Here is a 111,945-nt window from a genome sequence, read left to right as displayed (position 1 = left end):
GGCGGCACGGTTCTGCACGGAGGAGGTCGGACCAGGGGACGGCGCCGGCTGCCCCCTCACCGACGGCGACGACCTGCCGGAGCGTCGGCGCCTGATCTCGGATGCGGCCGACGAGCGCCGCACCCTCGGCATCGGTGATGACGGCGACGGCACCTGCGTCGCGGACGGCGTAGAGGACCTCATTCTCCCGGTAGACCCGGTTCGTCGGGACCGCGACGGCCCCGATGCGCCAGAGGCCGAAGTAACTGAGGAGGTACTCCGTCGAACTGTCCAGGTAGATGCAGACGCGGTCCCCGCGCCCGACCCCGAGGTCGAGGAGGCCGCGTCCTACCCGGCAGACCCGGTCGAGGAGTTCGGCACGGGTGTATGATTCTCCAGTGGAGGGGACGATGAGAGCAGTCTTTTCAGGGTTACAGGCGTTGGCGTCGAGAAACGTGGTGCAATTCGGCATGGGTTGGCTCCGGGCGGCAGGTATGCGCTTTGATGTATATGCTTGTTCATGGGGCGGTAAATAGGTTGCCCCGGGATGTGATGCGCCGCTTTCAGGGGCGACGGCGCGATGGAGAGGTACGCCACCCGCAGATGCAAGGTGCGACTGACCCAGGGGCAGGAACTTGAGCCCGCAGATGCGAAGTGTGGCAAACAGACTAATCAAAACGGGAAAATATCACGGTGCAGTGGACCGTGGAACCAGCGCATCTGACGATGTTCGAACTTCCGCCGTGCCGCGGTCGTTTATCGCCATGCCGGAGGGGCTGACGGGAGTGCGATGTTCCGATAGGAACGGAGCATGAGAAGACCGAAGGTCTTCGAGGGGGGAGCATCCCCCCCTCCCCTGTCTCCACTCTACAGATTTGTCTGTAACCCCCACCCCACCCGGCCTCCGGCCTCCTCCCCCGCCCCGGGGGCGGGGGCAGTCGTGGCGATATCCCCACGAAATCCGTGCCCGGGACGCAATCGATGACTCTCCAGAGAGGGCTGCTACAAGGCCCGGACAAAAACAAAAGCAGATTACCGAAGAGGCAGACTGAGATATATGGAGCGCGACACGCTGCTCGTCCGGGAGGCCGCCGAGAACGACCTCGACGCCGTCCTCTTCCTCTACACGCACCTGCACGACGCCGACGAGAAGGCCGACGGTCGTGCGCTGGAGCGAGCCTGGCTGGAGATCCTCGCCGACCCGCGGACCCATCTCTTCCTCCTCGAATACGGGAGCGTGCCGGTCTCCTCGTGCGTCCTGCACATCCTTCAAAACCTCACCCGGGGCGCACGGCCCTACGGGCTCGTCGAGAACGTCGTGACTCATCGTGAGTACCGGAACCGGGGGTTCGGCACGGCCCTCCTCACCCATGCGCTGGAGTGCGCGTGGAGAGAGGACTGCTACAAGGTGATGCTTCTCTCCGGCCGTCGCGAACAAAACGTCTTTCGGCTCTACGAGAAGGCCGGGTTTGTGCGGGGCGTCAAGGAAGGGCTCATCGCCTACCCTCCACCGCCGGGCGGCCTATAACCCCCACGATTCCGCTGTTGACCACTTCCTCCGTCCGGCAGCCGCCCTTTTCCCGTGAGCGCACGCACCGGGCGGGAACGAAACCTGCAGATATATTGCCCCGCACGTGAGAAGATGACTCATGGCATCCTCCGCTGTCGGGCACCCTTACGACCCCCGCTCTCCGTCGACGGCACGACGGGAAGTGACCGTCTTTCTGGTGCTTGCGTTTGCCCTGAGCAGTATCGGCTGGTTCTTTACGACCCGGAGCACGGCGGCGGAGGCGCTCCTCCTCTCCACCGTCTTCACGATGTGGTGCCCGGGTATCGCCGCCGTCATAACACGGCTCTACTTCCGGCGTAACCTTGCCGGGTTCGGGTTCCGCATGGGCGAGTTCCGGTGGCATGCGGTCGCAATCCTCCTTCCGATCCTCGTCGGCCTCCTGATCTTCGGGCCGGTCTGGATCACCGGGATCGGGCCGTTTAACCTCGAGGGGGCTGCAGCAGTCTTCAGTATCGGGTTCGTCCCGGTCTTCCTCGCCTCCATCCTTTTCGGCCTCTTTGCCGCCGCAGGAGAGGAGATCGGGTGGCGTGGGCTGCTTGTCCCGGAGATGGCGAAGTTCATGGGGTTTACGAAGCTCGCTCTCCTCTCCAGCGCCATCTGGGCCGTGTGGCACTTCCCCCTGATCATCTTCTCCGCCTACCACGGGGCCGGCCCGCTCTGGTACTCGCTTGCGGTCTTCGTCCCATCGGTCATGGGCGCGGGGTTCATCCTTGCCTGGCTCCGTCTCCGGTCGGGGAGCGTCGTTGCGGCCGTCCTCTTCCACGGGTTCTGGAACTACTTCATCCAGCAGTTCTACCCGCTCCTCACGATGGAGACCCCGGAGTCGGTGATGATCACCGGGGAGTTCGGGTGGGCGGCCGCGGCGGTCTATATCCTCCTTGCTCTGGTCTGCTGGCACTTCCGGGGGGCTGTCGAGTCCGGGGGGGCGGGATCGCCCTCCGCGGCCGGCGGGGACCCGCTGCGGTCATAACGGGGAAGATGCCGGACCGTACCTGCCGGAAGGAAACGCAATGGTCAAATTCCGCCGGAGAGCATGAATTGCTGAGAAATATCATGTCTCCCGAACCTTTGAGCCGGACGGTGGCCGGGTGGATGATTCCGCTCGCGGTCTGGCTCGGCCGGCGGTGAGGGCAGGAGAGGGAAGGCCCCTCCGTTCACAATATTCGCCGGGAGGCCGATCTCCGTATAAAAAAGATTTCCCGGGGATAACCCCCCGGAAGATCCGCTCACTGGTATTCCGGCGGCTGGATCTCTTTGGGCAGTCCGCCCTTGAAGTGCTGCTGCACCTTCCCGTAGTACTGCCGCAGCCGCTCGTTCATCGTCGCGTGGACCTTCTCCCGCGCCCGCTCGAAGTGCGATGCGTTCACGACGGTGGCCCCCTCCCGCATGGCGAGCATGGCCGCCTCACGGCCGAGCGCCTCGAGGTCTGAGCCGACGAACCCCTCGGTGCCGGTCGCGATCTTCCTCACGAGCTGGTCCCTGGCCGGGTCGTCCAGGCTCACCTTCTGCTGGGAGAGGAGGTCGATGAGTTTCTTCCTCCGGAGATAACGGCGGAGCCCTTCGTCGTCGGTCACCTCGATCGCAGCGCGGTGACTCTTCACGTCCTCGACGGTCACCTGGTGGTTTGCTCCCACGGCGAGAACCAGGTCTTCCAGGTCGTTCTCCGAGAGCCCCTCCGTTGCCTCCACGAGTTCCTCGACCGTCGAGCCCTCGATCGGCATGTAGCGGGTGTGGATGGAGAGGATCTTCTCCCGGTCGTCCCGTCCGGGCTCGCCGATGTAGACGAGCCGGTCGAACCGTCCGGGCCGGAGCAGCGCCGGGTCGACCATATCAGGGCGATTGGTCGCGCCCATCACCACCACGCCCCGGAGTTCTTCGAGGCCGTCGATCTCGGTGAGGATCTGGTTTAAGACGCTCTCGATCACGTGCGACTCGGTGCCGCCGCCCCGGGCAGGGGCGAGAGCATCCAGTTCGTCGAAGAAGATGATGGACGGCGCCACCTGCCGGGCCTTCTTGAAGATCTCGCGGACCGCCCGCTCGCTCTCACCGACCCACTTCGAGAGGAGCTGGGGGCCCTTGACCGGCACGAAGTTCGCGCCGCTCTCGCTTGCGATCGCCTTTGCGATCAGGGTCTTTCCCGTCCCCGGCGGTCCGTAGAGGAGGACGCCCTTCGGCGGCTCGATCCCGAGATCCTCGAACTGCTCCCGTCGGGTGAGAGGATACTCCACCGCCTCACGGATATCCTGCTTCGCCTCTTCAAGCCCCCCGACATCTCCCCAGGTGGTGTGGGGCACTTCGAGGAGGATCTCCCGCATGGCGCTCGGACCCACGTCGCGGAGAGCGTCGCGGAAGTCCCTGGCCTGCACCTCCATCTTCTCGAGGATCTCGGGCGGAATCTCCTCGGCCTCCAGGTCGATCTCGGGGAGGTAGCGCCGCAGCGCCTTGATCGCCGCCTCACGGGCGAGGGCGGCGAGGTCCGCACCGACAAACCCATGAGTCTGCTGGGCGATGGCGGCGATCGAGACATCCTCGGCGAGCGGCATACCGCGGGTGTGGATATGGAGCACCTGGGTCCGGTCGTCCTCCGACGGAACCCCGATCTCGATCTCCCGGTCGAACCGTCCCGGACGCCGGAGGGCGGGGTCGATGGCGTCGAGCCGGTTCGTGGCCCCGATCACCACGACCTGCCCCCGTTCCTCGAGCCCATCCATCATGGTGAGGAGCTGGGCCACCACGCGCCGCTCGACCTCCCCGGTCACCTCCTCGCGCCGGGGGGCGATCGAGTCGAGTTCGTCGATGAAGATGATGGCGGGAGCGTGCTGCCGGGCGTCTTCAAAGACCTCGCGGAGCCGCTGCTCGCTCTCGCCGTAGTATTTCGAGATCACCTCCGGCCCCGCGATCGATATGAAGTGGGCTCCGCTCTCGCTTGCGACGGCCTTTGCGATCAGGGTCTTCCCCGTCCCCGGCGGCCCGTAGAGGAGGACGCCCTTCGGGGGCTCGATCCCGAGTTTTCTAAAGATCTCCGGATGCCGCATGGGGAGCTCGATCGTCTCGCGGACACGCTGCAGCTCGCCCTTGAGGCCGCCGATATCCTCGTAGCTGATCCTTTTCACGCCCTCAAACCCGGCCGCAGGCTTCTCGGAGAACTCGATCTTCGTGTTCTTGGTGATGATCACGGCGTTCTCCGGCTCGACCACCACGGCTTTGAACGCGACGAGCTGGGGCTGCATAAAGGGAAGCCCCGCCTGGATCGGCACGGAGTCGTTCTTCACAACCGGAAAGTCGATCAGTTTGTTGACGACGCTGCCGTAGTTGATGGGGAGCTGCTTGGGGAGATCCTCGGGAGGCGCGAGCACGACCCGTTTTGCCTCGTCCTCCGCATCCAGCGTCCTTATCTTCACCCGATCCCCGATGCTCGCACCGGTGTTGAGCCGGGTGAAGTTATCGATCCGGACCTTACCCTGGTGCCAGTCGTTCACCATGGCACGCCAGACCTTGGCCACGGTCCGACGCTTCCCTTCGATTGCAACGAGGTCTCCGGGGTTGAGCCGAAGCTGCAGCATGGTATCAGGGTCAAGCCGTGCCTTGCCTGCCCCCTGATCCTCCGGATAAGCGCTATCTACCTTCAAGTATATCTCGGGCATTACCTCTAGTTCTTATATTTCGGGGATTTATAAGTACTGGAGACGCATGATTATACTTCTCTTCGATCCGTTCAACGGAGCCGCAGGCGACATGATCATCGGAACCCTTCTCGATCTGGGAGCCGATGAGGGGCTTGTCAGGGCAGCCATGCGTTCCGTCGTCGGGGAACCGACAATCGAACGGGTAGACCGCTCCGGCATTCGGGCCGTCCAGGTGAAAGCGCATGCCCCGGTGCACCACCGCACCCTCGACGAGGTGCTCGACCGGGTGGCCGAAAGCGACGCCCCCGCTCCTGCACGGAAGATGGCACGGCGGGTCTTTCTCCGGATACACCGGGCCGAGGAGAGTATCCACGGGACGGGGGCGCATTTCCACGAGGTGGGTGCGGACGACGCGATCGCCGACGTGGTGGGAGCCTGCACCGCCCTTTATTCCCTCGCCCCCGACGAGGTCGCCGTCCGCCCGGTGGCGCTCGGCCGGGGATTCGCGGTCGGGGCTCACGGCACCTTCCCCATCCCCGCCCCGGCGACCGTGGCGGTCCTCGCGGAATCGGACCTCCGGACGGTTCCCGGAGACGAGGAGCGGGAACTCTGCACCCCGACAGGAGCCGCGCTCCTCGCCGAGTTCTCGACCGTCCGGCCCGAAGACCTCGGCCCGGCGGAGATCCGGGCGGTCGGCTACGGGGCGGGGAGCAGGAACCCCCCGGGAAGACCGAACGTCCTCCGGTCGATGCTCCATTCGGTGGAAGGGGAGGGCCACGGCGACCGGGTCGACATCCTCGAGACAAACGTCGACGACGTCACCGGGGAGACCCTGGCCTACACGATCGGCCGCCTGCTGGAAGAAGGAGCCCGGGATGCAAGCGCTACTCCCGTGGTGATGAAGAAGGGGCGGAGCGGCCACCTTGTCCGGGTTATCTGCCGCCCCGATGCGACCGACCGTCTTGTGGGGGTGATGGCCGCAGAACTCGGGACGCTTGGGGTACGCTGTATCCCGATGGTGCACCGGGCCGTTGCCGAACGCACAATCGAGCCGGTCACCGTGACCATCCGGGGCCGGGAACGGACGATCGACGTAAAGTGCGGCTGGTCGGGAGGAAAGATCACCTCCTTCAAGGCGGAATACGAACAGGCGGCCGCGTGTGCGCAGGAGGCCGGGGTCCCGCTCCGGGAGGTTGCCGGGACCGTCGAGGCGGCTGCACGCCGTCTCTTCATCGAGCGGGGTGTGCTTGAGCCATGAAGCCTGACCGGGTCAGCACGGGAAGCCAGCCCCTCGACGACCTGCTCGGCGGCGGGCTCGAGCGGCGGACGGTCACCCAGATCTACGGCGAGCCCGCGAGCGGCAAGAGCACCTTCTGCCTGATGGCGGCGGTATCCTCTCTCCAGGACGGGAACTCGGTCGTCTACATCGACACCGAAGGGTTCTCGGTGGAGCGGTTCAGCCAGCTTGCCGGGGAGAACGCCGGGGCGTTCGCGGAGCGGCTCTACCTCTTTGAGCCGCTCGACTTTGCCCAGCAGGGGGTGATGATCGCTGATGCGGAGGGGCTGCTCAAAAAGAACGGCCAGGCCCCCGTGGGACTGCTGGTGATGGACTCGGCCACCGCCCTCTACCGGACGGAACTCGACCTCGGGCGGGAGGCGCTCCGGAAACTCTCGCACCACATGATAAAACTCCTGGGCCTCGCAAAGAAGTACGACATCCCTGTCCTGATCACGAACCAGATCTTCATGGATATCGAACGCGACCGGGTCTCCGGCCTCGGGGGAACGGCGCTCGAACACCTCTCAAAGGCCATCATACGGCTCGAAAAGAAGGACGGTGTCCGGCGGGCGATGCTCCGGAAGCACCGGTCCCGGCCGGAAGGAATCTCGTTCGACTTCGTGATCACCGAGAACGGGATCAGAACAGTATAACGCCCGCAAAGACCGTCTCGGCAGGGCCTTCCATCGTGACGCCCTCCCCGAACCGGATCACGAGCGGGCCACCTTTTGTCTCGACCCGCACCGTATCCCCGGCTTTGCCGAGATGCCGGGCGACTGCCGCCGACGCGGTGGCGCCGGTGCCGCAGCTGAACGTCTCATCTTCGACGCCACGCTCGAAGGTCCGGATCCGAAGCGTGCCGTTGCCGGCGTCCTCGACGAAGTTGACGTTCGCGCCGAGAGCGAAGGTAGAGTGGTTCCGGATGGCCGGTCCTACCGTGGCGATATCCACGGCGCCGATCTCTTTGACGAAGACAACCGCGTGGGGGACGCCGGTGTTCGCGGCATACACGGTGAGGTTGCGGATCTCCTCTTTGTATTCGCCGTTCCCGGTGGCGGGAACCGCGCTTCGCTCGAACTTCGGTTCCGGCATCGTGATCGCCGCGGTAAACTCGTCGTCCGCGTAGCCCATTGTCACCGGGACAAGCCCCGCCCCGGTCTCGACCGAGCAGGACTCCTTCACGTATCCGGCGTCGTAGGCGTACTTGGCGAGGCACCGGATGCCATTCCCGCACATCTCGGCCTCGCTCTCGTCGGGCTGGAAGAGCCGCATCCGGACGTCCGCAACCTCGGACGCCTGGAGGAAGAGGACGCCGTCGGCGCCGATACCGAACCTGCGGTCGCAGTAGAGCGCTGCAAATCCTCCCTTCATATCCTCGGGAATGACCTCCTGAGCGCGCTCGTCGATCAGGATGAAGTCATTACCGTTTCCCTGCAGTTTGATGAACGCGATATCCATGGTGTTACCTCTCTTGTAGGTATTGGGAGCGGCGGGTGATAAACCGTGGGGGTTCGTGGGGGCTGTGGGGCCGGGGATTATGGCCTCACCCACCACACAGACTCATCCACCTTGAAGAATCCATTTGAGGACCGAGGACCAGCTCCGGCGGGGAGATGAAGACCGTGAACTTCACCGGGATATCCTCGATCCCCATTTCCCTCGCCCGTTCGTCCAGCATCGCATACACCGCTTCTATCGAGGAGACGTTCTCCGGTGGAGGCGGGCCGTTCCAGATGCTCACCCGGAGATACCCGTCAAGATCGTAGCCGAAACCAATCAGAGACCCGTTGGGATAGAGGTAGCGCTCCTGTATCAGATCTTCCGTTGTGGCGGTGAAGTCCGAAAGCGATACTCCGCCCTTCGAGAAGGGAAGCCCTCCGAGCGCGACGGTGACGGGCTCTCTCTTGTTCAGGGCGGCTTTGAGGTCTTCGATCTCCGGTCCGGCGAAGACCGGTTGGGAGGACTGGAGTTTCGCGGTGGATGTTGCCGGCTGATCCCACCGGCCTTCCGGATGATCCTCGTTGATCGCGTCATTGCGGTGCTGAGCAATAGAGCGATATTTGTGCAACTGTCCAAGCCTTTCTGCAAGTTCTCTGCTCTTACGTTCAGTCATGCCGTCAAGATATGACACCTCAGGCATCTCTTCGATCATTCGAGAAATTTCCTCATCACTCAATCTGTTTCCGGCATCATCAAAGAGATGAGGGCTTCGCTCCAGCACTACGTCCCCATCGACCGGACCCCCTCCGGACGGAGGGATATTCTCCAGAGTGTCCTCATTCGCGCTCGCCGCCGGCACAAAGATCACGCCGACGATCAGCAGCGCTGCAAGCAGGGCGCTGGTCCCGGAGAGGTATTTCGTGTTCATGGTTCCAGACCTCCTTTCACGCGCATCCCGGGAGGCCACGGAACCGCAACGGCTATCCCCGATGCGCAGCCAACACGACCATGAGCCTCCGCACCGTTGCAGGCGCCGCCTGAGAAACCCATGGTTGAGAGCTCAACGTTCTTCTATATCCGTTTTCTGTCACGATCCGCTACACGTCGAGGCGTTCAATACGTTTGACTCTCTGAAATTCGCCGCAGCCGGCTGGAGCCTGTGCTGAGGCGGCCGAACGAGACCCGGGGCTCCGATTCCGGAAAGGGCTCTCTGATTCATGGCATCTCCTGATGTGTGCGATTTAACACTGTGCGCAGGCCGTCCCGGCACGTCAGTATTGCACCCGTTTCTTCGGATACGGTCACTCCGAGCACGATACGCTCGTGATGGCTCTCAGGTCTGTTCGTCTCCAGGAAAAGAAGTGGGCAGAGACGAGAATAGAATTGGTGTTTGTGCTATAAAACTCATAAAATACGGGAAACGATATTGAGGTATCAGTAAAGAGAAAATGCATGGCCCCTGCCCTGCTGCCGGTCATTGCCTTCTTCGCTGTGCCCCGGTGTCGGCAACTGAAGGGCGGGTACCCGGATCGTCCTTCAGCGTCGGACGATCCGGTGATGATCCTGCAACTGCACGACAGCATCGGTCAGGGCGAGACTAACAGGCACCAGTCCATGTTGGAAGCGGTGTCGCACGTCCCGGGGTGTACCGGGGACTGAGCCCCAACCCGGATGTCGACCATACACCTTTCGGGGAGTAAGCTCGGCACGTTTCGCGACGATAGCAAAGACGAATAACAGGATTCATATCGACATTGACCCAGATAGCAATTATGCGGGATCAGGAACCCGGGCATCCGATGTATACGGCGACCGGGTGCCGTTGCAGAGATCGTACGCCCTCAACCTCTATCAGCACCGGACCGGGCAGACTTCTCCGGTTACTCACCCTCTCGATCCTCTTTTCGGTTCTGCTGGTAGCGGTTGCCGATGCCGCCGAATACACGGTCCGGCCCTCGAGAAACGTCGGGCAAGAGCCCGGCATAACTGTATCGGGCGAGAAGGTGCAGGAGATCGACCCTATCCCGCTCTGGCTCGTCCTGCTGCTATCTGTATTCCCCCAGTTGGCAGCGGCCCCGATCGAGACCCTTCTCCCCCTGAAGGCCGTCGGCTACCTCGGGTACAAACGAATCTCCAGAAAGAATGTTCTGGACAGCCCGCGGAGGCTTGAGATCCTGAGTTTCATCAAGACTAACCCGGGGTTGCACTTCAGGGAATTGCTGAGGGAGATGTCGCTGACGAGAGGGACACTTGGTTACCATGTGGAAAGGCTGCAGTCCGCAGGCCTGTTGAAGGCGGTCAAAAGGAAAGGGAGAATCCACTATTTCGCCACAGGTTCGCCGTACTCTGCTGAAAAAGAGGCTCTTATCATTGCCATGGGTAATGACACTCTGCGGGGAATTATAACACAGATCTCCCTGAATCGGGGTGCACACACCGAAGAACTCGCCGAAGAGTCGGGTCTATCCAAAGCCACAGTCTATACGCACGTAAAATATCTGGAACGCCAGGGGATTGTAACGTCCGAGAGGGAGGGGCGGTATGTGCGGTATACTCTCACCGACGACTACTTTCGAATACTGGCGGAGTATACGCATAACCGCAGTCCCGAACCCGCACGGGTTCCGGCGGAAAATACCGGGTGAGTCTGTCTCGCGGATGAATGCTCTTTCCACCCGGAGGGTATGGGCAGTGTGGCCTCGTCGCAATGGGACCTTAACCCCGGTCGTCGGAATGCCCGGCCGGCGGGCAATTTCAGTCCGGCCACTGCCGGCGCCGCGCAGACGTGCGCCATTGGCCTGCAGCCGGTGTTCAGGGATAGTGCCGGAGTATCAGGCTCCTGCATCTGCAGGACGGATTGTGTTTCCCGGCCCGGGGCCTTTGAGTGCCCGGACGAGTCCATGATTGGCACAGAATAGATATAAAGAAGGATAACGACGTTTCCATCGGTGTTACCGCATGCGGTATCCCGCGGGGCCGGATTCATCAATTGGCGTCGTGTCCCGGCTCCCGCGGCATGGTAATCAAAGGTGTATCAGGTTATGAATAGTGTAAAACCGTTGACTGCCGTCCTCGTAATCCTGGCCTTCATCGCTGGCACCGGGGTCGGCTATCTCCTTCCAGCGCAGGGCGAGACCGCCACGGCAGGGGCTGCATGCCCGGACAGGATCACGTCGCGCGACGCATTGACCGTGGCGCTCCATGATCCGGAGGTCGTCGGGCTGCTGGGCAACAAGAGCATCGATACGATCGCATTTTCAAAGGGCTCCTATCCTGAGAGGAATGTGAACTACACCCAGATTCTCTTTCGCCTCGGGGACCCGGACCCCGACGACCGCATGACCGCCCCGATGATTGTCGTCCAGGTCAACGAGTCATGCATGGTCTACTCCGTCTACAAGACGTACCCGTCGTATATCCCTGAGACTCCCCCGGAGGCATAAGACCTCTCATCCGGACGTTTCGCCGGCAAGCGGTGCAGGGAGGCGAGGAGCCTGCACCGCTACGAGCCGCGAGACGCTCTCTGTGTCATCGCGGGCCGTCGCCGCGGCGACCACGCCGCTCACCCTCCTTCAGTTCCGTCATGACCTCCTCCAGGGTATAGACCCTCCCGGCCCTGAGGTCCTCAAGCGACCGTTCGATCTTCCGGAGCGTCTCCTCATCGAGCGGCTCTTCATCTACCATCGTTCTCACCGCAGCTCCTCGATCCTCCACCCGAGATAGTCCCGTATCACCGTGAACGCCAGCCCCGGCGGGATCGCGCCCTGCTCGGTGACGATCAGGTCAATGTACTCCGCGGGCGTCACGTCGAAGGCCGGGTTTCGGACCCTGACGAAGGGGAGTTCCTCCGCCGCCTCGCGGGGCAGCACCTCGTCGGGGTCGCGCTCCTCGATCTCGATCAGTTCGCCGAGGATTGTCCGGGGCGCGAACTTGTAGGTCTCGGCCGCCACGATGACGTTCGTCCGGGCTTCGTGTGCGGCATGCGCGATCTGGGCGGTCCCGATCTTGTTCACCACCGCGCCGTTCACCGCGATGGCGTCGGCGCCGACGACCACCAGGTCGACGTCGTTGATGAAGTAGCGGACCGCCGAATCAACGATGTAGTTCGTCCGGATGCCGGCGTCGTTCAACGTCCTGATGGTGATGAGCCCCTGGCCCCGCGGCCGGACCTCCGTCGCGTAGACCTCGAACTCCTTGCCCTGCCGGTGGGCCTCCAGGATGCACCCGAGCGCCGCCTCGGAGTTGCAGTGGGTCAGGAGGACGTCGCCGTCGGAGATATGCCGTGCCCCGATTGCCGCTATCCGCTCGACCGCGTGCTCCGAGTGGTCGACGAACTCCGCCGCCCGGGCAAGAACCGCGTCCCGTGCGGCCCCCACCGAGTCGAACGAGTCGAGCGCCCGCATCACGCTTCGCACCGCGTTCGGGAGCGAAACGGCGGTCGGGCGGGTCGCGGTGAGGATATCGGCCGCCTTCTGCATCTCCTGCTTGAAGGTCTCGGGGTCGGACACATCGAGATTTTCGGCATAATCAGCCAGTGCTTCCACCGCCGCCCGGGCGATCCTGCCGGCGCCCCGGATCTCCATATTCTTTATGCTTGCAGCCGTCCCACTCAGTAACATAGGTTCTCATTGAAGAGATGACCAGAGACTACATAGATTTATTGACGTGAAAACACATGTCGGTAGCCGTTGTTTTCGATAGTGCAGGCACACTCCTGCGGACCTACCGGGTAGCACGCGATCTCCTCCACGATGAGATGCTGACCGAGGTCGAGACCACGACCATTACCTTCGGGTCGGATGCGCGAGTGCTCGTCGTCCTCCACCTCCACTCCCGGGACGTCATGGAGGCGCCGGAGGATCAGCTCCTCTCAGAGTTCTTTCTGGAGCGGTCGATCGGGTTCGGGGTGGCCTGCTCCCGGCGGGTCATCCCCGCCGAGGAGGTTGGGAATCTCCTCTACAACGATGAAAATGCCCGCATCAGCGATCTGCAGGCCTGTATCAGGCAGGTCTGGAGTTGCTGCAAAAGAGAGTCGATCGTCACCATGAACAGCGGCGTGATCCTGAACCTGGATATCCCCGGCATCGAGTTCACCGTGACGACCGGCGGGAGGCCGTTTGACGGTGCGAGAGAAACCATCACCGAACTGCACCGGATGGGTGTTCCCGCGTACATAGCGTCCGGGGATCGCGTGGCGAAGCTCGAACGGATGGGCGACTACCTCGGCATCCCCCGGGAGCGCGTTTACGGTGTCGCGACCCCCTCGATGAAGGCCCGGATTGTGGAAGACCTCAAAGAGCAGTACGACAAAGTTGTTATGGTAGGGGATGCCATCAACGATCTGAACGCCTTCCGGAAAGCAGATCTCGCGGTGCTGACCGAACAGCAGTCTGATAGAAAACCAGATATACTCTATACTACCGCGGACCGGGTGATCCACAACGTCAGCGAGGTGCCCGGTATCGTAGCGGAACTTCTCACGGATACAGCGGCGACAAGGGAAAGTGCAACAATATAAACCCTAATATGATACCACGAGAAGATTAGTTTAACGAGGAGCTCAAGATGACCCCACTCATTACGGTAAAGGACCTCTGCATGGAGTTCAATGGAACCATTGCACTCAAGGACATAAATTTCGAGGTGGCGGAGGGAGAAACGGTCGGTATTATCGGGAGAAGCGGGGCCGGTAAAACCGTTCTTATGCACCTTATGCGGGGGGTAGACCAGCCCCCGACGCGGGGTGCGATCATCTACCACGTCGTCGCCTGCGATGCGTGCGGCTACATCGGCGTCCCGAGCGAGGCAGTGAAGCCGTGTCCAGTCTGCGGTGGCGAACTCAAGCCGATGGACGTCGACCTCTGGGCGGAAGATAGCGCGGCAATGAAACGGCGTGTCATGCGAAGAACCGCCATCATGTTCCAGCGGACGTTCGCCCTCTACGGCGACGATCGGGTGATCGAGAACGTCCTGCGGGCGCTCGACGACGTCAGCTACCCGAGCGAGAAGGCGGTCAGCAGGGCCGCGGACCTCATCGACCAGGTCAGGCTCTCCCACCGGATGATGCACATCGCCCGCGACCTCTCAGGCGGCGAGAAGCAGCGGGTGGTGCTCGCCCGGCAGCTCGCGAAGAACCCGTTCATGCTCTATGCGGACGAGCCGACCGGAACGCTCGATCCGGAGACCGCCACGCTCGTCCACAAGATGCTCATCGAGAGCGCGCAGGCGAACGATATGGGCATGGTAATCACGTCCCACTTCTCCAACGTCATCAGAGACGTCGTGGACCGGGCCATACTCCTTGAAAACGGGGAAATCAAGGCGATAGGCGATCCGGACGAGATTATCGGCCGATTCATGCAGGACTACAGCGACGTCGAGCAGCACGAGGCCGGGGATGTCGGCGAGAAGATCCTGATCGCCCGGGACGTGGTCAAGCGCTACCTCTCGGTCGACCGGGGCGTGGTCCGGGCGGTTAACGGCGTCTCGTATGATGTCGGCGAGAAGGAGATCTTCGGGATCATCGGCAAGAGCGGTGCGGGGAAGACAACCCTCTCGCGAATCATATCCGGGATCCTCGAGCCAACCAGCGGCGAGATGAACATCCGGATCGGAGACGACTGGATCGATATGACCAAACCCGGCATCGAGAACCGCGGCCGGGCGAAGGGCTACATCGGACTTCTCCACCAGGAGTACGACCTTTACCCGCACAGGACGGTCCTCGACAACCTCACCGACGCTATCGGCCTTGAGTTCCCCAAGGAACTCGCCATGAGGAAGGCGATCATCACCCTCGGGATGGCCGGGTTCACCCCTGAAAAGAGCAAGGAGATCCTGGACCGCTACCCTAGCCAGTTATCCGAGGGCGAGAAGCACCGCGTGGCGCTGGCCCAGGTCCTTATTCGCGAGCCTCTGCTGATTGTCCTCGACGAGCCGACCGGCACCATGGACCCTATCACGAAGATCGATGTGAAGCACTCGATCCTCCATGCCCGCGAAGAGATGGACGAGACATTTATTGTGGTCTCGCACGATATGGAATTTGTGAGAGATATCTGTGACCGCGTCGCCCTCATGCGGGGAGGCAAGATCATCCAGATGGGACCGACGGAGGAGGTGCTTGCTCACCTCACCGAGGACGAACGAAACGTGATGGGGGCAGGCGGGGCCCCCTGAGGTGCGTGTGATGGAGATCCACCTGGACGGAAAACGCGTTTCAGTTCCGGCGGGTTCGCGGCTCGGGGATCTCCCTGGACGGGACGAACGGTGCAGTGTCGCCGTCATCCGCCCGGCACTTGAGGAGGATGCAGCGGAGTCGCAGGAGGTCAGGTTCGTCACCTCGGCCGGCGATATGATCGCCGAGATGGCGGAGGCAGCGACGGCCTCCCGGCTCTTTCAGCCCGGGCTTTCCGAACGGCTCCGCCTGCACTGGCAGGACCGCTACGCCGCCGCCTTCGGACCGTTCGAGTCCGGCATCCGGCCTGCACGGACCCCTGGCCGGTACGAGCGCGGCGACCTTATTCTTGGATGCGGAGGCTACGACCCATCCAGGTCTTACCTGATCTTCGCGCGCATGCGGCATACTGCCGACTACGGCGCCCCGGCGGACGGTGGTGTCATCGGCAGGGTCGTCACCGGCCGGGGGCTGCTCGATCGCGTCGCTGAAGGCGACCGGGTTATTGATGTCGAGCGGATATTCCGGCGTGCAGACCGATCGCACGCGGTCATCACCCGTGACGCGGAGTTCCCGCTCGAGGACGGGATGCAGATCCTCTCCTACGTGGAGGCCGAAGTGCAGGGCTTCGTGGAAGACGGGATTGACACCGAAACCGCCCGGAGCGTTGAGCATTTTCTTCTCTCCGTGCAGGACGGCAGATTCCGGGTTGACCGTTCGAGCAGCACCTACGTCGCCGACGCACACCTGGTCCCGACGAGGGTTCCGGCAGAGTTCCCCGGCCCGAGGCTTGAAGGGGCCATCACCGTCAGGACCGCCGGGAAATCTTCGGGAGCGGTCTACATCTACACACAGGGCGTATCGGCGAGCCCGATGCACACCGTCGTAGGCCGGGTTGTTCACGGTATCGAACTCGTCCGGTTTGCCGGTGAGGGCGACCTCCTCGCAATCCGCACAGAGCCGGAACGGTTTGATCTGGTCGGTCTCGCGCTTCCCGAGGCAGAGGCGGTCGCCGCCCGACGGGGTATCGCGCTCACCGTCGATGCGGCCGAAGGCGACCGCGTTGTGGTCGGCCAGGCTCCGGAAACGACACTCGAGGTGCTGGCCGCAGGCGAGGTCAGGATCACAACGGAGCCCTCCGACCATGTCATCAGCATCACTCTCGACGAGGCGGCCGCGCCCCGGTCGGTCAAGATCTTCCGTGAGGTGACCGGGCTCAAGCATCACGCCGTCGGGAAGATGCCTCTTGTCTTCACGTTCGAGGATGTCTTCCTCTTCAAGCCGAAGATCGCAAAAGGCGTCGGGATCATCCCGGAGAACACTCCCACCGGGGAGGTGCCGGCGTTCACCCTCGCGATGACGAACGATTCCCGGCGGGGGACCGGCATGGTTGGGATCCGCACGACAGCGAACGCCGAGTTCGGCCCGACCTCCGAGCCGCTTACGGGCACGAACGTCATCGGGAAGGTGCTCGATGCGGCGAACCTTGCCGGGATGCGCGAGGGTGCAACGGTATACGTGAAGGAGGTGAAATGATGGCTGATTACACTCCTGAATACGTGGGCACGGTGACCAAGTACGTCTTTGTCGAGTCCCCATCCATGACCCCCGGCGAACTCGCGCTCAGGGCATACGAGGCGTCGGAGGGCGTCCTCATCAAGGAAACGTGCTTCGGGCTGCAGGTGACGGGCGAACCGGAGTCTGTCGACCGGCTCATCGAAGTTATCCGCGCGTTCGACCCCGCTCACATATTCGTCAAGGACCGGGGTTTCCCTCCCGGCGATCCACGAAGGTGTCGGGCGAACCTCGGCGGAGCGAGGCCGGGCTATCTCGGCCACGAACGGGAATTCCGCATCCTGCGCTACATCACCCACGGGCTCGAGGAACTCGGCCGGCGGGAGGGGGAGGCGCCAGAACCTGTGCCGCCCGTACGCGAGAAGAAACCCTTACTCGACATCAAGCGGCTACAAGAACTGATAGAGACAGAGGAGTCCTGAATAGAATGGCAAAAGTGTTTATCTATCCTGCAACGAGCCTCATCCTCTCCGACCTGGTGGCCAGGTTCGGCCATAAACCGCTCGGTGCAGCCCTCGGTATCCGGGAACGGATACAGACCGCCGGGGTCGACTCTCCGCCCCTGCAGATCACACCCGAAGAACCCAAGCGCGGCCTGAAGTATGCAGCGGTCGAGGTGCCGTCCGGTGTCCGGGGACGGATGGCGATCTACGGCCCTCTTATCGAGGAGGCCGAGGCCGCGGTCATCGTCACCGACGCCGATCTCGCGTTCGGGTGCATGGGGTGCGCCCGCACCGACGAGTTGATCCTCTTCTCCCTGCGCCAGAGCGGCATCCCGATTCTGGAACTAACGTATCCCTCGACCGAGGAGGAAGGCGTGCAGTTCGTCGCCGCCATCAAGAAGTTTCTCGACGGTCTCGAAAAGGGGGGTGAAGCGTGAGCCGGAAGGTGCGGGTCGCCCAGCTTTCCTGCGGGCCGGAGTACAGCGGCGTCCAGAAGGAGATCTACGATGCCGCCGAGTCAGTGGACGCGGAGATCTTCTTCCCCGATATCGCGCTCGCCGATGTCGAACGGGCGGTCGATGCGTTTGGGCTGGATGTCCGGAGCGCTGACTTAAAACTCATGATCGCCCGGGGCAAGGCCCTGGTGGAAGGGAAGGTCGATGCAGATGGAGTCTTCATCGGCACCTGCTTCCGATGCGCCGAGGCGGCGATCGTCCGAAACGAACTCCGGCGCTACATCCATGAGAACTCTCGTCTGCCGGTGGTGAGCTACTCTTTCACCGAACGGACGACCTCAGGCACCCTTCTCACCAGGATGGAGGCACTGACCACCATCGCACGCAGAAGAGCGCTCCTCGCCCGCGAGGAGCAGACCGGGATCACGATGGGCGTCGATTCGGGTTCGAGCACGACGAAAGCGGTCGTGATGAAAGACAACGAGATCGTCGGCACCGGATGGCACCCGACGACCGAGGTGATCAAGAGCGCCGAGAGCGCGGTTGCTGACGCGCTCGAGATGGCGGGGCTTACCCGTGAGGATATCCGGGCAATTGGGACCACTGGATACGGCCGGTTCCTGATCGGGAAGCACTTCGGGGCTGACCTGATTCAGGAAGAACTGACGGTGAACTCGAAGGGCGCTGTCTACCTCGCCGGCCACCAGCAGGGCTCCGCGACCGTCATCGACATCGGCGGCATGGACAACAAGGCGATCAGCGTGATCGACGGCATCCCCGGGACCTTCACGATGGGCGGGATCTGCGCCGGCGCGAGCGGCCGGTTCCTGGAGATGACCGCGAAACGTCTCGGCGTGGACATCACCGAGCTCGGGCCCCTGGCCATGAAAGGCATGGGAAAGAACGTCCCGATGAACAGTTACTGCATCGTCTTCGGGACGCAGAGCCTGGTGAACGCGCTCGCGGCCGGGTCCTCGCGCGAGGATGTGGCGGCTGCAGCCTGCCACAGCGTTGCGGAGCAGGTCTTCGAGCAGCAGCTGCAGGAGATCGATATCAAGGAGCCGGTGATCATGGTCGGCGGCACCTCGCTGATCGAGGGGCTGGTCTACGCGATGGGCCAGCTCCTGCAGACCGAGATCGTTGTCCCGCCCCATTCGCAGTACATCGGCGCGGTTGGGTCTGCCCTGCTTGCATCCGGATTCATTGAAGGAGAATAGATGCCCCCGCTGAACTACTTCGTGGTCGAGTCGCCGGACGAGGTCGGAAGGGCGGCCTACGAGCGGATCGCGGCCGATGTCCTCCAGGACCTTGATCTCATCAAGGTGGTCGACCGGCTGCACATCTACGTCGACCCGAAGGTGCCGATCTTCGTCGCCGCCGGGCTCCTGCGTCACATGCCGCGCGCAATTCGCGTTGCTGACTTTGCAAACGTCAACCGTGGTGAGACGGAGGTCGTGCTCGATATTGGCGACGAGACCTACCTTGCGCCGCTGCTCCAGAAACTCTGGATCCTCTACGGCAAGGAGAACGTCGACCAGCCTGATCGGTTCACTGTCGTCCTCCCGGCGGGTGTGGCCGGGGAGGAGGAACTCGAGCAGTTGGTGGTGGCTGATCCGAGCGAGACGCTGTATAAGGACGTCATCTATGCGCTCCAGTATATTGCTCCCGAGGGGTTCAAGGTCCGCCGCCAGTATATCCGCGATGAGAAGTTTTACTATGTGGCAAGCGAGGATACCCTGTCGGGCGACATCGTGGAGACGTTGGTCGCGCCAATCTTCGCGAAAATGGGGGTGACGCTGTGACGACGCTGGTGCCGGTGACCTACAAGGGAGGCGTCTATCGGCACGATGAGATCATGGACCTGATCGACGATCTGGGGGGCTATATCGTGCAGAAACACGTCATGGCCCAGGACGTCGTGCTCCAGTCGTTCGTGCCGCGGGACGATATCGACCTGATACGTCAGATCGCAAAACCGCTCGCCGGCGAGGTGGTCGAGGCACCGCTTGTCGGGACCGAGATCGCCGTGGTCAGCCCGAGCCTGGAGATCCACCACCTCCCCCACACCTCCTGCGACATTGCCGAGTACCTCCGGCGGTCGGGTGCGAAGACCAACATGGTCGGACTTGCAAGGGGTTTTGGGAAACGGATAGCAAACCTCAACGACGAGGAGCGGGACGTCATCAACGAGCACGATCTCGCCGTTTACATGCTCGGGAGTTTCGAGGAGTGTATCCAGCAGAAATTCCCGGTGCTCAGGCATGGGATCCACGTGCCGATCGTGGTGACCGGGGCCCCGGACCGCGAGACCCTGATGCGGATCATCGACCCGCCCGTCGAGGGGTATGTCGGCGGAATGGGGAGGATCATGCACCGGTTCAAGCGCCCTGACGAACTCGCAAAGCTCGATGAACTGGTAGACGAGGTCTCCCGCACCCTGGACGCCCGGCGGGACGCTCTTGCAAAAGACCCGCTCTCTGTCTTCCCACCCCGCCTGATGGCAATCATCGAGGAACGGATCCATGAAGTCAGCATGCTGACGCACCCGACGCCGGTGACCGCCCAGATGGAGGGTCTCCGGGTGAAACTTCCCTACGACCTCTACGCCGATGATGTGCGGTCGCTCGAGGTGGCCGACGGGGTCACGGTCGGGGATATCGCCGACGTTACGCCGTCACGGATGCGCAATTACATATTGATTCGGATTAAACCTTTCTCGGAAACCAGGATATTGGTGTAGCGATGGATTTCGAGAAGATACTTGCGAGGGTTGTAGAACGTGGATCGGACGTCATCGCGGAGGAACTCCTCCGCGAGATCGAGAGCGAGTACGGCAGGGTTCCCCTGATTTTTGAACGGATGGCGGAACGGCCGGAGATTCTCATTTCACATCTCCTTTACAAGGGCGCCGTGGTCGAGACCAGCCAGCTCGAGCCCAAGATGATCGAACTCATCAGCCTCGCGGTGGGCGCCGCGCTCAAGTGCAGCCACTGCGTCGAGTACCATATGCAGTCAGCGATGGCGAAAGGAGCAACCCGGGCAGAGATCCTCGAAGTGATCCTGATCGCGGGACTGCTTGCAAACTCCGCGGTCCTCGCTGACGCCTACCGGGTGGTGAACGGCTCGGCTGCCTGCCCCTCCTGCGACATCAACGGCACGGGGCTGAACAAGACCTGTTCTGATAAATAACCGCTCCCGTACAAGGAGAGGCCGTTCGCCCCTTTTCCGGGCGAACCGACCCCGGGAGTGAGTGTTTACCCCCTTTTGCCTCCTTTATGGCCCGCAGAAACCGGTGTCCCGTCGATGCGGCTCCGGACGCCGTCATCGACCTTCGGAGTCCACTACCCCAAATTTTATCTCGATGCCCCCGTATTTCAGGACGACTTCGGAATATGTGCGGTATTGCCGGGCAGTTTGTCCTGAACAGGAGGGAGGCGGACGCGCCCCTCGTCGGGGCGATGGCGGAGCGGCTGGCTCATCGCGGGCCCGACGGCGAAGGAAGTTTCTTCTCCGGCCCGATCGGCCTTGCCCACCGCCGTCTTGCGATCATCGACCTCTCCGACGAAGGCCGCCAGCCGATGGGAAACGAGGACGGATTGCTTCAGATCGTCTTCAACGGCGAGATCTATAACTACCGCGAACTCCGGGAAGAACTCCTCGCTGCCGGCCATCAGTTCTCCTCCGCGACCGATACCGAGGTGATCCTGCACGCCTACGAGGAGTGGGGGCGGGACTGTCTCGCCCGGTTCAACGGGATGTGGACGTTCGCCCTCTGGGACGGGCGGCGCCGCGAACTCTTCTGCGCCCGGGACCGTCTGGGTGTCAAGCCGTTCTACTACACCGTAGCCGGGGAATCGTTTCTCTTTGCTTCAGAGATCAAGGCACTCCGGGCGCACTCCGAGGTTGGCCGGCGGCCGAACGACCGGATGCTCTCGACATTCCTTGCCTGGGGGGTTGCGGACCACACCGCCGAGACGATGTACGACGGGATCTTCCAGCTCCCGCCGGCGCACGCGGTCGTTGTCTCCATGGAGGGGGTCGGGGAGCCGGTGCGCTACTGGGATCTTACCATGAACGGCGCCGTACGGGGTGTCGACGACGATGCCACCGCAAGAACGGTCCGCGAACTCCTGACCGATGCGGTCCGGCTCCGGCTCCGAAGCGACGTCCCGGTCGGGACCTGCCTCTCGGGCGGCATCGACTCCTCGACGGTCACCGCCCTGATCAACGATCTCCTGCGAGCCGAGCGCCCGGAGAGCGTCGGCGAGCAGCAGAAGACGTTCTCGGTCTGCTTCGATGATCCCCGGTTTGATGAGAGCCGGCATATCGACGTGGTGGTCACGGCGACGGGCGTTTCAAACCACCGGACGACGCCTGATACGGGAGGGCTCTTTGAAGATATCGAGAGGCTGCTTTACATTCAGGACGAGCCGTTTGCCTCCCTCTCGATCTACGCCCAGTACTGTGTGATGCGGCTTGCCAGCGGCGAGGTGAAGGTGGTCCTCGACGGGCAGGGCGCCGACGAGCAGCTCGGGGGATACATCGCCTACCAGGCGCCCTATATCCGCGCCCTCTTCCGGCGCCGAGAGATCCTTTCTGCCCTCCGTGAGGGAGTCGGGAGTATGCAGCACCATCGGTCCTTCTTCTCGTGGGCATTCCGCCAGGTAGTTGTCCGGTCCGAGCGGCGTGACCTTCTCCGGGGGTCCCCGCCGGAGGTGCTCCGGTATGCGGGATCGCTTGACGAGGTGCTGAAACGGGAGATCGTGGCTTCAAACCTCCCCCTCATCCTGCACTGGGAGGACCGGAACTCGATGGCCTTCTCGATCGAGGCCCGGGTCCCGTTCCTCGACTACCGGCTGGTAGAATACCTCGGCTCGCTCCCGCTCGACCAGAAGATCCGCGGCGGCGTCACGAAGTATGTCCTCCGCCGCGCGATCCGGGGGCTGGTCCCTGACGCCGTCCGGTGCAGGATGGACAAGATGGGCTTCGTCGCCCCCGAAGAGGTCTGGATGAAGGACGAACTTGCACCCCGTATCCTCGAACTCTTCTCGTCGCCGGAGTTCTCGGAGCGGCCCTACTGGGACGCTGAGCAGGTGCTCCGGAACTACCGGGAGTTCCTCGACGGAAAGAGCGCCTACTCAACCGAGTTCTGGCGGATAGCCTGTGCGGAGCTGTGGCTGAGACAATTTGATGCGTAGGGGTTCTATGGGCTGCGCCCGGGCGTAAGTCGCGGCTGTTTGCGGAGCCAGGGTTTGAGCCCGGCACCTTTCTCCCTCCTTTTCAACACCCTCACTCCCCTCCCTCCTGCGGGCAGACACCCCCCTTCTCCCGGAGACTCCTCCCCGCATACACCGCGAGCAGGACCGAGAGGATGCCGGTGACGAAGATGCCGTCGAATATCCCCGCACCCCCGATGGAGAGGGTGGTCGCCCGGCCTCCAGCAAGTGCCGCAAGCACGCCGGGGTTCGCGAGGTTGAGGATGTCGGCGCCGAGCAGGGTGCCCATGGTCCCGCCTGCGTAGGCGAGCCCGGGTGCGGCGCGGCAGCCGCGGGCAAGGAGGAGCCCGGCGGCGGCACCTGCGAGGGGCGCGATGTAGAACGGCATGGTGATCCCGAGGCCCGGGACCGGTGTTGCGAACGCGTATGCGACGAACGATACGGCGATGACGGCGGCGACGAGCTTGTAGCGCGATACCCGGCCGCTCGCGACCATCGCGGCGGTCATGAAGGAGGGGATAATGGCGCCGCCGACGTTGACCGCGATGACCACTTCCCCGACAGGGACTACCGGGATGTCGATCAGGCTGCCGAGCAGCGCCCCTGTGGTCACCAGCACTGCCTGGTAGAACCGGAGCCCGATCGTCTCAAAGATCCCCTCGGTGACAAGAAGCAGGTTGAATATGACCAGAGCCGGTATGAGGACGGCTAAAGCGATAAGGATCTGCTCCGGGCTGAAGGGAAGCGGCAGAATCGCGATCGTGGACAGGTCGGTCTCCATAGGCGGAGTGTACCGGACGGGTCCATGCCATAAATAACTTCATCAGTACGGCTTGGTGGTTCTTCGGCCGGGACGGTGCCGGCCCGGCTCACCAAACCTGCCACGATCCCTCCGCAGATTGATGCTTCTTACCTGTTGTATGCCAAAAGGGAGGTTCAAGAGAAAACAAAAAGCATAAATTGCGTATTTTATAATCATTTCTAGATAGATATATTCATATAGAGATAACCAAAAATAGTGATAAACAATACCTCCTTCCTCGAATCAGATAACGGACACCGGATAATGCATGCAGAAGCCATATCCCGCAGGGAGTTCGCGCAATATCGGACGGATGTTGGGGGTAGCAGGTGATTGAGAATGGCTCCGTTTTCGCCGACCGAACACATCTTTGCGGAGAAACATGATTGGCTACACTGTTGAGGATCTGATCCGGCATCTGGAACGGCTTCAGGCACGAGGCCCGATCCCGTTCGATGTGAAGAGCGGAGAGATCTTCGGTATTCTCTGTCCCTGCGGTCAGGACCGGCGGACCCTGATCGCCATCCTCATGACGATGCTCTTTCCGATCTCCGGATTTGCCGAACGTTCACCGCTTGCGATCCTCGGGAACCTCGGGGACATGCGGCGGAGCATGGGTATCGTCCTCCAGGAGCCGGTACTCGACCCTGCACTGACCGGCAGGGAAAATCTGGACTTTCACGCACGGCTGCATGGCCTGGGCGACGAGGTCCGGAAAAGGAGGATTTCCGAGGTTATAGGACTCTTTGGAATCGGCGAAAGCGCCGACGCTGCGGTTGAGACTTACTCCCCTGCCATGGTGCAGCACCTTGAGATCGCCCGGGCATATCTTGCACACCCGGGAGTCCTCTTCCTTGCCGAACCGACGAAGGGGCTCGACGGACCCGGTCGCCGCGAGATCTGGGACCTGCTCCGGCGGCTGAACCGCGAGCGGAGGGTGACGATCATCTTTACGACACACGATGTAGCTGAAGCGGAGGCAATCTGCACCCGGGTTGCCGTGGTGGACGGCGGGGAGGTCGTGGCGCTCGATGCACCCGAGACCTTCCGTGCGGTGATGGCTCTCGGCGATACACCGCTTGAATCTAACAACTCTTCTTAAAATACTCGGCTACCGAACCGGTGGACAAAAGCCGGGAGACGGAGGCAACCCGGAGGATCGAAACCTCCTTTATCTCAATGGTCATGAAATGGGTGTATGACTTCCCACCGTCTCCCGCTCGTACTTCTGTTCGTTGCCGGGAGTATCATCGCACTCGTCCTCATCGGCGGATGCCTTGACGAGGGCCCGGCGCCTGATGACCGGATCATCCGGACCATTCCGCCCGCCGAGGCGTCCGTCCTGATCGAAGAGATGCAAGGAGATCCAGATTTTGTCGTCATCGATACCAGGCGGCCGGATGAGTTCGCCGGCGGACACATCCCGCGCGCAATCAACATCGACTCGGCACACATCTCAGAGCACCTTGATGACCTCGACCCGGACGGAACCTATCTTATATACTGCCAGCGGGGCGTACGAAGCGTCGGTGTCCGGGAACTGATGCGCGAGGCCGGGTTTTGCGAGGTTTACGAGATCGAGGGCGGCATGAGCGCCTGGCGGGCTGCAGGGCTCCCGGTGATGGCCGGGGGTTAGCGTTCACTCCTCCTGCTTCACATAAGTGACGCCCTCCGGTTCCTCCGCTTCGCGGGTCTCTATCACGACGGTTCCCGAGATCCGGTTGAAGAGCCGCTGTTTTGAGCCCGGCATGGCGAGCCAACCGATAAGGCAGTCGGGGATCAGGAGAAACGCTTTCCCGAAACTCTCGATCGCCGCGGCGCCAAACCCGATATCCTCCCCGGTGCGGCCGGTGACCCGGATCTTCAACGCCATCTTGCCGATGGACTGGCCCCGGTATCCCTCAAAGAGCGTCCAGTAGAGGAAGAGGACGACCGAGGAGAGGCTGAAGGAGAGGAGTCCGGGGTCTATCATGAACCTCCAGGCGGGCGGCAGCCGGTCGGAGAGCGCCCAGAGAGGCAGCCCGATCAGGATGATATCGATGAGCCAGGCCCAGAACCGCGTCTCCCATTTGGCGAGATAGAGAGTGACCATACCATTCTCCTGTCGTCCTCAACGGGTCTTAAGGATTGGTATCGGTCAATCTGTGGTTGCTTCTGATATGGAGCGGGTAGAGCGTGGCATCCCGATCCCTGATATATCAGTGCAGGGATTCAGGCTCGGCGGTATCGACTGGAATCCCGAGCAGCGCCTCCAGTTCCTGTTTCAGGGCAACAAGGTCAAGGAGGCTCCGACCGGGAGACATTCCTGCCGGATGAACGGATGCAGGTCTGGATGATTCACCACCTCCAGATCATCGGTGAGCCGCACGTCTTCGAAGACCAGAGGTCTTCTCGCGCTCCGTTCCCTCTGGAGCGTCGCGTTCCCCTGGACCTGCGAAGCGCTTCTCCCGGCGTTCCCTGCAAGCAGGTGACCGGCCTTCGGAACGTTCTGGTTCACGCATACTTCCGCGTGGGTCCTCTGGAGGTCTGGGTGGTCGTGGATCGTGATATCCCCGCGTTCACCGGGGCAAGCGTCTTCGGGTTCGCCCTGGCGAGGTCCTCAAAGCACGCATTGGTGTAGTTCTCGATCATCTCGGAGATGCACACACCGACCTTTATCTCGTCCCGGTTCACCTCGTTGTCCATGAAATGGTCGGCCGAGATCTCGCCAGTCAATTCGACCGTATGCTCCTTTGTCGGGGGTGAGACATCTTCCCTTCCCGGCGAGCAACCATCATCTGTGTTGAGGAGCGTGCCCGGGCAGTCACGGCTCCCCTGCGCCATGACCGGCATCGACGTGCCGGCGGCCTGCCAACACCCGGGCGGTTCCGGCAGGTATTATACGACTGCGGTGCAGAATACCGGATGATGAGCGTGCCGGTATGCTGGCCGTCCGGTGCTCGGGGAGGGGGGCACCATCGCCGGTAAATGCTGTCAGTGCGGCAGGTGCTGCACCCACATGCGGGACGTCCACAGGGTTATCGAAGAGCGTGGCGACTATACGTTTATCGTGCACAACCACTATACCGGAGATGCAGAAGAGGTGCGGGTCGACCCGGACAAAATAACCCTCTTCGAGGACAGGAGCAGCATCGAGGGATTGCCGAACGCATGCCCCTTTTTAAGATATGGGGAGACGGGAAAGGCGTGGTGCACGGTCCACATGACACGCCCCGACCTCTGCCGCGAATACTGCTGCCGCCTGCTCGTCCTTGATTCGCAGGGGAAGTTGGCCGGACGTGTGACGTACCAGAGAGCGCTCACTCCGGACACTGACGAACTCGGCCGGCTCTGGGAACGGGTGCAACCGACGTTGGATGGGCTCTGCGGCACGGAATGGGATGAAGCCTTCGTCCGTACCCTCACAGCAGCCGGATACCGCGTCTGCCGGTAGTTGCCGGGAGACCTCAAAAAAGAGGAGAAACTACCCCGGTCTCCCCCGGAACAGGCCCATAAAAAAATTGGAAGCAAGATAACGGCTAACTGTGGATCTATGGATACGCGGATGGTGGCGCCGACTTCCGAAAATATCCCACAGAGGCAATACAAGCACGAGCACAACGGGAGCAGGCAGGTATAGTCTTTCCCGGAAACCATGAGAACAAGCGATGACCGGGTCCTGCGCCCGGATCCAGGGCCCACCCGGCCGGGCATCCCAACCTGCCGTTGCCCGGTGGCCCGGGGGATTATGCTGCCGCCTCGTCGACCCGGGTCCTTCCGCGGCTGCCATCCACCGTCTCGGCAACACGCATTATGGCACCGACGTCCGGCGTCACCATACAGACGGGGAAATAGCCGAACAGCGACGCGTAGTCGATCTTGAGCGCCCGGCACCGGGTCAGATCAAGGGTTATCCTCTCGAGGTCTTCTGCCATCCGAGGGGTCACTCCGTTGCGGAGCGACACCGAGGCGAGGTCTGCGACGACCGAAAGCACCTCCTCGCGGATCGTCTCGATCCTGGATGACAAGAGGGAGTAGACGAGTGTGCGGCTGTAGCCTCCCTGCAGGTGCCGCACGACGATCATCTGCGTCAGGAAGATGAGGGCAAACATGCCGGCCCTGAGTTCGATATCGGCTTCGGCGGAGGTGAAACTGTTGTAGGTCACCCCGGGGAGAACGATCGCCGCGATGAAGATGACGCCGGCAACGGTTGTCACGACGGCAGCGGTGAGCGCATACTTCAGCCCCTGGGTCCAGGCCTCGTTATACCGTTCTTTGATGCGGGACTGCATACCGAGTATCCCCGCAAAGAAGCCTCGCGAATACGGCTGCACATACACGATCGCAACATAGAAGACGATAATTGCGGCGGACTGGATGACGACGATCGCGGTGGAGTACGGCCCGAACTCACCGCTCACGAGCCAGCCTGCAAGCGCAAACACCGAGGAGAGAGCGAAGAGCACGAGAAAGCCCGGGGCGAGAGGCTGGCAGTTGATGAAGAACAGGTTCCAACCAAGTTCATAGAGGGAGTTCCTCTGTTGCGTGAGCCGCTTGAGCGCCTCGATTGCATCGGCAGGGACGGCGGCACTCTTCTCAAGACTCTCCCATGAGATGATCTCCTCGAGGCTCTTTCTCTCGCGATTCTTGAGATCGTTGAAATACCGGATATAGGACTTCAGATCGCCTGCATCAGTCGGGAGCAGAAGGAGGAAAGGATTGATCATCAGGAATATGAAGGACGCCATGATCCAGTAGAGATAATACTCCCCGGTACGTGCGAGCAGAAGCCCCAGGTTGATCAGTATCGCCGCTCCAAGGATGGGCAATGTGTACTCAAGGCTCCATTTCATCCCGGCAAGGGTTGCCAGATCGTTCTCTGCCGCATTGAGGATCTTCTTCGCCTCAGTCCGGGAGTATGCAACCCTCTGTGAGAACTCGTTCGGCGAGACCACCGGGACCTCTGCCTCTCTATCCTTCCCGAGCCGGCTCCCGTACGGCAGTTTCATCGATCATAATTTCTCCGGGGTTATTTATAAAAAAGCAGGTGGGTCTGGAGTATTCTGGATCGAAGACCTGCTCGCGGGGCCGCCCGGTCGTTGAAGTTCGCGGCACGGTCCGGGGCAATCCGATCACCGTCGTTGTGGGGTGAGGGAGAGCCAGGGCGAACAAAAAAAAGGGGTGCCCCCCGTCCCGATAGGGGCCACGCGGGAAGACCCGAACGGTGTATCCTCAGGGCGGCTATGAGGTCCCGGTTCCGGGTTCGCCGTACCGGGAAAAAGAGAAATTATGCGGTATTGTCCCGGTGCAGAGTCCTTGGTCCAGCACGAAAATCTATCTCCCCCCCGCCCCGGAGGCCGCCCGCTCCGTCAGCCACGAGTAAAACTTCCGGTGCCAGAACGGCACGTCGATCGGCCGGGAGAGCGACTGCCAGGCTGCCCACATGACCCGATCGGAGAGGCTCTGCCACTCGCCCGCCCGCTTGACCAGATCGTCCGCCGGCTGCCCTACCGCATGCAGGATCTCGTGCCAGATCCGGAGGATGAGCGCTTCGTCGTCCGTGTCCTGGCGCGTGACCCGGACGCTCGCCCGGTTCTGCATCCCGCCCCCGAGGGCCCGGGCGGGGATCGCATCGTCGAAGACGTAGACAGTTCCGTCCGGAACCGGGAAGGGAAAGCCTTTCCACATCGGGTCCTTCTGGTCGAAATAACGGACCTCCGGGGTGCCCGTCCGAACCGTGAACTCGAAGTACGGCGGGATCAGCTTCAGGTGCGGCTCAAGCCTCCGCCGCAGTTCCTCGGTCTTGAAGAAGAGGTCGAAATGAGGCATCGGGGCCGCATTGGCGCGGGTGATGATAAATCATAGGGTCAGCCGGAGGGGGACGCGCGCCCGGGACGGTCACCCCCGGTCGCCGCCCTGCACCGGCCCCCGCGTAAGTGCCTCCTGCCGCTCGTCGATCCAGGCCCGGGTCCAGACCCGGAGATCGCTGATGCTGGCGGACCCCTGCTGGACGCGCATCGCCCGCAGGTGGCCCTCAAGTTCGTCGGCCATCGAAAAGATCAACTCTTCGGAAGCTTTTTCCGGTAACGGCCCCTCTGCCCGCAGGCGGGCGGCCCCCAGGTCGAGAAAGTGCTGCAACTCGCCTGTTGCCTCAAGGATCGTGGTGAGATCCAGTTTGACAGTAGGCTCCATAAACAGGGGATTGTCGCACCCGTTAATAATCTCATCCATTTGCTTCAGGGCACAAATAAGGCACCTATGGGACGATAATCAGACATCCAGCGTTTATTCGGGCAGTGGACCCGCCTTCCCGGAGGGCGGGCTACCCCCCGGTCGCGGTGTGCAAATCATTTTAAGGACTCCCGGCACTCAGTGCACGCCCCCTCGTAAGAGGCAACGGAGGCGAAGAAGATGCAGGAGAGATCGGATGTAATTCTGGAACGCAGGACGCGGACAGCCGGCGAAGAGTGGTTCATGTCGGCCGACGACATCCTGGACAAGAACGTGATCAACCCGCAGGGAGATGACCTCGGGGAGATCTCGGATATGCGGATCGGGTTCCCCGAGGGCAAGGTGGATTACCTGGTGCTCAGGTACGGCGGCGTGCTCGGCGTGGCGGCAAAGAGGTTTGCCATCCCGCCGGAAGCCGTGATCTACCGTCCCGGGGACGACAACTTCGTCGTGAACATCGACAAGCGGCGGCTGGACGATGAGCCGGGCTTCGAGGAGGACAACTGGCCCCGGGAAGCGGACTACGGCCTGATCCAGTCGGCCGGAACCATAACCCCGCCGACCCGCGAGGAAGCGGAAGCCATGAAGCGCGAGGAGACCCCGCCGCCGGAGGTCGTCACGACGGAGCGCGTCGAGACGCGCCCCCGACGGAGATAACCCCGTTCCCCGGGTTTGGGGAACGGATACTTTTTTTCAGGCGGTCGAGAGAAGTCGACCGCAAGGAAGATTACCCGGAACCGCCGAACGGGCCGCATCGTGCCTGCCATGTCAGCACCTGCAGACGGTCCGGCGCCGCCGGAAGAGCAGATCTGCGTTGAGCCCGATAGCCGGGAAGGAACCCCGAACCTCTGGCAGGTCGCCCTCATCGCCGTAATCGCCATCCTCTTTACGGTCGCCTACCTCGCCCTCTACGGACTGCTCAACAGGGTCGTCTGGGTCCAGAACGGCTTCGTGCAGGCCAACCCCTGGGCGGTCCCGGCAGGCGTCCTCGCCTTCTCGCTGCTTGTCGGCCTCTGCCGCAGGTACCTGCACGCACCCGACGTGATCCATGGCGGGTTCGCCGAATCGCTCAAAGGCGGAGGCGAGAAGCCCGACTATCGGACGTTTCCCGGCGCATTTCTCTCTTCGATTCTCTCGCTCCTCTCCGGGGCAAGCGTCGGGCCGGAAGGGACCATCACCGTCCTGATGGGGTACGTCTCCCCCTACATCCGCGACAGGCTCAGGATCGGGTCCCCCGGGGCCGCGCTCGGGTTCGACGTTGCGGCCCTGGCATCGGCGTTCAACGGGATCATCGGCAGCGTGCTCTTTACGGGGGTGTTCGCCACCGAGTTCCAGGTCGGCGGAAACAAAAACGCCTTCCGGTTCCTCACCTGGAACCTGCTCGCCGGCACCATCGGCTTTCTCGTCTACCTGCTTCTCGGGTTCCCCTCGTTCGCCCGGAGCATCCCCTTCCAGCCGCTTGCCGAACTGCATCCCGCCTACATCCTCTACGCGGTCATCCTCGGCATCCTCGGGGGGCTGCTCGCGATCTTTGCGGGGGCCTCCATGCAGGCCGCCGGGACGGTCATGGACCGGATATTCGGCGACGCGCCCGTCGCCCGCGTCCTCGCCGCCGGGGCGGTCATTGCCTGCGTCGGTTACTTCATCCCGGAGGTGCTCTTCTCCGGGGAGAGCCAGATCCACGGGATCATCGCCGACCCGGCCCGGCTCGGGGTCGGGATGCTGCTCGGCATAGCGGTCTTGAAGATCCTCCTGCTCGCGCTCTCGTTCAAGAGCGGGTATATCGGCGGGCCGCTCTTTCCCATTATCTTCTCGTCGACGCTGATCGGGCTCGCCTTAAACCTCGCCTTCCCAGGCGTGCCGGTCTCGATCTTCGTGCTCTGCATCGAGGTCGCGGCCCTCACCCTCGCCCTCGGGGCACCCCTGACATCCATCCTCCTGGTCGCGGTCGTGGGCACGGCCGACCAGTACACGGTCGTGCTCCTCGTGATCTCCGCCGTCACCGCCATGCTCATCTCTGCCGCCGTGAAGGAGAGAAGGGGAGGGCAACCGTAGCGGACGGTCCGCCCTGCAACAGGTTTTTATACTCCGGAGCCCATGGCGCCGACCGTCCATCCCGGCACGCCGGGATGCGGCAACGAGGGGGGAAGAGCATGCAGTTCCTAAGCATATTCACCTGGGAGCCCGGGAAGATGGCCGAGATCATGGAGGCGCGGGCCAGGGAGGAGATTCCGGAAGGCGTGACCCTGATCAACGAGTGGGTCGACCTCGTAGGGAACACGGTCTTCCGGCTGATCGAGACGGATGATCCCGTCGCCCTCATGAAGGTCAGTTCTCCCTGGAGTGACCTCGGCTACAAAGAAGTGCATCCGGTCATGGAATCAAAGGAAGCGTTAACTATTCTCAGGGGATGAGGAGGGGGGCCCTCACGCCCCTTCCCTCAGGTGCCCCGGCCTGACCGGAACCATGTATGGCGCCGAAAGGTCCCGTTTCACCACCGCTTCGATCCCGTAGACGGACCGGAGCATCTCTTCGGTGAGCACCTCTTCCGGCGTCCCGTAGCCGTAGATAGACCCTGTCTTCATCACCATGAGGCGGTGGCAGTAGGTGGCGGCGAGATTCAGGTCGTGGAGCGCGATGACGACCGCGAGGTTCCTCTCCTCGGCAAGCCCGCGGAGGACTTCCATGACTCCCATCTGGTGGCAGACGTCCAGGTTGCTCGTCGGCTCGTCGAGGAGGATCACCCCCGTCTCCTGCACGAGCGCCCGGGCGATCATCACCCGCTGGCGCTCCCCGCCGGAGAGTTCGGCGACCTTCCGGAGCGCGAGATCCCCGAGATCGAGGAGGTCGAGCGCCGCAACCACCTTCTCCTCGTCGGTCCTGTTCACCGTCCAGTTCAGGTAGGGCCGCCTCCCCATCAGGACGGTCTCGAAGACCGTCGCCGCGGTCCCGTTCCCGGCCGACTGCGGCACGTAGGCCATCGCCCGTGCGACCTCGCGGCGGTGCATCGAGCGGAGTTCCCGCCCGTCAAGCATCACCCTGCCCCCGTTGGGGGAGAGCATGCCGTCGATGCACCTGATAAGCGTCGTCTTCCCGCACCCGTTCGGCCCTACGAGCCCGAGTACTTCGCCCGCGTCCACCGAGAAGGTGATCGCGGAGAGCACCTCCCGGTCGCGGTAGGCAAACGAGAGGCCGTTTACCGATATCAGCGCCATCAGGCATTCCTCCGGTGCAGGAAGAGATAGATGAAGAACGGCACCCCGAGGAACGCAGTCACGATCCCGACGGGAAGGACCTGCGGCGCAAGGACGCTGCGTGCGATGCTGTCGGCACCGAGGAGGAGGAGAGCCCCCACGAGGCCGGAAGCGGGAAGAAGCGTGCGGAAATCGCTGCCGATGGCCATCCGGGTGATGTGCGGGGCGACGAGCCCGATGAAGCCGATCGTCCCGGTGAAGCAGATGATCACCGCGGTGATCAGGGAGGCGATCATCATCAGGACGGTCATCGACCGCTCGACGGGAACCCCGAGGCTGGCGGCCACCTCGTCTCCTTCCGCGAGGGCGTTTAAGTCCCAGGCGCGGTAGAGGAGGTAGGGTATGGTGCAGGCGAGGACGAGAGCGACGATCCCGAGTTTCGGCCAGGTGGATTTGTCCACCGACCCGAACATCCAGAAGACCACCGCCTGGAGCTGTTCGGCGCTGCCGACGTACTGCAAAAGCGACGTCACCGCCGAGAAGAGGTACATGAGCGCGATACCGGCGAGGACCATCGTCTCGGAACCGATGCCCCGGTAGCGGGCCATCCCGTAGATGGCGAGCGCCGCAAGCAGGGAGAAGAGGAAGGCGTTGCCGATGACGAGGTACTCCCCGCCGACGACCCCGGCGCCGAGGACGATGGCGATGGAAGCGCCGGTGGCTGCCGCCGAGGCGATCCCGAGGGTGAAGGGGCTTGCGAGCGGATTTCTGAGGATCCCCTGCATGACAGAGCCCGCCACCGCGAGCCCGAACCCGGCACAGACCGCAAAGAGCACCCGGTGGAGCCGGAAGTCCCAGACGATGGTCGTTGCGAGGTCGGGGGCGCTGAATACCCCGGGGAGGAGGCCGGCCAGGATCGCGAGGTAGGACTCGCCCACGGTAAGGCCGGCCGACCCGAGCGTGACCGCGACGCCGATGAGGATGACGAGGCCGGCAAGAAGACCGCCGATGAAGAGGGCGCGGGTCTTCTTCAGCCGGGTATACCCCTCCTGAATGATGACGTGCTGTTCCATGGCGGCACCGGTCACGGGTAGACGAACGTCCCTTGCGATGCGAGGTCGAAGTCGATCCCCTGGAACCCGGTGAGGTAACGCTGGTGGATAGCGTGCGGATCGAGGTCGCTGAACCGGTCGGGGTAGAACCACTTCGCGAGGTAAGCCGTCCCGATGAAGTGCTGGGCGCCGCCGAGGATGTCGGAGTGGATGACGTGGACGCGGTCGTCCTTCACCGCGGAGATCCTCGACCACCCGGGCCGGTCGAGCAGTGCCGACCGGATTGCATCGAGCGCTTCGGGATCGTGCCCCGCGTAGCCGCCGACGGCCAGGCCCTGCCCGGCCAGTTTGACGACGACCTCGGGGTCCGCGACGATGATCGCCTCGGGGTCGACGACCGGGTACTCGGTCGTCCCGGTGGCGAAGGGGTTCTTCCCGCCGGCGAGTTCGGTCTTCTCGTTGTAGCCCGCACTGGCGGCAACGGTCGTGTAGTCGAACCAGTACTCGAAGTAGACCCGGGTCTTCTCATCGTCCGGGATGTCCGCCGTGCCGTCCCGGATCCGGTCCATCGTCGAGCCGTAGAAGGAAGCGAACTCCTCCCCCCGTTCGGCCTCATCGATGATCGAGGCGACCGTGCGGATCTCGCCCGCGTAGGTCGTGGGCTTGAAGCAGTCGAACCGCAACACCCGGATCCCGGGACTGCTCGCCTCGAGCCTCTTCTGGATGTCGTCGCAAGCCGCGGTGCTGATCGTCGCGTAGAGGATGATCGTGTCCGGCCTGAGGATGAGAACCTTCTCCATGTCGGGAGACCAGATCGACCCGACGTTCGCCTTCTCCTGGTAGCCAGGGAAGAAGGTCTCCTTCTCGTAACTGTACTTGTCGACGGCGACGACTTTGTCCATGTCGAACCCGAGCGATCGCAGGGTCTCGAGGGACTCGCCGCTGAAGGTCACCACCCGGCGCAGGGGACGGTAGAGCGTCACCGTTCTCCCTGTGGAGTCGGTGACCTCGCGGGGTTTCCCGTCCCAGCGGGCATACACCCAGGCGGCGTCGCGGATGTCGTCCCGGTCGAGGTCGCCGGCGCCGTTCATGTAAGCGGCGTCGAGGTAGGCGAGGGCCGCCGAGGCGTACTCGGCACGGGCGAGCGTCCCGTCGGCGTCGGCGTCCCCCGGGATGCCCTCTGCCGCCGATGCCGGGACGGCGAGGAGCAGGAGGAGGGCGAGGAGATACCACCGGTTCATCTCCGACCACCCCACCCGGCAAGGAGAAGGGCGGCAGCCGCCGCCAGGGCTGCGAACGGCGAAGCAGCCTCCTGTGCGGCAGGCTTCTCCCCGGCGCTCTCCGCCGCCGTCTCGATTCCGTCCACCGCGACGTGCGAGGCGGCTACCTGCCCGTCCGACTCACCGAGGAAGTCTTCCCATGTGCCGGTAATATCCCCGCTCCCGGAGGCGGGGGCGGTGACGGAGTAGGTGATGCGGGTGTCGTTCATCACGGTAAATCCGATCTTTTGCCCCCGGACGAGGACGCGATCGTCCGGGTGGTCGGTCCCCGCGAAGGCGTAGCCGGCCGGCAGCGTCTCGACCACCCCCCCGAGGGCGATGCCGTCGATCGAGAGCGAGACATCGAAGACCTCCCCTGCCCCCGGTTCGGCGGCGGAGAGAGTCCGGGTGACCGGGGCGCCGCAGGCCGCGGCCGGAACGAAGAGAAACAGGAGGACGAGGCAGAAGAGACGGTTTGCCGGGAGACCTATCATGGGTTTGCGTTTGTCGATCAGGTAATATGAATGTTTCTTAATGTGCTAACAAGTTTGAAAATTAGGCGCCCGCGAGTATATTGGGATGCACCTCCCCTGATTCACGAACCCGCCGATCCCCCGGCAAGAAGACGCTGCACCTCCTCTTCGGTATAGCCGGACGCTTTCCCGGTCAGCGTCTCCACGTCGACGCGGATCACGGTCACCGCTCGGAGCGCCGCCTCGGGGTAAGACCAGTTCCCGCCTCCGGCGTACTTCTCCATGAAGAGGTCGAAGACCCGGCCTTTTTCCGCAAGATCGGTGACGAACGACGCGGTGCCGGTCCCGATGATGGAGATATACCGGGCTCCGAAATCACACGCCCTCTCCGAGCGCACGAGTTCCACGCCGGTCTCCGTCTCGAAGCAGACCCGGCTGTTCCGCTTCAGGATCTCGATCTTCCTTCCTTCTCCCGCGGAGTGGAGGTAGACGTGTCCACCGGAGTACACGAAGTTCATCGGCACCAGGTAGGGCCAATCCCCGTCGGCAAGCCCGATCCTGCAGACGAACGCCTCGCGAAGAATTGCAGAGAGGAGGGCCGGGTCGGTGATCTCCTTATCTTTTCGCCTCATTGTCTACAGCAACCCCTGCTGCCCCAGCGCGACGAGCAGCATCGCCGACGCCGCCGAGAGCGAGAAGATCGTCACCGCCCAGACGGCCACGAACGCGACGATCGCAAGCGCGCTCGTCTCCTGGTAGGGGAGGAGCCCCTCGTTCATCCGCTGGGCCGTGGCCCAGGCATCGTAAACGCCCCAGACCCAGATCGCCACGCCCGGAACGATCATGAGAAAGAGGCCGAGGAGGCTTCCGAGCAGAACCAGGACGCCTCTTATGAATTGTCCGTTGTAGGCCTGCCCGAGGCCGTTGAAGAGGAGCGAGAGCCCTGCCGCAATCGCCGGGTTCTTCTTCTTCTCCCGGCGGGAGACCTCCGCCGCCGCTATAGCGTCCGCAAGCGAGACCCGTTCCGCCGCATCGCCGTCCATGATTGTCAGGTACGCCCGGCGGGAGTATCAGTCTTTCCCGGGCTCCCGAGAGGGGGCATGCACGGGTTCCGGTCCGTCCCCGGCGATCGGCCTCCCACCTGCTATATACGGAAAGGCGTATACCCGGTGACGCCGGGATCTGCGGGTCCGGTTTCTGGTGACGGTATGCAACAGGCTACAGGAAAGACCCGACAGGAGAGGAAGGCAGATCTCAGGGGTCTCGTCTACCGCATCCTTTCCGACGGCCTGATGATCTTCCTCGGCCTGGTAATGGCCCCAATCGTCATCATACCCCTCCTGCTCCCGGCCCTCCCTCAACCGGTCGTCGAATTCCTCAATATGGCCGATACCACGATCATCGCCATCTTCGTCCTCGAATACGTCCTCAAACTGGCCCTTGCGGAGGACCCGGTGAGTCATTTCCTGGACCGCTGGCATCTCCTCGATCTTGTCATCATCACGCTCCCGGTCCTCGAGGTGGTGCCGGTTGCCGGTTCGACCCTCGCGAGGTCCTCGCCCACGCTCCGGCTCCTCCGGGTGGTCCGGGTGGCGGCGGCCGGCGGAAGATCGGTTGAGCGGCGGATCGAGCCGGAGACTGCCGTCGCGGTGCCTGCGGAACCGGCGTTCTCGACGATGCGGATCCGGGGGAGAGTGGGGGATTCCGGAGACGGCGAGAGGGGGTTCACCCCCGCCGAGGTGAAGAGGTATCTTGACGATCCCCGGGTCGAGGCCTGGTTCGACCTCTCCGGTGTGTCGCGTCCGGACTTCCCGGTGCTCTCCGGGCTCCTCGATCTGCCCGGCGTCTTCTTCGAGAGCCGGCTGATGCGACCATCGCACCCCGGGATTACGTTTGCCGACAAGACCCGGCTCATCTTCGTGCAGGCGCCGGAGCGGACGCTCCGCGTTCAAAACGGGGTGCGGGTCCCGGTCGTGACAAACGTCGGGCTCATCATCGTGAACCGGGGCAAGACGATCGTCACCGTCTCGAAAGCAGAAGACCGCTTCTTCGGACCGATCCGGGCGGGCCTCGACGGGAGCGCACTCGCCGGCGTGCCCCTGGACACCCGGGTCCTCTACGGCTCCCTTGATGGGATCAACGAGAACTACGCCCGGATCCTCGCGGAGCTGGAGGCCGAACTGATGCGGCTTGAGGGAACCCCCAACAACGAGATGCCGAAGGACTTCCTTGATACCGTCTTCCAGCTCAAGCGGGTGAGCAGCGTTCTGGCTTCAAGCCTCTTCCACCAGAGGGAGGTGGCGACGATCATCGCGAGGGACCTCCCCTCTACGAAATCGCGGGCAGGAGAGAAGAGCATCTTCGACGCGCTTGCGAACGAGACGGACTACCTGCACGAGAGCGCCGGGAACATCCGGGAGGGGCTCCTCTCCCTGATCGACGTCCACATCAACACCGTCTCCTACGAGATGAACCGGGCGATGCGGGTGATCGCCGTCCTCTCGGCACTCGTGCTGATCCCGACCCTGATCGGGCAGGTGCTCGGGACGAACATCCTCGGCACCCCCTTCAGCCTCTCCATCTGGCAGGTGACCGCCTGGACGATCATCTCGATGCTCGTGGTCGGCTGGGTCTTCTACAAACTGGGATGGCTCAGGTGAAGGAGGCGGTTATGCAGGTGGAAGAGGTCCGGTCGACGGCACCGTGTGTTCCCCGGCAACGTTACCGCGTAAACTCCTTCTCGATCCGCACGCGCCGCCCGAGTTTCGTCTCGTACCACTCCTGCTGCTTCAAAGCCTGCTTCCAGCTCCTGATACGGTGCCGGACCCGCGTTCCCGTCGCCGTATCGATCAGTACCAGCCTCGGCATCCCGACCTCCCCATCGATGCATGGAGCTCGACTTCAGGGGTTACGAACGTTTCCTTTCGTGCTCCAGGACTGCATAGCCTTTATCGAAGAAACAGATAGAACTCGTGACTCTATTCGTGGACGGCCGAGGCTTTCCTCAGCGTGAACACAAACGCCGCCCCCGCATCCGGGTGCCCGGGCACCCGGTCCTCGACCCAGACCTCTCCCCCGTAGCGTTCGATAAGCACCTGCACGAGATACAGCCCGAGCCCTTCCCCGACGCCCCGCTTCTTCTGCTCGTAGCGGTGGAAGATCTCCTCCTTCTGGTCGTTCGGAACGCCGGGACCGGTATCCTCGACTGAAACCCGGACGAAACCCCCCGCATCTTCCGCCCGGATGGTGATCTCGACATCGGAACCGCCGTGCTTGACGGCGTTGCCGATCAGGTTTGCGAACACTTCCGGGAGGAGGTCGTCAACCAGGACAAGATACGCTGAACCCGCGTACTGGATGAACTCCTCGGGATAGTGGCCGGTCTCCTCTCTGATGATCGCATCGAGATCTACCGGCCTCAGTTCCGGTGTTCCGGAGTGAATCCGACGGATGGTGGAGACAGTCCCGAGGATCTCGATGCTCTTATCGATGCTGCGCTTGAGTTTCTCCACGTATGTCCGTGCATCCCCCGAGAACGTGCTGAGGAGCAGGTCGGCATAGAGATTCGCGACGTTCTCGGTGTTCCCGATATCGTGGGTCAGGATATCGAGATACAGGTTCGCCTCGTTCCGTGCCTCTTTGAGATTCCGGCTCTGCCGGATGAGGTTTTCGGTGAGCGTCTGCAGTTCCCTGTTGGCGGCCACAAGACGGGCATTGGACTCGGCCAGTTCGGCGGTCCGCCCCTTGACCCGGTCCTCGAGTTCATCATACGCATTGCGCATCGCCTCTTCGGCCTGCTTGCGTTCGGTCAGATCCAGGGCAACCAGGGAGAAGACCTGGATCCCGTCCATCGATAGCGGTTTTAAGGAGAGATACACCGGCACCCGGCGGCCATCCTGCGCCTGCAGCATGCTCTCGCCCGCGCTGCCGGACGGATTCGCCTCCATCATCCTCCGAAATCCCGCCGCTTCGGTAGATACGATGAAGGTGTGAATCGACTCTCCCATCACCTTCCCGAGCGGCATAGCGAGCAGCCGGGCGAAGCTCGCGTTGCTGTAGAGGATGGTGCCGTCGGCGGAAACGAGCGCGGCCCAACTGCTGAACACGCCCCTCGAGAGGCTGATGGGGGAGTCGATCCACGCCTTCATCGCCCCAACGTCAGCAGCGAGTTTCCGCAGGATGCTTGAGGCAAACCCGTCCGGCAGTGCGGGCGAGAGCACGCTGCAGGCGCAGGACGGCAGCCGGGTGCCGGTACACCTCTCCTTAAAACCGCTCTCCATGGACGGAGTGCACGTATTCTCCCTGGTTGCCACGGACCTGACCGAACGCAAGCAGGCGGAGGAGACGCTGCAAAGAGCGCACGACGAGCTCGAGGAGCGGGTGGATGAGCGGACGGCTGAACTCGAACACACCAATACCCTGCTCCAGACCGAGATCGTAGAGCGCAAGCGGGCGGAAGAGGAGCTCGAGTCCATCGCCCGGTTCCCTGCCGAAAATCCCAATCCAACCCTGCGGCTTGAGAACGGGCGCACTATCATCTATGCCAACAGCGCAGCCCGGGCAACATTTGCAGAGGCGTTCGCCGGCCCCGGCACGGATGCCCCTGGGGATATTGCCGCGATAGCAGAAACGGCTCTGGCGTCCGGTGTCCGGCAGGAGGTGGAGCACCGCATCGGTGCCGAGACCTACCTTCTCACATTTGTTCCGTTCAGGGATCGTCACTACGTGAACGTATATGGAATAGATATCACCCAGCGCAAGCAAGCAGAAGAAGCCCTCCGGGAGAGCGAGGAGAAGTACCGGAACCTCGTCGAGAACAGCATCGATGCGGTCCTCCTCACCGCTCCGGACGGCTCAGTCTACGCCGCCAATGTCGAGGCATGCCGGATCTTCGGCATGACCGAAGAGGAGGTGATCCGTGCAGGCAGGGACGGTCTCGTGGATCTCTCGGACCCGCGCATCCGGCCCGCTCTCGAGGAGAGAGCCCGAACCGGGCGGTTCAAAGGGGAACTCCGGTTCCGGCGCAAAGACGGGACCGTCTTCCCCGTCGAGATGTCTTCCGCACTCTACACGGACAGAGACGGGCAGGTCAGGACGACGATGTCCATCCGGGATATCAGCGAGCGCAAGCGTGCGGAAGAAGCCCTGCGTCAGAGTGAGGAACGGTTCCACGGCATCTTCGACTGGGCAGGCGTCGGCATATCGATTGTCGATATGACCGGCCGCATCCTGGAAGCCAATCCACGTTTGAGAGAGATCCTGAGATACACCGCCGAAGAACTCTCCAACCTCACGTTTACGGCGATTACACATCTTGACGACGTGCATATTGACCTGGACCTTTTTGAAGACATGATCGCCGGCGCCCGGGATTCCTATGTCATCGAGAAGAGGTACCTGACAAAAGAAGGCCTTACTGTCTGGGGACGCATGACCGCATCTCTGCTCCGGGACGCAGAGGGCAGGCCGCACTATGCCATCGGGATGTTGGAGGATATCACCGACCGCAAGCGAGCGGAAGAAGCGCTTGGCCGCCGCACCGAAGACCTCATCCGGAAGAGCGCGGAGGTGGAAGCAGCACGCGACGAGGCGAACATGTACCTCGACATCATGACGCACGACGTCAGGAACGCGAACAACGTCTCGGGCATGTACGCCGACCTCCTGACCGAGCTCGCCGATGGCGACCTGAAGACCTATGCGGAGAAGCTGCAGGCCAGCATCGAGCGAAGCAACGATATCCTCAGGAACGTCGCCACCGTCCGGCGGATACACGAAGAAGAGACCGGCCTTGTGCCGGTGAACCTCGACGCAGTTATCAAAAACGAGATCGGCAGGTTCCCCGAGGCATCGATCGACTACCTTGACCCGCAGATCGAGGTGCTGGCGGACGGTCTCCTCCCGACCGTCTTCATCAACCTGATCGGCAACGCCGTGAAGTTCGGCGGGCCCGACGTCAAGATCGCCGTCCGGGTCGAAGAGCACGGAGAGGAGATACTGGTCTCGGTCGAGGACACCGGTCCGGGCGTGCCGGACGAGGTGAAGGTGAAACTCTTCCACCGGTTCGAGCGGGGCATGGGACGGGGAAACGGCGAGGGGCTCGGGCTTTTCATCGTCCGGACGCTGGTGGAGCGCTACGGCGGGAAGGTCCGGGTCGAAGACCGGGTGCCCGGCCGGCCAGGGGAGGGGGCGGCGTTCCGGTTTACGCTGAAGCCGGCCGCGTAGGTTTCCCTGGCACCGCCTGCCGCTGCCGGTAAAAGGAGGCGGCACTCCCACGCATGAGGCCACCCGCCGGACGTCTCGGGTTCATCGAACGGACCATTCTTGATCGACCTATGGCGTCTTCCGGAACCTAAGGAAAGGTTTATAGCCGGACATGCCTTCTCTATCTTTAGGTGAGTTCGGATGCCCAAATTAGCGTATTGCGGATACTGCGGGCGGGAGTTCCCGCTAAAGGAGCGAGCCGCAGGCGGAAGCGGACTGTTCTGCAGCGCGGAGTGCCTGGAAGCGGCGGCAAAGCAGGACGCCGGCCAGGGGGAGCGCCGGTCGGAGAGATTCCTGGTCTCAGGTCAATCGCCCTGGAGCAAGTAACCCTGCCCGACAGGACCCGTCTCGTCATGAGGTTCTGTGCGTAGCGGGGCAGATCGACATTCACCGCCGAAGGGTGGAGATTTCGCTACGGTGGCCTATCTCGACCCGGTCGACATAGCCTTTGCGAAGGGCAACGGGGATTCAGAAAGACGCCGACTGAACCGCATTAACCGTTTCGGGAATTCTTTTTTCGGATAACCAGAAGGAGACCGATCAGTCCGTCGACCCCGCCCTCCTCCAAAAGACCGGAACACCGTCCAGACGAAAAAAAGGGTTCAGAGATACTCGTATATCAGAACGGCAGCGTCGTTTACGTCGTCCGTCACGCCCTGCAGGTCGTCCATCGACGCAAGGCCGGCGATGTTGTTGACGTAGATCGCAAACGTGACCGGCGTTCCCTTCGCCGTCGTCATGTAACCGAGCAGGCCGCGGGTGTAGAGGAAGATCCCGCCCTGCTGGTCGGCGCCCGCCGAGGTTCCGGTCTTGGCACGGATCACACCGTAACCCGGGTCTCCCGGCCGGGCATTGGCTGCAAGCGTCCCGTCCACGCCGAGGACCGGCAGGGCGTCGGAGAGCGGGGCATACAGGTCCGTCCCCGCCATGTAGGCCGCGAGATCGGTCGCCGCGAGGGGGCTGATCCGGTTCATGACGCTCCCCTCGCCGTCGGCAAGCATCAGGGTGTTGGGGTTCACCCCGATCTCTTCGAGAAACGCCCCTTCGACAAAGAGCCCGGCCTCGACCGTATCGTAGCCCTCGTGGGCGGCGATGATCCCGAGCAGGCAGTTTGCGTAGAGGTTCTGGCTCACCTTCAGGGTCACCTTCGCGTACTCGGAGAACGGCAAAGAGACGAGTTCGGCGACTCTCCCGACCGACCCGTATTCGTCGGGAAGGCGGCCCAACGGGTTCTCCCCGGCCGTGGGTGCCAGGACCGAGACCCCGGCGTTCTCAAGCGCGTCGATGAAGAGGCTTCTCGCAAACGCCGCCGGGATCTCCACGTTCGAGGTCAGGTTGACCGGTCCTGCGTCCGCCGGCACCGTCCCGGTCACCTCGATCACCGCCTGCCCGGTGTAGGCGGGGATCATCACCGCCGGGTCAGAACCCGCCGGCCCGGTCACGACGCGGCTCTCGACCGTGTATGCGGACGATCGCGGCCGCCAGTCGACCGTCGCCGGCTCTCCCTCGCGCCCGGGAACGATCGTCACGTCGATCAGATTGTCGTTGACGACGATCGGCGTCACCAGTCCTTCAGACATCATCTGCGTCTCGCCAAAGAGCCGGTCGTCGACGATCACGTCGTCTGCCGCCGTGACCCCAGCCGCAGCAACCTGTTCGGCCAGGCTCTCGAGCCCGGCGAGCGGGTCGGCCCCGACGAGCAGGCAGTCCCCGAACGCCCAGGCATCGCCGTGATCCTCGTTCGTGAACGCAAGGGTGCCGTTCGGCCCGGCCCGACCGCCCATCGCAAGGTCGCCCGAGGCCACCAGCACCAGGTCGTCGCCGACCCGGTATACCGGCGTCCTGAACCGGTAGTCGGGGCCGAGGACGTCGAGAGCGGTCGAGACGGTGAAGACCTTCGTCGTCGAACCCGGCGTGAAGAGACGGTCGCCGTTCATCGAGAGCAGCACCTCGCCGGTGGAGGTGTCCCGCGCCATCATGCCCCATGTGGCGTAATCATACCGCTCCTGCGAGATGACGGCGTCGACCTGCTCTTTGAATTCGGTTGCGTTCTCGGCGTCGGGCGGTATAACGGTCTCGGCCGGGGATGTGGCGGTGCAGCCCGCAGCGCAGAGCGCAGCAAGAACGATCAATACCACGCCCACGATGGTGAGCAGCCGGCGACCCGAAGGCGGTGTTCCGGGAGTTTGCGCATCCATAGCCGGATCTTTGAGTTCTACGGATTTAGGCGTTGTGAAAACGATTGGGATGTGCTGTATGGGCCTTCAGGCTCTCAGAGAAGAGATCACGGGAATGAAGAGAAAACGGGGTGCAACGGGGCGCTGTTCGGCTGGAAAGATAGAAGACGGATACGCCGCCAACAGGACTCGAACCTGTGACATGCTGGTTAACAGCCAGCCACTCTACCAACTGAGTTATGGCGGCACTGGAACAAGTGCTCTATAATGTCTCGCCTGAAGCGTATTAAATATTACGGGAATTCTCCTTTCGCATGGTCTGCAACAGATCGATCAGTTCATCGACCTCGCCCTCCAGGCCACCGAGGAGGTCGGCCGCGAGCGGCGTCGCCACCGCACCGGCCGGCGAAGCGCGGATATACCCCTCATGCTCGAGGATCCGCAGCGAGTAGCGGACCCGATGATAGGGGAGATCCAGGATCTCGGAGAGTTTCATGATGCCGATGGGCTGGTGCTCCACGACCGCCCGGATCACCTCAAGGTGCCTTGAGACGAGTTCTATCTCGGACTTGAGTTTTCCCAGCATATCTCCCTTCACATTTAGTAGGTTCACGCGCGTTACGGCTGTTCGTGCAGCCAGGCCTTCGTCAGGGTGTAGTGCTTCCGGAACGAGATGGAGAAGGCCACCCCGACAGCGAGGAGGAGGAGGCCGATCACGAGACCGGGGGTTCCTTCGGGGGCGAACCGGAAGAGGACGAAGGCTGCCATGGCAAAACACAGGATGATGATGTTCAGCATGACCGTCAATATCATGAACCTGCCCTTGAAGGTCCGTGTGGTTGCCTCATCCATTATTCATACTTGAACGCGGTGGTAAAAGTACTTGTGGTTTCAGCGAGAGAGGTGGTAAGATGAACGGACTCGATTCGGCTATCCAGGACGCAGGGACAGCAGCATACGTAGCCTACGGCTCGTCTGCAGATGCCAACGTGCGCTACCTGACCCGGTTCCGCACCACGGACCCCGTGGTCTACGTCCAGAGACAGGACGAACGCGGGATGGTCGTCGTCCCGCAGATGGAGCACGAGCGTGCCGTCCGCGAATCGACGGCGGCGGTCGTCACCCGCGCCGATGCCGGGTACCTCGAGTACATCAAGGCCGGAGAGCCGCGCTGGCGTGCGACCGCCCACATGATCGCCGACCTCGCCGGCGGCCCCGTCCTCGTCCCCGCGAACTTCCCGCTCGCCCTTGCCCGGGAACTCGAATCGTTCCACCCGGTCGTGCTCGACGAGCGGGGGGCGGTCGAGGCGATGCGGGCGATCAAGACGCCGGAGGAGATCGAGCACATCCGCTCGGTCCAGCGGGCTACCGAGGCCGCGATGGAGCATGGGATCGCGCTCATCCGGTCCTCCGTCCCGAAAGGGGGCATCCTCCACCGGGACAGCGCGCCCCTTACTTCTGAAGCCGTCCGCGCTGAGATGCACGCCTACCTTCTCGCCCACGGATACCGCGGGGTCGACACCATCGTCTCCTGCGGTCCCGACACCGCTCTCCCGCACAACGCAGGCACCGGACCGCTCCGGGAAGACGAACCCATCGTTATCGATGTCTACCCGCAGGACGAACTGACCGGCTACCACGCCGACATGACCCGGACGGTCGTGAAAGGCGAGCCCTCTCCCGCAATCAGGGAGATGTACGAGGCCGTCAGAGACGCAAAAGGCCACGCCGCATCGATGCTCCGTGCCGGGGCCGTCGGTGCCGACCTCTACCGTGCGACGGTCGAGTTCTTGCGCGACTGCGGCTACGAGAGCAACACGCAGGGGTTCACCCACAGCCTCGGCCACGGCGTCGGGCTCGAGGTGCACGAAGAGCCGTCGCTCGGCCCGCAGGGAGGGGTGCTCATCGCCGGCAACGTCGTCACGATCGAACCGGGGCTCTACTACCCCGGTACCGGCGGCGTCCGCCTGGAAGATATAGGCGCGGTGACAGAGACCGGGTTTGACCGGTTCACCCAATACAAAGAGGAGCTCACGCTATGAAGATGGATGACGAAGTTTACGACGCCTACCGGGAAGCAGGGGCGCTGGCAAGTAAGGTGCGCCGCCGGGGTGCGGGGCTCGTGAAGGAGGGGGCCCCCCTCCTCGATATGGTCGAAGAGACGGAAAACATGGTGATCGAGGAGGGGGCGCTTCTTGCCTTCCCCTTAAACGTCTCCTTCAACGAGGCCGCGGCGCACGATACCGCCATGCCCGGCGACGAGAGGACGTTTTCCCGCGGTGACCTCATCAAGGTCGATCTCGGGATACACGTCGACGGCTACATCGCCGACACCGCCGTGACCGTCGACCTCGGCAACCACGGGGCGCTCGTCGAGGCATCCCGGGCGGCCCTCGAGGCGGCAATCGGGGCCGTCCGGCCGGGAGTCGTCACCGGGGAGCTCGGGACTATCATCCAGGCGACGATCGAGGAGCACGGCTACAGACCGGTTGCAAACCTCACCGGACACGGCCTCGACCGCTACGACCTCCATGGAAAGCCCATGATCCCGAATATCGCGATGAACGGCGGCACCGTCCTCGAGGAGGGGATGGCCTTTGCAATCGAGCCCTTCGCGACAACGGGGTCGGGGAAGGTCACCGAGGCGACGCGCGTGGAGATCTACAAACAGATCGCAGCCCGGCCCGCACGTCTCCCGTCGGCAAAGCGGATCCTCGAGACCGCACGGCCGCGCCGGGGACTCCCGTTCTCCCGCCGCTGGGTTCCGGGAGACAAAGTCGAGATCGGCCTCGCCACTCTGGTGCGGAACGGGATCATTCATCCCTTCCCGATGTTGCACGACGTCCCGGGCTCGTTCGTCTCGCAGACCGAGCACACCATGATCGTCACCGAAGAGGGGTGCGAGGTCACCACCCGGTGAGTTACGCTTATTGATGCCGCGCGCAAATATGTCTGCTCATAGATATGACCGGCGACACAGGTACACGTGACGTCCTCGCCATCATGGAACTCCTGCTCACCGCGGAGATATTCAACCGGAACGAGGAACTCGATATAAATGACCTTCACCCACGCTGCCGGGAGGTCTTCAGCGCAGGGAGCGGTGGGAGCCCCGAGGTCAAGCGTCCCCTGATTGTGAGCGAAGGAGCGATCAAGAAGGTGCTCGGTACCCCAGATGCCGCCTGTCAGGCTGTCCGCCAGAACCCGTTCGTCGGCTACGACGAATTCGGGCAGCGGCTGAGCCTGCCTTCACTCGATGCGGCCGCAACATGGTTCCTCAAGAGAGGGGGGGAGGAAAAGGTCCGGGAGAACCCCGTGCTCGCGTACTTCTTCGAGGGGAAAGACGGCACCGTCGTCCAGTACCAGGACGTCCTGGCGAAGAACCCCCGGTTCGAGGACACGAAGGAGTACATGGAGGCAAAGGTATCCCGGCTCATCGCGGGGAGCGAGGAGATGCGGGAGGCCCGCGACCTCATCATCATCAGCGCGCCGAACGAGGTCGAGTTCTCGCTTGCAAAACTGGTCTGCACCCCGCGCCAGGAAGAGATCATCAAAAAGATCGGTGTCGCCCTCGAGCACCGCGACTTCTTAAAGCAGCATGGCATCTACGAGTTCGGCCGGCTCCTCTTCGTCGGACCGCCGGGGACCGGGAAGACCTCCCTTGCGCTCGCGATGTCGCGGGAGCTGCATATGCCGGTGCTCGAGGTCCGTCTCGCGATGGTCACCTCCCAGTACCTTGGCGAGACCTCAAAGAACATCGACAGGATCTTTGACCTCGCAAAGAAACTCGCCCCCTGCATCCTCTTCATCGACGAGTTCGACTTCGTCGCGAAGACCCGGGTCAGCGACGATCACGGCGCGATGAAGCGGGCAGTGAACATGCTCTTAAAAAACATCGACCAGATCAGTTTCGTCAAGAACGGCGTCCTCCTCATCGGGGCGACGAACCACCCCCGCATCCTCGACGAGGCGGCCTGGCGGCGGTTCGATGAGGTAGTGGAGTTCCCGCTCCCGGACCGCGGGATGCGGGAAGCGATCCTCGAGAAGGTCGCCGCCACGATCGAGTGCAACTGTGACTTCGCGGATCTCGCCGCCCGGACAGAGGGGTTTTCGGGCTCCGATCTGCGGATGATGATGAAAGAGGCGGTAATGTCGGCGCTGATGGAGGACCGGCACCAGATCGACCCGGTGGACATCGAGCAGGGCCTTCTCAGGGTCGAGGAGAGAAACGTTATCCGGACAGGGCGCTGACATGCAGATAACGCTGCTCGGGACCGGGGATGCCATCGGGACGCCGAAGGTGGGGTGCGACTGCGAGAATTGCCGGGCGATGATCGCGGCGGGGAGAGCAAGGCTCCGGACCTCCCTCCTCGTCAAAGTGGGGGAAAAGCACATTCTTATTGAGTCTTCCCCGGACCTCCGGCAACAGCTCCTCCGGGCCTGCTCACCCCACATCGACGCCGTCCTCTGGTCGCACGGCCACTACGACCACTTCATCGGGTTCGGCGAGTTCTACCGGGTGCAGAAGGTGCCCCCGGCATACGCGCCGCCGCCGGTGATGGACTACTGCTCGGGCTACCTCCACTTCCTGCCGTTTGAGAAGCACCCGGTCCCGGTCTACGAGCCCTTCGACCTTTTCGGCGTGACCTTCACGTTCTTCGAGGTGAACCACCCGCCGGTCTATACCTGCGGGCTCCTCTTAGAGCACGATGACGTGACGATCGTCTACACCGCCGACACCCGGGAGGATATCCCGCAGAAGAGCCGGGAACTCCTCGAAAAGACCGATATCGACTTTCTCTTCGTGGACGGCATCGCTCCCGAGGGCTATGCCATCAGCAAGCACATGAACTACGCCGAGGCGGTCCGGTTCGCCCGCGACGTCGGGGCGAAGGATTATAGATGCGTCCACATGAGCCACCTGGTCCCACCGGGGATGCCGCATGCCGGATATGATATGGAGACGTTCTGCTGGGAGTAGGGCGGCGGACTCCTCATCCCGTACAATAACCTATATACCCCTCCCGGAACCAAACATAAGGTGCGTATGGCCATGAAACTCAAACTCCTGGAGCTGACTGACGACAAGGCCCGGATCCTCTTTGAAGGCGGAGGCAACACCTATATCGACGCGCTCGCCACCGAACTCATCCGCGATCCGCAGGTGGACGTCGCGCAGCGCAAGCAGGCATTCCGGTTCACCGACCCCGAACTGGTCGTCACCACGGTCGGCGGCAGGTCACCTATTCTTGCAGTTACGGACGCGGCAAAGCGGCTCTCCGGCTACGCCGGCGAACTCCTCCAGCAGATAGAGAGCCTCGAGACCGCGTAATCGCCATGAAAAAGAGCGCCGAAGGCTTCGCCCGGATTGCCCGGGAGGTCTTTGCTCCCATCTACCCCATCATTGCAGAGCAGGCACTCGCGTGATCGGGGATACGGGACGGGATCGCGCTCGACATAGGAAGCGGCCCCGGCCTCCTCTCCGTAGCGCTTGCTGACAAGAGCAAACTCTTCATCATCGCGCTCGACGCCGACCCGGCCATGTCCCGGATTGCCAAAACGACCGCTGCCGGGAGTGCGGGCCGGGTGGTCCCGATCACCGGGGACGTCCACTGCATGCCGATCCGCGACGGCACCGTCTCGCTCATCGTCAGCCGGGGCTCGATTTACTTCTGGGAAGACCGGGCGCGGGCGTTTCAAGAGATCGAACGAGTGCTCCGGCCCGGCGGCTTCGCCTTCGTCGGCGGCAGTTTCGGGACCCCCGCACTCCGGGATGAGATATTCACCGAGATGCGGCGGCGCAACCCCAACTGGGACAGCGACGTCGCCCGGTGGAGCAAGCGGGCGACCCCGGACGTGTTCCGCCGGGAACTCGCCGCGAGCGGTGTCGCCCGGGCTCGTATCAGGGAAGAAGAAGAGGGGATGTGGGTGGAGATCAAAAAAGACGCGATCAGTCAACACGCTCGGTGAAGATGATCGTCCCGGCGATCCGGGTGATCTTTATCTTCACCGTCTGACCCGGTTTTGCATTCGCAACATACATCGTATATCGGTCGATCTTCACCACACCGTCGCCGCGCTTCGAGAGGAACTGCGGGGTGACGTCCATGATAGCGCCCTCTGTCGGTTTCGAGGCTGCAGAGGGGTCCGCTACCGCCTTTCGCTTCCTTACCGGTCGGTGGCCGCCGCATGCGTCGCACCGTAGCGTCAGGACACGTTCGGTCTTAACGAGGCGAGTATCGGGCTTTCCGCACTCCGAACAGATGACGTAGTCATCGACGTAGCTCTTGATGATCGTGTTGATCTGCTCCTGCTCGAATTTCCCGGAGAAGACGGCCCGTGTCCCTTCGATCTTGCCGGCGGTGCCGAGTTCCCCGAGGAGGTGCTTCATCAGGTGGTCCTGGTCGCGCCGGAGGATGCCCGCAATTTCAGCGAAGTTCTCAAGGACCGTGGTCTTCCCTTCAATGAAGGCGCGGGCGACGGGAACCGTGAACCGATCTTCAAACTCCGTCGGCTCCGTGATATTGGTATACGCCTCCTTTAGAAGGTCTTCATATGACGGGGTCATACGGTACTATTGGTCGCGCGACGTCAAAAAGTGAGTACCTCATACGGGCTTGCGCACGCTTATGCAGATGAGCAGCCCGCCGGCCCTGTATCATGTTGCCGGAACAGGATCTCACGCTGCTGCAAAAATTCCCGGACGCCGTTATCCGACGTGCTATTAAACGGCCGTCTCTTCTTTTCTACCGACTGCCCGAACGAGATCGGCCAGGGCATCCACTGCCTCCAGCTTTTTCACGTCCCCCGCCGTGAGCGGGACCGCCCCCCTGACATCGGCACCCCGGTCCGCAAGCATCTTCTCCAGCCGCTCGAGCGTCCCCCTCGGCGCCCCGCGCGAGGTGCAGAAGACGACCGCATCCTTCCCCTCGATGCCCACGAGAGCGTTAATCACGGCGTTGATCGCGGGTGTCGGGTTGCCGGCCCATACGGGGGTTCCGATGACGACGGTGCCGTAGCCGGTGACGTCGATGACGGCCGGCTCTATCTCGTTCTTTTTCCCCTGCGCGGCCCGGGGAGCACCTTTCAGATACATCCCCACCTTCGAGTAGCCCGCAAGGTCCGTTACTTCGATGAGATCGGCGCCGATCGGGGTGGCGACCTGTTCGGCGACGGCGCGGGTAGTGCCGGTTTCCGAGTGATAGATGATGCAAACTGACATACCGGAGAGTACCACCGGCGGGTATAAACGGATACCGGCCGGGAAAAAGGGTGGGAGTGTTACTTCCGGAACTGCGGCATGAATCCGCGAATCTCCTTACCCACCTGCTCGATCAGGTGCTCCTCGTCCGCTCTCGTCAGCGCATTAAAGACCGGGCGGTTCACCATGTTCTCGAGCATCCACTCCTTCGCGAACTCGCCGTTCTGGATCTCCTCGAGGATCTCCTGCATCGCAACGTAGGTCTCGGGCCCGATGACGCGGGGGCCCCGCGTCAGGTCGCCGTACTGGGCTGTGTTGCTGATCGAGTCGCGCATCTTCGTAAACCCGCCCTCATAGATCAGGTCGACGATGAGCTTCGTCTCGTGCAGGACCTCGAGGTAGGCCATCTCGGGCGCATACCCGGCGTCCACCAGGGTCTCGAACCCGGCCTTGATGAGCGAGGTAATCCCGCCGCAGAGGACCGCCTGCTCGCCGAAGAGGTCAGTCTCGGTCTCCTCGGCAAACGTCGTCTCGAGCACCACTGCGCGGGTCGCGCCGATTCCCCGGGCGTAGGCAAGCGCGATAGCGTGCGCCTTCCCGGTAGCATCCTGGTGGATGGCGATGAGGGCCGGGACGCCCTTCCCTTCCTCGTAGGTCCGGCGGACCATGTGGCCGGGACCTTTCGGAGCGACCATGACCACGTCGACGGTGGGCGGGGGGACGATCTGGCCGTAGTGAATATTGAAACCGTGCGAGAACATCAAGCAGGCGTTTTCTCGGATATTGGGACTGATCTCGGCACGGTAGACACCTGCCTGGTTCTCGTCAGGAAGAAGGATCTGGATAATATCTGCGCGCTTGACCGCTTCGGTCACGGAGTAGACCTCAAAACCGTCTTCGGACGCCCGCTGCCAGCTGCTGCCGGGCCGCAGGCCGATGACGACCTGGCAGCCGGAATCACGCAGGTTCAGCGCCTGTCCGCGACCCTGGGAACCATAGCCGATGACGGCGATGGTCTTGCCCTCCAGGGTGCCGGGGTCTGCATCGGACTCGTAGTATTTTTGCACCATAGGTTCTCACTCCCCGTTAGACAGCAAACCTGATAAATATTATATCGAAGAACCCCGGTGGTGCACTGTGGGTCATTTTAAGGTTGATGAAGAGAAAACCTACCTACTATACGCTATTGAGGATTTGTAATGGAACTGCCAGATGTCCAGTCCAGCCTGCCGGAGGTCCGTATCAACCTGACCAGGGTGGGTGTCAAAAACGTCCAAAAACTCGTTGAAGTCGCCCGACCCGGTAAGCGGCCGGTCATATTCATCTCCAAATTCGACGTCTTCGTCGACCTCCCGGGGAGCCTCAAAGGTGCAAACCTCTCCCGGAACTTCGAGGTGATCGATGACGTGCTGCAGCAGGCCATCGACGGGGATGTAAAGGAGATCGAGGAACTCTGCAGCGCGGTGGCGAGGAAACTCCTCGACCGGCACGAGTACGCGGAACGGACCGAGGTCCGGATGCGGAGCCAGTTCATGGTCCGGCGGGAGACGCCGGTCAGCGAGACGAGCTGCCATGAGGTCGTGAACGTCCACGCGAGAGCAGTAGCCCAGCGGAATGAAGGAAACCCCATCATCCGAAAGAGCATCGGCGCCGAAGTGACCGGGATGACCGCCTGCCCCTGTGCCCAGAACATCATGAAGGACCATGCCCTGCATGTCCTCGAGAATCTCGGCATTGAGGAGAATAAGATCGAGGCGTTCTTCGACGAGGTGCCGATGGCCAGTCACAACCAGCGCGGACGGGGTTTCCTCTGCATCGAGATCGACGATGACCAGCACATCAGTCTCGAGAAGATCATCAAGATCCTGAAGGATTCCATGAGTGCGCGGATCTACGAGCTCCTCAAGCGGGGCGACGAGAGTTACGTGGTGATGGAAGCCCACAAGAACCCCCGGTTCGTCGAAGACTGCGTTCGTGAAATGGCCCGCAAAGTGATCGCGCAGTTCCGGGATCTTCCCGGGGACACGGTGGTCACCATAAAGCAGACGAACGAGGAGAGTATCCATCAGCATAACGCGTACGCGGAACGAAAAGCGACGATAGCGGAGCTCATCGCAGAGATGGACGAGGGCACATTATAAACAGAATATTATTCTACAATTTTTATAGATAGTTAACACATTTTGACATTCTTTGTTACGTTTTACGTAAACCGTAACATTTCGAAAAGTTCTTGAGCGAAAGATATAAACTCTGTTTTCTTCATAATCCCTGATGACGTACTCGCGTACGTTTTCAGTACAGAATTGTGTGGTAACACCAGTATAGTGTTCAGAACATCATAATATCGGAATGAGGCGATATATTTGTCGAAAGTTGTAGAGATTTCCCCAACAACGAGACATGAAGGCCATTCAAAGCTCGTTCTGAAGGTCAACGATGACGGCATCGTCGAGCGTGGAGACTGGCTCAGCATCACCCCGGTGAGGGGAGTCGAGAAACTCGCCATCGGCAAGACGATGGAGCAGGTTCCAAAGATTGCATCGCGCGTCTGCGGCATCTGTCCCATCGCGCATACCCTGGCGGGTGTCGAGGCGATGGAGGCATCCATCGGGTGCGAGATCCCCGAGGACGCAAAACTCCTGCGTTACATCCTGCAGTGTGCCAACAGGATGCACAGCCACGCTATCCACAACATCCTGTCCCTCCCGGACATGTACCTTCCCGGAACCGACGTAAAGATCAACCCCTTCACCAAGGAAGAACCGGTCAGGAGCGTTGCTCTCCGGATCCAGCGGCTCCGTGAGATCGGCCAGACCATCGGCGAGATCGTCGGCGGAGAGGCAATCCACCCGAGCAACCCCCGCGTCGGCGGTATGTACAAGAACATCACCCCGCGGGCAAAGGCGAAGATCTACGATCTCGCGAAGGAAGCCCGGGTGCTCACTCAGGAGCACATGGAGTTCATGATCGCGGTCTTCCGGGACTTCCAGACACGCGGCACCACCGAAGTCGGCGGCGTCGAAGTCCAGATCCCCGACGACCTCGGGTACCACAGGCAGGGCTACATGGCCACAGCACCGGTCTACGGCAGCTCGAGCCTTGATGCGAACCCGGCCTGGTTCCCCGAGCGGTTCACCGAAGTCCGCCCCTGGGACTGGTACATGGGTGAGGTCGAGATCAGCGAGGCCGACCCGAACTACCCGATCGGCGGCACGACCCCTGTCGGGAACAAGGCGTGGCCCCAGATGGAGGCCTGCACCGGCGTCCCGCTCTACGACGGCCAGCCCGTCGAGGTCGGACCGCGTGCACGCCTGGTCCAGTTCAAGAACTACGACGAGAAGGGCGCCATGGGCCTGCAGATCGCACGCCAGATGGAATTCCCCGAGACCGCTTACGGCATCATCGACGCGCTCGACGCGCTCGACACCTCCGGATCGGTCCTCGCGGACGAGATCCCGCAGGGTGACGGATCCTTCGGATGGGCCGCAAACGAGGCTCCCCGTGGAACCGACGTCCACATGGCCAAGGTCAAGGACGGCCGGGTGGAGTACTTCGGGATGCTCGTCCCGACGACCTGGAACTTCCCCACCTGCAGCCGTGCACTGACCGGTGCACCCTGGCGGCTTGCGGAAGTCATCATGCGTGCATACGACCCCTGTGTCTCCTGTGCGACGCACATGCTGGTGATCGACGAAGACAAGAGACTGGTGGCCCAGAAACTCATTCAGTGAGCGTACACGCATGCTATTCCGTGAGATCGTGATCGCAGGGTGCGGCAACCCCCTCTTCGGAGATGACGGGTTCGGCCCTGCAGTCGTCGAAGAACTCCAGAAGTTACAACTGCCCGACAACGTCAAGGTGGTCGATGCCGGCCTTGGCGCCCCTCATTTCCTCTTTACACTGATGGAGGATGCGGAGGTGCCGGTGAAGAAGCTCGTCATCATCGATATCGCCGACTTCGGCGCCAACCCCGGTGATGTGACGAAGCTCCGGCCCGAAGACCTGCCGCCGGGCGCCTACCGGGATGCCCATTCATGGGACCTTTCCGAGCCGCTACAGCGATTGAAAGATGTCATCGATATCACGATCATCGGGTGCCAACCCAAGCGTGTCGCGAGCCATGAGTTTGAACTGGGGCTCACTGAGGAGGTTGAAAGGGCCATTCCCAAAACAGTGCGTATTGTACTGGAAGAGATTGGGGTAGAATATGGGGCTGCTATCAACCATCAAGGAACGCATCTTTGGGCGTCGCCGGGAGAAACCACCGGAGATGCCGGGGAGAACCCCGGAGAGCAGGCCTGAGGCGGAGCCGGCGGCAACCCGGCCGCAGACCGAGCCTGAGGTAAAACCTGCGGCGAGTCAGTCGCAGACGAAACCCGCGGTGAAGCCCTCTGATGTGATTGTAGAAGAAAAGGTGGAAGTTGTACAAAAGGAGGAAAAGCCTGTGGCAGAAAAGATTTCGATAGGTGAATTACATCTGAGCGGATGTACGGGATGCCTCGTTACCCTTGCGGATAACTACGAGGGTCTCTTCAAGCTGCTCGATGATTACGCGGATCTGGTCTACGCATTGACCCTGGTCGACGTGCGCCATGTCCCCGAGATGGACGTGTGCCTGGTCGAGGGTTCGTGCTGTCTGAACGACAAGATCTCGGTAGAGGAACTGAAAGAAGCAAGGGCGAAGTCGAAGGTGCTCGTCGCCTACGGCGCCTGCGCGGCCTACGGCAACATTACGCGGTTCTGCCGGGGCGGCCAGTGGAACCAGCCCGGTCACGAAGCGTTCGTGCCGATCAGCGAGGTCGTCGATGTTGACCTCTACATCCCGTCCTGTCCCCCGTGCCCGCAGCAAGTCAGGAACGTCGCCGTCATGGCCTACCTGCTGCTTCGGGGCAACGACGAACAGAAGAACCTCGCGACCGCCTACCTGACGCCGCTGATGCAGCTTGCACAGCGCGGCAACGAGGCCTGTGGCTGCGACCTGATGTATGATGTCATCAACCAGGGACTCTGCATGGGATGCGGGACCTGCGCCGGCACCTGCCCGGTCCACGCCATCACCATGGAGTACGGCAAGCCGAACGTGAACCGTGACCTCTGTATCAAGTGCGGCGCCTGCTACGCGCAGTGCCCCAGGAGCTGGTTCAACTTCGACGTCATGAACAACTATGAGGGCATCATGGATGCCATCAAGGGAGCCATGCAGTGAGGTGAGAAAGATGGACGTACTCGGTAACTACAAGTCCGTAATCTCGGCGCGCTCGACCGACAAGGACATCACAAAGAAGTCCCAGGACGGCGGCATCATCACGACGCTCTTCGCGTATGCGCTCGAAGAGGGTATCATCGACGGTGCCATTGTCGCAGGGCCGAGCGACGAGCCCTGGAAGCCGGAGCCCGTGGTCGTGACCACGAAGGCCGAACTTCTGGCCGCTGCCGGAACGCGCTACACCATCAGCCCGAACCTCAACCTGATCAAAGAGGCGACCCGCAGCTACGGTCTCGACCGCGTCGGTATCGTCGGCACGCCCTGCCAGATGCAGGCCGTCCGGAAGGCTCAGCTCTACCCGATCGGCATGCGCGACGTCGACGACAAGATCGCCCTCGCGCTCGGCATCTTCTGCATGGAGAACCTCTCCTACCAGGCGCTCGAGGCAATCGTCGAAGACCACTGCAACCAGAAGATGGAGTCCGTCAAGAAGATGGACATCGGCAAGGGTAAGTTCACGGTCTACACCGAACGCGGTGCAGTCAGCCAGATGCCCCTGAAACTGATCCACAAGTACGTGCAGCCCGGCTGCAACGTCTGCCTGGACTATGTCGCGAACCTCGCTGACATCTCCAGCGGATCCGTGGGAAGCCCCGACGGCTGGAGCACGGTCTTCGTGCGGAGCATGAAGGGTAACGCGGTCTGGGACGGCGCGATCGCCGCCGATCTCTTCGAGACCAAGCCGATGGACCAGGTCAAGCCCGGCCTCGACCTCGTGAAGAAGCTCGCAACCGAGAAGATCACGAAGAACCAGAAGAACGTGGACGCTCGTAAGACGTTCGGGCTCAAGGCGGACGGAACCGCCAAGGGTCTCCGGAACCCCTACGAGTCCCCCTGAAATACTCTTTTTTTCGGTCGGTTTGGCCTCCCCTCAATCGAATAGCTCCGTTGACTGAGTTTTACCGGGTTTATGTGAAACCGTCGTCGTTCGTACCGAACGCACATAATCTGAACCATGCACCAGTCTTTCCGATGAGTGAAGGGTCAGGATTTGTGCTGTATCTTCGAGACAACCAATAGCCGTTCAACCTCAGCCAAGTTGCCCAAGTCGTCACTGATTGGGCATATCACCATGCAGTGGACCGTGGGGATATCGCCACGCACTGCCCCCGCCCCTTGGGGCGGGGAAAGACGCGCCGCTAGGAACGACTGTCCGAAGGATAGGAGTTCGAGAAACCCAAAGGGTTTCGAGGAGCGGAGTTTAAGGCACCGTAGGTGCGAATGAGGAGGCCGGGCAGGGTGCGACGGACGGGACGTCCGGAGCTTGAGAAGACCGGAGGTCTTCGAGTGGGGTTTTCAGACATCGCTATATGGTGGAGACAGGGGGGGAATGCTCCCCCTCCCCGTCAGCCCCTCCCCAAATGGCGATATCCCCACGGAATCCGTGCAACAGGGTCTTACAAAATAGACTCGTCTGGACAGCAGGACAGACCCGGAAGTCCGGGCTGAACCCGAAAAAATCGAGGGTGGGGGGCCGCCCCCCGCCGCTGGTTCTCACCATCAGGCTGGCAGGAGATGGCAGCGGCTCTCTGCTATCGTACGTTACTGTGGAAGCGTTTGCCGGGTGTCGTGTTCGTATTCAGTCCCTGAACAGTACCTGGTAGGTTACCGACTCTGCTCCAAAAAAGTCCTTGCAAAACTCTGCTGCCCTCGAAGGTTCGTATTCCTTGCAGCTGAAGATGTCGAGGTAGGCGGCGTTGGTCTCGTTCGCGAAGTGGCCGGAGACCAGCGATGTCTCGATGAGCTGGGTCATGGAGAATCCTGCGACCCTCTCACAGGGGCCGAAGTGGACGATCTGCGGTTCGCCGAACCTCTTCATGTCGATAAGGTCGCACAGTTCTACGATGAACCGGTGAATCTTCTCTGCGTCCCTGATCGATGCCGGGTCACATCCTTTCAAGTCCACGCTCGTGTACAGTCCCCAACAACCACGCTGCTTGAACTGTGCAACGATCTCTGCGTCATTTACTGTCTCTGCCATAACGTTGCTTGCTGCAACGTTGTTTGTCATTACTTTACTAGCCATGATCTCACCTTCGGGAGGATCTGCGATCGATTGATCCCTGTAAATTTTGATAGTTCTGATTTTAAACTTATCCATAATACTAACGGAAAATAACGCGTATTTCCCGGTTACGCCAGAGCAATCCCTGCCTATCAAAAATTCTAGGGCAGATAAATGACAGATCTTGAAATTGGTGACTTTACACAGACCATTTACTTTTTAGTGTGAATTTTAATGCAGCATATCACACCACGTGTGAACAATTCAGAATGCCGGCTCTTTTCCGCGGCCACTGCTCCGAGGGTTCGCAGGCAATCGGGGCTATTAAAATGAACTCTTTTTTTAGTACCGTTTTGAGGATCGCTTTCTGTAGCGAAAAACCATTAAGTCCGGGTTTGAAAATATTCGCTCCCGCACCAGTCAGTACTTCGACCGAAAGGTAGACGGGCAACGACTACCAGACTCCCTCCCGGGGTCGGGAGGCCCTGCATCTCCACCACCCAACGCGCACCCCCGGCACCTGTCCCGCCCCCAACACAGGGCGCCGGGACGGGACCCGCCGCAGGGGGGAGCACCCTCACCGGAGCACCGGGGGATGGCGGTGCGCACGCCGGACGTGGGCATGGAGGGTTTCGAGCGTGGGGTACTGCCTGCCGCAGACCGGGCAGATGAACTCGCCCATCTCCACAACATCGGGGGGCCTTCTCCGCGGGGGCTCGCCCGTCATTCACCCTCCGCTATCTCCTCAAGCGTCCGCCCTGAGATAACCGACCGGGGCTCCGCCACGACCGGGTTTCTATCGGGATCGGCCTCGGCATCGTCCATCTTCACGAGAAGCCAGGCCTCGCCCTTCCCGGTCCTGAAGCGAGTCAGGGCATACCCGCCACGGACCTTCTCCCCCTCGAGCCAGAAGGATACGTGCCCCCTCCTCACAGCCTCGGCAACCCCGATCTCGCGCCCCTCCTTCTCTGTAAGGTTCCGGTAGGTTCCCCGGTCCCAGGCGAGGACCGTCCCCGCCCCGTAACTCCCTTCCGGAATGACACCCTCAAAGTCGGCGTAGTCGAGCGGATGATCCTCCGTCGGCACGGCGAGGCGCTTCTCCTTCGGATTCGCGGACGGCCCCTTCGGGACCGCCCAGGACTTCAGCACGCCGTCGGCTTCCAGGCGAAAGTCGTAGTGGAGCGTGGTCGCACGGTGCTTCTGGATGACGAAGATGGGGCGGGATGCCGCCGCCCGCCCCCCCGGCGGCTCCGGAGTCCGGGCGAAGTCTCTCTTCTCGCGATACTCATCGAGCGTATCCGGCCCTGCCATACCAGAACTCCGGCGCTGCCGGGAGATAAGAGTTTTCCCGGTCAGGGATTCCGACCGGACGCCGGGACGATCCTGACGTTCATCTTCTCCGAACCGATGATCAGGATGCCCTCCCCCGGCTGGAAGTTGAGGAGATCTTTTTCACTCACCTCAAAGAACTTGGCGTTCTCCTGAGCCTGTTTCTTGTTCTCGGACCGCATGCAGAACTTTACGGCGATGTTTGCGAGGATCTCTTCGTTGAAGTGGGCGATCAGCTGCGACGCAAGGATCAGCGAGACCCCGAACTTCCGCATCTCGGTCGCGTACTTGTTTAAGACCGCCTTGATCGACGTCTTTGAGCCGCTCTTCTGGCTCACCAGGAGTTTCGCCTCGTCGACGATCACAAAGAGCCGGAACTTCGCCCGCTCGTCCTCCGACCCGCGCGGGATCTCACCCGTCGCCTGGAGGGTGTAGTAGATCCGCCGGAGGAAGAGATCCGCAAAGAGGTAGCGCAGGTTCTCCGGGAGGGCATTTAAGTTGATGTGGGTGATGCCGCCGGAGAGTATCGTGGGGAGGGAGATCTTCTCCTCCCCCGAGAAGAGTTTGTAGTCGAAGATGTCCTCAAGGTAGGCCGGGATCGCCTCGTCCTCACAGTTCATGATCTCACCCTCGATGGCATCGAAGTCGAGCACCCGCGTCCAGGTCTCGGTCTTCCCTGTGATTCCTGACATCCGGTAGCAGTCCTTGATGATATTCTTGATCTTCCGGCGCTGCTGGATGCCGAGCGTCGGGAAGTTGATCGAGATGGCGTCGACGAAGTCCGAGGTCGCCCGGAGCGGGGTGATCTCGTCGATGGAAGGATCGAGTTCCAGCGGGTTGAAGTAGTACTGCCCGCCCTCGCGGATCTTGTAGGACCGGATATCCCCGTCGCTCGCGGCCATGTCCCCGTGGAAGTCGATGAGGACGACCGGCATCGCCTGTGCTGCAAGCTCCGAGGCGATACACCGGATCGTCTCGGTCTTGCCGGCGCCCGAGCCGCCGAGGATGATCATGTGGCCGTTGTTGAGCTGGCCGGGCGACCAGTTGACCCGCTGCCCGTCCTGCGCATGCCCGAGGAAGATATCGAGGCCGTCGGAACGGACGGGTGCCGGTTCCGGGGCGGGCCGGATTACGGGGGCCGGAGGGGGTGTGACGAAACGGCGGAGCGCGGGCGGCGGCGGGAGCGGGGACGGCTCTTCCCTCTCCTCTTCTCCTTCCTCCTCTTCCGTTACGTCGGCGAAGAAGGTCTCGTCCCATCCGATCTCCTCCTCTTCGGCCGGAGGCACGGGAGTCGGGGCGGGGGCTGGCTCTTCGCGGAGAGGGGGGAGAGGCTCCGCCGCCGGGGCCGGCCGGTCGATGACGATCTTTTCGGCAACCTCGCTCATCAGCACCCGTCCAAGATCCCGGAGGCGCGCGTCATAGAGATTCCGGTCCTTGACGATGAATCGGGCGAGGTCAATCCCGTCCTCCTCGCGCACCCCCTCAAGGACGTAGATCGCATCGGCGAGCTCCGTAAGCACCCTCGAGAGTTCGCGGCGATGGGCCGGCGATGCCCGGATACGGTCGTAGTCCTCGCCGCAGGCAAGGTAGCGCAGAACAGTGAACGTCGAGTAGAACGACTCAAGGAGCATATCGTAGTGCTCCCGGACAGTCGGATCGATCCGCTCGAGCATTCCCTTCAGGATGTATGCAAACTCCGGTGGGAAGGTGTAGACGACACCGTCGGCCCTGGAACCGTCGAGGTCGTAGGCGTGGGCGAGGACCGCGCACCCGGCGGCCCTGAGCCGGGCGGCGAACCGCTCACATTCGAGGAAGAGACCCGGACTGTTGTTGAGAAGAAAACTGACAAACGTCTCTTCGGTGCGGGGGAGCGCGGACGGGAAGGTCTTGTTGACAAACGACCCCTTCACAGTCCCCGCGAGAAGGGCCGGGACGACCTCGTGGATCTCGCAGGCCAATCCCGGAATATCGAGTGCCTGAAGCCGCGCCTCCATCAGCGGCCGGGCGATGGCCTCTCCGGCAGAGGTTGCCCGGATCACCGTCGTGCCGTGCCAGGAGGCCGACTCGATGAGGCTGACCTGCGCAAGGGCAAAGAGCGGTCCTGAGGTATAGGCGTAACAGCTCTGTTCGACCACGCCCACTCCCTCTCCCCGGGATGACGCGCTGTTCTGGGCGATGTATATGTAGAGGAGCGTCTCGACGATGTCGCGGACCTCCTGCGGGCGGAAGTCCCGCAGGTATTCGGTGACGGCGGGAGAAAACGAACCCACCAGGGTCGGGATCCCGGCATCTGCATAGCCCATCGCTTTGAGTACTTCGGTAAGGTCTGTCGACACGGGTTCACCAGCGGATGCGTTTTGTGGCGCCACCTGCCCGGGAGAACCCGGCGCCACGGTACGCTGCACGGTACCGCTTCACGCGATGCAGGCCTGCAGGCAGCCGCTCCGGTGAAGCAGACGGTTGAAGTAGTTTTGCTCTATGATCTATTAAATATAGGCTGTTTGTAGAAAATCAGGCGCATCCGGCAGAATTCTCCCGTTTTTGGGCATCCTTGCGATCCCTTCTCGCCTGCAGGGTGCCGATGTCGTGCCCGGCCGACACACGCCTTCCTGCCAACCCCAAGATCGTTCCCCTCGCGCGAAACCACCGGAGAATCAGTCTGAATCCACAGATAATATCCATGCTGACATTTTTATATGATGGAAATTATATATATCGGTAGTCGAGGCGGGCACCCCGTGACTACCCTTACCGAATACCAGCGAGTGACCATCGTCATAGCACTCCTCGCAATATCGGTCTTCCTGACCTACTACTTCCACACCGTCCTGATGCTTGGGACCGTCTTTTCGCACTTCTTCTACATTCCGATCATCCTGACCGCGCTCTGGTGGGAGAAGCGGAGCATCCTGGTCGCCATCTTCCTCGGCGGGCTTGTCGTCGTCAGCAGTTTCCTTTATCGGCCCGACATCCTGACGCTGAACGATTACGGGCGCGCACTGATGTTCGTCGTCATCGCCTTCGTCGTCGCCTCCCTCTCCGAACAGCTCAAACGGCGTGAGCAGGAAGTGAAGAAACAGAGGGACCTCGTGCAACGCTACCTTGACGTGGCGGCTGTCCTTCTTGTTGTCATCGACGCCAACCACACCATCCGGCTCATCAACCGCCGCGGCTGCGAGTTGCTCGGCTACCGTGAGGAAGAACTGATCGGGAAGGACTGGTTTGCAACCGTCGTCCCCGAAGCATCCCGCAAGACGCGACGGCAGGATTTCGATGCCGCGATCGCCAACAACGCCGCCTTCCCCGGCCGGCGGGAGAGCCCGGTCGTCACGCGGAGCGGGGACGAACTGATCCTCGCATGGCAGGATACCGTGCTTACCGGCGACGACGGTCAGCCGGGCGCGGTGATCGGTTCGGGAGCCGACATCACCGACCGTATAATGGCTGAGGAAGCGTTGCGGGCGGCGCACGACGAGGCGAACCTCTACCTGGACATCATGGCGCACGACATCAACAATGCCAACGCCGTCAGCCTCGGCTACGCGGACCTTCTGGTCGATATGCTGGAGGGAAAGGAGAGGGAGATGATCCGGAAACTCAGGGGCGGCATCAGCCGCAGCATTGAGATCATCCAGAACGTCTCGACGATCCGGCGGTTGCATTCCCATGAGACGACGGCAAAACCCGTCGATCTCGATGCCATCATCAGGGCCGAGATCGCCCATCATCCCGATGCGAGAATTGTCTATGACGGAAAGCCGGTCGGGGTTATGGCCGACGACCTCCTCTCCGAGGTCTTCGCAAACCTCATCGGCAACAGCATTAAGTTCGGGGATCCCGGAGTCGAGATCAGTGTCCGTGTCAAGAAAGGCGATGAGACGGTCAGGGTCTCGGTCGAGGATACCGGGCCGGGGGTGCCCGATGCGGTCAAACCCATCCTCTTCACGCGCTTCGCACGGGGCACGAGCAGCCGAAGCGGGAAAGGGCTCGGCCTCTACATCACCCGCACCCTGATCGAGCGCTACGGCGGTCGGGTGTGGGTCGAGGACCGGGTGCCCGGCCGTCCGGAGGAGGGAGCGGCGTTCCGGTTCACCCTCTTCCGGTCCAACCGGGCGCGGGAACCGCCGGCCCCGTCTGCACCGGCGGCGCCCGACCGGTTGATTATTGCCAGACCTTGACCGGATCGATGGCGGCGTCGATGATGAGATCGAAGTCGAAGGTATCGAGCCAGCCCATCTTCTCAAACATCTGCATGAAGCAGATGCCGACGACCTTCGCGCCGGGGTGAGCGGCGACGGCCGCCTGCACCGCTTCTTTCTCGACCGGGACGCCCGGCATCGAAAGCCCGCCCATCAGGATGATCACCTTCGGGTCGACGCTGACCGCATCATCGGAGACCTGCATCCCGACACCCTTGACCGGGCGGATCGCCTTTGCAGCCGCCTCGTCCGCGTAGGGGACATAGACCTGCTCGAGGGGCAGATCACGGATGGCGAACCCCAGGAGTTCGATGAAGGGGGTGCAGGTGCCGGGACAGCCGTAATAGACGACCTGGTCGCCCTCGTTGAGTCCTGCCTCGCGGAGGTACGCCTTGAACGGCCGGAGCATCCCGGGAACGCCGGTAAGTTGCTCTTTTAATTCCATGAAGGTCTGGTCGTCGCCGAAACATATACCGTTTCCGGATGCGGCCAGTCGCTAGAGCAGCCCGCACCCGGAGAGGTGGTAGAGCCGCTCGACCCTCTCGGCCGCCGCCTCCGATACCGCCTGTCGGATACGGACGAGAACGGTCTCGATATCCTCCTCGGGCATGCACCCGAGGTCCTCCCGGCCGGCGAGGATCTGGTCGGTGAGATAGCCCCATTCCTCGTCCGAGAGGCGGCTGACCCGTTCTGCAAAGTCTTCCTCGTCCTTCGCGATATGGTTGGAGACCGGGGGGAGGATCGAGTGGAACTCGTGCCCTGAGCCCGGACAGAGGACACCGCTGTATTCAGGAGCCAGTTTTCGCAGGATGGCAAAGTCCTTCTCGTCAAATTCGCGTGCCATGATGCCATTCACTCACGGGGTTTGAGGCTCCTTTCGGCTAAAAAAGTGTTCGCTCGCTACGGGACTACTGCTCCGAGAGGAGTTTTCCCGCCCGTGCGATGCTCTCGGTCGTAAGTTCCTCAAAGAAGATGGTGACCACCTGTGGGTCAACGCCGAACGTCTTCGTGACCGCGGCGGTGATCTCGTCTGCGAGTATCCGTTTCTGTTCAAGCGTCCGTCCCTCTGCCATACGAATGGTTATTACCGGCATGGTTTCTCAAAAGAGTGTGGGGCGAAGCGGTATTTATTTTGCGGGGGTGAAGGGGGCGGAGCAGGAAGCCCCGCCCTTCAGGGCGGGGTAGTTCACGTTCATGATTGTCCCGATTCTGCGGCGAATTTATCCTCTGCATCGAGGACCTCCACTATCTGCTTTCCCGCCGTCCCGTCCCCGTAAGGGTTCTCCCAGGTCCGCTCCCTCTCCATCATCGTCCGCGCGCCTTCCACGATCGCCTCCGGACCGGTCCCCACCAGGATGTTTGCGCCGGCAGACACTGTCTCCGGCCGCTCCGTGTTCTCCCGCAACGTCGCACAGGGTACGCGAAGGATACATGCCTCCTCCTGGACGCCGCCGGAGTCGGTCAGGATCAATGCCGCATGCTTCTCCAGCTGGAGAAAGGAGAGGTAGTCGATCGGGTCGATGCAGCGAATCGCTCCAGCCTGCAGTCCGAATTGCTCCATCATCTTCCTCGTCCGAGGGTGCATGGGATAGATCACCGGCACCGCGTACTCGGTCGCGATACGTTCAAGACCCTTGAGGATATTCCCGAGTCCTCTCGCGTCGTCGACGTTCTCCTGGCGATGGGCGGTGACGAGGAAGTAGTCGCCCCGGCGGACCCCGAGTTCTGAAAGGGGATCTATCGTCTCTTCGCTGATCGAGAGGTTCTGGAATAGCGCATCTACGACCGTGTTCCCGCAGACAAAGATCTTCCCGTCAGGTATGCCTTCATGCACCAGGTTCTGTCGCGACTCCTCCGTCGGCGCGAACAGGTAATCGGAGGCATGATCTGCCATTATCCTGTTGATCTCTTCCGGCATTCTCCGGTCGTTGCTCCGCAGGCCGGCCTCGACGTGCCCGACAGGGATATGAAGTTTCACTGCGGCGAGCGCTCCCGCGAGCACCGTGTTGGTGTCTCCCTGTACGAGAACTGCATGAGGCTCCTCATCGATCAGGACCCGCTCGATCTGGCCGAGCATCTTTCCGGTCTGCTCCCCCTGCAGACCCGACCCCACGTTGAGGTTGTACCGCGCCTCCGGGAGGTGCAGCTGCTCAAAGAAGATCTTGTCCATTGAGTAGGAGTAGTGCTGGCCGGTATGAAGGATGAAGTAGTCCTCTCCTCTCCTCTCATATTCCCTGATGATCGGAGACATCTTGATGATCTCAGGCCGTGTCCCGAGGATAATTGCGACGCTGCTCATGGTTCACCTGCATGGTTGGTGCGGTATTCCATTCATTGATCCGGTGCCATATATAGCGCTGTTGTTGCGATATTTCTCGTCGGGGTCAACTACTCTTCGGCCCCCATCTGGGAAGACATATAATGAGCCTGATGTAAATGTAGTTAGGGGAGCGAATGGGGCTCAATATCTGCATACTTTCGGTCGATTTTCTCCCGAATGTCGGGGGGATCGCAGCACATGTCTACGAGCTTGCCAGGGCGCTCCGGGACCTCGGGAACGACGTCACGATAGTTACGTTTCGGGATGCCCTCTTCGCTCCGGGAGAAGAGACGGTCGACGGTCTCCATGTTGTCAGGGTCTACCTGCCCCGGAACACCGTGCTGCTGTATCCGGCGTTTGCCCTGCTTGAATATTTCAGCGTACGGCGCATCATCAAGAGAAAGAAGATCGATCTCCTGCACTCGCACTACGTATTCCCTGACGGGTTCGTGTCGAGGCTGCAGCCGGGGGTGCCCGGGATTGCGACCGAGCATACCTCCGGGTTCCTGGACCGCCTCGAGCGGGGAAGGATGTTAGGGCTGTACCGGTGGGTCTACAGCCGTATGGACCACATCATCACCCCCAGCGACGAACTTGCCGGGGCGGTCGGGTCGCTCGGGGTTCCCCGGCAGAAGATCACGTTCGTCTCGAACGGGGTGGATACGGATAAATTTTCGCCGGAGGTTCCGTCCAGGGACCTCCGGCAGCAGTACGCCCTCGCACCGGACACCCGGATCGTGCTCTGTCCCCGCCGCCTCGAACCGAAAAACGGTGTCAGATACCTGGTTGAAGCGGTTCCGGCGGTTCTCCGGCAATGCCCGGAGACCAGATTCTTTGTCGTCGGGGGATCGTATCCCGACCAGCTGGCCCTGCTCCAGAAGAGAGCCCGTGAACTCGGGGTGCAGGACCACATCATCTTTGCCGGGTCGGTTCCGAACGCCGAGATGCCCTCATGGTATACGGCGGCGGACGTCGTGGTTCTCCCCTCCCTCAAGGAGGCGACCAGTATCGCGGGGCTTGAAGCGATGGCGTGCGGCAGGCCCCTGGTGGGGACGAATGTCGGGGGCATACCGCATCTCATCACCGACGGCAGGACCGGGCTCCTTGTGGAGCCGAAAGATTCCGATGGGCTCGCCGATGCGCTGGTGCATGTCCTGACTGATGATGCCGCCCGGAGAGAGATGGGGGTTGCGGCCCGCAAAAAGGCCGTGGACCAGTTTTCCTGGGCCCGGATCGCCGGCACTGTGCAGAGCATCTATACGAGAACCCTCCAGAACGTTGAGAGAAGAGATAGGAAGCGGTGACAGCATGGGGATCACAGCCTGCCTTATAACAAAAAACGAAGAAGAGGCTCTGGCCCGGTCGCTGGAGATGATCTCGGCATACGTCGATGAGATCGTCATTGTCGACGGACAGAGCGAGGACAATACGGCCGGCGTTGCCGAGAAGTACGGCGCCGTGATAATCCAGAAGAAGTTCTCCGGCAGTTTTGCCATCGAGCGGAATTGCGGTATCGAGAGGGCGCAGAACGAGTGGGTCTTCATCCTCGATCCCGACGAGACGCTCGAGCCGGGGCTCATCGAGAACCTCCGGGGTCTTGCCTCCTCCCCGAAGTACGACGCCTACTCGTTCCTCAGGCACGACGTCCTCCCGGACGGCACAGTCCTTGAAACACCGTGTGGGCACCCGGAGATCCATGTCAGGCTTGCGAAGAGGGACAGGCTTCGGTATTACGGTGCAATCCATGAGAAAGCGGTCGTCACCGGCAGAATCAAGTTTGTCCCGAAAGCGATCTATCACCATCGCGGCTACTTCGAGGACTATCCGCAAGAGAAGAAGGAGCGCTTTGAGGCGATCGGACGGAATGCATCAGAAGATCTCCAGGGCCTGAAAATATCCTCGCGGGCGCTGCTCGTGAGGAACGTGAAACTGGTCTTTCACTATTTCAGGAACATGCTCATCGGGATGGGACTCTACCGAAAGGGGCCGTCCGGCATCGTCCGCGCGATACAATATACCTACAGTTTTGCGAGTTATGGGCTGAGACAGTACGTCCGCCTGGGCCAGATCTGATAGAGGAGATCTCCCTTCCTCCTTGCCGGGGCTATGCTGCCGGATCGATGAACCGGCGCAGCCAGAGTTCACAGCAGATTATACGCCAGATCTCGGACGAGTAGGGCGCCTTCCCCTGGAGAAAGGCCTTATAGCTCTCTGCTACTGCGTCAGCATCCCAGTAGGGGCGGCTCTTAAACGCCTCGGACGACAGAATCTCAAGGACCTTCTCGCTCATGTCCCCCTGCATCCAGACCTCCTCGGGAGTGGCGAACCCTTTCTTGTCCATCCTGCACCGGATCACCTCGGGAACCAGCCCCCGGATGGCCTTTCGGAGGATGAACTTGGTCACGCCGCCCCTGATCTTCTGGTCGGCGGGCAATGACGCCAGAAATTCCACGACCCGGTAGTCGAGGAACGGGACCCGTGCTTCGATCGAGAAGGCCATCGATGTCCGGTCTTCCCAGTGGAGCAGATAGGGCAGGTTCGCCCGCATCAGGTCGGTCTCCAGGACCTCGTTCAGGGTGCCGCGATAGCGGGGAGTGCGGGACCCTTCCATCCGGATCAGGCTCCGGTGCTTTTTGCGGGCAAAGAGTTGCGTCAGGGTGTACGAGAGGAAATCACTGTGGTGTCTGAGTGTCCCGAGAGTCTCGCGTGCAGCCCGCAGGATATGGAACCCCCGGACCAGCTCCCTGATATGGCAGTACTGGTAGGCGATGTAGCCTGCAAGGAGCTCGTCAGCTCCCTGCCCGTCCAGCACCACCTTTACCTCGTCCCGGGCAAGCCGCATGACGCAGTATTGGGAGTACAGTGTCAGGGCGGCAAACGGCTCGTCGTTGATGTAGAGCAGGTGCTCGATATCCGCCCAGATCGAATCGGTGGTCGGGTAGACCCGGTGTGACCTGACGCCTGTACTCTCTACGGCGATATCGATGTAGGTGCTCTCGTCACACCGTTTGTCCTCGAAGCAGGCAGAAAACGTATTCTGGCGCGGGGGCTCCTTTCCTGGAGAACTCCGGTGGAGCGCCCGGTTGATGAGCACCGTCAGGGAGGATGAGTCCAGTCCGCCGGAGAGGCAGGTTCCAACCGGCACATCACTGCGCAGGTGGAGATCAACCGCGTCTTCAAGGAGGCTTAAGAACTCCCCGGAAAGGCGTTCGTCGGAATCGGGCTCTGATTCAAGGGCGGGATTGAATGCAACCTCCCAGAATGCCGTATGCTCCACGATCCCGCTCTCCCCGACGATCATGTAGTGTGCCGGGAGCAGCTGGAGCACTCCCTCAAACATCGTCTGGTTGGTGTGGTCTGCGAGGCCCCACGTGAGGAATGCAGACACCATCTCTTCGTTGGGACGCCTGCCTATCCCCGGATGATCTCGTAATGCCTTGATCTCTGAGGCAAAGAGGAACGAGTCGCCGGCCATGGCATAGTAGAACGGTTTTATTCCCAGACGATCGCGGGCGCAGAAGAGCTCGCCCCGCCGCTCGTCCCAGAGGGCGAACGCCCACATCCCGTTGAACCGGCGTAGACAGTCGACCCCCCACTCCTCGTAGGCATGGAGGATCACCTCGGTGTCGGTCTTTGACCGGAATTGGTGCCCACATGAGATGAGTTCCTCCATAAGTTCCCTGTAGTTGTAGATCTCCCCGTTGAAGACCAGCCAGAGCGCCCCGTCCTCGTTCTGCATCGGCTGGTGCCCCTCTTCGGAGAGATCGATGATTGCCAGGCGGCGGTGAGCAAGCGCTACCATCCCGTCTACGTAGATCCCGTCCCCGTCGGGCCCGCGGTGTCTGATGAGGTCGGACATCCGCCGGACCAACTCTGGATCGGCTCCTCCTCCCGCAAGGTGCAGTTGCCCGGCAATACCACACATGGATAAGAGAGTCTATCTGCAGGATGATATATTTCTCTTGCAGGATCCGGTTTATTGCGCTGGATCGTGCTCCGGGTAAAAATTGATGATTTCAGGCCCCTCAGCAGAGGGGAGACCGGACTGGCTACCCGGTCCCCACCTTGTTTGACGTACTCTCCCAGACCCGCATGTCTTTTCCCAGGTTGAGCAGTCCTTTTGCCAGGTAGGCCTGGTTTGTGGCGAAGGAGACGATGGTGCTGCTCCTCCAGAAGTAACCGATCAGGACGAGGAGGGCGAGCACCCCGATAGCGAAGATCGGGATTGCCAGGGCGAGCCCTACGATGAAGAGAGCACTTCCGATGAAGAAGAGGGCCGGCGTTGCGAGGTACATGTAGATCCGCAGGGGATAGAAGAGCCGCGAAAATGGACGTGCATGCCCCAGGAGATCAAGATTTGCGGTTGTCGCCTCGATCAGACGTGTTGCCCGACGGATCTTCTGCCGGTACTGCGTATGGAAATCCCGGGGTATATCTTCATACACCAGAGCCCTGGGCTCGTAAGCCGCCCGGAACCCGCGCCGGATCACCTCGAATGCCGTGTTTGCGTCGTCTGCTCCGCGCTTATCATCGATCCGGGTCACCAGATCGCGCTTGAATGCGACAAGCGCACCATTGAATGTGTAGGTAGAGTCGACAGCACTCTCCCAGCTGCACATCCGTCCGTAGTAGTTCCGATAAGCGCTCTCCATCTGTGCGGGATGAGAGCCGTCTCCGGGGAGGGGGTGGAGATCTCCGCAGACCGCAGCGATACGCTCATCGCTGACGAGCCGGGCAATAAGGCACTCGAGCGCTTTCCGCTCGAAGAAGACGTCCGCGTCCGTAGTGACGACGATCGGAAAGCGTGCCGTCTTCATCGCTTTGTTATACGAACGGTTTGTGCCCAGTCGCTCGGTATTGGCAATGATCCGGTGAGTGATACCGGCCTTCCTGAAGGCCTCCCCGGCAAGCACCCGGGTGTTGTCGGAGGAGCAGTCGTCCACAAAGATGACCTCATATCGGTCTGCCGGGTATGAAGATGCAAGGATGTTCTCGACCCGCTTCTGAATGACTGCCTCTTCGTTATAGGCCGATATGATGATGCTGATGGGCGGATACTCTTCGAGTGCCGGCGGTTCGCCGGTTTTTTTGCCGATGTTGATCCCGATGAAGAATATGATATAGGGTACGACCGCAGCCGCGAGGAGCCCCAGGCCGATCCAGAGAAGCATGAAATTAATCTATGGGATTAGTATTTATCGTTTGGGAATACGAGAAGTAATTTGTCCTCATGGTGTTCTGCTTTTTCGGTTGTACAGTACTCTTCTCTTTCCCCTCGCAAAAAAGATCATTCGTATTGCAAGACACGTCGCAGGCGATACCGCCGGGTCGCAAGGATGGGGATAAGATCGGGGTCCGGATGGCTTGAGGCCGGGTACGATGCCTGGTTATAGCAGCCCCCGGACCACGTCGCAGATGTACGCCAGTTCTTCGTCGGTCACCGCCGGATGGACCGGCAGGCTCACGACCGATGCCGCAAGACCGTCCGATACTGGGCAGGAAGCGTGCTCGTTTTCGTAGACGGGCTGCCGGTTGACGGGGATGGGGTAGTGGACGGCGGTTCCGATCCCCTTACCGCCGAGAGCGCTCATGAACACGTCACGCGTGAGCGGGTAGCCGGCAGGGAGCTTCACGACGTACTGGTGGTAGACGTGCCGGACGTCCGGTGCCGTGTAGGGTGTGACGAGTCCCGTACCCTCGAGATAGCGGTCGAGGTAGTGAGCGTTCTCGATCCGGCGCTCGTTGAACCCCTCGACCCGCCCGAGCTGCACAAGGCCGATGGCGGCGGCGATGTTCGTCATCCGGTAGTTGTAGCCGATGGCCGAATGGAGGTACTTCTGGCTCTGCCCGTGATTGATGAGGAGCCGGACCCGTTCGGCAAGGTGGTCGTCGTCGGTCGTGACCATGCCCCCTTCGCCGGTGGTCATGTTCTTTGTCGGGTAAAACGAAAAACAGGCGAGATCGGCGAGGCTGCCCGCCCGTTTCCCGTGGTACTCCGCACCGTGCGCCTGGGCCGCGTCCTCGATGAGGACGAGGTTGTGGTCGTCGCAGAGTGCGCGGACGGCAGCGACGTCGAACGGTTGCCCGAAGAGGTGGACCCCGACGACCGCCCGGGTGTCGGGCTGGATGAGGGCCCCGGCCGAGCCAGGGTCGATGTTGAACGTCCGTGGATCGACGTCCGCAAAGAGCGGTGTCGCCCCACACATCGAGACGCTCGACGCCGTCGCAAAGAACGTGAACGCCGGGACGACCACTGAGTCCCCCGGCCCGACGCCGGCGGCAAGGAGGGCCGCGTGGAGCGCCGCTGTTCCGGAATTGACGCCGATTGCGTGGGCGGCGCCGCAGTATTCGGCAAAAAGGGACTCGAACTCCGTGACGACCGACCCCTGGGCGAGCATCCCCGACCGCAACACATCGGCGACGGCCTCGACCTCCTCCTCCCCGACGAGCGGCCGGGCGACGGGAATCTTCACCGGCACCGCCTCGCTTCAGGGGGGAGCGGGCGGAACCGTGCCGGCGCTCCCACCGCGAGCATCCCGGGCGGGACGTCCTTTGTCACTACCGCACCGGCGGCGACGAACGCCCCCTCCCCGACGGTGACGCCGGGGAGGATGGTTGCGTTCGCACCGATGACGGCGTCGTCTCCGATCACCGGGCCCCGGAGGGATTCGTGAGGGCCGGGGGGGTAGCGGTCGTTCGTCAGCACGGCGTTCGGGCCGATGAAGACCCGGTCACCGATCCGGGCCCCGGTCGGGATGTAGACCAGGCTCTGAAGACGCGCATCGTCGCCGATCGTGCAATCGCCCTCGATCACCGCCGCCGTTCCTATTGCCACCCCGTTACCGATGGTCGTCTTTTCGCGTACCAGCACGTTATGGCCGGACTGGAACCCATCGCCAATCTTCACGTCGCAGTAGATGATGGTGCCCGACCTGAGGACTGCGTTCCTCCCGATGGTGGCGCCCGGGTAGTCTTCCTCTCCTATCCGGTCGCGGGAGGGAAACCCGATGGTCACCGGCTCGAATATCGTTGCCCCTTCGCCGAGGGCGTTCTGTCCATACTCAATCATTCAACGGTCACGCTCTTTGCCAGATTTCGCGGTTTGTCGACGTCCCGCTGCAACGCACAAGCGGTATGGTAGGCGAGCAGCTGGAGGGCGACCGATGCGGTCAGCACCTGTACCAGAAGGTGTGTGTTCGGAATAGGAATGAAGATGTCCACGATCTCGGCAAGTTCCGTATCACCGGCAACCCCGAGAGCGATAACCGGCGCTTTCCTTGCCTTCATCTCCTTGATGTTCGAGGCCATCACGCCGTAGGTTGGTCCCGGGGTGCAGACAGCGACGACCGGGGTCTCCTCCGTGAGCAGGGCAAACGGGCCATGCTTGAGTTCTCCCGCCGCATACCCCTCGGCGTGGACGTAACTGATCTCCTTCATCTTGAGGGCGCCTTCCATCGAGACCGGGTAAAACGGCCCCCTTCCTACGAAGAAGACATGCTCGGCCTTTGAACAGAGGGTGACCGCCTCCCTGACATCTTGAAGGAGGACGTCCCCGATGGCCAGGTGCGCGTGCGACAGGACGTCATCGAACGCCCCCTCGCACCGCAGGTTGACAATCTGCATCAGCGCCGCAAGCTGTGCCGTGTAGGATTTGGTTGCGGCGACGCCGATCTCGGGGCCGGCCCGCATGAGCAGGGTCTCATCAGCAATCCGGGTGACCGTGCTTCCCTGCATGTTGGTTATGGCGAGCGTGGGACAGTTGTGGGCTTTCGCCTTCTTTAACGCGGCTATCGTATCCGCTGTCTCCCCTGACTGCGAGACCGCGATCACGAGGCCGTGGAGGGGTGGGGTGAAGTACTTGAACTCCGACCCGACCTCGACCCGTACAGGAATACTGCAGAGCGATTCGGCCAGGTATTTGAAGGCCAGGGCGGTGTGGTAGGATGTCCCGCATGCGACCAGAGTGATCTCGTCTGCCTCCCTGACCATCTGCTGCACGCCATCGCTGATACCTGCTCTGATGGTCTCGTAGAATGATTGGGGCTGTTCGTAGATCTCCTTGAGCATGTAGTGGGCAAACCCGCCTTTCCGGGTATCCTCGACGCACCAGGCGATCAGCTCGATCGGGCGCTCCACTGTCTGGCCGCCGTGGTAAATGGTGAGGCGATCGGGCGTCAGGTCGGCGACGTCACCGTCTTCGAGGAAGATCACACGTTCGGTGTACTCGAGAAGCGGCGTCATATCCGAGGCGGCAAAGACTTCTGCATCCCCGACGCCGAGGACGAGCGGGCTCGCGTCGCGGGCGGCGACGATCCGATGGGTATCCTCCGCGATCGCGAGGACGGCGTATGAGCCTTCGAGCAGAGGAAGGGTGGCGTTGACCGCTGCGAGGAGATCCCCGCTATAATGCTCCTCGATGAGGTGGGCGATCACCTCGGTGTCGGTCTCCGACCGGAACGTATGGCCGCGCCCCTCGAGCTGCCGTTTCAATTCGCTGTAGTTCTCGATGACCCCGTTATGCACCACGGCAATTTTGCCGTTGCAGTCGATATGCGGGTGGGCGTTGATGTCATTGGGTTCGCCATGCGTAGCCCACCGGGTATGCCCGATCCCGGTACACCCGCACAAATCAGTCGCGCCAGCCTCACCGTCCGAGATACGGCCTGCCTTCTTATAGATCTCGATCGCACTTCCAACCGTTGCGATGCCGAATGAGTCGTAGCCACGGTATTCGAGCCGTTTCAAGCCCTGGATGAGGACCGGCGTTGCGTCACGCCTCCCGATATAGCCGACGATTCCGCACATCTACATCACCCGGGTGCCGTCTTCGATGAGGCCGACCACTGTCTTCCCCTCCTCAATAGTAACACTGTTACCTGCTATACAATTTTTAAATGTTGTGAATGGTGCCGCACGGACCCCGTCACCGAGGACTGCACCGAATTCCTCCTTGTGGATGCGGCCACCGACCTCGATGAAACTCGCGGAGGGGTAGGTGGTGGTATGGTCGGCAAGGATGCAGCCCTGGCCGAAGACCGCCGAGACGATCCTCGAGTGGGATCCGATCGTGACGTCGTTCATGATAAGCGAGTCGGCAACATAGGTGAACGGCTCGAACACCACGCGGTCACCGATGCTCGTATTGGGCATGATCATGCAACCCGGGCCGATGTTGCAGTTGCTCCCGATGGTGACGGGGCCGTAGATCACGGTATTCGGGCCGACGGTCGTCCCCGTGCCGATGCGTACGGTACCCCGGCGGATGACGGATGCGTCGACCGTGCCTCCGATCCCGGGTGTGATCCCCCGGAGCATCCGGCTGTTCAGTTTCAGGAGGTCCCAGGAGTAAACAGCATCCTGCCAATCATCTGCCGGGATGGCCCGTATCCGGCGGCCCGACGCGATCATGGCGGCGAGAGCATCGGGGATCTCGTTCGTCTGGAGGTAGGAGAAGACGTCGGGTTTGAATGAGTATATCCCGGTCGATACCGTGAACGTCGGGGCGTCTTCGGGTTTTTCGAGGATCTCGCGGATGAGGCCGTTCCGGATCACGACGACTCCGAAGTTCGAGGGGTTCGGATGCTCGGCCACGAGCATGGCGTTCTGCTCCTTCTTGATCCGGGCGATCGATTCCGCGTTGACGTAGTTGTCACCGGGAAGAACGAGGAAATCTTCCGTGATCTCTGATTCGGCCGCCCGGAGAGCATCCGCGGTCCCGAGCTGCCGTTCCTGCACGGCGACCTGGATCGGGGCATCGAGTTTGTTGAGGTATCGAATGACGTCTTCCTTGCGGTATCCGACTACCACCACAATGTCGCGGATCCCGTTCTCCAGCAGGGCATCGATGACGTACTCGATGATCGGCTGGTTTGCGACCGGGATCATGGCTTTGGGCTTGCTCCGGGTGAGCGGCCGCAGACGGCTCCCCTCTCCAGCTGCTAAAATGACTGCCTGCATCATATCACCTGATGATAGAACCGTCGTCGATGCACCCTTCCACGAGGGAGTGGGGAGCAATCCTCGCGTTGCTACCGACGATGCTTCCAACATTCACCGAACAGTTGATCCCGAAGAGGACGTCGTCGCCGATGATGGCGCCGAACTTCCTCCGTCCCGTGGTCTTTCCGCAGACCTTCACCGCTCCGTTGTCGTGCCTGAGGTTTGCAACCTTGGTGCCTGCCCCGAAGTTGCACCCGCTCCCGATGATGCTATCACCCACATAGTTGAAGTGCGGGATCTTCGTCCCCGACATAACGATGGAGTTCTTGATCTCGGTCGCGTGCCCGATGTGGCAGTTGTCCCCGATGGCGGTGGAGCCCCGAATGTAGGCGTGGGGGCCGATGGTGCAGTTCTCGCCGATGATGCAGGAACCTTCGATGTAGGTCCCGGATCGGATCACGGTCCCTTTCCCGATGCTGACCGTCTCCGGGACGGTGCATCCGTCCTCGATAGCGCCGTGCCGTTCGTGGGAGAGCGAAGAGATGAGCGCCTCGTTTGCGTCGAGAAGATCCCACGGCTGTCCGACGTCGAGCCAGTATTCCAGCGGGTGTGCCCTGAGCGTTCCCTCCCCGATGTAGGAGTCGAGGGCATCGGTCAGTTCGAACTCGCCCCGCCCCGATATCTTGAGCCCCGAGAGGAGATCAAAGATGTCGGGCTCGAAGAGGTAGGCGCCTGCATTGATCAGGTTGCTTTTTGGATCTTCAGACTTCTCCTCAAGGCCGGTGATGCGGTTCCCCTCCACGGTCACCACACCATAGTCCTGTGGGTGGTCCGTCTCGTGTATGCCCATGCAGGGGGCGTCCATCCGGCAAAACTCCTGGATGTCATCTCTTTTAAGGACCATATCCCCGTTTAGGAGGAGGAACCGGCCGTTGACCATTCCTGCCGTCGCCCGCAGGGCGTCTGCCGTGCCGAGCTGGTGGCGCTGGGTCACGTAGGTGACATTCACTCCAAGGCTGCTCCCGTCACCGAAGTGGTTCCGGATCTCGCGTTCGAAGTAGCCGACGACAAAGATGAAGTCGTTGATTCCCGCATCGCGGGCCGCGAGAACCAGGTGTTCCATCATCGGGCGGTTCGCGATCGGAAGCATCACTTTCGGACGGCGGGCGGTCAGGGGCCGCATTCGTTTCCCCTCTCCTGCTGCCAGTACGACACACTGCATACATTCACTCCAGAATACGTTTCGCTTGTTCAAGGGCGACGTGCCCCAGGCCGAGCATCTCTTTTGCCTTTGCGGGCGTTCTTCCTTCGGCCGTGATCCGGACCTTTGGTTCGGTGCCGCTTGCCCGGATCAGGTACCAGCCGTCTTCATCCTCGAACCGGACCCCGTGGGTCGGCTCGTCTGCCCCCATCGCCGCCATGACCTCCCGCGGCGAGCCGATGCGATACGACTCCCGGAGGAGGGTATACCGGGGCATCCGGTCGAGTTCTTCTGCAATCGACCACTCCGAGGCGATCTCGCAGAGCAGGGCCGCGGCGTAGATCCCGTCCGGGCAGTAGGAGTGCTCGGGAAAGATCCAGCTCCCTGATGCCTCCCCACCGAAGTCTCCCCAGGAGAGGAGTTCTTCGGAGACGAAACTGTCGCCGACCGGCGTGCGGTGGACCTCCGCGACCTCTTCGATCGCCATGGATGCGTCGACGGTGGTGACCACCCGCTTGCGGTCGAGGTATTTCGCAAACAGCATGAGAAGGTGGTCGCCGTCGATGTAGCGGCCGCGTTCATCGAACGCCATCATCCGGTCGGCGTCCCCATCGTGGATCACCGCGCACGCGGCCTCCCGTCGCCGGACGATCTCGCCGATATAGGGGAGGTTTGCTTCAAGCGGCTCCGATGGGCGGGCAAACCTTCCTGCAACGTTGCAGTTCAGGCCAATTACGGTTGCCCCTGCTCCGGCAAGAAGATCGGGGGTGATGACGCTTCCCGCCCCGTTGCCGCAGTCCAGCACGGTCGTGATGGGCCTCTCCAGGCTGACCTGGTCGAGGATCGTCTCCCGATGTGCGTCCACTGCGTCGACAGGAAAGGTGTGTCCCTGCTCGTCCCAGTTCTTCCAGTGTGTGCCGCGGAGCCCCTCCTCGATCGCCGCCTGCTGCCGGAGGGTGAATGACGACCCGTCGGGGTTGAAGAGTTTGACCCCGTTGTAGGATTCGGGGTTGTGCGAGGCGGTGATCATGCACCCTGCGTCCACGCATCCCGTTGCGTGCGCGACTGTCGGCGTGGGCGCGATGCCGCAGGAATAAACGGTTGCACCGGCCGAGAGCATCCCGGAAACAATGCTGTGCTCAAGCAGTTCGCTGGTCATACGGGTGTCCCGGCCGACGACGATTGTTGAAGCATCGTCTGCGGTGGCTGCTCCGATACGGAGCGCGAGCTCGACGAGGCCGGGACTGAACTCCTGCCGGATTCCGGAAGAGCCGAAAAGCATACTCCTGTATAATCCTTTCTTTCCTAAAAAAAGGTATTCATCGTCCGTAGGGACACCAGTGCTCGAGATTTATAAGGCCGCTGACCCCGGCGGTCGACGGCCCGAGGAATATCATTCGTTTCTTGCCCCGGTATTCGTCGATACAGGCGATCCCCGCATCGCTCGTCATACCGTCCCCGGCGACCAGAAAGAGGTCTGCCGCCTCCGGCGAGTCGACCACCTGATTTCCGAGGGTCCGCTCGAGCACCGGCATCGGGCCGACGAGGTAGAGCCGTTTTCCGGCGACCTCACGGGAGAGCTCCGCAAGGCAGGGGGTGTAGCAGTCAGGGGTGCAGGGCCGGAGTCTTCGTGACAGGCAGAGGAACGCCGAGACGGCGTTGACGATCGCGCCTGCCGCCGCCCGCTGCTTCTGATTTGCGAGCGGCGCACCGAACATAAAGGAGACCCGGGTGTTGGCCCGGAGGGGTTCGCTTGTGACGAACTGCCCGCTCCGGCCGCCGAACTGCCCTTCCATGTAGACCCCTCTGGGATACTGACAGATGTCTCCATCGTAGTTCACACTGAGCGTCACGATCCCGTCCTCGCATCCGCTGTCCGCGAGGATTGTTTCCAATTTTCCTATTGCATCGTGCCAGAAACTCATATTAATTCCTCCCTGTCCCAGAGGATCGCCCGCGCGGGTGACCCGTCCACACCTTTGAGCCGTAACGGCAGCGCCACCATGAAATAGCTTCCCTCCGGCACGGCGGAGAGGTCGAGGAGTTCGAGGATGACCATTCCGTTCCCGAGTAACCGGCAGTGGACCGAACCGTCGCCGTTATACGTCTCGATAGATGGGGCGTCGATCCCGAGGCAGGTGATCCCGGCTTCAACGATGAGGTCTGCCGCCTCAGGGGAGAGCGCCGGGTAGCCGGGTTCAAACTCTCGCCGTCCCGAAAACCAGGTCTTCAGAAGAATTGTCCGGGCACCGTCGATGCAGCCGGCGAGATGATCGGGTTCAATGACCTCCCCTGCGTCGCTGCAGTCGAGCACCCGTGCGGGCCCCATCAGCACCGCAAGCGGGATCTCGTTGACCGTCAGTCCCCCCTTGATGTAGTGCGACGGGGCGTCAATATGCGTTCCGGTATGGCTCCCGAGGGTCATCTCGGTCACGCGGTACTGTCCGTTGTCGATCTCGCGAAACCGGGGCCGGACGTCCCCGGGATAGAGGACAGCATCCTCGGAGAGGTCCCGGGTGATGTCGTAGACCGTCACGGGGACACCTCTCCCTGCCATCCGAACTGCCCGATCAGCGGCACGAAACAGACGCCGCCGAGCGGGATCGTCTCCACCCTGCCTTCGCGTTTGACGAGTTTGACGAGATCCTGGCATTCCCGCGGCCCGACGGGAGCGACCAGCCGTCCTCCCTTGCCAAGCTGGTCGATCAGGGGTTGGGGGATCTCGGGTGTTGCCGCCGTGACGACGATGGCGTCGTAGGGTGCCTCCGGCGGATACCCTTCCGTGCCGTCGCCGACGACCACCTCAACGCCGGTGACCCCCGCCCGCGCGAGGTTCTCCCGCGCCCGGTCGGCGAGGTGGGCGAGGCGTTCGACGGAGACAACCTTCGCGGCGAGTTCGGCAAGGAGCGCCGCCTGGTAGCCGCTGCCGGTCCCGATCTCGAGGACACGGTCGTGGGAGCGGATCTCCAGTTGTTCGGTCATGACGGCGACGATGTAGGGCTGGGAGATGGTCTGCCCCTCGCCGATGGGGAGCGGCCGGTCGTCGTAAGCCGCACGTTCGAGGTTTTTGGGCACGAAGAGGTGGCGGGGGATCTTTCGCATCGCGGCGAGCACTCTTTTGTCTCCGATTCCCCGGGCCCGGATCTGGAACTCCACCATCTCTTCGCGTTCCCTCTTGCAGGGATCGGTCTCCATCCTCCCGTCTCCCGAATCAGAAGCCTGATTCTGCTTTATCGATCGCGGCATCGATCTGCTCCTGCAGGACTGCAGGCAGACCGCTGATCTTCACATCCAGAAACCCGCGTATAATGGTTGCGGTGGCCTCTTCCTCGGAGAGACCCCGGGCCATGAGGTACTCGATCTCGTGCCGGGCGATCTTGCCGACCGCGGCTTCGTGGGAAAGTTCGGTGCCGGTCAGCGTCCCCTCGATCTCGGGGATGGCGTGGACGATGCCGTCTTTTAAGATCAGGCCCTTGCACTCGATGTGGCCCCGGGTGTTGTCCTTCTCGCCGAGGATGTGGCCCCGGGAGATGATGGTGCCGCCGGTGGTGATCGCCCGGGTGATCAGTTCGGCGCTCGCGTTCTCGGCGCCGAGGATGGCGCGGGAACCCAGATCGAGGGTCGAGCCCGGTGTCGCGACGACGATGCTCGAGAACCGGGCCACGGCGTTCTTCCCGACCAGGCGGGCCGTTGGGTACATCTCGATACGGTTGACCGGCTGCATGCAGACGTAGTTCGAGAGGAAGGTTCCGTCCTCTTCGACGACGGTGGCGCTCCGCGGGAAGACGCTGATGCCGGGGTTCCAGTTGTGGATCATCGTGGACGTGACCTTGGCGCCTTTGCCGACGTAGATCTCGGTCACTCCGATATGCGCTCCGTGCTCCTTCTGCCAGGAACTTGCACAGCCGGAGATGATGTTGATCTCGGATCCCTCCCTCGCGATGAAGATGTTGTGGACGTGCTGCACCGGCTCTTCGCGCAGAAAGAGGCAGGCCTGGAGGGGCATCTCGACCTTCACGCCTTCATGAGCGATGACGACGAGGCCCTGCGGGTTCTCCTGCTTCGCCAGGTACTGTGTATATTTGTCCTTTTCGCGCGATACGGCGTTCCAGTAGTAGTCTTTCACCCAGTCGTACTTCTCGAGGGCGGCCTTGATGGGGATCATCTCGATCCCTTCGGCACCGCAGGTGGTCTGGATCACATCCTGGTCGATCTGGAAGAAACTCCCGCACCGATTCTGCATTCCGACTTCAAGGCCGGTCAGAGCGAGACGTTCCCGGTCCTCCTGCGAGAGCTGTTCGATATCGCCTACATCTGTTTGCAACGCATACACTCTCCGTATCCTTTCTCTTTGACCACGCGCAGGATCTCGCGGGGGTTCCCGTGGCACCGGATCCGGCCGTCGATCAGCACATGCCCCTGGTCGGCCTCGAGGTAATCGAGAATGTAGCCGGTGTGGGTGATAATGAGGCCGCTCCGGCGGCGGTTGACGATATGGACATCTTTCTCGAGCAGGCCTGCGATCTCTTTGCCCATCAGGCTCATGTTCTCGAGGTCCACACCACTCTCTGGCTCGTCCAGCATGAGGAAATCGGGCTGCTGGACCTTCAGTTGTAGGACCTCGCTCCGCTTGATCTCGCCGCCGGAGAACCCGACGTTGGTATCGCGGGCGAGGAAATGCTCCATATTGACCGTCTGCGCGAGCGCCTCGATTGCGTCTTCGCCCAGATGGGATGTGGCGGCGAGGAGCTTTTCGAGTTTCAGCCCCGATATCGCGGGCGGGTGTTGAAACATCATGCCTATCCCGAGATGGGCGCGCTCGTGGACCGGCATCCCGGTGATATCCGTTCCCTTAAAAACGATGGATCCGGACGTGATCGTGTAGCCGCCGAACCCCATGATGGCTTTGAGCAGCGTGCTCTTCCCCGAGCCGTTCGGCCCCATCAGGATATGGGTCTCCCCCTGCCCGATATGGAGGTTGATGTCGTGGAGCTTCTCGGTGCCATCCACGCTCACGTGTAAATCACTGATATCCAGCATACGGCACTTCGTTCCATGTATTTGTCAAGGGAATACATTAACGCTTGCCAACGGAGCAATTACCTTTTCGATTGATGTAGGTCCTGATCGCGGCGATAACCGGTAAACTCCTGCATAACGGGCGCGAAGCTTCTGGCGGATTCCCGGCTCTTCACTTTCACCCCGCACGCGGCCTACAGTTAAGTAGTGCCTTCACTCCGTTTTTTTACATGGAAAGATCTACATTCACCACGTTTGCCTGCCTTGCCGAGCGGGCCGCCCGGTATCCGACTGTTGTTCGGCGCAGCCAGATGCGTAAGGCAACATACTTCGCCTCCAGCGCCCCGGCGAACCACCCCTTCTTTGAGGCGGAGAGCCACGCGTAATCCCCCTTCCGGGGATCCCTGCCCCTCCGTCACCCCGCGAGGTATGCCCGGGCACGGAGGTACGATCCGGACCGGTCGTGCGCGTGGGTGATGAGGTGGTTATGGAGGTCTACGGCAGCCTCGGACTCAGCGAGCAGGGTGTTGTAGGCGTCTATCGCGTCGTTATATTCCCGGGCCCTCTGGTTGTATTCCGTGACGAGACGGTTGCACTCCCGGATCTCCCCCGACCGGGAGAGGGCCGCTATCCTCACATCGAGAGCTTCCAGGGACACTCTCTCCTCTTCGAGCTCCCGGGTACGAGCCGTGAGTTCCACCTCGAACTCCTCAAGGTGGTTGCGGGATGCCGAGAGGGCGTGTTCGATCGTTTCGACCTCGCCGCACGCCGTGTAGGACCTGTTCCCGTACCCGGCCGGGATCACCAGGGGATCGGAGGAGAGGAGCGTCCCGTCCGCGAGTTCCGCGGGCGGAATCCCCACGTAACTGGTGTTCGTGGCCTCGATGTAGGCGTACGGCGTGTTGCGGTAGCGGTAGCGGCACCCGGCGCTCTTCACCCCGACGGCCATGTGCCCTTCCTCCCCGAAGTAGAGGAGCGCGACCCCGTAGCCTTCTCGTGCGAGGAGCCCGGCAAGGAGGAGGCTTTTGTCGTCGCAGTCCCCTTCTGCGTCCACATAGGTCTCGATGGGGAACTTCGGCTCCGCGACCGAGGCGTCGGTCCGGTACGGGATGGACTGCACGAATGCGGCGATCAGTTCCAGGTAGCGGTCGTCGCCGAGGGCTTCCCGGTCACGGATCTCCCGGAGGGCCGCGAGCAAGTCCGCGTAAAGGGGTTCCTGATGAGGATCGTTGATGAACGCCAGGTAGTAGATCGGAATCCACTCCTCTTCAGAGAGGTTCTCTGAGAGGTAGAGTTGCCGATCCGCTGCTTTCGCACCGGCATAGACCGCCGGGTCTGGACTGACCCGGATCGTCTCCTCCCCGTCCTCGAACGGGAAGGTGTAGGCCGGCGCCTGGTCGAGGGCAGCCCCCTCGACCGGCACGATCGCCGGCGGGACGACCGGAGGATGGAGAAGACCACCCAGGCACCCGGCGCCGAGTGCCATGGCGACGAGGACGAGCGCGGTGAGGATCCGTTTCCACATGGTATCAGATGTAATCCGGGAGGTCGGCGAGCGAATCGATGACAAGGTCCGGTGTGATGCCTGAAGCGCGAACCGTCTCCTCCCGGTACTTGCCGGTCCTGACCAGGATGCCCTTCATCCCGGAGGCCCGGGCGCCGCCGATATCGGTGACGATGTCGTCGCCGATCATCGCCGCCTCCCCCGGGTCCGCCCCGATCTCCCGGAGCGCACGGCGGAAGAAAGCCGGGGAGGGTTTCCCGATCACCTCCGCCTCCTTTCCGGCGGCGTACTCGAGCGCGGCCACGAAGGGGCCGGCCGAGAGCATCAGCCCGTCCGCCCCCATCCAGTACCGGTCTTTTTCGAGCGCGACGAGGTCTGCGCCGCCCACGAGAAGGCGGAACGCCCGGTTCATCGAGGCGTAGGTCAGATCGTCGCCCGCGTCGGCGACCACGACCGCGTCGGCATTCTCCTCCACGGGCACGATACCGGCCTCCTCGAAGTCTCTCCGGGCGTTCGGGGTGGTGAGGAGGAAGCACCGGGTCCGGCCACCTTCCCGCAGGTGTGCGGCGGCGGCGACCGGGGCGGTGATGATCCAGGGTTCCGGGACGGCATAGCCGAGGGCCTGCAGGCGGCCGGCGACCGAATGGCGGGAGCGGCGGGTGGTGTTGGAGACGAACCGGTAGGGTATTCCCCGCCGGTCGAGTTCCCGGAGCGTCCGGCCCGCTCCAGCGACAGCTCGGTCGCCGACGTAGAGGACGCCGTCGATATCGATCAGGGCTGCTCCGATCTTCATGTCGTTCCTTTTGTTGTCTGCAGGAGTATTTATGCGGTGCCCGGGAGGAGCGGCACATTCGTGAGAACCTTGATGGGGTTACAGGTGTATCCGCCTTCGATCCGGAGAACATCACAAGGAGGAGAAAGAGGATATGGATACGTTCGAACGGATACCGGTGGACGTACGCTGGAAACTTGCCGCCCGGGAAGTCTCCACACTGCCGCTTGCCTATCGGAGAGCCATCAGGGACGGTGCCGACGACCAGCTCTACAACGAGGTCGAGCGGGCGGTATGGCGGGAGCAGGGGAGGGAAGCGGGCGTCATCGCCCGTGCCTTCGGGATGCCGCTCGGAAACGCCCGGGAGGTTGCGGAAGCGTTTGCGGCGGCAACAGGGGTGCTCTTTGGGCCCGAGTACCGGTACGAGGTCAAGGAATCAGCGCCGGACGAGGCGCTCCTGACCGTCCGGAAGTGTGCGATGGTCGCGCGGGCGAAAGAACAGGGCGAAAACCCACTTGCCGTCTGCAACGCCTGTCACGGTTACACAGGCGCCGCGATACCGGGTTTGAACCCGGACTACGCTCTGAAATACCTGAGCGCCATCTGTGCCGGCGACGATGTGTGCTCGATCGTGGTGAGGCCCGCACAGAAGAAGTAACGCAGGAGGGAAAGGTCCCCCGTTCACTTTCACTACGCGGGGATCAGGTTGAATTCCGCCAGAGTCCAACCCTCTGCCGACAGAATGGCTTACCCATTCGATCGGGCAGGGAGGCTGTGGCGGGCCCGGGCTGACCGGGCCGGGGAGCATAACGCCTTCGGGGGGGACGAGAGGTTCGCCCCGGGGCGGTGGTCCCCGCTCGCCCCCTTCCCGGACTACGATAGGGCCCGGAGGCTCCGGGACGACCTCATTGCCGGTTACCGGGGCCGGGCGTTCGAGGACGTCTTTTGCGGCCGGGAGGTTGCGTGTGGCGGGGGGAGATGTTACCGTCTTGAGTCCCGGAGCGCCATGGACCTTGATGACCGTGACCCGGATCGGGCGGTGGCGGCCATCCTCGGCGACCTCACCCTGGTCCGCGGCATCGGTGAGGTGACGGAGCGGAAGCTGAAAAGGTGGGGTTACCGGACGGTCGCCGACCTTGTCCGGCACCCGCTCTACCGCCGGGAGGCTGCCCGGCTCCTGGACTCGGTTGCGGAGGGGGACGTCTGCAACCTTCTGGAGCGGATTGGGCGGCGCCGGAGAAGCGATCCGCTCCTCCTCGAGGTCAGCCGGTTCCACGCTCCCGGGGATTTCATCTTCCTCGATATCGAGACCCTGGGGCTCTTCTCCCGGCCGATCATCCTCATCGGCCTCGCCCGGGTTCGGGGCGGGTCAATCGTCGTCCACCAGTACCTGCTCCGGTCCGTCGACGAGGAGGAAGCGGCGCTCACCACCGTCCTCCCCGATCTGGAAGCGGTGGGCACGGCCCTCGTCACCTTCAACGGCCGGGCGTTCGACCTCCCCTATATCCGGGAGCGGCTTGCCTACTACGGTATCCCGGCAGAGCTCGGCATGCCTCACTTCGACGTCCTCCACTTCGCACGCCGCCGCTGGAGGGGCTCGTTCGCCACCTGCCGGCTCGGCACGCTCGAGAGGGAGGTCCTCGGCGTCGGGCGGGCGGATGACGTTCCGGGCCGGATGGTGCCGGAGTTTTACGATACCTACCAGCGGACGGGAAATCCCGGCCCGCTCGTCCCGGTGGTGGAGCATAACCGCCAGGACCTCATCTCGCTCGCCCGGCTCTTTGCCATACTCCGGGGGGATGGCAATGGCGGTGCGTGACTTTCTCGACCTGCTCGCGACCGATCCCCGGTTTCGGGAGAGTGTCGTGCATATCGAGACCACGTCCCGCCGGGAAGCCCGGTATGGAGACCTCTCCCGTCTCCTTCCAAAAGAACTTCAGTCCTACTGCGATGGGAAGGGACTCCGGCTCTACACTCACCAGTGTGCGGCGATCGAACACCTGCGCACCGGAGAGAACATCATCATCACCACCCCGACCGCGAGCGGAAAGACGCTCGCGTTCCTGCTCCCGGTCTTCGAGCATCTCGCCGCCGACCCCGGCGCAACCGCGCTCTTCCTCTACCCGACAAAAGCGCTCGCGAACGATCAGGTGAAGGTGGTCCGGGAATTGGAGCGGGAGTCCGGGATCCGGGTGGACGCCGCCATCTACGACGGCGACACGCCCGCCGGGAGGCGGCCGGCGATCCGGGAGCGTTCACGGGTCATCCTCTCGAACCCGCACGAACTCCACCAGGTCCTCGCCTGGCACATGAAGTGGAGCCGATTTTTCCGGAACCTGCGGTTTGTGGTGATCGACGAGGCCCACCGTTATCGCGGGGTTGCCGGATCGCACATGGCGATGCTCCTCCGCCGCCTTGCCCGCATCGCCGACCACTACGGTGCCCGTCCGCAGTTCGTCCTCTCCTCGGCCACCCTTGCAAACCCCGGGGAGTTCGCCGCCCGCCTGACCGGGGAGGAGGCGATCGCTATCGGGGAGGACGGGTCGCCGGCGGGTGCAAAGACGTTCGTCCTCTACAACCCCTCTACCGCCGGCGGCGGGCGGTCCGCCCATTCGGCGACGAAAGACCTCCTCCTTGCGTCGGTGGAAAGCGGATGCCGGACGCTCTGCTTCACCGTCTCCCGGAGACTTGCCGAACTGATCGCGATCCGCTCCGGGCCGTTCCCGGCAATAAGCGCATACCGGGCCGGCTACCTCCCCAAAGACCGGCGGGCGATCGAGGACGGTCTCAAAGACGGCAGTCTCCGCGGCGTCGTGACGACGAACGCCCTCGAACTCGGGATCGATGTCGGGTCGCTCGACGGCGTCATCATCTCCGGGTATCCCGGGACGATGATCTCGGTCCGGCAGCAGGCGGGGAGGTCCGGACGCCGCTCCGGCGAGTCGTTTGCCGTTCTCGTCGCGTTCGAGAACCCGCTCGACCAGTACTTCATGCGCCACCCGCAGGCGTTCTTCTCCCGGCCCTGCGAGCATGCCGTCGTGGACACGGGAAATCCGTATATCCTCTCGGGCCACCTCCTCTGCGCGGCGGCGGAACTCCCTGTCGACCCGGAGCGTGACGGCCGCTGGTTCGGTCCGGATCTCGCGGGGATGCTTGCGGCATTCGAGCAGGTCCACCTGCTCCGGAAGGCCTCGAGGGGCTGGATCTACGCCGGAAAGGGACGGGCGGCGGATATGGTCAGCCTGGACGCCGTCTCCTCCGATACCTTCCGGGTGATGCACGGGGCGAGACTGCTCGAGACGATGGATCGGGGGCAGGCCTACCGGGAGGCGCACCCGGGCGCCATCCTCCTCCACCGGGGGGAGACCTACGTGGTGACCGCGATGGATCTCGACCAACATGCCATCCGGGTGGAGGAGACCGATACCGATACCTATACCCAGCCCCTCTCCACCACCGACGTGGCAGTCGTGCGGGAGATCCGGCGCCGCGATATCGGGGGCATGCAGGTCTCGTTCGGCGACATCAAGGTCACCCAAGAGGTCGTCGGGTATACAGTGCGCCATTATGGTCGGGCCGTGAGTTACCACCGGCTGGACCTCCCGCCGCTCCACCTTGAGACGAAGGCTCTCTGGTTCACCCTGCCGGACCGGGCGGTGGAGGAGGTCGTCGCAGGGGGGCGAGACCTTGCCGGCGGGCTGCACGGTGCGGAGCACGCCCTGATCGCCGTCATGCCCTATCATGTCGTCTGCGACCGCCATGACATCGGCGGACTCTCGACCTCCTTCCACGCTGCAACCGGTGCGCCGACGATATTCGTCTACGACGGCTACGAGGGCGGGATCGGGCTTGCGGAGAAGGCGTTCGCCCTCCTCCCCGCGGTTGCCGGGACGGCGCACGAACTGGTCCGCGACTGCGGGTGCACTGCGGGATGCCCCGCATGCATCTATTCGCCGAAGTGCGGGAACCAGAACCAGCCGCTTGACCGGGAGGCGGCCGTTAGCATCCTTGACGACCTTGCCGGACGGCTTTCTGTCACGGGGCGCCACCCCTCCAATCCCTGATCGATACCCTCAAGTTCTCGCCTGCCGATAACCGGCGCCAGGATGCCCCCATGAATCTCATCCTGGTCCCAATTGGGAAGGTCGATCCTGAGGAGATACGGATGCTCAAGGATCCCCTGGAGGCGGCGTTCTCCCGCGACGTCGCGATCGGGGAGGAGATCCCGCTTCCTGCAGCCGCGCGGAACGCCGCCCGCAACCAGTACGACGCGGAGATGGTGCTCGAGTTCCTCTCGCTCTCCTTGGAGCCCGCCGGCGGCAACCGGATACTGGGGATCACCAACGCCGACCTCTACTTCCCGGGAATGAACTTTGTCTTTGGGATAGCCGATCGGAGGTGCGCCCTGATCTCCCTTCATCGTCTCAGACAGTCGTTCTACAGGCTGCCGGAAGATGCGGCCCTCTTTTTGCACCGCGCCGTGGTGGAGGCGGTGCATGAGCTGGGGCACACCTTCGGGCTCGCCCACTGCGAAGACCCCCGGTGCGTAATGCGTTTCTCAAACACCATCGCTGAGACCGATCGAAAGGGCCCGGGGTTCTGTTCGGCCTGCCGTCCGCGGGTTTGTTCTGGGGCGGCCGGACGGCAGTGGCGGGCCGGGTAGAAAGGATCGATCCTTATCTCCCAAAAATGCGGAAAACAATTCCCTCTTGCTGCGCCCATCCCGAATAATCGAATCACCGGCATACAATATATTTTTGATGTAATAAAAAAGCGTTATCGGGAGAAAGGCCCAAATATTGGGCTAATGTTAAATTTGGGGGATTAATTCACGAATATCGAATCGGAACATTTTTAGTCTGCCACTCCAACCTTATGGATTGTCCCCAATATCATTTTTCTGTGACCCCCTGTTGCTCTACTGTATCGATCCGGAGCTGGCGGTTTCTTCTGCACCCGATCGTCGGCGGGCTCCCGGGGGACGCCGGTTGCGACTCCCCTGCCGTGCAGCCATCCGCCGGGACGGCACGATCACGCCAGATCCTCGTCCTCGAAGATGAAGACCTCTTCGATGGTTGAGCCGAGCGCCCTGGACACTTTATAGGCGAGTTTCAGGGAGGGGTTGTACTTCCCCTTCTCGAGGAAGACGATCGTCTCCCGCCGGACCCCGACCTGCTGCGCCAGCTCCTCCTGGGTAATCCCCGCCTTCGCCCGGAGCTCCCGGATCCGGGTCCTCACCCGGCGTCCCCCTTCCGGAGCAGGTATAGTTCCGCAACGCTCGCGCTGATCCCCGCAAGAAGGAAGAGTGCAACCAGCACCTCCCTCCCGCTCAGCCGGACCATGCCAGCAAAATCGACGAAGAGCAGGAACATCAGGGCGACAAACGAGACCTGCCAGGCGTACGAGCGTGCGAACGTGCGGATCTTGCGGAGCCGTTCGTCGTCTGGGGGGCCTTCGTCGGTCTTCATCCGCTCCATCACGGCCCCGGCGATGAGCAGCACCCCGAAGGGGATGAGGATGATGGGTATCCAGGGGTTCAGCCCGGGGAGGATCACGGCGAAGGCGGTTCCGGTGAGGATGGAGGCCCCACCGACCACTGCCTGCAACGTCGGCCTCACGCCACATCCCCCTGCCGGAAGAAGTACCACTGGAATAGCCGTGCGGAGAGCCCCATCAGCAGTATGGTCGAGAGGAGCACGGTCTCGACCGTGAGGGCGAGCAGCCCGAGGTAGTTCACCCAGAAGAGCAGAGCAAGGAAGACGATGGTGAGGAGCCAGGAGTAGGAGATGCCGTAGGCCCCGATCTTCTGCGTCCGCTCGTCTCTCTCCGGTTCGTCCCGAAACCTCCAGTGCCGGACCACGGCCACCGCGAGGATCACGAGACCGATGGTCACCAGGAGCGAGGAGATCGCCTCCGTCCCGGCTACAAGGAATGGAAGGAGTATGCCTGCAGCGCCGAGAACCACTCCCGCCGCAATCTGTATCGCGTATCGCTTCTTCATCGCGCCACCTGTTATGTATATCTAACATTGTGTTAGAAAAATATAACGTTTGCGGTGTGGGGCGCAGACGCGGCACTCCGGTCGTGGATGCCCGTCCATCCCTGGTCCCGCAATCCTCCTTTACCACCGCTCGTCGCCTCGATAGCCGCATTGCAATAGAGAATATCATAACTCCTCACGATCAGGCTGGAGGGATACTTCCTATCCCTCCGGCCGGGCGGTGGGGGTCGTCCTTCGGTCTTCGAGGTTATCTCCCCCACCCCGCCCGGCCTGCGACATACGATAACCAGATCCTGATTGCTCTGCCCACCCCGGCCACGAATCCGCCCCTCCTCCGCCAGCCGCCGCCGCGGATCCTCCGACGGAATCGCTACGATAGGACGCGCCCGGGATGCATGGTGCCGGCGGGCGACGGGAGAGCCGGGGAAAGGAGTTGTTCGCCCGGGGTTTGATATCTGCAATTTTTGGAGATTTCGCCAAAACCTTAATTTTGGTTGAGAATACCTGGATGGTGATCATCCCACGACTGTGAGCAGGATCAACTATGAACCGGTTACTGATAGTATCAAACAGGCTTCCGGTCGGTGTTTCCCGCAAGAACGGCGACCTCCACCTGCAACGGAGCGTCGGCGGTCTTGCCACGGGAGTTGGCTCTTTCTACAAGTCCTACGAGAGCCTCTGGGTCGGCTGGCCTGGCATAAACATCCGGAAGAATCAGGAAGAAGAGAAAGATCGGGTTGTCGGGGTGCTCGCAAAAGAGCAGTGCCACCCGGTCTTCCTCTCCCCGTATGACATCAAGCACTACTACGACGGGTTCTGCAACAACACCCTCTGGCCGCTCCTCCACTACTTCAACCTCCATGCAGACTACGATCCGAAGACGTGGCAGGTCTACCAGAGGGTGAACGAGAAGTTCTGCGACGCCGTGATGGAGGTGGCCCGGCCCGACGACACCATCTGGGTCCACGACTACCACCTGATGCTCCTCCCGCAGATGCTCCGGGAGCGCCTGCCGGATGCCGAGATCGGGTATTTCCACCACATCCCCTTCCCGTCGTTCGAGATCTTCCGCCACCTCCCCTGGAGGAAGGAGATCCTCTCCGGCCTCCTTGGAGCGGACCTTATCGGGTTCCATACCTACGGCTACGTCCGCCACTTCCTCTCCAGCGTCCGGCGGCTCCTCGGGTACGAGCACACCTTTGGGGAGGTCAGGACCGGCACCCGGATGGTGCGCACCGACCTCTTCCCGATGGGCATCGACTACCACCGGTTCGCCGACTCCGCAGGCAGCACCCCGGTCCAGAAGGAGATCGCGCGTATCCGTCAGGAGTACGGGAAACGAAAGATCATTCTCTCGTTCGACCGCCTGGACTACACAAAGGGGATCCCGCTCCGGCTCGAGGCGTTCGACGCGCTCCTCGAGAAGAAGCCGGATTACCAGGGGAAGGTCTCGCTTGTCCTCGTCGCGGTCCCATCCCGGACCGGCGTCGATAGCTATCAGGTGTTGAAGAAACAGATCGACGAACTCGTCGGCCGCATCAACGGGAAGTACGGGACGACCGACTGGATTCCCGTTCGCTACTTCTACAATTTCCTCCCGTTCGAGACGTTAGTGGCGTTCTACAGCGCCGCCGACGTCGCTCTGGTGACGCCGCTTCGGGACGGGATGAACCTGATGGCGAAAGAGTATGTCGCCACGAGGACCGACGGCACCGGGGTGCTCATCCTCTCTGAGATGGCGGGAGCGGCGGAGGAACTCGGCGAGGCGATTATCGTCAACCCGAACGACCAGGACGCGGTGATTGAGGCGATCGAGACTGCGGTCGCCATGCCGGAGAAGGAGCAGATCGAGCGGAACCGGGTCATGCAGAGGAGGCTGATGCGCTACGACATCGAGCGCTGGGTAGGTGACTTCTTCACGCGCCTCGGCGATGCCCGGGCAGTCCAGGCCGAACGCTCCGAGCAGATCGTCACCCCGGCCATCAGGGAGGAACTGGTCGCAGACTACGCTGCGGCGAACGATCGACTGCTTCTCCTTGACTACGATGGAACTCTGGTTCCCTTCGCTGCAAAACCGCAGAAGGCGGTTCCCGGCGACGCAACCCGGGAGGTGCTCAAGTCCCTCTCCCACACACCGGGAAACGAGGTGGTGGTGATCAGCGGCAGGGACCGGTCCACGCTGGATGCCTGGTTCGGGGAGATGGATATCGGGATCATCGCCGAGCACGGTGTCTGGGTCAGGGAGCGCTCCGGGGAGTGGCGGATGCCTGAGGCGCTCTCGGACGAGTGGAAAGAGGAGATCTACCCGCTCCTCGAACTCTACACGGACCGCACCCCCGGCGCCTTCATCGAGGAGAAGGACTACTCGCTCGTCTGGCATTATCGGAGAACCGATCCGCTGCTCGGTGCGCAGCGGGCGAAAGACCTCAAGGACGACCTCCTGCACCTGACGTCGAACCTGAACGTCGGCGTCATGGACGGGAACAAGGTCATCGAGATCAAGAACAACGTCGTCAACAAAGGAAGGGCGGCGCTGAACTGGGTCTCTCAACGTGCCTGGGACTTCATCCTCGCCATCGGCGACGACCGGACAGACGAAGATCTCTTCGAGGCGATGCCGCCCGAGGCCTACTCGATCAAGGTCGGGCTCGCCCCGAGCAGGGCCCGGTTCAATCTGGTCACCCAGCGGGACGTGCTGCCCCTGCTCCGGAGATGCATCGAACGCAATAAAGAAGGCGCTTCCGGAAAAAAAGAGGGGCCGGGGCGGGAAAAAGCCCTTATTGAGTCGACGGCTCCGGGATGACCGACCTGACCGTCAGGAAGACCGGGCCCCGGAGGTCCACCTTTTTGTTGTGGTCGGTGATGTGCCGCATCGCGTACTCCTCGATGCGCAGGTTGACGTCGGAGGGGAGTTTCGACATCTTCACCTGGACGTGAGCCTCTTCACCGCACCGCGCCGCCTCCTCGATCCGGGCGGCGGCGAGGCTCGATACCGCATCGAGGTAGGTGATGCCGGTGGAGACGCCTTCCTGCCGGACGGTCGCCCACTTCTCGATGTCCGGGACACCGAGGACCGAGCCGTCGTGGACGAAGACTTCGTTTGCGCAGGCAGGGCCGCAGAGTTTTGTGTTGGACTCGGGCTCTTCGACGATCACCACTATCTCCCTTCCCGCGATCTCGCCCTTCCACGCGGTGAACGTACAGGGTCCGGGGGCGGCGGCGTGCTCGGCGGCCGTGGCGCGAATCGCCTCCGCCATACGCTTCCCGGTCGCGGACGCCGGTTCCTCACGGAGGTGGACGGCGCCGGCGATCTCGCGGTCGGAGATCTCCTGCGGGAAGAACTGCGGGTAGGTGAGCTGGCGGACGTCGTTTGACTGGTAGGCGATCATCGCAAGCCGTTCCACCCCGAGGCCGAGGTTCATCACCGGCACGCCGATCCCGTACTCCGCGAGCGCCGAAGGCGAGTAGATGCCGAAGGTGGCCACCTCGACCCAGCCGAGGACCGGGTGACGGGCGTAGACCTCCGTCTGGGTCTCGGGCATGTAGTACTTCGACCGCTTCTCGTCGGGCTGGAACCGGAACTCCGTAAACCCGAAGGCCGAGAGGAGGGCTTCGCTGACGGCTTTCCCCTCTTCGAGGGTGACGTCCTCTCCCGCGACGATGCAGGAGGCCGAGTGGTAGGTCATCAGGCGGGTTGGGCCCTCCTCCTGCTCCCGCCGGAAACACCGGTCGATCGAGAAGAGCCGTATCGGGAGGTGACGTTTCTCCCAGAGGGAGGAGAGCGTCAGGAACCAGCCGCTCGTCATGTGGCTCCGGAGGGTGTTGCGCGACGACTCGGGGGCGAGCGCCTTAAACTCGGGGAAGACCGCATCGAGGATATGCACCACGGCGGCGTCGTCGGCCTCAAGGACGGTCGCGAGTTCGTGCGCCAGTTCGTCGCCGTCGATCGTCCCCTTCTTGTAGCCGTGGAGGGTCTCGCGGAGTTTCTCCTCGGCCCCGGACGGGAGCGCACGGCCGAGGATGGCCTCGATCTCCTCGACCTGCTTTCTCGCGATACCGACGTTCGGGCGGGGCAGCCCGCCGAGGTAGAAGACCCGGTCAAGGACGGCCATCGCCTCAGGCCCGAATTGCCGGTAGATGTCCGATTCTTCGACGATCAGGGGGTTCATAGCCTCGTCAAACCCCATCGCGAGGTAGGTCTCGCGGAGCCGTTGCACGATCTCGAAGATCGGGTGCGGTGTCGCCCGGGTATATCTCACCCGGGGATACCGGCCCGAGACCCCCGGCGGGGTCAGCACCGACGGCCCTTCGTGCCAGGCGTGCTCGAAGTCCTCTCTCGCTCTCTTTTTGAACTCTTCCACATCAAATCTCATATCTTCCGCTCCAGACAGACAACCCGGCTCACCGGGCTCTCGTCCCTGATGACATAATCGCAGTGCTCGGCGATTTTCTCGGAAAATGCTCGTATCTCACGGTGTTCGGGCATCTGCTCCCTCTGCAGTCGATTCCTACTGTACCCCAGATACATATAACCCTTTACCTCCACGAACCGGGCCCCGGAGTCCTGGTAGATCGCCGCATACCCCTCGGGAGAGAAGTCGTTGTAGCCGCGCACCACCGTGGTGCGGATGGCCGACCGGCGCTCCCGAAGTCCGGCGAGGCTCTCGTGAATCCTGTCCCAGTAGTCCTCCTTCGGCCGGCAGAGGGAGAGGTAGGTCTCCCGGTCGGGGGCGTCCAACGAGACATAGGTCTGGTAGGGCCGGCATCGGGCGAGGACGTCGGGCCGGGTGCCGTTCGAGACGAGGAACGTTGTATAACCCTCGGCGTTGAGGCCGTCGACCAGCTCCGGGAGCCGCGAGTAGCAGGTCGGCTCCCCCGAGAGGGATATCGCGACCATCGTGGGGTCGAGAGCCTCCGCGAACCGTTCCGGCGCTACGTAGGGCGAGACCTTGTAGCCCGAGAGCGCTTTTTTCTGGACGCGCCGGAGATTTTCGATGATCACGTCCGGCGGGCACTCCTCTTCCTCCACGACCTCGTGCTCGAACGACCGCCAGCAGAAGAGGCACTGCTGGTTGCACTTGAGGGTCGGGGTCATCTGGACACAGCGGTGGCTCTCGATGCCGTAGAACTGTGCCTTGTAGCACATCTCCCCGCCCCTGAGCGCCCGCTTGTTCCACATGCAGGGTTTTACGGCCGCCGAAGAGTTCGGGGTGATGAATTGATAGCCCTGTTTTTTGAGGGCTTTACATGCTTCTGAGTGCATCGATCCCGAGAGTCTCTAAGGACTCCTGTAAGGTGTTCCTGACCGCGTCTACGAGCGCGAGGCGGCTGTTCCGGGTCTCCCCCTCGCTCTTCAAGACCGGGTCGTAGTGGTAGAAGGCATTGAAGAGGTCGGCGAGCTCGCGGGCGTAGGAGGCGAGCAGGTGCGGGCGGAGTTCCTCAACGGTCTGCTCGACAACGGCCGGGAACCGGGCGAGGTGCCGGGCGAGCGCGACCTCGTGGTCGGTCTCGTAGTGGTAGGCCCGCTCGAACTCCCCGGCCTTCTCGAGAATGCTGCAGGCGCGGGCGTGGGCGTACTGGATATAGGGGCCGCTCTGGCGCTCGAAGTCCAGCGCCTCCTTCCAGTTAAAGACCGTGCTCTTCTCGGGGGAGACCTTCACGATGTCGTAGCGGATGGCGGCGATGGCGACCGACTTTGCGATAGCGGCCCGCTCCTCTTCGGGGAGTTCGGGACGGCGGCTGGTCACTTCCTCGAACGCCTTCGCGGCCACTTCCTCGATGAGCTCGTCCGCCGAGACGAACTTGCCCGCCCGGGTGCTCATGGCGCCCTCTGGAAGGGAGACGAATTCGAAGAAGACGATCTCGGGCGGTTTTTCGCCGAGCAGCTCAAGGGTGGCCCGGAGCTGGGCGCCGATCAGTTTGTGGTCCGCCCCGAGGACGTCGATCATCCGGTCGTAGTTGCGTGCCTTCCAGGTGTGGTAGGCGAGGTCGCGGGTGCTGTAGACCGAGGTGCCGTCGCTGCGTCGGAGGATGTACTTCTTCTCGAACCCCTGCTCGGAGAGGTCGACCCAGAGCGTCTCGTCCTCGTGGGCCTGCGGCAGGCGCCGGACCTGCTCAACGATCCGGTCAACGTCGCCGATCCGGACGAAGTCGCTCTCCCAGACGAACCTGTCGTGGTGGGCGTTCAGGGCCGCGAGGGTCGCCTTGATCCCCTCCGCGCAGAGGGAGACGGCTTTACGGAACTTCGCGACGGTTTCGGCGTCGCCGCGTTCCACCTTCTGCATGAGATGGTCGATCTCTTCGGTGATCCCGGGGTTCTTCTCGATCTCCCGGTTCGCCGCGACGTAGACCCGGGCGACGTAATGGTCTTCCTTCTCGCCTTCCTCCCGGGCGATATCGAGATGGTCGAACCCCCACGAGACGATGGCGATCTGGCGGCCCATGTCATTGAGATAATACTGCACCTCGAGTGGGTGGCCGGCCTTCCGGAACGTCCGGGCGAGGGTGTCGCCGATGACGGTGTTCCTGATGTGGCCGACATGGAGCGGGCCGTTCGGGTTCGCGCTCGTGTGTTCGAGCACGACCCGGCCGGAACGGCGGGAGACTCTCCCGTAACCGGGCTCGATGGCTTCCCGCACCGCCTCCGAAAGAAGCGTCGGCCCGAACCGGAAGTTGACGTAGGGGCCGACCGCTTCGACCCGGACGTCGCCGAGGTCGGGGTTTGCCGAGAGTTTCTCTGCGATGCCCACGGCGATCTTCTGGGGTGCTTGCTTCTCCTTTTTTGCACGTTTAAACGCTACGGTCGAGGCGAGATCGGCGTGATCCCCGCCTGTCGTGAGGAGGACGTCCTCTTCACCGGTGCATGCCCGGAGCATGCGCTCAATCTGGTGATACTTCTTCTGAAACATCAGTATCCTGTCCTGTAACGCAGGATTGCAGCGATCCCGCCGAATGCGTTGTGGAGCATCGAACCTTCTTCGAAATCGTCCGAGATGATCCTGACCGCCGTGCTGCTCTGGTCTGCGAGCGTTGTCAGTTCGTCGATGATATCACTCTCTTCCTCGATATAGAGCGACCCGCCGTCGTTTGGGCAGGTGCCGAAGTCGAGGTCCTTGATATGTTTCCCCGGCTCGATGCTGACCGTCCGCTCCTCGGTGTAGTCGCTGTTCTGGCAGGCAAGTTTCAACCGGGCTCTCCGGAGTTTGTCGGAGAGGAGAAGGGTGTCGACGGCACCGAGTTCCAGGTTCTTCCTGACGCTTTCTTCACCGTAGGCGGCAGCTCCGTCGTCTTTGACCAGTTCCTGGAGGAACCGGTTCATTATGTTCTTTTCCTTGATGATATCGAGGCCTTTCAAGGCGTCCGACGCGTTCTCGACGAGTTCGGCAAGCCCGGACTCGTTCGTGTAGGAGACGTCGAAGAGCCCGATGATCCGTTTCTGCAGCTCGTGGTGGAGGTAGCCGCCGGCCTCGAACTCCTCCTTCGTGGGGGTTGGGCCGCCGATCAGCACGCCCTTGAACCGCTCGAAGAAGTCCTTCTCAGCGAGGAAGATATCGTTCGCGAGATCGCCGATCTTCTTGTAGAACTCGTTGATGGCGATCAGCCGGAGCCGCTGGAAACGGACGCTTGACTGACCTCCTTTTCGTTGTTTGCCGGGGACAGTCGAGGTGACGCCGCGGATTGGCTCGATCCGGTTGCCGCGGAGAAATCCGACGTAGGCCTCCCGCCGGTCGAGGACAATCAGGCCGTAGATCTCCTTCTCGCCGAGCATCTGCTCCAGCGGTTCGAGTTCGAACGAGGAACTGCACCGGTACATATAGGTATTGAGCGCCTCAGGCGGCTCGATGATCTCGCACTCGAGGTTGGTGCGGTCGCCGCCGGTGTTGATCGTGCCGCAGAAGATCGCCATGCCGTGCTCCGGCGGGCGCTTATAGTATTTCAGGCGGGAGAGGATGGAGGATATGGCACTCTGGACGTTTGTCCGGGTCTGTTTGCTTTTGATGTTTGCACACTGGCCGAACTCGTCGCGGAGCTGGGCGGTCACGTCATATATCTGCTTATCCGGAGGTATATAGAGTGTGATCAGCTCGGTACCGCTTCCCTCCTTCTCCGCAAGCCTCTCAAGCATCTTTTTAAATTCGTAGCGCTTTCGCGGGGTATCCATCTCTTGCGTTTCTTCCATCGGAGTTCACCAAGCTAACTGAAGTTTTGTTCGCTTATCGGAGCTACTATATGTTTCCCGGGGGAGGGCATAAATCTGCGCACATACGCCAATCCCCTCCCGCCGCCTCATTGCAGGCACCGGCAGGCGAGGCAGATCGTTTTTGCATCGACGATCCTTCCGTCCGCAATCATGGCCTGAAGATCCCTGACCGGGACGCGGACGACTTCAATCACCTCGTCATCGTCCATTCCGTAGTCGGAGCAGGGGGAGAGGCCCTCGGCGAGATAAAGCCAGATCCGCTCGTCGGTGTACCCAGGAGAGGGATAGATCCAGCCTTTCGGGACGAAGGTCTCCGCCTTCATCCCGGTCTCCTCGATCAGTTCCCGGTAGGCGGTCTCGTGCGGCTCCTCGCCCTCATCGATGGTGCCCGCCGGCGCCTCGAAGATGTAGCCGTCGATGGCGAACCGGTACTGCTGGATGAGGTAGCAGTCCTCCCCGTCGAGGGGGAGAATGGCGACCGCTCCACCGGGGTGGACGACCACCCGCTCCTTCGTCTTACCGTTCGGGAGGGTAACCTCCTTCTTTTCGATGCTGAGCCGTTTACCCCTGTAAATCTCCATAATTATCCCTCGTATACGATTGGATCCTCGATCCCGAGTTCATGGAACGCCTCCCTCCTGTAGTGGCAGGAGGAGCAGATTCCGCATGCGCGGTGGTTGTTCAGGTAGCAGGACCAGGTCTGTTCGTAGGGGACACCGAGGCTGAGGCCCTTTTGGATGATATCCACTTTTGTCATCCGGACAAACGGCGTCATCAGGGTGATCCGCGGGTCCGCCGCCGTGCCGAGGTCGACCACCCGCTGGAACGCCTCGATGAACTCTGGCCGGCAATCGGGATACCCCGGGTAGTCCCCGGTCTGGACACCGATGAAGATCGCGTCCGCTCGCCGGGCCTCTGCGAGGCTGGTCGCGATGGTGAGGAGGTTTGCGTTCCTGAACGGGACGTACGTGCTCGGGACGCCCTCCTCCTCGCCGGCGTACTTCTCGACTGCGATTGAGGTGTCCGTCAGGCTCGATGCCCCGATCTTCGTGAAGTGCTCGAGGCTGATCTCGACGAACTCCTGCACGTCGAGCAGGCGGGCAATCTTTTGTGCACATTCCCGCTCCTTTGCCTCCGTCCGCTGCCCGTAGGTGAAGTGGAGCGCGATGATATCGTAGCCCATATCCTTTGCGACGTAGGCGAGCGTGGTGGAGTCCATGCCGCCCGAGAGAAGGCATACTGCTTTCATCACTTTACCCCCAGGATCTTGTGCAGTTGCAGCTGAAACCTCACCGGGAGGTTCTCTTTCACGATGTAGTCCGCGATGGTGCGGTAATCAGACCCCTCCACCGGCGAGACGAAGACCTCGCCGCGGATATCGTAGCGGCTCATCACCGCCCGGGCATAGAGGAGGTCGTTTTCGTCTGCCACCACGAACTTGACGCAGTCGCGGGGAGTGATGAAGGGGAGAAGCGATAGATCGCTTTTTTCGCCCGACGAGGGGCACTTGACGTCCATGCAGATGGAGGCATAGGCCTGCATCTCGCGGAAGTCGCGTGTACCGTTCGTCTCGATCTCGACGGTATACCCATGCAGGCTGAACTTCTTGAGGAGTTTGAGCACCTCCTCGGGCTGCAGGAGCGGTTCCCCGCCGGTGATGCAGATGTGCTTTCCGTTCTGCAGCCAGACCCGGTCGAGGACTTCCGTGATACTCATCTCCTGCCCACCTTCCCGCGCGTAGGTGGTGTCGCACCAGGCGCACCGGAGGTTGCACCCGGCGAGCCGGATGAACGTGCAGGGCCGCCCCTGGTTATTTCCCTCCCCCTGGAGGCTCCGGAAGATCTCACTGACGATCATAGGTGCGCTCTGCGTAACAGGTCGTCGACTCCCAGACCCGGATCTTTACGACACGCGCGTTGTGCCCATGCCGCCCGGCCTCGGTGTTGATCATCTCCGCTATCAGCCCTGCGAGGTTCTCACTTGTCGGGTCGCCGGAGGTGGTGACGACCGGGTGGAACGCCTCGATGCATGCTGCCATGGGGTCGTCGGCGTTGAGGATCACCTGGTGGTCGAACCGTCCGACGACTTCCTTGATGCAGTTGTAGTCGAGGACGATCCCGGTGCGCTCATCAGCTGTCCCCTCGATCCAGACTTCTACCCGCCACTGGTGGCCATGCAGCCGGAAACACTTCCCCTTATAGTGAATCAGGCGGTGCGTCGCCTCGAAAAAAACTTCCTTGTATATCCGGGTATTCATCAATGAAGGTTGCCCGCCAGGATATAATATATATCAGCTCCCGATCTAATACCTAGGGCAGAAGATCGGCGTGCAAGCGGGTTCCACAATATATAAATCCGTAACGCGCGTTGTTTTATAGCACACCAGGAGTTGCTCCTATCCACAAATTTAACTAATTCGAGGGTATTCGATGGGAAATGGAAAATTTGCAGCCCGAAAACTGAAGCGCGACGCAAATAATAACCGGTGGCATGACACTGGCTACGCGCGACGCCAGCTCGGGCTCGATGTAAAAGCTGACCCCCTTGAGGGAGCACCGCAGGGCCGCGGGATCGTTCTCGAGAAGGTGGGTGTCGAGGCAAAGCAGCCGAACTCTGCGATCAGGAAGTGCGTCCGTGTGCAGCTGATCAAGAACGGTCGGCAGGTAACCGCGTTCGCCGTCGGCGACGGTGCCATCAACTTCATCGACGAGCACGATGAGGTCGAGATCGAGGGCATCGGCGGCAGACTGGGGAGGTCGAAGGGTGATATCCCCGGCGTCCGGTTCGTCGTGACCAAGGTAAACAACGTCAGCCTGCGTGAAATGGTCACGGGCCGCAAGGAGAAGCCGCGGAGGTAAGTAGTATGGTGGAAGTAGAAGCAGGAACTACGCAGCCGGAAGAGACCGGGACGCAGCAGCTCCTCTTTAACCGCTGGGACATGAGCGAGGTGGAGATCCGGGATCCGAGCCTTGCCCGTTACGTGAACCTGCATGCGATGATCGTGCCGCACTCCTGCGGCAAGCTCGTCGGCCAGCAGTTCAACAAGAGCAATATGCTGATCGTCGAGCGCCTGATCAACAGGATGATGCAGACCGAGAACAACACCGGTAAGAAGGAACTTACCATCCGCATCGTCCGGGAGGCCTTCGAGATCGTCAACAAGAAGACCAAGAAGAACCCGGTCCAGGTGCTGGTGGACGCCGTCGCGAACACCGGGCCCCGTGAGGAGACTGTCCGGCTGAAGTACGGCGGTATCAACGTGCCGAAGTCGGTCGACACCGCACCGCAACGCCGTGTCGACACTGCGCTCCGGTTCATCACCGCCGGTGTCCTGCAGGCGAGCCACAAGAAGAAGAAGAGCGTGAGCGAAGCGCTTGCCGAGGAACTGATAGCAGCCGCGAACGGCGACACCCGTTCATACGCCGTCTCGAAGAAAGAAGAAAGAGAACGCATTGCAAAGGCTGCCCGCTAAAACTCCCTATTACTTTTTTTGGTGTAATCTATGACCAGACGAAAGAAGATGGTAGAGCGGGTGACGGCGCTGATGGACAAGCCGGAGCGCATCCGGAACATCGGTATCGTTGCCCACATCGATCACGGAAAGACAACACTCTCGGACAACCTTCTTGCAGGAGCGGGCATGATCAGCGAGGAGCTCGCCGGTCGGCAGCTCTTCATGGACTCCGACGAAGAGGAACAGGCACGCGGCATCACCATCGATGCAAGCAACGTCTCGATGGTCCACACGTATGGCGGCGATGAGTACCTGATCAACATGATCGACACCCCCGGCCACGTGGACTTCGGCGGCGACGTGACCCGCGCCATGCGTGCGGTGGACGGCGCTGTCGTCGTGGTGGACGCAGTCGAGGGGACCATGCCCCAGACGGAGACCGTGCTGCGGCAGGCCTTGAAGGAAGGCGTCCGTCCGGTTCTCTTCATCAACAAGGTGGACCGGCTGGTCAACGAACTGAAGGTGGACGAGCAGGAGATGCAGATCCGCCTCGCGAAGGTGATCGACAAGGTCAACAAGCTGATCAAGGGCATGAACGAGAAGATGTACAACGAGGGCTGGAAACTCGATGCCGTGAATGGCACCGTCGCCTTCGGCTCCGCGCTCTACAACTGGGCCGTCTCCGTTCCCTTTATGCAGAAGAGCGGGGTCTCGTTCAAGGACGTCTTTGAGAAGTGCAACACCGGCGACATGAAGTGGCTGGCGAAGAACAGCCCCCTGCACGCCGTGCTCCTCGATATGGTGGTCAAGCACCTGCCGAACCCCCTCCAGGCCCAGGACCGGCGTATCCACATCATCTGGCGCGGTGACTACACCACCCCTGAGGGGAAGGCAATGGTCAATTGCGACCCGAACGGCCCCGTCTGCCTGATGGTCACCGATATCTCGTTCGACCCGCATGCAGGCGAGGTCGCCACCGGCCGTCTCTTCTCGGGAACGCTCCGCCGGGGTACCGAGTGCTACATCATAGGCGCAGCGAAGCGCGCCAACCGTCTCGCCCAGGTCGGCATCTTCATGGGTGCCGAGCGGATCGAGGTGGAAGGGCTCCCGGCCGGGAACATCGCCGCTGTGACGGGCTTGAAAGATGCCATCGTCGGTTCGACCGTCACGTCGCTCATCGAGATGACTCCCTTTGAGTCGCTGAAGCACTACTCCGAGCCGGTCATGACCGTCGCCGTCGAGGCGAAGAGCATGAAGGATCTCCCGAAGCTCGTCGAGGTTCTCCGTCAGGTGGGGAAGGAAGACCCAACGGTCCAGGTCTCGATCAACGAGGAGACCGGCGAGCACCTGATCAGCGGCATGGGCGAACTCCACCTGGAGATCATCACCGGCCGTATTAAGCGCGACAAGGGCGTCGAGATCATCACCTCCCCGCCGATCGTCGTCTACCGCGAGACGGTCACGGGCAGGGCAGGCCCGGTCGAAGGGAAGTCACCGAACCGCCACAACAGGTTCTACATCGAACTCGAACCGATGGACCCGGCAATCGTGAAGATGATCCAGGACGGCGAGATCTCGATGAACCAGCAGGCGATCGAGCGGCGTGACGCTCTCGTTGCCGCCGGTATGGACAAGGACGAGGCCAAGAACGTCAAGGCGATCGAGGGTACCAACATGTTCATCGACATGACGAAGGGTATCCAGTACCTCAACGAGACGATGGAACTGGTCCTTGACGGCTGGCGCGAGGCACTTCGCGGCGGTCCGCTTGCCGACGAGCTGGTCCAGAACTTAAAGATCCGGCTGGTGGATGTGAAACTCCACGAGGACGCTATCCACCGTGGTCCCGCCCAGGTCATCCCTGCGGTCAGGAGTGCCGTCAAGGCGGGGCTGCTGATAGCCGGCGACTCGCTCCTCGAGCCTATCCAGAAGATCCAGATCACGGTCCCGAGCGAGCAGATGGGTGCGGCAACCTCACAGATCCAGGGTCGGCGCGGCCAGGTCTTCGATATGCTGAGTGAGGGCGACACGATGACCATCGTCGGCAGGGCGCCGGTTGCCGAGCTCTTTGGATTCGCCGGCGACGTCAGGTCGGCCACCGAGGGCCGTGCGATGTGGAGCACCGAGTTCGGCGGGTTCGAACTGGTTCCCGCAGGCATCGTGGACGAAGTGGTCAAGAGCATCCGCCGGCGCAAGGGCTTGAAAGAGCAGATCCCGCGCCCGGACGATTATCTGGCGTAACCTGTCTATCGATACCCTCCCTTTTTGTTTTTTCTTGTGGCGAGCGTATGCGCCGGGAGGAACTGCCTGAATATCACCTGCTGGACGCACCTCGCGAAACGCAGGGGCATGGTGGGACTTATTGTCCCGGAGCGAGGAGTTGTAGCGGCAAAATGCCTCGCATCCGGGATCGTTGAGATGGTCCCGCGGCATGACCCGCGGAGTCGGTCGTTATACGGGAGTGTTGTCGTCGCAGGCTCTGGTCTTCGTCACAGTGTCGGTGATCCGGTTGGCACGGATGTCGGCGGCAGGTCTACTGCCGGGGTTACCGTTGTGGTAGGTGGGGGTGTTGTTTCCGATGTCGGGGTCGCCGTCGGTGTTGCGGCCGGTGGCGGGGTTTCTATGGTTGTATATGATACCGACCTGCAGGCCGGGTGAAGCGTCCCCAAAAAGTTGCGAGGCTGATCGGCAGCCAGTTTTACCGGTCGGGACGTCCGCGGTGACTTTTCAGACGATACGGTAGAATCTGTCTACCGCTTGTGCGTTGCGGCAAGCAGCCCGTAAATGGCAATCGCGGCGATCGCGATCACTCCCGGGAACGGCGCCTGCGTCGAGGTTGTGGTGGTCGTAGCCGTGGCCGTGGTTGCCGGTGTCTCCGCGGGCGTTCCCGTGGCCGTAGTGCTGGATTCCGTAGGTGTCATCGTCGGAGCGGCGGCGAACGTGATGCTATGCTGTTTGAGCAGACCGTCCTTCGCGCTGTACGCGTAGTATCGTCCGTATTTCCCACCGAGCGTATGTGTGTTGACCGTGAAGTAGCCGTCGTTCGGCACGGCGATGACCTGGACGATCTGCCTTGTGGGGTCGTCGTTCCGGTAGTGCCGGAGTTCTGTAACCGGGTTCTGCGTATCCGCGTTGCGGAGGTTGATAAGCTCAAGGACGAGAGGTTCGCTCCCCACCTCGATTGTCTCGCCGGACTGCACCACCCGCGGAGCGGTCCCCTGTGCGGCTGCCGGGAAGACGAGCACCAGGGCGAGGACCACAAGGAAACCTAAGAGATACTGGAATGTCTTTTTCTCGTGCTTCATAGTTCCAACCTGGCATTTGCCATATATATGCGTATTGAAATACTGCTGGAGTTGTTGCCCCTCCACCCGGAAAATCTGCCGGGGCACCCGGCCCGGACTGCTCCACCAGAGTGATTGTTTCGAGAAAAAGGGGTCAGGGGGTTACTCGATGACGAACGCCATCGAGAATGTGGTCTCGTTTCCGATTGTCTCTTCCCAGGAGCGCTTGTAGATCGCGGAAAACTCGCCGCTCCCCTCCTCAGCCGCGGTGTACTCCCACACGTGCACTCCACCGGCACCCACGAGCCCGGTCTCCGGCGCGATGAACGTGTCGTTCACGTACTCGAGCCCGGCGGACGAGGTGACGTTCCACTCGTAGCCAGTCGTCGGGTTCTCGTCGAGACTGATGGTGATCTCGCTTCCGACGGGGACAGTGACGGTTTCGTTGTTGTTCGTCTCGTTAAAGGCGTACTCCTCCGCCGGGGCGGGTGTGGACGTCGCGGTCGGAGCGGCCGTGGTCTCCACCGGCGTGGGCGTCGGGGTCCCCTCCTCCGCCGGCTGCGACGTGCACCCGGCACCGAGGAGGCACAGCACCAGGAGTCCTGCAATCAGGACACCATAGATACTCTTTTTCTGAACCATGCGGTAAGTTCGCTTAGAATTGTTAAATACTTTTCTTAAACCCTTTATGACGGTGCCCGCCGATCCATCTTGTTCCAGCTGTTTTCACTCAGCCATCGTGAATGGGGTTGGTGAGCGCTTCAAAATGCACTCAGTTCGACCCAATCGATCCGTATCGTTAAATAGCAATTTATAAATACGATTCTATCTATCTGGTCTTTCTGAGGGCATCATTATGAGAACACTCTCTTCAAACACGATCTTCCCGGCGCTTCTTATCATGCTTGGGATCTGCATGCTCGCTGCAGGCTGTACATCGGATACGTCCCCCACAGAGACGACTCCTTATGAAACCAGCTCTGTGGCCACGACAGCCCCTGCTGCCGGCACCACCGTCTCCGGTGCGGCAGAAGGAAGCATATCTGCAGTACCGTTTGCGACCCTGATCTCGTACCTGCCGGGCGCTCCTGCGGGCTGGACTGCAGACGAGCCGGCGGGGGCTACCTGGACGGTCGAGGACGGCCAATGGACCTGGGCGTCTCGTGATTACAGCAAGGGTGACGCCCGGGCAACGGTCCTGATCCAGGACTCGGCCTATTACAACGTGGGCTACTGGGAGTCGTGGGACTCGCTTGTTGCATTCGAGACGACTGAGGGTTACTACAAGTCGGGCACGGTCAGCGGCCACCCATCCTGGGAGGTCTTCAGCAAACCCGACTCCTACGGCACCTGGGTCGGCGTGAACGAGCGGTTCATGGTCTATGTCAGTGTCGAAGGCGGTTCTGAGCAGGATCTCAATGCGTTCGTAAATGCCATCGACTACGGCGGCATCGCGAACCTGGAGTGAACCCTAACTCTTCTTTTCATCGGCCCGGCATGGCTGTGATGACGTAGTGGTACGGTCCCGACTCCGCAACCGCTGTAACCCAGAGCCCCGCCTCTGCCATCAGCGACGCCGCATGCTCCGTGCTGAACTTCTTTGCGGGCGGCGGGCCGAGGGGCAGGGGTTCCTTCTTCCAGTCCACGTCGACGACCATGCCGGTGCTGCGTGCCATCTGTCTCGCGTTCTCGAGCACCCGGACCGGGTCGATGAAGTCGTGAAGGTCGATGCCGAAGAAGACGACGTCCGCACAGCCGTCGCAGAGAACAATCTCCTCGGCCATCCCCCGATGGAGGACGACGTTGTCGAGCCCTTCGGAAAAAGCCTTCTCCTGCAGGAGGTCGAGAGCCTCAGCGTCGATATCGATCCCGCAGACGCGGCCGTGCGGCCCGACCATCCGCGCCGCCGGGAGCGCGAAGAATCCCTCCCCGCACCCGACGTCGATGAAGGTGGCTCCGGAAACAAGCCCGATCCCTTCGAGGATGGACTCGGGGTGCTGCCAGCGCCGGCGGCCGCCCTCATCTTCCGGGGAGCGTCTTTTGACACGTGTGTGATGCGCCATACTGGTTCCGGGCGACAGCATCCGGGAAGAACCTGCCGCTCCCGCCGGGACCGTTGCGGCAGCTCGTTAGATGGTATCGGAGACCGGCCCGGCTGAGGGAAGACCGGAATCCTCTCCCCACGGCAGGGGTTCGGGGACAGCCCCGGATTCAGAGCAAAAAAAGTCGGGAGTTTCCCGCTCCCTCACTTCATCGCTTTACGGATCTTCTCCTGCGTTTCCGGTTCCTGCGGGTTCATCTGGTGGGCGGTCTGGACATGCCCCTCGATCCGCTTCATCAACTCGTTCTCGTTCTCCGCCTTCTCCTCAAACTCGCACTCGAGACCAAGGTCCTTGCACCTGAATGTCTTCTGTTCCTGCATACTTTTCACTGGCCGGGTGTATAATGGATTTGATATAAAATTGTATCGCCGTTATTTCCGACGTAGCCCGCATGGCCGGGCGCTTCTGATCCGACGGTGCCCGGCGGCGCAGGATAACCCGCCGCTCCCCCGGCAAGCCCGGCTCGTCTCGTTTGGCGCGCCTTCGGGGTCGGGAGCGTGGAGCACACCCGCCGCCGACGCCCGTGAAAGAATGTCACGCCTTCCTGCACTCAACCATCTCCTCGATCAACCCATCCCGCAGGGTGACGATCCGGCAGAAGTACTCTTTATGCCAGTCCTCGTGCGAGACCATCACGATCGTCTGATCGAGGTCCTCGTTTAAGCGGGCGAAGAGGTCGAGGATACTCCTTGATGTCTGGCTGTCAAGGTTCGCACAGGGCTCGTCGGCGAGCAGGATACTCGGGTTGTTCACGAGCGCCCGGGCTATCGCCACCCGCTGCTGCTCCCCGCCCGAGAGTTCGCTCTGCCGGTGGTCCATCCGGTCCCCGAGGCCTACCCGGCGAAGGATCTCGGTGCTCCGTTCGAGATACTCGGCTTTCGATGCTCCGCGAACAAGCGACGTCAGGTAGACATTCTCGAGCGCGGTGAGTTCCCCGATCAGCGCGTAGTCCTGGAAGACGTAGCCGAGCCGGTTCAGCCGAAAAAGGGTCCGTCGGTGGTCGGAGAGGGCGAGGACATCGGTCCCGTCGATCAGGACCCTGCCGGAAGTGGGCCGGTCGAGGAGCCCGAGGATGTGGAGGAGTGTCGACTTGCCGCTGCCGCTTGCTCCCATGATTCCGACGAACTCCCCTTTTGCGACCTCGAGCGAGACGCCCCCGAGGGCCCGAACCTCAACCCTCCCCATGGTGTAGATCCTCGTGAGATTTTCTACAACGATCACCCGTTCACCCCCTGATTGCGGAGAGGATATCCTCCCGGGCGATCCGCCACGCCGGGATATAGCCCGCCACCATCGAGACCGCAAAGAGGCTTGCGATGCTCCGGAGGATGGCCGATACCTCCACGTCCGGGTAGACCGGGCCGCCGGGGAAGACGAGCGGGTAAGCGGTCAGGTAGGTTGTCACGCCGGCGTTCAGCGCTATCCCGACGAGCGCCCCGACAGCGGTGATGAAGAGTACCTGGAGGACGTAGGAGTTGATGATGATCTGCTGGTCGATGCCGATCGCCTTCAGGATCCCGATCTGCCGCCGCCGGTTCACGGTGTTGATGAAGATCACAATGAAGACCACCACGATGGCGATGATCAGGCTGACGAGCGTCGAGATGGTGTTGATGATGTTGAAACTCTGGATCGCCTGCTCGACGAACCCTCCTGACTTCTCCCGGAACGTCAGGACATCTTCCTGAACGCCGTAGGAGAGGATCTCCGTCTTATACTCATCCTCTCTGCCGTTGACTGCGGTCTTCACCAGGATCATGGACGCCTGGTCCTGGAGCCCGAGCACCCTGCTCATCTCGCGGGTGGTGACGAAGGCTGCGGTATCGACGCCGAAGGACTGGGTCTCGAAGAGCCCCTTCACCCGGTAGGTCCGCGTCTCACCGTTCGGGTAGGCCACCTCTACCGAGTCGCCGACCCCGACCCCCTGGAGCGAGGGGAGGCCGCCCGCCTCCTCCCCTTCCGTCCCCGCAAGGGTCGTGCCCATGACGATTGCGTCGGTGTCTCCGTTCGAGAGGAACTCTCCTGCGGTCATGTATTCGGCGATCCTGGTCACCGACCGCTCGTCTTCCGGGGTTATGCCGTAGAGCGTGCTTGCGGCGTTGCGGCCCCGGTAGAAGTAGGTCACACCGGCGGTTATCCGGGGCGATGTTCCGGTGATCCCTGCTATCCGCTCGACCTTCTTCTGGAGGCTGGTCACGTCGTCGATATACTGGCTGCCCTCCCGGGGCTCGATGACCAGATTTCCGAGGTCGAAGTCGATCGACTGTGCATCGAAGGTCTCGACGACCCCGGAGATGATCGAGGGGAGGAAGACCAGGTTCACGAAGATGAGGGCGATGATCATGATGGTGAGGGCGAGCGTCCCCCTGCTCCCCCGCTGGATGGATTTCCACGCAAGGAACGCCGAGACCCTGAGGCCTGCAAGCACAGGCACGTCACTCCCCCTGCCGCCGCCGGTACCAGAAGATCGCGGCCGCGATGACAATGATGAGTATCGCTGCCACGGCGGCTACCACCGGGATCAGGCCTGGTTCCGCAACGACGACCTGCAGGGCCTGCCTGACCGTGTGCTCGCCGTAGTCGTCGGTATACCGGACGACGAGGGTGTAGTTGAACTCCCCCGCCTCGTCGGCTTGCAGGGTGAAAACAGCGGGGCCGTCGTTCCCCGGTTCGATCGTCCCGAGAAACGCCTCTTTTGAGCCCGGGAGCGGAAGGTCCTCGACGGTCGCCCGGACCGACTCCGCATCCGCCGTTCCGGTGTTCTCCAGCCGAATTGTCAGGTCTACCAGGTCTCCGGCGGTGATCCGGGCCGGTTCGGTCCTGATGGAGGCGATGCCCATCTCGGCGCGGCCGACGATGGGAACACCGATTGTCGCCACCTGCCGGGACGCTGCGAGATCGGCGCCCCGGTAGTCGACAGAGACGAGGATCTGTTCGAGTCCGAGCGGTACGCTGGTGTCGGTCTCGAAGGTCAGGTTCAGGACCGACTCCCCCCCGGCCTTGAGTTCGGGGATGTAGTAGTTCTCCGAGTTCCGGGGGACGATCGCGCCGGAGGTTGCGTTGACGCTGACGGAGATGTCGCTCGCGCTGGCCTGGCCGTCGTTGTGGATGGTGAGCGTGACGTTGAAGGGGTCGCCCGGGTCGACGGATGCCGGAACGGTCCTCTCCACACGGAGCGCGGGTCTCTTGATCAGGGCGTGTGCGGAGTTGACGTTCACCGGGACGGGGTAGCGCACACCGGTCCCATCCCGCACGCTGACCCAGACCTCCGGGAAGTAGATTCCCTCTTCTCCGGGGGCGCGGATCCGGAACGTGAGGGGGAAGGACTGGCCGGGGCCGATTTCGCCGATATCCTGGAAACTTCCGGTCACGACCTCGACGTCCGTGCTCACCAGGAGCACATTCTCAATGTAGGCGTTCTCCTGCATTTCTGTAGAGGTATTCGTCTCCCCGGTGCCGGGGTCCAGCCGGATGTTGAGCGGCGATCCCGTGGCCGGTGAAGCGGTACTCGTGAGCACCACCGTGATCGTCCCTTCGTCCCCGGGCATGAGAACGGCAGGGGTGACGGTGTAGTTGGAGACGAACACCGTCGGGCCGGTCGCGGACGCCGCTGCCGGGACGAGCACCAGGATGAGAATGAGTATGCCCGGGATATGCCTGAGTGTTCGCCTTTTCATGTTTCTCCGGGGAGCAGCCGCGGGTTTCTGGACCATTTCTCTTCCCTCCTGGATGGGGTCTTCGGAGTCCAGAGTCCCTGATGTTTATATATAACGGTTGTGCATGGCGCCCCTTCTCGGTCAGGATTGTGCCGGCATATCGGGTATACCCTGCTGTGTTGCATAATCCCTATGATGCTTGTCCTCCTGCCAGAGCCAGCATTCTATTATAGCAGTTCACCTTCATCCGGATTTCACGAAACATGCCCTCCTGAGATGTCGCCTGTACTCCTTCCCCG

117 protein-coding genes and 1 tRNA gene (1 of these 118 only partly in view) are annotated in these 111,945 nt (G+C 62.0%); 51 read left to right on the top strand and 67 right to left on the bottom strand.

The genetic code is table 11. The annotated features are described in order from the left end of the window. Positions 1–451 carry the 5' portion of a class I adenylate-forming enzyme family protein gene (locus HL657_RS06060; RefSeq protein ID WP_317295932.1) on the bottom strand. It extends 1,079 nt beyond the left edge of the window, so only the first 451 of its 1,530 coding nucleotides appear in the window; its start codon is at positions 449–451; its stop codon lies beyond the left edge, outside the window. A 585-nt stretch (positions 452–1,036) separates the two neighbouring features. Here HL657_RS06060 and HL657_RS06055 point away from each other — a divergent pair. Next, positions 1,037–1,507, top strand: coding sequence for a GNAT family N-acetyltransferase (locus HL657_RS06055; protein WP_317295931.1), 471 nt, complete (start codon positions 1,037–1,039; stop codon positions 1,505–1,507). Between the two features lie 121 nt (positions 1,508–1,628). Next, positions 1,629–2,519, top strand: coding sequence for a CPBP family intramembrane glutamic endopeptidase (locus tag HL657_RS06050; RefSeq protein ID WP_317295930.1), 891 nt, complete (start codon positions 1,629–1,631; stop codon positions 2,517–2,519). Positions 2,520–2,775: 256 nt separating this feature from the next. Here HL657_RS06050 and HL657_RS06045 read toward each other — a convergent pair whose 3' ends face one another. Beyond that, positions 2,776–5,193 (bottom strand): CDC48 family AAA ATPase, encoded by a 2,418-nt coding sequence (locus tag HL657_RS06045; RefSeq protein WP_317295929.1) that lies wholly within the window; start codon positions 5,191–5,193, stop codon positions 2,776–2,778. A 46-nt stretch (positions 5,194–5,239) separates the two neighbouring features. Here HL657_RS06045 and larC point away from each other — a divergent pair, with 46 nt between their 5' ends. Continuing rightward, entirely contained in the window at positions 5,240–6,433 is a 1,194-nt protein-coding gene (gene larC / locus HL657_RS06040; protein ID WP_317295928.1) for a nickel pincer cofactor biosynthesis protein LarC, read from the top strand. Next, positions 6,430–7,107 (top strand): DNA repair and recombination protein RadB, encoded by a 678-nt coding sequence (radB, locus tag HL657_RS06035; RefSeq protein WP_317295927.1) that lies wholly within the window; start codon positions 6,430–6,432, stop codon positions 7,105–7,107. Before larC ends, radB begins: the two co-directional genes overlap by 4 nt. On the opposite strand, the gene dapF is transcribed toward radB, so the two are convergent. Together dapF and HL657_RS06025 are read right to left on the bottom strand one after the other, a co-directional pair. Continuing rightward, positions 7,094–7,912 (bottom strand): diaminopimelate epimerase, encoded by an 819-nt coding sequence (dapF, locus tag HL657_RS06030; protein WP_317295926.1) that lies wholly within the window; start codon positions 7,910–7,912, stop codon positions 7,094–7,096. The genes radB and dapF overlap by 14 nt on opposite strands. An 85-nt stretch (positions 7,913–7,997) precedes the next feature. After that, positions 7,998–8,822 carry a hypothetical protein gene (locus tag HL657_RS06025; RefSeq protein WP_317295925.1) on the bottom strand — a complete coding sequence of 275 codons (825 nt, stop codon included), beginning with the start codon at positions 8,820–8,822 and terminating at the stop codon, positions 7,998–8,000. 524 nt (positions 8,823–9,346) lie between these two features. On the opposite strand from HL657_RS06025, the gene HL657_RS06020 reads away from it, so the two are divergent. The 3 genes from HL657_RS06020 to HL657_RS06010 all read left to right on the top strand — a co-directional run bounded on the left by HL657_RS06020 (position 9,347) and on the right by HL657_RS06010 (position 11,337). Next, positions 9,347–9,553, top strand: coding sequence for a hypothetical protein (locus tag HL657_RS06020; RefSeq protein ID WP_317295924.1), 207 nt, complete (start codon positions 9,347–9,349; stop codon positions 9,551–9,553). A 344-nt stretch (positions 9,554–9,897) separates the two neighbouring features. Then, positions 9,898–10,539, top strand: a complete 642-nt coding sequence (locus tag HL657_RS06015; RefSeq protein ID WP_317295923.1) for a winged helix-turn-helix transcriptional regulator — start codon at positions 9,898–9,900, stop codon at positions 10,537–10,539. Positions 10,540–10,935: 396 nt separating this feature from the next. Further along, positions 10,936–11,337 (top strand): hypothetical protein, encoded by a 402-nt coding sequence (locus HL657_RS06010; protein ID WP_317295922.1) that lies wholly within the window; start codon positions 10,936–10,938, stop codon positions 11,335–11,337. Between the two features lie 85 nt (positions 11,338–11,422). Here the strand turns inward: HL657_RS06010 and HL657_RS06005 are convergent, their stop codons facing one another. Together HL657_RS06005 and HL657_RS06000 are read right to left on the bottom strand one after the other, a co-directional pair. Continuing rightward, the gene (locus HL657_RS06005; RefSeq protein WP_317295921.1) at positions 11,423–11,578 is read right to left on the bottom strand and encodes a hypothetical protein; all 156 of its coding nucleotides are present in this window, start codon (positions 11,576–11,578) and stop codon (positions 11,423–11,425) included. Between the two features lie 5 nt (positions 11,579–11,583). Next, complete coding sequence (locus tag HL657_RS06000; RefSeq protein ID WP_317295920.1) at positions 11,584–12,513, bottom strand: ribose 1,5-bisphosphate isomerase; 930 nt, start codon at positions 12,511–12,513, stop codon at positions 11,584–11,586. A 56-nt stretch (positions 12,514–12,569) separates the two neighbouring features. Between HL657_RS06000 and HL657_RS05995 the strand changes: the two genes are divergently transcribed. The 10 genes from HL657_RS05995 to asnB (HL657_RS05950) all read left to right on the top strand — a co-directional run bounded on the left by HL657_RS05995 (position 12,570) and on the right by asnB (HL657_RS05950) (position 22,742). Continuing rightward, positions 12,570–13,412 (top strand): HAD family hydrolase, encoded by an 843-nt coding sequence (locus tag HL657_RS05995; protein ID WP_317295919.1) that lies wholly within the window; start codon positions 12,570–12,572, stop codon positions 13,410–13,412. Between the two features lie 47 nt (positions 13,413–13,459). Further along, a complete protein-coding gene (gene atwA, locus HL657_RS05990) occupies positions 13,460–15,073 on the top strand; it encodes a methyl coenzyme M reductase system, component A2 (RefSeq protein WP_317295918.1) in 1,614 nt (537 codons plus the stop codon). 10 nt (positions 15,074–15,083) lie between these two features. Continuing rightward, a complete protein-coding gene (gene mmp3 / locus HL657_RS05985) occupies positions 15,084–16,607 on the top strand; it encodes a methyl-coenzyme M reductase-associated protein Mmp3 (RefSeq protein WP_317295917.1) in 1,524 nt (507 codons plus the stop codon). Beyond that, positions 16,607–17,068, top strand: coding sequence for a methanogenesis marker 6 protein (locus HL657_RS05980; RefSeq protein WP_317296018.1), 462 nt, complete (start codon positions 16,607–16,609; stop codon positions 17,066–17,068). The genes mmp3 and HL657_RS05980 overlap by 1 nt, the downstream gene beginning before the upstream one ends. 5 nt (positions 17,069–17,073) lie before the next feature. Next, a complete protein-coding gene (locus HL657_RS05975; protein WP_317295916.1) occupies positions 17,074–17,526 on the top strand; it encodes a methanogenesis marker 5 protein in 453 nt (150 codons plus the stop codon). After that, the gene (locus HL657_RS05970) at positions 17,523–18,761 is read left to right on the top strand and encodes a methanogenesis marker 15 protein (protein ID WP_317295915.1); all 1,239 of its coding nucleotides are present in this window, start codon (positions 17,523–17,525) and stop codon (positions 18,759–18,761) included. Before HL657_RS05975 ends, HL657_RS05970 begins: the two co-directional genes overlap by 4 nt. After that, a complete protein-coding gene (locus tag HL657_RS05965; protein ID WP_317295914.1) occupies positions 18,762–19,346 on the top strand; it encodes a methanogenesis marker 17 protein in 585 nt (194 codons plus the stop codon). Next, positions 19,343–20,284, top strand: coding sequence for a methanogenesis marker 7 protein (locus HL657_RS05960; protein WP_317295913.1), 942 nt, complete (start codon positions 19,343–19,345; stop codon positions 20,282–20,284). Before HL657_RS05965 ends, HL657_RS05960 begins: the two co-directional genes overlap by 4 nt. A gap of 2 nt (positions 20,285–20,286) precedes the next feature. Beyond that, positions 20,287–20,733 (top strand): carboxymuconolactone decarboxylase family protein, encoded by a 447-nt coding sequence (locus tag HL657_RS05955; protein WP_317295912.1) that lies wholly within the window; start codon positions 20,287–20,289, stop codon positions 20,731–20,733. 203 nt (positions 20,734–20,936) lie between these two features. After that, positions 20,937–22,742: an asparagine synthase (glutamine-hydrolyzing) gene (gene asnB / locus HL657_RS05950; RefSeq protein WP_317295911.1), complete on the top strand. Its 1,806-nt coding sequence runs from the start codon at positions 20,937–20,939 to the stop codon at positions 22,740–22,742. Positions 22,743–22,833: 91 nt separating this feature from the next. Here asnB (HL657_RS05950) and HL657_RS05945 read toward each other — a convergent pair whose 3' ends face one another. Beyond that, a complete protein-coding gene (locus HL657_RS05945) occupies positions 22,834–23,541 on the bottom strand; it encodes a DUF1614 domain-containing protein (protein WP_317295910.1) in 708 nt (235 codons plus the stop codon). Positions 23,542–23,944: 403 nt separating this feature from the next. Between HL657_RS05945 and HL657_RS05940 the strand changes: the two genes are divergently transcribed. Continuing rightward, on the top strand, positions 23,945–24,664 hold the full coding sequence (locus tag HL657_RS05940) for an ATP-binding cassette domain-containing protein (protein WP_317295909.1): 720 nt from the start codon (positions 23,945–23,947) through the stop codon (positions 24,662–24,664). A 96-nt stretch (positions 24,665–24,760) separates the two neighbouring features. Further along, the gene (locus HL657_RS05935; RefSeq protein WP_317295908.1) at positions 24,761–25,198 is read left to right on the top strand and encodes a rhodanese-like domain-containing protein; all 438 of its coding nucleotides are present in this window, start codon (positions 24,761–24,763) and stop codon (positions 25,196–25,198) included. A 3-nt stretch (positions 25,199–25,201) separates the two neighbouring features. Here HL657_RS05935 and HL657_RS05930 read toward each other — a convergent pair whose 3' ends face one another. Continuing rightward, positions 25,202–25,654 (bottom strand): RDD family protein, encoded by a 453-nt coding sequence (locus HL657_RS05930; protein WP_317295907.1) that lies wholly within the window; start codon positions 25,652–25,654, stop codon positions 25,202–25,204. Positions 25,655–25,882: 228 nt separating this feature from the next. Between HL657_RS05930 and HL657_RS05925 the strand changes: the two genes are divergently transcribed. After that, on the top strand, positions 25,883–26,182 hold the full coding sequence (locus tag HL657_RS05925) for a HepT-like ribonuclease domain-containing protein (RefSeq protein ID WP_317295906.1): 300 nt from the start codon (positions 25,883–25,885) through the stop codon (positions 26,180–26,182). Between the two features lie 378 nt (positions 26,183–26,560). Continuing rightward, on the top strand, positions 26,561–26,995 hold the full coding sequence (locus HL657_RS05920; RefSeq protein ID WP_394804644.1) for a YkgJ family cysteine cluster protein: 435 nt from the start codon (positions 26,561–26,563) through the stop codon (positions 26,993–26,995). Positions 26,996–27,287: 292 nt separating this feature from the next. On the opposite strand, the gene HL657_RS05915 is transcribed toward HL657_RS05920, so the two are convergent. The 3 genes from HL657_RS05915 to HL657_RS05905 all read right to left on the bottom strand — a co-directional run bounded on the left by HL657_RS05915 (position 27,288) and on the right by HL657_RS05905 (position 29,733). Beyond that, the gene (locus HL657_RS05915; RefSeq protein ID WP_317295904.1) at positions 27,288–28,550 is read right to left on the bottom strand and encodes a hypothetical protein; all 1,263 of its coding nucleotides are present in this window, start codon (positions 28,548–28,550) and stop codon (positions 27,288–27,290) included. Between the two features lie 325 nt (positions 28,551–28,875). Further along, positions 28,876–29,370 (bottom strand): hypothetical protein, encoded by a 495-nt coding sequence (locus tag HL657_RS05910; protein ID WP_317295903.1) that lies wholly within the window; start codon positions 29,368–29,370, stop codon positions 28,876–28,878. A gap of 69 nt (positions 29,371–29,439) precedes the next feature. Then, a complete protein-coding gene (locus HL657_RS05905; RefSeq protein WP_317295902.1) occupies positions 29,440–29,733 on the bottom strand; it encodes a hypothetical protein in 294 nt (97 codons plus the stop codon). A 219-nt stretch (positions 29,734–29,952) separates the two neighbouring features. Here HL657_RS05905 and HL657_RS05900 point away from each other — a divergent pair, with 219 nt between their 5' ends. The 3 genes from HL657_RS05900 (at position 29,953) to HL657_RS05890 (ending at position 32,186) form a co-directional block, all read left to right on the top strand. Continuing rightward, a complete protein-coding gene (locus tag HL657_RS05900) occupies positions 29,953–30,429 on the top strand; it encodes a PRC-barrel domain-containing protein (protein WP_317295901.1) in 477 nt (158 codons plus the stop codon). 108 nt (positions 30,430–30,537) lie between these two features. Further along, on the top strand, positions 30,538–31,827 hold the full coding sequence (locus HL657_RS05895; RefSeq protein WP_317295900.1) for a chloride channel protein: 1,290 nt from the start codon (positions 30,538–30,540) through the stop codon (positions 31,825–31,827). A gap of 98 nt (positions 31,828–31,925) precedes the next feature. Further along, positions 31,926–32,186, top strand: a complete 261-nt coding sequence (locus HL657_RS05890; protein WP_317295899.1) for a DUF3303 domain-containing protein — start codon at positions 31,926–31,928, stop codon at positions 32,184–32,186. Between the two features lie 12 nt (positions 32,187–32,198). Here the strand turns inward: HL657_RS05890 and HL657_RS05885 are convergent, their stop codons facing one another. The 6 genes from HL657_RS05885 to HL657_RS05860 form a co-directional block, all read right to left on the bottom strand. Next, entirely contained in the window at positions 32,199–32,987 is a 789-nt protein-coding gene (locus tag HL657_RS05885; protein ID WP_317295898.1) for an ABC transporter ATP-binding protein, read from the bottom strand. Further along, a complete protein-coding gene (locus HL657_RS05880) occupies positions 32,987–34,039 on the bottom strand; it encodes a FecCD family ABC transporter permease (protein ID WP_317295897.1) in 1,053 nt (350 codons plus the stop codon). Before HL657_RS05880 ends, HL657_RS05885 begins: the two co-directional genes overlap by 1 nt. An 11-nt stretch (positions 34,040–34,050) precedes the next feature. Then, positions 34,051–35,259, bottom strand: a complete 1,209-nt coding sequence (locus HL657_RS05875; RefSeq protein ID WP_317295896.1) for an ABC transporter substrate-binding protein — start codon at positions 35,257–35,259, stop codon at positions 34,051–34,053. Then, a complete protein-coding gene (locus tag HL657_RS05870) occupies positions 35,256–35,771 on the bottom strand; it encodes a hypothetical protein (protein WP_317295895.1) in 516 nt (171 codons plus the stop codon). The genes HL657_RS05875 and HL657_RS05870 overlap by 4 nt, the downstream gene beginning before the upstream one ends. 101 nt (positions 35,772–35,872) lie before the next feature. After that, the gene (locus HL657_RS05865) at positions 35,873–36,382 is read right to left on the bottom strand and encodes a pyridoxamine 5'-phosphate oxidase family protein (RefSeq protein WP_317295894.1); all 510 of its coding nucleotides are present in this window, start codon (positions 36,380–36,382) and stop codon (positions 35,873–35,875) included. Positions 36,383–36,385: 3 nt separating this feature from the next. Further along, the gene (locus HL657_RS05860) at positions 36,386–36,793 is read right to left on the bottom strand and encodes a hypothetical protein (RefSeq protein ID WP_317295893.1); all 408 of its coding nucleotides are present in this window, start codon (positions 36,791–36,793) and stop codon (positions 36,386–36,388) included. 165 nt (positions 36,794–36,958) lie between these two features. Between HL657_RS05860 and HL657_RS05855 the strand changes: the two genes are divergently transcribed. Further along, positions 36,959–38,410 carry a CorA family divalent cation transporter gene (locus tag HL657_RS05855; protein ID WP_317295892.1) on the top strand — a complete coding sequence of 484 codons (1,452 nt, stop codon included), beginning with the start codon at positions 36,959–36,961 and terminating at the stop codon, positions 38,408–38,410. Between the two features lie 61 nt (positions 38,411–38,471). On the opposite strand, the gene HL657_RS05850 is transcribed toward HL657_RS05855, so the two are convergent. Both HL657_RS05850 and HL657_RS05845 read right to left on the bottom strand, forming a co-directional pair. Then, positions 38,472–38,618 carry a hypothetical protein gene (locus HL657_RS05850; protein WP_317295891.1) on the bottom strand — a complete coding sequence of 49 codons (147 nt, stop codon included), beginning with the start codon at positions 38,616–38,618 and terminating at the stop codon, positions 38,472–38,474. A gap of 110 nt (positions 38,619–38,728) precedes the next feature. Continuing rightward, on the bottom strand, positions 38,729–39,898 hold the full coding sequence (locus HL657_RS05845; protein WP_317295890.1) for a PAS domain-containing sensor histidine kinase: 1,170 nt from the start codon (positions 39,896–39,898) through the stop codon (positions 38,729–38,731). Between HL657_RS05845 and HL657_RS05840 the strand changes: the two genes are divergently transcribed. Further along, positions 39,873–41,975, top strand: a complete 2,103-nt coding sequence (locus HL657_RS05840; RefSeq protein ID WP_317295889.1) for a PAS domain S-box protein — start codon at positions 39,873–39,875, stop codon at positions 41,973–41,975. The genes HL657_RS05845 and HL657_RS05840 overlap by 26 nt on opposite strands. Before the next feature lie 641 nt (positions 41,976–42,616). On the opposite strand, the gene dacB is transcribed toward HL657_RS05840, so the two are convergent. The 4 genes from dacB to HL657_RS05820 all read right to left on the bottom strand — a co-directional run bounded on the left by dacB (position 42,617) and on the right by HL657_RS05820 (position 45,043). Then, the gene (dacB, locus tag HL657_RS05835) at positions 42,617–44,212 is read right to left on the bottom strand and encodes a D-alanyl-D-alanine carboxypeptidase/D-alanyl-D-alanine endopeptidase (protein WP_317295888.1); all 1,596 of its coding nucleotides are present in this window, start codon (positions 44,210–44,212) and stop codon (positions 42,617–42,619) included. Between the two features lie 153 nt (positions 44,213–44,365). Further along, positions 44,366–44,438, bottom strand: a tRNA-Asn gene (locus tag HL657_RS05830). Between the two features lie 39 nt (positions 44,439–44,477). Continuing rightward, positions 44,478–44,777 carry a hypothetical protein gene (locus HL657_RS05825; RefSeq protein ID WP_317295887.1) on the bottom strand — a complete coding sequence of 100 codons (300 nt, stop codon included), beginning with the start codon at positions 44,775–44,777 and terminating at the stop codon, positions 44,478–44,480. Between the two features lie 32 nt (positions 44,778–44,809). Continuing rightward, positions 44,810–45,043 (bottom strand): hypothetical protein, encoded by a 234-nt coding sequence (locus HL657_RS05820; RefSeq protein ID WP_317295886.1) that lies wholly within the window; start codon positions 45,041–45,043, stop codon positions 44,810–44,812. A gap of 59 nt (positions 45,044–45,102) precedes the next feature. Here HL657_RS05820 and HL657_RS05815 point away from each other — a divergent pair, with 59 nt between their 5' ends. The 6 genes from HL657_RS05815 (at position 45,103) to HL657_RS05790 (ending at position 50,161) form a co-directional block, all read left to right on the top strand. Beyond that, complete coding sequence (locus tag HL657_RS05815) at positions 45,103–46,233, top strand: M24 family metallopeptidase (protein ID WP_317295885.1); 1,131 nt, start codon at positions 45,103–45,105, stop codon at positions 46,231–46,233. Continuing rightward, entirely contained in the window at positions 46,230–47,111 is an 882-nt protein-coding gene (map, locus tag HL657_RS05810) for a type II methionyl aminopeptidase (RefSeq protein WP_317295884.1), read from the top strand. The genes HL657_RS05815 and map overlap by 4 nt, the downstream gene beginning before the upstream one ends. Before the next feature lie 44 nt (positions 47,112–47,155). Next, entirely contained in the window at positions 47,156–48,442 is a 1,287-nt protein-coding gene (locus HL657_RS05805; protein WP_317295883.1) for an ATP-binding protein, read from the top strand. Between the two features lies 1 nt (position 48,443). Beyond that, positions 48,444–49,172: an MBL fold metallo-hydrolase gene (locus tag HL657_RS05800; protein ID WP_317295882.1), complete on the top strand. Its 729-nt coding sequence runs from the start codon at positions 48,444–48,446 to the stop codon at positions 49,170–49,172. A 66-nt stretch (positions 49,173–49,238) separates the two neighbouring features. Beyond that, positions 49,239–49,523: a DNA-directed RNA polymerase subunit L gene (locus tag HL657_RS05795; protein ID WP_317295881.1), complete on the top strand. Its 285-nt coding sequence runs from the start codon at positions 49,239–49,241 to the stop codon at positions 49,521–49,523. Positions 49,524–49,624: 101 nt separating this feature from the next. Then, the gene (locus tag HL657_RS05790) at positions 49,625–50,161 is read left to right on the top strand and encodes a class I SAM-dependent methyltransferase (protein ID WP_317296017.1); all 537 of its coding nucleotides are present in this window, start codon (positions 49,625–49,627) and stop codon (positions 50,159–50,161) included. Here the strand turns inward: HL657_RS05790 and HL657_RS05785 are convergent. The 3 genes from HL657_RS05785 to ilvC form a co-directional block, all read right to left on the bottom strand. After that, positions 50,142–50,759 (bottom strand): translation initiation factor IF-2 subunit beta, encoded by a 618-nt coding sequence (locus HL657_RS05785; protein WP_317295880.1) that lies wholly within the window; start codon positions 50,757–50,759, stop codon positions 50,142–50,144. The genes HL657_RS05790 and HL657_RS05785 overlap by 20 nt on opposite strands. Before the next feature lie 156 nt (positions 50,760–50,915). Continuing rightward, the gene (locus tag HL657_RS05780) at positions 50,916–51,413 is read right to left on the bottom strand and encodes a flavodoxin family protein (protein ID WP_317295879.1); all 498 of its coding nucleotides are present in this window, start codon (positions 51,411–51,413) and stop codon (positions 50,916–50,918) included. A gap of 59 nt (positions 51,414–51,472) precedes the next feature. After that, positions 51,473–52,462 carry a ketol-acid reductoisomerase gene (ilvC, locus tag HL657_RS05775; protein WP_317295878.1) on the bottom strand — a complete coding sequence of 330 codons (990 nt, stop codon included), beginning with the start codon at positions 52,460–52,462 and terminating at the stop codon, positions 51,473–51,475. Between the two features lie 129 nt (positions 52,463–52,591). On the opposite strand from ilvC, the gene mptA reads away from it, so the two are divergent. From mptA to frhB, 5 genes are all read left to right on the top strand, one after another. Next, positions 52,592–53,533 (top strand): GTP cyclohydrolase MptA, encoded by a 942-nt coding sequence (gene mptA / locus HL657_RS05770; protein WP_317295877.1) that lies wholly within the window; start codon positions 52,592–52,594, stop codon positions 53,531–53,533. 225 nt (positions 53,534–53,758) lie between these two features. Continuing rightward, the gene (gene frhA, locus HL657_RS05765; protein WP_317295876.1) at positions 53,759–55,126 is read left to right on the top strand and encodes a coenzyme F420 hydrogenase subunit alpha; all 1,368 of its coding nucleotides are present in this window, start codon (positions 53,759–53,761) and stop codon (positions 55,124–55,126) included. A 10-nt stretch (positions 55,127–55,136) separates the two neighbouring features. Next, entirely contained in the window at positions 55,137–55,697 is a 561-nt protein-coding gene (gene frhD, locus HL657_RS05760; RefSeq protein ID WP_317295875.1) for a coenzyme F420-reducing hydrogenase, FrhD protein, read from the top strand. A 142-nt stretch (positions 55,698–55,839) separates the two neighbouring features. Then, on the top strand, positions 55,840–56,601 hold the full coding sequence (gene frhG, locus HL657_RS05755) for a coenzyme F420 hydrogenase subunit gamma (protein ID WP_317295874.1): 762 nt from the start codon (positions 55,840–55,842) through the stop codon (positions 56,599–56,601). A 10-nt stretch (positions 56,602–56,611) separates the two neighbouring features. Continuing rightward, on the top strand, positions 56,612–57,499 hold the full coding sequence (gene frhB / locus HL657_RS05750; RefSeq protein ID WP_317295873.1) for a coenzyme F420 hydrogenase subunit beta: 888 nt from the start codon (positions 56,612–56,614) through the stop codon (positions 57,497–57,499). Between the two features lie 741 nt (positions 57,500–58,240). Here the strand turns inward: frhB and speD are convergent. The 4 genes from speD to HL657_RS05730 form a co-directional block, all read right to left on the bottom strand. Next, complete coding sequence (gene speD / locus HL657_RS05745; RefSeq protein WP_317295872.1) at positions 58,241–58,687, bottom strand: S-adenosylmethionine decarboxylase; 447 nt, start codon at positions 58,685–58,687, stop codon at positions 58,241–58,243. A gap of 556 nt (positions 58,688–59,243) precedes the next feature. After that, positions 59,244–59,393 carry a hypothetical protein gene (locus HL657_RS05740; protein WP_317295871.1) on the bottom strand — a complete coding sequence of 50 codons (150 nt, stop codon included), beginning with the start codon at positions 59,391–59,393 and terminating at the stop codon, positions 59,244–59,246. Next, positions 59,390–59,977 (bottom strand): DNA polymerase ligase N-terminal domain-containing protein, encoded by a 588-nt coding sequence (locus tag HL657_RS05735; RefSeq protein ID WP_317295870.1) that lies wholly within the window; start codon positions 59,975–59,977, stop codon positions 59,390–59,392. Before HL657_RS05735 ends, HL657_RS05740 begins: the two co-directional genes overlap by 4 nt. Positions 59,978–60,018: 41 nt before the next feature. After that, complete coding sequence (locus tag HL657_RS05730) at positions 60,019–62,331, bottom strand: ATP-binding protein (protein WP_317295869.1); 2,313 nt, start codon at positions 62,329–62,331, stop codon at positions 60,019–60,021. A 402-nt stretch (positions 62,332–62,733) separates the two neighbouring features. Here HL657_RS05730 and HL657_RS05725 point away from each other — a divergent pair, with 402 nt between their 5' ends. Next, positions 62,734–64,173, top strand: coding sequence for a sensor histidine kinase (locus HL657_RS05725; RefSeq protein WP_317295868.1), 1,440 nt, complete (start codon positions 62,734–62,736; stop codon positions 64,171–64,173). On the opposite strand, the gene HL657_RS05720 is transcribed toward HL657_RS05725, so the two are convergent. The 4 genes from HL657_RS05720 to wecB form a co-directional block, all read right to left on the bottom strand. Further along, positions 64,157–64,639: a DUF2124 domain-containing protein gene (locus HL657_RS05720; RefSeq protein WP_317295867.1), complete on the bottom strand. Its 483-nt coding sequence runs from the start codon at positions 64,637–64,639 to the stop codon at positions 64,157–64,159. The two genes, HL657_RS05725 and HL657_RS05720, sit on opposite strands and share 17 nt — an antisense overlap. Positions 64,640–64,690: 51 nt before the next feature. Continuing rightward, positions 64,691–65,038 (bottom strand): hypothetical protein, encoded by a 348-nt coding sequence (locus HL657_RS05715; RefSeq protein ID WP_317295866.1) that lies wholly within the window; start codon positions 65,036–65,038, stop codon positions 64,691–64,693. A gap of 64 nt (positions 65,039–65,102) precedes the next feature. Beyond that, a complete protein-coding gene (locus HL657_RS05710; RefSeq protein ID WP_317295865.1) occupies positions 65,103–65,288 on the bottom strand; it encodes a 2-hydroxymuconate tautomerase in 186 nt (61 codons plus the stop codon). A 98-nt stretch (positions 65,289–65,386) separates the two neighbouring features. Then, a complete protein-coding gene (gene wecB, locus HL657_RS05705; RefSeq protein WP_317295864.1) occupies positions 65,387–66,493 on the bottom strand; it encodes a non-hydrolyzing UDP-N-acetylglucosamine 2-epimerase in 1,107 nt (368 codons plus the stop codon). Positions 66,494–66,648: 155 nt separating this feature from the next. Between wecB and HL657_RS05700 the strand changes: the two genes are divergently transcribed. Both HL657_RS05700 and HL657_RS05695 read left to right on the top strand, forming a co-directional pair. Next, entirely contained in the window at positions 66,649–67,818 is a 1,170-nt protein-coding gene (locus tag HL657_RS05700) for a glycosyltransferase family 4 protein (protein WP_317295863.1), read from the top strand. 4 nt (positions 67,819–67,822) lie between these two features. Next, positions 67,823–68,587 (top strand): glycosyltransferase family 2 protein, encoded by a 765-nt coding sequence (locus HL657_RS05695; protein ID WP_317295862.1) that lies wholly within the window; start codon positions 67,823–67,825, stop codon positions 68,585–68,587. A gap of 31 nt (positions 68,588–68,618) precedes the next feature. Here HL657_RS05695 and asnB (HL657_RS05690) read toward each other — a convergent pair whose 3' ends face one another. The 13 genes from asnB (HL657_RS05690) to HL657_RS05630 all read right to left on the bottom strand — a co-directional run bounded on the left by asnB (HL657_RS05690) (position 68,619) and on the right by HL657_RS05630 (position 82,694). Beyond that, positions 68,619–70,439 (bottom strand): asparagine synthase (glutamine-hydrolyzing), encoded by a 1,821-nt coding sequence (gene asnB, locus HL657_RS05690; RefSeq protein WP_317295861.1) that lies wholly within the window; start codon positions 70,437–70,439, stop codon positions 68,619–68,621. A 124-nt stretch (positions 70,440–70,563) separates the two neighbouring features. Next, entirely contained in the window at positions 70,564–71,685 is a 1,122-nt protein-coding gene (locus HL657_RS05685; RefSeq protein WP_317295860.1) for a glycosyltransferase, read from the bottom strand. A 216-nt stretch (positions 71,686–71,901) separates the two neighbouring features. Continuing rightward, positions 71,902–72,987, bottom strand: coding sequence for a DegT/DnrJ/EryC1/StrS family aminotransferase (locus HL657_RS05680; RefSeq protein ID WP_317295859.1), 1,086 nt, complete (start codon positions 72,985–72,987; stop codon positions 71,902–71,904). Next, the gene (locus HL657_RS05675; RefSeq protein ID WP_317295858.1) at positions 72,984–73,583 is read right to left on the bottom strand and encodes an acyltransferase; all 600 of its coding nucleotides are present in this window, start codon (positions 73,581–73,583) and stop codon (positions 72,984–72,986) included. The genes HL657_RS05680 and HL657_RS05675 overlap by 4 nt, the downstream gene beginning before the upstream one ends. Further along, the gene (gene glmS / locus HL657_RS05670; RefSeq protein ID WP_317295857.1) at positions 73,580–75,319 is read right to left on the bottom strand and encodes a glutamine--fructose-6-phosphate transaminase (isomerizing); all 1,740 of its coding nucleotides are present in this window, start codon (positions 75,317–75,319) and stop codon (positions 73,580–73,582) included. The genes HL657_RS05675 and glmS overlap by 4 nt, the downstream gene beginning before the upstream one ends. After that, a complete protein-coding gene (locus tag HL657_RS05665; RefSeq protein ID WP_317295856.1) occupies positions 75,320–76,474 on the bottom strand; it encodes a sugar phosphate nucleotidyltransferase in 1,155 nt (384 codons plus the stop codon). A gap of 1 nt (position 76,475) precedes the next feature. Beyond that, on the bottom strand, positions 76,476–77,675 hold the full coding sequence (gene glmU, locus HL657_RS05660; protein WP_317295855.1) for a bifunctional sugar-1-phosphate nucleotidylyltransferase/acetyltransferase: 1,200 nt from the start codon (positions 77,673–77,675) through the stop codon (positions 76,476–76,478). A 4-nt stretch (positions 77,676–77,679) separates the two neighbouring features. Then, the gene (locus HL657_RS05655) at positions 77,680–78,936 is read right to left on the bottom strand and encodes a phosphopentomutase/phosphoglucosamine mutase (protein WP_317295854.1); all 1,257 of its coding nucleotides are present in this window, start codon (positions 78,934–78,936) and stop codon (positions 77,680–77,682) included. Between the two features lie 37 nt (positions 78,937–78,973). Further along, positions 78,974–79,579, bottom strand: coding sequence for a hypothetical protein (locus HL657_RS05650; RefSeq protein ID WP_317295853.1), 606 nt, complete (start codon positions 79,577–79,579; stop codon positions 78,974–78,976). Next, a complete protein-coding gene (locus HL657_RS05645; protein WP_317295852.1) occupies positions 79,576–80,190 on the bottom strand; it encodes a cyclase family protein in 615 nt (204 codons plus the stop codon). Before HL657_RS05645 ends, HL657_RS05650 begins: the two co-directional genes overlap by 4 nt. Beyond that, on the bottom strand, positions 80,187–80,849 hold the full coding sequence (locus HL657_RS05640) for a protein-L-isoaspartate(D-aspartate) O-methyltransferase (RefSeq protein ID WP_317296016.1): 663 nt from the start codon (positions 80,847–80,849) through the stop codon (positions 80,187–80,189). The genes HL657_RS05645 and HL657_RS05640 overlap by 4 nt, the downstream gene beginning before the upstream one ends. Positions 80,850–80,865: 16 nt before the next feature. Continuing rightward, the gene (locus HL657_RS05635; protein ID WP_317295851.1) at positions 80,866–81,978 is read right to left on the bottom strand and encodes a SufB/SufD family protein; all 1,113 of its coding nucleotides are present in this window, start codon (positions 81,976–81,978) and stop codon (positions 80,866–80,868) included. Beyond that, a complete protein-coding gene (locus HL657_RS05630) occupies positions 81,963–82,694 on the bottom strand; it encodes an ABC transporter ATP-binding protein (RefSeq protein ID WP_317295850.1) in 732 nt (243 codons plus the stop codon). The genes HL657_RS05635 and HL657_RS05630 overlap by 16 nt, the downstream gene beginning before the upstream one ends. Positions 82,695–82,903: 209 nt before the next feature. Here HL657_RS05630 and HL657_RS05625 point away from each other — a divergent pair, with 209 nt between their 5' ends. Then, positions 82,904–83,059, top strand: a complete 156-nt coding sequence (locus HL657_RS05625) for a hypothetical protein (RefSeq protein ID WP_317295849.1) — start codon at positions 82,904–82,906, stop codon at positions 83,057–83,059. 29 nt (positions 83,060–83,088) lie between these two features. On the opposite strand, the gene HL657_RS05620 is transcribed toward HL657_RS05625, so the two are convergent. Beyond that, positions 83,089–84,198, bottom strand: coding sequence for a hypothetical protein (locus tag HL657_RS05620; RefSeq protein WP_317295848.1), 1,110 nt, complete (start codon positions 84,196–84,198; stop codon positions 83,089–83,091). Positions 84,199–84,202: 4 nt separating this feature from the next. Further along, on the bottom strand, positions 84,203–84,970 hold the full coding sequence (locus tag HL657_RS05615; RefSeq protein ID WP_317295847.1) for a TIGR01458 family HAD-type hydrolase: 768 nt from the start codon (positions 84,968–84,970) through the stop codon (positions 84,203–84,205). Positions 84,971–85,103: 133 nt separating this feature from the next. Between HL657_RS05615 and HL657_RS05610 the strand changes: the two genes are divergently transcribed. From HL657_RS05610 to HL657_RS05595, 4 genes are all read left to right on the top strand, one after another. Continuing rightward, complete coding sequence (locus HL657_RS05610; protein WP_317295846.1) at positions 85,104–85,607, top strand: hypothetical protein; 504 nt, start codon at positions 85,104–85,106, stop codon at positions 85,605–85,607. Between the two features lie 84 nt (positions 85,608–85,691). After that, positions 85,692–86,768, top strand: a complete 1,077-nt coding sequence (locus HL657_RS05605; RefSeq protein ID WP_317295845.1) for a ribonuclease H-like domain-containing protein — start codon at positions 85,692–85,694, stop codon at positions 86,766–86,768. After that, positions 86,755–89,013, top strand: coding sequence for a DEAD/DEAH box helicase (locus tag HL657_RS05600; RefSeq protein WP_317295844.1), 2,259 nt, complete (start codon positions 86,755–86,757; stop codon positions 89,011–89,013). Before HL657_RS05605 ends, HL657_RS05600 begins: the two co-directional genes overlap by 14 nt. 50 nt (positions 89,014–89,063) lie before the next feature. Further along, entirely contained in the window at positions 89,064–89,612 is a 549-nt protein-coding gene (locus HL657_RS05595; RefSeq protein WP_317295843.1) for an archaemetzincin family Zn-dependent metalloprotease, read from the top strand. 368 nt (positions 89,613–89,980) lie between these two features. Here the strand turns inward: HL657_RS05595 and HL657_RS05590 are convergent, their stop codons facing one another. Genes HL657_RS05590 through HL657_RS05580 form a run of 3 tightly spaced genes read right to left on the bottom strand, consistent with a single transcriptional unit; the run spans position 89,981 to position 90,950 of the window. Next, positions 89,981–90,187 carry a helix-turn-helix transcriptional regulator gene (locus HL657_RS05590; RefSeq protein ID WP_317295842.1) on the bottom strand — a complete coding sequence of 69 codons (207 nt, stop codon included), beginning with the start codon at positions 90,185–90,187 and terminating at the stop codon, positions 89,981–89,983. Beyond that, positions 90,184–90,567 carry a hypothetical protein gene (locus tag HL657_RS05585; RefSeq protein WP_317295841.1) on the bottom strand — a complete coding sequence of 128 codons (384 nt, stop codon included), beginning with the start codon at positions 90,565–90,567 and terminating at the stop codon, positions 90,184–90,186. Before HL657_RS05585 ends, HL657_RS05590 begins: the two co-directional genes overlap by 4 nt. Then, entirely contained in the window at positions 90,564–90,950 is a 387-nt protein-coding gene (locus tag HL657_RS05580; protein WP_317295840.1) for a hypothetical protein, read from the bottom strand. The genes HL657_RS05585 and HL657_RS05580 overlap by 4 nt, the downstream gene beginning before the upstream one ends. Before the next feature lie 544 nt (positions 90,951–91,494). Between HL657_RS05580 and HL657_RS05575 the strand changes: the two genes are divergently transcribed. Continuing rightward, positions 91,495–93,753 carry a bifunctional alpha,alpha-trehalose-phosphate synthase (UDP-forming)/trehalose-phosphatase gene (locus HL657_RS05575; protein ID WP_317295839.1) on the top strand — a complete coding sequence of 753 codons (2,259 nt, stop codon included), beginning with the start codon at positions 91,495–91,497 and terminating at the stop codon, positions 93,751–93,753. Here the strand turns inward: HL657_RS05575 and sepS are convergent. The 8 genes from sepS to HL657_RS05535 all read right to left on the bottom strand — a co-directional run bounded on the left by sepS (position 93,728) and on the right by HL657_RS05535 (position 101,407). Next, positions 93,728–95,323, bottom strand: coding sequence for an O-phosphoserine--tRNA ligase (sepS, locus tag HL657_RS05570; RefSeq protein ID WP_317295838.1), 1,596 nt, complete (start codon positions 95,321–95,323; stop codon positions 93,728–93,730). The two genes, HL657_RS05575 and sepS, sit on opposite strands and share 26 nt — an antisense overlap. Beyond that, positions 95,320–96,213, bottom strand: a complete 894-nt coding sequence (gene twy1, locus HL657_RS05565; protein WP_317295837.1) for a 4-demethylwyosine synthase TYW1 — start codon at positions 96,211–96,213, stop codon at positions 95,320–95,322. Before twy1 ends, sepS begins: the two co-directional genes overlap by 4 nt. Further along, complete coding sequence (argS, locus tag HL657_RS05560) at positions 96,194–97,858, bottom strand: arginine--tRNA ligase (protein WP_317295836.1); 1,665 nt, start codon at positions 97,856–97,858, stop codon at positions 96,194–96,196. The genes twy1 and argS overlap by 20 nt, the downstream gene beginning before the upstream one ends. Continuing rightward, positions 97,858–99,129: a peptide chain release factor aRF-1 gene (gene prf1 / locus HL657_RS05555; RefSeq protein WP_317295835.1), complete on the bottom strand. Its 1,272-nt coding sequence runs from the start codon at positions 99,127–99,129 to the stop codon at positions 97,858–97,860. The genes argS and prf1 overlap by 1 nt, the downstream gene beginning before the upstream one ends. Positions 99,130–99,236: 107 nt before the next feature. After that, on the bottom strand, positions 99,237–99,731 hold the full coding sequence (locus HL657_RS05550; protein WP_317295834.1) for an NUDIX hydrolase: 495 nt from the start codon (positions 99,729–99,731) through the stop codon (positions 99,237–99,239). 2 nt (positions 99,732–99,733) lie between these two features. Beyond that, on the bottom strand, positions 99,734–100,399 hold the full coding sequence (gene queC / locus HL657_RS05545) for a 7-cyano-7-deazaguanine synthase QueC (RefSeq protein ID WP_317295833.1): 666 nt from the start codon (positions 100,397–100,399) through the stop codon (positions 99,734–99,736). Beyond that, positions 100,399–101,007 (bottom strand): 7-carboxy-7-deazaguanine synthase QueE, encoded by a 609-nt coding sequence (locus HL657_RS05540; RefSeq protein WP_317295832.1) that lies wholly within the window; start codon positions 101,005–101,007, stop codon positions 100,399–100,401. The genes queC and HL657_RS05540 overlap by 1 nt, the downstream gene beginning before the upstream one ends. After that, positions 100,994–101,407 carry a 6-pyruvoyl trahydropterin synthase family protein gene (locus HL657_RS05535; RefSeq protein WP_317295831.1) on the bottom strand — a complete coding sequence of 138 codons (414 nt, stop codon included), beginning with the start codon at positions 101,405–101,407 and terminating at the stop codon, positions 100,994–100,996. Before HL657_RS05535 ends, HL657_RS05540 begins: the two co-directional genes overlap by 14 nt. Positions 101,408–101,579: 172 nt before the next feature. Here HL657_RS05535 and HL657_RS05530 point away from each other — a divergent pair, with 172 nt between their 5' ends. From HL657_RS05530 to HL657_RS05515, 4 genes are read left to right on the top strand one after another with little or no spacing between them, the layout of a single operon-like run. Beyond that, positions 101,580–102,008 (top strand): 30S ribosomal protein S12, encoded by a 429-nt coding sequence (locus HL657_RS05530; protein WP_011845039.1) that lies wholly within the window; start codon positions 101,580–101,582, stop codon positions 102,006–102,008. 5 nt (positions 102,009–102,013) lie between these two features. After that, entirely contained in the window at positions 102,014–102,622 is a 609-nt protein-coding gene (locus HL657_RS05525; protein ID WP_317295830.1) for a 30S ribosomal protein S7, read from the top strand. A 30-nt stretch (positions 102,623–102,652) separates the two neighbouring features. Beyond that, on the top strand, positions 102,653–104,845 hold the full coding sequence (locus tag HL657_RS05520; RefSeq protein WP_317295829.1) for an elongation factor EF-2: 2,193 nt from the start codon (positions 102,653–102,655) through the stop codon (positions 104,843–104,845). A 36-nt stretch (positions 104,846–104,881) separates the two neighbouring features. After that, the gene (locus HL657_RS05515; RefSeq protein WP_317295828.1) at positions 104,882–105,262 is read left to right on the top strand and encodes a hypothetical protein; all 381 of its coding nucleotides are present in this window, start codon (positions 104,882–104,884) and stop codon (positions 105,260–105,262) included. Positions 105,263–105,354: 92 nt separating this feature from the next. Here HL657_RS05515 and HL657_RS05510 read toward each other — a convergent pair whose 3' ends face one another. Both HL657_RS05510 and HL657_RS05505 read right to left on the bottom strand, forming a co-directional pair. Then, complete coding sequence (locus HL657_RS05510) at positions 105,355–105,909, bottom strand: hypothetical protein (RefSeq protein WP_317295827.1); 555 nt, start codon at positions 105,907–105,909, stop codon at positions 105,355–105,357. A 141-nt stretch (positions 105,910–106,050) separates the two neighbouring features. Continuing rightward, positions 106,051–106,530, bottom strand: coding sequence for a protease inhibitor I42 family protein (locus tag HL657_RS05505; protein WP_317295826.1), 480 nt, complete (start codon positions 106,528–106,530; stop codon positions 106,051–106,053). Positions 106,531–106,744: 214 nt separating this feature from the next. Here HL657_RS05505 and HL657_RS05500 point away from each other — a divergent pair, with 214 nt between their 5' ends. Continuing rightward, complete coding sequence (locus HL657_RS05500; RefSeq protein WP_317295825.1) at positions 106,745–107,356, top strand: hypothetical protein; 612 nt, start codon at positions 106,745–106,747, stop codon at positions 107,354–107,356. Positions 107,357–107,372: 16 nt separating this feature from the next. On the opposite strand, the gene HL657_RS05495 is transcribed toward HL657_RS05500, so the two are convergent. The 5 genes from HL657_RS05495 to HL657_RS05475 all read right to left on the bottom strand — a co-directional run bounded on the left by HL657_RS05495 (position 107,373) and on the right by HL657_RS05475 (position 111,667). Next, a complete protein-coding gene (locus tag HL657_RS05495) occupies positions 107,373–107,951 on the bottom strand; it encodes a class I SAM-dependent methyltransferase (RefSeq protein ID WP_317295824.1) in 579 nt (192 codons plus the stop codon). A 182-nt stretch (positions 107,952–108,133) separates the two neighbouring features. Then, positions 108,134–108,310: a DUF1059 domain-containing protein gene (locus tag HL657_RS05490; protein ID WP_317296015.1), complete on the bottom strand. Its 177-nt coding sequence runs from the start codon at positions 108,308–108,310 to the stop codon at positions 108,134–108,136. Positions 108,311–108,524: 214 nt separating this feature from the next. Continuing rightward, positions 108,525–109,211 (bottom strand): ABC transporter ATP-binding protein, encoded by a 687-nt coding sequence (locus tag HL657_RS05485; RefSeq protein ID WP_317295823.1) that lies wholly within the window; start codon positions 109,209–109,211, stop codon positions 108,525–108,527. A gap of 4 nt (positions 109,212–109,215) precedes the next feature. Continuing rightward, on the bottom strand, positions 109,216–110,424 hold the full coding sequence (locus HL657_RS05480) for an ABC transporter permease (protein WP_317295822.1): 1,209 nt from the start codon (positions 110,422–110,424) through the stop codon (positions 109,216–109,218). Position 110,425: 1 nt separating this feature from the next. Beyond that, positions 110,426–111,667 (bottom strand): COG1361 S-layer family protein, encoded by a 1,242-nt coding sequence (locus HL657_RS05475; protein ID WP_317295821.1) that lies wholly within the window; start codon positions 111,665–111,667, stop codon positions 110,426–110,428. Between the last annotated feature and the right edge of the window lie 278 nt (positions 111,668–111,945).

Source organism: Methanoculleus nereidis, from assembly GCF_032944295.1.
In the GTDB taxonomy this organism is placed as follows: Archaea; Halobacteriota; Methanomicrobia; order Methanomicrobiales; family Methanoculleaceae; genus Methanoculleus; species Methanoculleus nereidis.
This window is presented reverse-complemented; position numbering and strand designations above follow the sequence as displayed.

Bases quoted from the DNA above. Each gene is read 5' to 3' on its own strand.
- HL657_RS05995 (WP_317295919.1), top strand. From the start codon at position 12,570: ATGTCGGTAGCCGTTGTTTTCGATAGTGCAGGCACACTCCTGCGGACC.
- wecB (WP_317295864.1), bottom strand. From the start codon at position 66,493: ATGAGCAGCGTCGCAATTATCCTCGGGACACGGCCTGAGATCATCAAG.
- HL657_RS05520 (WP_317295829.1), top strand. From the start codon at position 102,653: ATGACCAGACGAAAGAAGATGGTAGAGCGGGTGACGGCGCTGATGGAC.
- glmS (WP_317295857.1), bottom strand. From the start codon at position 75,319: ATGTGCGGAATCGTCGGCTATATCGGGAGGCGTGACGCAACGCCGGTC.
- HL657_RS05550 (WP_317295834.1), bottom strand. From the start codon at position 99,731: ATGGAGATTTACAGGGGTAAACGGCTCAGCATCGAAAAGAAGGAGGTT.
- HL657_RS05695 (WP_317295862.1), top strand. From the start codon at position 67,823: ATGGGGATCACAGCCTGCCTTATAACAAAAAACGAAGAAGAGGCTCTG.
- HL657_RS05620 (WP_317295848.1), bottom strand. From the start codon at position 84,198: ATGTGGAAACGGATCCTCACCGCGCTCGTCCTCGTCGCCATGGCACTC.
- HL657_RS05800 (WP_317295882.1), top strand. From the start codon at position 48,444: ATGCAGATAACGCTGCTCGGGACCGGGGATGCCATCGGGACGCCGAAG.
- HL657_RS05700 (WP_317295863.1), top strand. From the start codon at position 66,649: ATGGGGCTCAATATCTGCATACTTTCGGTCGATTTTCTCCCGAATGTC.
- HL657_RS06050 (WP_317295930.1), top strand. From the start codon at position 1,629: ATGGCATCCTCCGCTGTCGGGCACCCTTACGACCCCCGCTCTCCGTCG.
- queC (WP_317295833.1), bottom strand. From the start codon at position 100,399: ATGAAAGCAGTATGCCTTCTCTCGGGCGGCATGGACTCCACCACGCTC.
- sepS (WP_317295838.1), bottom strand. From the start codon at position 95,323: ATGAGATTTGATGTGGAAGAGTTCAAAAAGAGAGCGAGAGAGGACTTC.
- HL657_RS05535 (WP_317295831.1), bottom strand. From the start codon at position 101,407: ATGAATACCCGGATATACAAGGAAGTTTTTTTCGAGGCGACGCACCGC.
- HL657_RS05595 (WP_317295843.1), top strand. From the start codon at position 89,064: ATGAATCTCATCCTGGTCCCAATTGGGAAGGTCGATCCTGAGGAGATA.
- HL657_RS05525 (WP_317295830.1), top strand. From the start codon at position 102,014: ATGGTGGAAGTAGAAGCAGGAACTACGCAGCCGGAAGAGACCGGGACG.
- HL657_RS05820 (WP_317295886.1), bottom strand. From the start codon at position 45,043: ATGGATGAGGCAACCACACGGACCTTCAAGGGCAGGTTCATGATATTG.
- HL657_RS05920 (WP_394804644.1), top strand. From the start codon at position 26,561: ATGCGGGACGTCCACAGGGTTATCGAAGAGCGTGGCGACTATACGTTT.
- HL657_RS05685 (WP_317295860.1), bottom strand. From the start codon at position 71,685: ATGCTTCTCTGGATCGGCCTGGGGCTCCTCGCGGCTGCGGTCGTACCC.
- HL657_RS05905 (WP_317295902.1), bottom strand. From the start codon at position 29,733: ATGGAGCCTACTGTCAAACTGGATCTCACCACGATCCTTGAGGCAACA.
- HL657_RS05785 (WP_317295880.1), bottom strand. From the start codon at position 50,759: ATGACCCCGTCATATGAAGACCTTCTAAAGGAGGCGTATACCAATATC.
- HL657_RS05940 (WP_317295909.1), top strand. From the start codon at position 23,945: ATGATTGGCTACACTGTTGAGGATCTGATCCGGCATCTGGAACGGCTT.
- HL657_RS05840 (WP_317295889.1), top strand. From the start codon at position 39,873: ATGGGGGAGTCGATCCACGCCTTCATCGCCCCAACGTCAGCAGCGAGT.
- HL657_RS05980 (WP_317296018.1), top strand. From the start codon at position 16,607: ATGGCTGATTACACTCCTGAATACGTGGGCACGGTGACCAAGTACGTC.
- HL657_RS05650 (WP_317295853.1), bottom strand. From the start codon at position 79,579: ATGAGTTTCTGGCACGATGCAATAGGAAAATTGGAAACAATCCTCGCG.
- HL657_RS05780 (WP_317295879.1), bottom strand. From the start codon at position 51,413: ATGTCAGTTTGCATCATCTATCACTCGGAAACCGGCACTACCCGCGCC.
- speD (WP_317295872.1), bottom strand. From the start codon at position 58,687: ATGGCTAGTAAAGTAATGACAAACAACGTTGCAGCAAGCAACGTTATG.
- HL657_RS05615 (WP_317295847.1), bottom strand. From the start codon at position 84,970: ATGAAGATCGGAGCAGCCCTGATCGATATCGACGGCGTCCTCTACGTC.
- HL657_RS05870 (WP_317295895.1), bottom strand. From the start codon at position 35,771: ATGATAGGTCTCCCGGCAAACCGTCTCTTCTGCCTCGTCCTCCTGTTT.
- HL657_RS05850 (WP_317295891.1), bottom strand. From the start codon at position 38,618: ATGCCGAGGCTGGTACTGATCGATACGGCGACGGGAACGCGGGTCCGG.
- HL657_RS05955 (WP_317295912.1), top strand. From the start codon at position 20,287: ATGGATTTCGAGAAGATACTTGCGAGGGTTGTAGAACGTGGATCGGAC.
- HL657_RS05935 (WP_317295908.1), top strand. From the start codon at position 24,761: ATGACTTCCCACCGTCTCCCGCTCGTACTTCTGTTCGTTGCCGGGAGT.
- HL657_RS05965 (WP_317295914.1), top strand. From the start codon at position 18,762: ATGCCCCCGCTGAACTACTTCGTGGTCGAGTCGCCGGACGAGGTCGGA.
- HL657_RS05580 (WP_317295840.1), bottom strand. From the start codon at position 90,950: ATGAAGAAGCGATACGCGATACAGATTGCGGCGGGAGTGGTTCTCGGC.
- HL657_RS05930 (WP_317295907.1), bottom strand. From the start codon at position 25,654: ATGGTCACTCTCTATCTCGCCAAATGGGAGACGCGGTTCTGGGCCTGG.
- HL657_RS05630 (WP_317295850.1), bottom strand. From the start codon at position 82,694: ATGCTGGATATCAGTGATTTACACGTGAGCGTGGATGGCACCGAGAAG.
- HL657_RS05900 (WP_317295901.1), top strand. From the start codon at position 29,953: ATGCAGGAGAGATCGGATGTAATTCTGGAACGCAGGACGCGGACAGCC.
- radB (WP_317295927.1), top strand. From the start codon at position 6,430: ATGAAGCCTGACCGGGTCAGCACGGGAAGCCAGCCCCTCGACGACCTG.
- HL657_RS05675 (WP_317295858.1), bottom strand. From the start codon at position 73,583: ATGATTGAGTATGGACAGAACGCCCTCGGCGAAGGGGCAACGATATTC.
- argS (WP_317295836.1), bottom strand. From the start codon at position 97,858: ATGTTTCAGAAGAAGTATCACCAGATTGAGCGCATGCTCCGGGCATGC.
- dapF (WP_317295926.1), bottom strand. From the start codon at position 7,912: ATGGATATCGCGTTCATCAAACTGCAGGGAAACGGTAATGACTTCATC.
- HL657_RS05715 (WP_317295866.1), bottom strand. From the start codon at position 65,038: ATGGCACGCGAATTTGACGAGAAGGACTTTGCCATCCTGCGAAAACTG.
- HL657_RS06045 (WP_317295929.1), bottom strand. From the start codon at position 5,193: ATGCCCGAGATATACTTGAAGGTAGATAGCGCTTATCCGGAGGATCAG.
- HL657_RS06000 (WP_317295920.1), bottom strand. From the start codon at position 12,513: ATGTTACTGAGTGGGACGGCTGCAAGCATAAAGAATATGGAGATCCGG.
- HL657_RS05895 (WP_317295900.1), top strand. From the start codon at position 30,538: ATGTCAGCACCTGCAGACGGTCCGGCGCCGCCGGAAGAGCAGATCTGC.
- HL657_RS05865 (WP_317295894.1), bottom strand. From the start codon at position 36,382: ATGAGGCGAAAAGATAAGGAGATCACCGACCCGGCCCTCCTCTCTGCA.
- HL657_RS05600 (WP_317295844.1), top strand. From the start codon at position 86,755: ATGGCGGTGCGTGACTTTCTCGACCTGCTCGCGACCGATCCCCGGTTT.
- HL657_RS05845 (WP_317295890.1), bottom strand. From the start codon at position 39,898: ATGAAGGCGTGGATCGACTCCCCCATCAGCCTCTCGAGGGGCGTGTTC.
- HL657_RS05795 (WP_317295881.1), top strand. From the start codon at position 49,239: ATGGCCATGAAACTCAAACTCCTGGAGCTGACTGACGACAAGGCCCGG.
- HL657_RS06005 (WP_317295921.1), bottom strand. From the start codon at position 11,578: ATGGTAGATGAAGAGCCGCTCGATGAGGAGACGCTCCGGAAGATCGAA.
- HL657_RS05855 (WP_317295892.1), top strand. From the start codon at position 36,959: ATGCAACAGGCTACAGGAAAGACCCGACAGGAGAGGAAGGCAGATCTC.
- HL657_RS05490 (WP_317296015.1), bottom strand. From the start codon at position 108,310: ATGCAGGAACAGAAGACATTCAGGTGCAAGGACCTTGGTCTCGAGTGC.
- HL657_RS05625 (WP_317295849.1), top strand. From the start codon at position 82,904: ATGGAAAGATCTACATTCACCACGTTTGCCTGCCTTGCCGAGCGGGCC.
- HL657_RS05735 (WP_317295870.1), bottom strand. From the start codon at position 59,977: ATGGCAGGGCCGGATACGCTCGATGAGTATCGCGAGAAGAGAGACTTC.
- larC (WP_317295928.1), top strand. From the start codon at position 5,240: ATGATTATACTTCTCTTCGATCCGTTCAACGGAGCCGCAGGCGACATG.
- HL657_RS06020 (WP_317295924.1), top strand. From the start codon at position 9,347: ATGGCCCCTGCCCTGCTGCCGGTCATTGCCTTCTTCGCTGTGCCCCGG.
- HL657_RS05610 (WP_317295846.1), top strand. From the start codon at position 85,104: ATGGATACGTTCGAACGGATACCGGTGGACGTACGCTGGAAACTTGCC.
- HL657_RS06055 (WP_317295931.1), top strand. From the start codon at position 1,037: ATGGAGCGCGACACGCTGCTCGTCCGGGAGGCCGCCGAGAACGACCTC.
- prf1 (WP_317295835.1), bottom strand. From the start codon at position 99,129: ATGGAAGAAACGCAAGAGATGGATACCCCGCGAAAGCGCTACGAATTT.
- HL657_RS05575 (WP_317295839.1), top strand. From the start codon at position 91,495: ATGAACCGGTTACTGATAGTATCAAACAGGCTTCCGGTCGGTGTTTCC.
- asnB (WP_317295911.1), top strand. From the start codon at position 20,937: ATGTGCGGTATTGCCGGGCAGTTTGTCCTGAACAGGAGGGAGGCGGAC.
- atwA (WP_317295918.1), top strand. From the start codon at position 13,460: ATGACCCCACTCATTACGGTAAAGGACCTCTGCATGGAGTTCAATGGA.
- HL657_RS05505 (WP_317295826.1), bottom strand. From the start codon at position 106,530: ATGGTTCAGAAAAAGAGTATCTATGGTGTCCTGATTGCAGGACTCCTG.
- frhD (WP_317295875.1), top strand. From the start codon at position 55,137: ATGCTATTCCGTGAGATCGTGATCGCAGGGTGCGGCAACCCCCTCTTC.
- HL657_RS05655 (WP_317295854.1), bottom strand. From the start codon at position 78,936: ATGCTTTTCGGCTCTTCCGGAATCCGGCAGGAGTTCAGTCCCGGCCTC.
- HL657_RS05510 (WP_317295827.1), bottom strand. From the start codon at position 105,909: ATGAAGCACGAGAAAAAGACATTCCAGTATCTCTTAGGTTTCCTTGTG.
- HL657_RS05710 (WP_317295865.1), bottom strand. From the start codon at position 65,288: ATGCCGGTAATAACCATTCGTATGGCAGAGGGACGGACGCTTGAACAG.
- HL657_RS05915 (WP_317295904.1), bottom strand. From the start codon at position 28,550: ATGAAACTGCCGTACGGGAGCCGGCTCGGGAAGGATAGAGAGGCAGAG.
- HL657_RS05475 (WP_317295821.1), bottom strand. From the start codon at position 111,667: ATGAAAAGGCGAACACTCAGGCATATCCCGGGCATACTCATTCTCATC.
- ilvC (WP_317295878.1), bottom strand. From the start codon at position 52,462: ATGGTGCAAAAATACTACGAGTCCGATGCAGACCCCGGCACCCTGGAG.
- HL657_RS05880 (WP_317295897.1), bottom strand. From the start codon at position 34,039: ATGGAACAGCACGTCATCATTCAGGAGGGGTATACCCGGCTGAAGAAG.
- HL657_RS05860 (WP_317295893.1), bottom strand. From the start codon at position 36,793: ATGGACGGCGATGCGGCGGAACGGGTCTCGCTTGCGGACGCTATAGCG.
- HL657_RS05640 (WP_317296016.1), bottom strand. From the start codon at position 80,849: ATGGAGACCGATCCCTGCAAGAGGGAACGCGAAGAGATGGTGGAGTTC.
- map (WP_317295884.1), top strand. From the start codon at position 46,230: ATGAAGATGGATGACGAAGTTTACGACGCCTACCGGGAAGCAGGGGCG.
- HL657_RS05885 (WP_317295898.1), bottom strand. From the start codon at position 32,987: ATGGCGCTGATATCGGTAAACGGCCTCTCGTTTGCCTACCGCGACCGG.
- HL657_RS05500 (WP_317295825.1), top strand. From the start codon at position 106,745: ATGAGAACACTCTCTTCAAACACGATCTTCCCGGCGCTTCTTATCATG.
- HL657_RS05805 (WP_317295883.1), top strand. From the start codon at position 47,156: ATGACCGGCGACACAGGTACACGTGACGTCCTCGCCATCATGGAACTC.
- HL657_RS05530 (WP_011845039.1), top strand. From the start codon at position 101,580: ATGGGAAATGGAAAATTTGCAGCCCGAAAACTGAAGCGCGACGCAAAT.
- HL657_RS05720 (WP_317295867.1), bottom strand. From the start codon at position 64,639: ATGGAATTAAAAGAGCAACTTACCGGCGTTCCCGGGATGCTCCGGCCG.
- HL657_RS05740 (WP_317295871.1), bottom strand. From the start codon at position 59,393: ATGACGGGCGAGCCCCCGCGGAGAAGGCCCCCCGATGTTGTGGAGATG.
- HL657_RS05540 (WP_317295832.1), bottom strand. From the start codon at position 101,007: ATGATCGTCAGTGAGATCTTCCGGAGCCTCCAGGGGGAGGGAAATAAC.
- twy1 (WP_317295837.1), bottom strand. From the start codon at position 96,213: ATGCACTCAGAAGCATGTAAAGCCCTCAAAAAACAGGGCTATCAATTC.
- HL657_RS05815 (WP_317295885.1), top strand. From the start codon at position 45,103: ATGAACGGACTCGATTCGGCTATCCAGGACGCAGGGACAGCAGCATAC.
- mmp3 (WP_317295917.1), top strand. From the start codon at position 15,084: ATGGAGATCCACCTGGACGGAAAACGCGTTTCAGTTCCGGCGGGTTCG.
- HL657_RS05825 (WP_317295887.1), bottom strand. From the start codon at position 44,777: ATGCTGGGAAAACTCAAGTCCGAGATAGAACTCGTCTCAAGGCACCTT.
- HL657_RS05975 (WP_317295916.1), top strand. From the start codon at position 17,074: ATGGCAAAAGTGTTTATCTATCCTGCAACGAGCCTCATCCTCTCCGAC.
- dacB (WP_317295888.1), bottom strand. From the start codon at position 44,212: ATGGATGCGCAAACTCCCGGAACACCGCCTTCGGGTCGCCGGCTGCTC.
- HL657_RS06010 (WP_317295922.1), top strand. From the start codon at position 10,936: ATGAATAGTGTAAAACCGTTGACTGCCGTCCTCGTAATCCTGGCCTTC.
- HL657_RS05495 (WP_317295824.1), bottom strand. From the start codon at position 107,951: ATGGCGCATCACACACGTGTCAAAAGACGCTCCCCGGAAGATGAGGGC.
- glmU (WP_317295855.1), bottom strand. From the start codon at position 77,675: ATGCAGTGTGTCGTACTGGCAGCAGGAGAGGGGAAACGAATGCGGCCC.
- HL657_RS05605 (WP_317295845.1), top strand. From the start codon at position 85,692: ATGGCTTACCCATTCGATCGGGCAGGGAGGCTGTGGCGGGCCCGGGCT.
- HL657_RS06025 (WP_317295925.1), bottom strand. From the start codon at position 8,822: ATGAACACGAAATACCTCTCCGGGACCAGCGCCCTGCTTGCAGCGCTG.
- HL657_RS05925 (WP_317295906.1), top strand. From the start codon at position 25,883: ATGCAGGTCTGGATGATTCACCACCTCCAGATCATCGGTGAGCCGCAC.
- HL657_RS05875 (WP_317295896.1), bottom strand. From the start codon at position 35,259: ATGAACCGGTGGTATCTCCTCGCCCTCCTCCTGCTCCTCGCCGTCCCG.
- HL657_RS05910 (WP_317295903.1), bottom strand. From the start codon at position 29,370: ATGCCTCATTTCGACCTCTTCTTCAAGACCGAGGAACTGCGGCGGAGG.
- mptA (WP_317295877.1), top strand. From the start codon at position 52,592: ATGGAACTGCCAGATGTCCAGTCCAGCCTGCCGGAGGTCCGTATCAAC.
- HL657_RS05665 (WP_317295856.1), bottom strand. From the start codon at position 76,474: ATGATGCAGGCAGTCATTTTAGCAGCTGGAGAGGGGAGCCGTCTGCGG.
- asnB (WP_317295861.1), bottom strand. From the start codon at position 70,439: ATGTGTGGTATTGCCGGGCAACTGCACCTTGCGGGAGGAGGAGCCGAT.
- frhB (WP_317295873.1), top strand. From the start codon at position 56,612: ATGGACGTACTCGGTAACTACAAGTCCGTAATCTCGGCGCGCTCGACC.
- HL657_RS05890 (WP_317295899.1), top strand. From the start codon at position 31,926: ATGCAGTTCCTAAGCATATTCACCTGGGAGCCCGGGAAGATGGCCGAG.
- HL657_RS05945 (WP_317295910.1), bottom strand. From the start codon at position 23,541: ATGGAGACCGACCTGTCCACGATCGCGATTCTGCCGCTTCCCTTCAGC.